This is a genomic window from Streptomyces sp. NPDC057702 (genome assembly GCF_042799315.1).
GTDB lineage: Bacteria > Actinomycetota > Actinomycetes > Streptomycetales > Streptomycetaceae > Streptomyces.
Map to the genome: position 1 here is coordinate 1 of NZ_JBHVJC010000025.1, position 109,950 is coordinate 109,950.

The following is a 109,950-nucleotide window of genomic DNA, read 5'->3' on the forward strand; positions in this document are numbered from 1 at the left end:
CGCACCGCACGTCCCAAGCGGTCGCCCGCCGCGCCCGCCCCGCGGCGGGCGCGGCGGGGCCCGTGCACGGCCGGACTACAGGGCCGACAGCTCGGCCACCAGGTCATCCAGGCCGAGCGAGCCCTGGGACAGGGCCGCCATGTGCCACTTCTTGGCGTCGAACGCGTCGCCGTGTGCCGCGCGGGCCGCCTCCCGCCCCGCCAGCCAGGCGCGCTCGCCGAGCTTGTAGCCGATCGCCTGGCCCGGCATGCCCAGGTAGCGAACCAGTTCGCTCTCGACGCTGTCCGCCGGCTGTCCGCTGTGCCGGCCGAAGAACTCCTGGGCCAGCTCGGGCGTCCAGCGCTCACCGGGGTGGAAGGGGGAGTGGTCCGGGATCTCCAGCTCCAGGTGCATGCCGATGTCGATGATCACCCGCAGCGAGCGCATCATCTGCGCGTCCAGGTACCCCAACCGGCGCTCGGCGTCGGTCAGGTAGCCCAGCTCGTCCATCAGCCGCTCCGCGTACAGCGCCCAGCCCTCGCAGTTGGCGCTGACCTGTCCCACCGTCGCCTGGTAGCGCGAGAGCTGGTCGGCCACGTGCGCCCACTGGGCGAGCTGGAGGTGGTGGCCCGGCACGCCCTCGTGGTACCAGGTGCTGACCAGGTCGTAGGCCGGGAACCGGGTCCGGCCCATCGTCGGCAGCCAGGTGCGCCCCGGGCGGCTGAAGTCCATGGAGGGTGACGTGTAGTACGGCGCGGCGGCGGTGCCGGGCGGCGCGAGCATCGACTCGACCCGCTTGATCCGCTCGGCGAGCTCGAAGTGGGTGCCGTCCAGCGCCTCGATCGTGTCGTCCATGAGCCTCTGCAGCCAGGCCCGGGTCTCCTCGGCGCCCTCGATCACCTCGCCGTGGGTGTCCAGGTGCTCCAGCACCTCCCACGGGGTGGCCCCGGGCAGCACCTTGGCCGCCTCGGCACGCATCTCCTCGTGGATGCGGTGGTACTCGGACCAGCCGTACGCGTACGCCTCGTCCAGATCCAGGTCGGTGCCGTTCCACTGGCGCGACCAGCGCCGGTAGCGCTCGCGGCCCACGACGTCGGGCGAGCCCGCCACCCCGGGCGCGTACACGTCCCGCAGCCAGTCGCGCAGCGTCACCAGCGCCGCGGTCGCCTCGGCGGCCGACGCGTCGAGCTCGGCGCGGAGCGCGGCCGGGCCCTGGCGGGTGAACTCGGCGAACCAGCCGCCGTCGGCGCCGATCCACGCGCCCAACTGCTCGACGACGGTGGCCACCTGCCGCGGCCCACCGGGCAGCCCCCGCTCCAGGCCGGCCGCGAGGGAGGCCCGGTAGCCCGCCAGGGCCTGCGGGACGGCCCGCAGCCGGGTCGCGACGTCACCCCAGTGCGCCTCGGTCTCGGTGGGCATCATGGTGAAGCAGTCGCGCACCGAGTGCACCGGCGAGGAGAGGTTGCTGACGGCGCGCAGGTGCTCGTGGGCCTCGTGGATGGCCAGGTCGGCCGTCAGGCGCTCGCGCAGCAGCCGCCCACAGCGCCGCTCCGCGTCACTGTCGGCGCCGGGCCGCCGCTCGGCCTCGTCGAGATCGGCGAGCGTGCCACGGGCCAGCTCCGCCAGCGCCTCCTGTCCGGCGGGGGAGAAGTCGGGCAGCCGCGTGGCGCTCTCGGGCACGCCCAGGTAGGTGCCGGTGATCGGGTCGAGGGCGACGAGGGCGTCGACGTAGGCGTCGGCGACCTGGCGCGGCAGGGGGGAAGTGAGGATCTCGGACATGGGGCCATCCTCGTACGCCGAACGCCGCCGCGTCACTAGCATTCCGCGGAACGTTCCTGACCCCATGCGTCCGTCCTGCCCCGCCGCCGCGCCCGCCGGGGGGTCAGCAGCCCTCGCCGAGCGGGCCGGCGGGCAGGGCCGCGGCGGCGAGCTGGGCCGTGATGACGAGCGTGCCCTCCTCGACCTGGTAGTCCAGCGGCAGCCCGAGGCCGCGCATGGCGGCCACCATGCCGGTGTTCGCGGACTGGGTGACGGCGTAGACGTACGCGCAGTCGCTGTCGGCCGCCATCTCGACCAGCTGCCGCAGCAACCGGGCCCCGATCCCGCGCCGCTGCCAGGCGTCCTCCACCAGCAGCGCGACCTCGGTCTCCTCGCCGTCCCACAGCAGGTGACCGAGCGCGACCAGCCGCCCGGAGGCGGTCTGCACCGCGAGCGTACGGCCGTACCGGGGGCTGAGCAGGTGGTCCAGGTAGCGGTCCGCGTCGCCGACCGGGCCGTGGTAGCGCATCCGCAGCGTGGCCGGCGAGCACCGGTCGTGCAGCGCGCGGGCCGCCTCCAGGTCGGAGGTGTCGGCGCGACGCACGGTCAGCTCCTCACCCTCCGACAGCGTCACCACGTCCCGGCTCGGCGGGACGCGCGGGCCCAGCCGCGAGTCCAGCTCGATCAGCGCGCGCGCCCGGGCGAACTCCGTCGGCGTGAACGGCAGGTGCGCGCGCTCGATGGTGACCGAGCCACCCGAGGGGTCCCGCAGCCGCATGCGCGTGTCCTCCAGTACGCCTTCGGCGGGCACCTGGTCCGCCGCCCGGCGCGACCCGAACGGGGGGTCGGCCGGCTGGGAGCGGATCGCGCAGCGCCCCAGCAACTGACGCAGCGCCACCGGCAGCTCGGCGGCGTCCAGCGCGGTGCGGGTGGCCAGGGCCAGGACCCGGGTCGGGCCGTCGACCAGGTCGTGCGCGTCCGCCCGCTCCACCCACGTGTCGCGCCCGCCGCCGGCGGTGGCCGCCGAGCCCAGCTCCTCGGCGCCCAGCGCGGCCGGGGCGCGTACCAGCATCTCGTCCACCGTGCCGTCGGTGAGCGGGTGGGTCTGGAGCGAGAGGATGTCCACCCGCCGCGCGGCCAGCGCCGCGCACAGGGCGGCCAGGCTGCCAGGCCGGTCCTGGACGGTCGTACGCATCCGCCACAGCGCCGTGGCGTCCCCGTCGGCCGCCGCTGCGCGGGGCGGGGTGTCCGTCGGCGCCGTGGCGTCGGTATCGCCGCCCGGCCCCGGGGGCGGGGCGTGGCGATGCCGCGCCAGCCCCTGGGGCGGGCCGTGGTGCGCGGCGAGGCGCTGGAACAGCCGCTGTCGCCACGTCCGACGGGTCCGGGCACTCTTGGTCAGGGTCGTGTCACTCATAGCTCCACTCTGCGCGAGTGGTGTTGCGCGATCACGAACGGTGTGTGACTGATGAGTTAAGGGCGACTCTGGGCTGCTATCGCCCGATTCTGTCCACTGCTCAACCACGTGATGTCCCCGTCCGTCCCTCGTCGCCTTCTCCGCGCGTCGTCCCTGTGTCGTGCCGTGCCGTCCTCCGGTGCGGGGCCTACTGGCCGACCCGCCCCGGTTGCAGCACCTTGGTGAAGAGGACGGCCCCGCCCTCCTCGCGCAGCCGGACGGTCAGCTCCGCGCTGCCGCCGTCGATCTCCACCTCGCCGTAATACTGACCGCCCTCGGCCGGCGACACGTTCGCCTTGGCCGGAGCTTTGACGAAGACTTGCTCGGGACCGAACGTGCGGTCCAGCCCGACGGCCGGGAATCCCCCCGCGTGCAGCGGCCCGGACACGAACTCCCAGAACGGCTCGAAGTCCTTGAACGCGGCCCGCGCCGGCTGGTACCGCTGCGCCGACGTGTAGTGAACGTCAGCCGTGAGCCACACAGTTCCCGTGACGCGGCGGTGCTTGATGAACCGCAACAGCTCGGCGATCTGCAGCTCGCGACCGAGCGGCGCGCCGGGGTCGCCCTGCGCGACGGCCTCGAAGTTCGTCGTCCCGTCGGCGACCACCAGGCCCAGCGGCATGTCCGCGGCGATCACCTTCCAGGTGGCGCGCGAGCGGGAGAGCTCGCGCTTGAGCCAGGCCAGCTGCTCGGCGCCCATGATGCCCACGGCGTCGTCGTTCTGGCGGCCCGGCGAGTTGGCGTTGCGGTAGGTGCGCATGTCCAGGACGAACACGTCGAGCAGCGGTCCGTGCCGCAGCACCCGGTAGACCCGGCCGGCCCCGTCCGGGCGCACCGTGGATATCGGGAAGTACTCGCTCCAGGCCCGCCGGGCCCGCGCCGCCAGGACGTCCACGTTCTTCTCGGTGTACCGGTCGTCGTCCAGGATCTGGCCCGGGTACCAGTTGTTGCGTACCTCGTGGTCGTCCCACTGGGTGATGGAGGGCACCTGCGCGTTGAAGTCCCGCAGGTGCGAGTCGAGCAGGTTGTACCGGAAGTTGCCCCGGTACTCCCTCAGCGTCTCGGCGACCTTGGACTTCTCCTCGGTGGTGATGTTCCGCCAGACGCGACCGTCGGGCAGCGTGACGGTGGGCTCGATCGGGTTGTCCGCGTAGATGCTGTCGCCGCTGCACAGGAAGAAGTCGGGGTCCAGGCGCCGCATCTCGGAGAAAATCGGGTAACCGCCCCGGTCCGGGTTGATGCCCCAGCCCTGCCCGGCCAGGTCGCCCGACCACAGGAAGCGCACGTCACGGCGGCGGGCGGGAGCGGTCCGGAAGGTGCCGTAGACCGGCTCGCCGGTACGCCGCGGGTCGTACGGGTCGGCGAGGGTGACCCGGTAGTGGATCTGCTCGCCGGGCGGCAGGCCGTGCAGCGCCGTGCGGCCGGTGAAGTCGGTGCCCGGGCCCACGAGCGGGCCGTGCCAGCGGCGCGCGCGCCGGAAGGAGTCGGTCGCCGAGGTCTCCACGATCATCCGCGCCCGACGGTCCGAGCGCACCCACACCAGCCCCGAGGACATCGTGACGTCACCGGCCTGCGTGCCCCAGCGGGCCTGCGGGCGACCGGACAGCGCCAGTGCCGGGGCAGCTGCCGCCGCCGACGCCGGCAGGGCGAGCGCGGCGGAGGCGACCGCCGATCCGCGCAACACCGTGCGCCGGCCGATCGCGTTCCCCGAATCCCGGCTCATGCGTAACCTCCTGCTATTCCCGCTCCGCGCGCACTTCACGCCTGCCTCCGCAGTATCGCCCGCCAATTCCTGGGCAATACGGACGGAGCCACAACGCGAGGTGAACAACTGGTCGGTGTGTGTGGGGCGAGACCCGGCCGCCGCCACCCACCGCGCCGGATGGTGTGCCCGGCCATTGGACCTCCTGTCGGCCCGCCATGGGGCGCTGTGACAGGACGCGTACGGATTCCGTACCGGATGCACACGCGCCCGCCCGCCCCCGACCGGGCGGAGGCGACCCCACCGGGCGGCGGGGACCTCCGCACGGCCGAGGCCAGGGGCGTACGGGCCGGGGCGCGATCGCCACGGGGGCGCCGGGCGACGCCGGGCCCGGCGGTCAGGGGAGGGCGCGGCGCAACTGCCCCACCGCCGTGGCGATCCGGCTCGGCGACAGGTGGGCGTAGCCGAGTACCAGGCGCACTCCGGGGCGCGCGTGGAGTTCGGGCGCGGTGCCGCAGGCGTAGGAGGACAGCGGGGCGAGCGCGATGCCCGCGCGGTGCGCCCGCTCCAGGAAGCGCTCCTGCGGACCGTAGCGTTCCGGCAGCTGGGCGATAACGTGCAGCCCCGCCGCGATGCCGGTCACCTCCGTGCCGGGAAAGTGTTCGGCCAGCGCCGCGACCAGCGCGTCCCGTCGCTCCCGGTAGGCACGCTGGCAGCGGCGCAACTGCCGGTCGTAGTCGCCGCGCTCGATCACATCGGCGAACAGCGCCTGGTCCAGCACGGGATGGCCGAGATCCATCGTGCGCTTGCGCTCCACCACCTCCGCCACCAGCGGCTGCGGCAGCACCATCCAGCCCAGCCGCAGCCCCGGGGCCAGGGACTTGCTCACCGACCCGGTGTACACGACCCGGGTGGGATCGAGCCCCTGGAGCGCGCCCACCGGGGCCCTGTCGTACCGGAAGTCCCCGTCGTAGTCGTCCTCGACGAGTAACCCGTCGACCGCGCGGGCCCAGTCGAGCAGGGCCGAACGGCGCCGGGCCGAGTAGGCGATCCCGGAGGGGAACTGGTGCGAGGGCGTCAGCATCGCGCCCCGCGCCCCGGACGCGGCCAGCGCCGCCGGATCGATCCCCTCCGAACCCACCGGCAGCGGCACCACGTCCACCCCGACCGCCGCGAACAACCCCCGGTAGGCGGCCGTGCCCGGGTCCTCAAGGGCCACCCGGGGCGGGGCGGCGTCCCGCGCGGCGACCTGGGACCAGGGCTCCGCCCGCCCGTCGCCCGCCTCCAGCAGCGGCCTCGCGCCACGCCCGGCGAGCACGGCGCCGAGCAGGGTCAGCGCCTGTGCCACGCCCGAGCAGACGACGATCCGCTCCGGGTCGGCCACCACCCCGCGCCGCCGGGTCAGCAGCCCGGCCAGCGCCTCCCGCAACTCGGGCAGGCCGCGCGGGTCCGGATAGCCGAGCGCCTGGTGCGGCAGCCTGGCCAGCGCCCTGCGGTGGGCCGCGGTCCACGCCGCGCGGGGGAAGAGCGAGAGGTCGGGTGTGCCCGGCAGGAACCCGACGGTCGGCTCGCTGGCGGTGGCGGCCCCCGCGTGTCCGGCGGGCGCGGCGCAGCGTACGGCCCCGCTGACCCAGGTGCCCGCGCCCCGGCCGCTGCGCAGATAGCCCTCGGCCGTCAACTGCTCGTACGCGTCGGTGACCAGGCCCCGCGAGACACCGAGGTCGGCCGCCAGCTCGCGGCTGGAGGGCAGCCGCGTGCCGCCCGCGATCCGTCCCGAGGTGATCGCGTCGCGCAGCGCGCGTTGCAGGGCCCGACCGCGCTGTCGGGGCGGCAGGGCGACGCTGGGTAACAGCAACTCCCAGGCGGGCGTGGCCGCCCGCGCCCCCTGGGAGCCGGCCGGCGTCGGACGGTCGGCGCGCCCATGGGGACCGGGCGCGCTGACGGCGGGCGCCGCGTGGGTGGGGGCGGTTGACGAAGTGGTCCGCGAATCGCTCATCGGATTGGACCCTAAGACGTACCGCCACACTGCCTAGCGTCGGCCCCATGGATCACAGCAACTCCGCGCACCAGCGACAGGGCGCCCTGCTCGCCGCCTTCGCCTGTGTACTGGTGGGCGCCTCCTTCACCGCCAACAGCGTGCTCGGCGACTTTCCGCACGCCGGCGGTCAGGCCGTTCGGTACGCCGTCGCCAGCCTTCTGCTCCTGCCGCTCCTCGGGCGCGGTGGCCTCGCGCCGTTGCGCGGCCTGACCTGGCGTGGCTGGGTACGGCTGGCGGTCCTGGCCGGGGTCGGCATGGTCGGGTTCAACCTGGCGGTGCTCGCGGCCGAGCGCACCTCGGAGCCGGCCGTTCCCGGCGTGTTCGTGGGGTGCGCCCCCGTGGTGATCGCCGTGATCGTCCCGACGCTCGACGGCCGCCGCCCCACCCGCGCGGTGCTGTGCGGCGCCCTGCTGGTCGCGGCCGGCGCCTTCGCCGTCCAGGGCTGGGGGCGGGCCGACGCGCCGGGCATCGCCTGGTCCGTGGCGGCGCTGGTCGGCGAGGTGGCGTTCGCGGTCGTCGCGGTGCCGGTGCTACGCACCGTGGGCCCCGTCCTGCTGTCGGCCGCCGCCTGCGGCATCGGCGCCGTGGAGTCCCTGGGGCTCGCGCTGCTCATCGACGGCGGCGGATGGCTGCGCGTGCCGGACCCGGCGGAGGGCGCGGCGTTGCTGTGGCAGACCCTGGTCGTCACGGTGGTCGGCTTCGTGTGCTGGTACCGGGGCCTCCAGCGGATCGGCCCGGAGCGGGCCACGCTGTTCTCGGGCCTGATCCCCGTCGCCGCCGCCCTCACGGCGCCGGTCGTCGGCGCCGGCGGCTACGGCCCGGCCCAGGCGGCGGGCAGCCTGCTGGTGGGGCTCGGCGTCGCCGTCGGCTCCGGCGCCTTCGGGCGACGGCCCGGCAGGCGACGCGACACGGTCGTCGCGTCCGGTACGCCCCGCGCGACCACGCCCCCGACGCCCGCCCCCACGGACCCGGCTGCCGCACCCTCCGCCCCATCGAGGCAGCCGGCGGACGCCACCCCACCGGGACCTCACCCGACGAACCCCCCGGCGCCGGTACCCGACGGACGCCCGCCCCACCCGCGACGGGAGAGCGGGCCCACGCCCGAGTCGGAGTAGCCGCCCAGAGTGAGCGCCAGCGATCGCCGCTGAGCCCAGGTCAGGCGCGGGTGCGGGCCCCAGGTCCGGGACGGCGGCGGGTTGCGCTGGCGCGGGGTGCCCTTCGCGCGGGGGCGAGGCGACTAAGCCCGGCATCGGGTGGCCGGAGCGGGGGCGGTCGCCGCAGGCGCGGGACCACCCCCGCACGCGCGGGGACGAGTCCTGGTGGGCGCTGACGACCGCCGGGTCGACGGGACCACCCCCGCACGCGCGGGGACGAGAGTAATTGACCTGCGGGTTTACCCGGCGGGAGGCCGACTCCCCGCAACTTCCGCCGATCGCGACCTATCGCGCAAGATTGGCAAATCCCCCATCTGTGCCCCTTCTTGGCTGGCCAGCTTCTTGGCGGATCAGCGCTGAAGCCGCCTGCTCTGACTCCGGTCGCGAACGCTGACGATACCTGGGGCTGACGGCGAGGACGGGCCGTGCGGGTCCTTGTCTCTGGGGGCTGGTGGTGCGGCGGGGGTGTCACTGACCCAGGGGAGAGGGCGCTGGGAGCCGTCGCCGGCGCGGGTGTCCCGAGCGCGGGCTCCGGGGCCGGGTACCCGGTTCGCTTCGTCGGCATACGCGGGTCCGGCGTCCGGAATCGGCGCCGGCGCCGCGTGGCACCGGCGCCCGGTCACAGCCCGCCGGCCACCCGCAGCACCGCGCCCGTGGTGTACGAGGCGTCCGCCGACAGCAGCCAGGCGATCGCGCCGGCGACCTCGTCCGGCTCGCCCGGTCGGCCCATCGGCACCCGGTCCGCCGCGCGCCAGGGGCGCTCGGGGTCGCCCATCGACGCGTGGATGTCGGTGACGATCAGGCCCGGCTGTACGGAGTTGACCCGGATGCCCTCCGGGGCCAACTCCTTGGCCAGTCCCACCGTCATCGCGTCCACGGCGGCCTTGCTCGCCGCGTAGTGCACGTACTCGCCCGGACTGCCCAGTGTGGCGCTGGCCGACGAGAGGTTCACGATCGCCCCGCCCGCGCCCCCGTGGCGGGTGGACATCGCGCGGGCGGCCTCGCGGGCGCAGAGCAGGGCGCCGGTCACGTTGACGTCGATCACCCGCCGCATGGCCGCCGGCGAGGTTTCCGTGAACCGGCCGAGCAACCCCGTGACGCCGGCGTTGTTCACCAGCCCGGTGACTGTGCCCAACTCCTCGCGCGCCACCTCGAACAGCGCCTCGACCTGGTCGGCCTCGCTCGTGTCGACGCGTACGGCCACGCATCGCACGCCCTGCGCGCGGACATCGGCGGCGACCGCCTCGGCGGCCTCCGCCGCCCGCTCGAAGCCGACGGCGATGTGGTGTCCCGCCCGCGCCAGCCGCCCGGCGACGGCCGCGCCGATGCCTCTGCTGCCGCCCGTCACCACGGTGACCTGGTCCATTTCCCCGCTCCTCGCTCTCGCGCCCCGTCCGTGCCGTTCGCCCCGCGTACCCGGTGCGAGACGCGGGCGGCGGTGGGGCGGCGCGGTTCGTCGTGACCGTGTGGCGTCACGGCCGCGACGCTACCCGACGGCCCCGCGACACCCCGCTCGGGGATTGGTCTTGACCAAGTCGGCCCGCCGTCCTATCGTCACACCCATACTGAAACAACCTTTAATAAAGAAGCGCGTATAACTTCGACCCCGGGAACGGGGTTGACCGGGCCCCGAAGGCGAGCGGCCCGGATCGCGGAGCGGGGGAACGCACCGCGGCGCGCTTGGCTCATCGGGGACGCGCGGCCGGTGCGAGAGCCGGCCCGGACACGGCGAACGTGGAGGACAGGGTGGGGACCACGCAGCTTGAGACGGTGCCGGAGCCGAAGTACTGGCACCTGAAGACGGTGTTGAGCAACGCGCTCGATTCGGAGTTCGCGGTGGGCGAGATCCTGCCCAACGAACGCGAACTCGCCGCGCGGTTCGGCGTCGCGCGCGCCACGCTCCGACAGGCCCTGGAACAACTGGAGTTGGAGGGCCGACTCCAACGCCGCCGAGGCGTCGGCACCACCGTCGCGCCGCCCCGCATGGGTGTGGCCGTCGGCGACAGCCGACACGCCTGGCCCGGCGCGGTCGCCGACCCGTGGCAGACGTTGAGCTGCGCGGTGGGCGAGGCGCCCGCCGCCGTCACCCGACTGCTGGCCCCCGCGATCGGCGAGGCCGTGCACACCGTACGCCGCGCGCTGACCACCGACGGCCACCCGGTCGCCGCCGAGCTGCTGTACGTGCCGGCCAGCTCCGTGCCGGCCCTGTCACGCGGCGAGGTCACCTCGGCCCCGGTCGGCAACGCGACGGCCCTGCCCGCCGGAGGCGCGGCCAAGGCGCGCGCTCTGCTGCGTGAGCTGCACCGGCTGGAGCTGGAGGGCCAGGAGCGTACGGTGGAGCTCGGCTCGGCCCGCGCGGACGACGCGAAGGCCCTGGACCGGCTGCCCGGCGCTCCGGTGCTCGTGGTGACCACCCGTTACCTGGTGGCGGGTCGCCCGGCGGCCGTCAGCGTGGCCACCTACCGCGCCGACACCTGCCGGCTCACCTTCGGCGACGCCGCCACCGACCTGTTGGCGGGCTGAGGCCACGTCAGCTCAGTGGGGCCGGCCTCGGAACGCGAGGCCGGCCCCGTCGACGTCGGCGGCCCCGCGCACGGCGTCGCCGACCAAATCCCGGGCACCTCGCGCGACGCCCCACCGGCGACGACACCGGCCGGGTCCGTGGCCTGAACCGGCCCGTGATCGAAACCGGCGGCGTCTCCGCCGCGACCGAACGGGCCGGGACCGCGCGGACCGCTACCGGCGTGCCGTCACCGTGCTCTCCACCGCGAAGAGTTGCTCCTCCACGTGATCGAGCGCCAGCCGCAGCGCGCCCGTGGCGACGGCCGCCTCACCCAGGATGGACTGGGTCACCATCGGCGGGCGCAGACAGTAGCGGGCGAGTTCGCTGCGCAGCGGGTCCAGTACCCCGTCCAGCCCGGCGGCCCACCCGCCCACCACGACCAACTCCGGGTCCAGCGCGAGCACCAGCGCCGTCACGTCGTGCACCAGGCGGCGGATGAACCGGGCCTCGGCCGCGCGCGCCCCGGCGTCGCCCGCCCTGGCCAGCGCGAACACCCGGGCCACCTGCTCCTCGTCCAGCGGGTGCAGCGGCTCCCCGGTGGTCGAGAGGACCTGCTCGGGCGGTTCCTCGCCCCCGAGCAGGTGCAGCGCCCCGATCTCGCCGGCCGCGCCGCCGAAACCACGGTGCAGCCGGCCGCCGATCAGCGCGCCGGCGCCGGGGCTGAGCCCGGCCAGCACGAACACGACGTCGTCGGAGCGGGTCGCGGCGCCCTGCCAGTGCTCGGCGACGGCCGCGGTGTTCGCGTCGTTCTCCACCAGGACCGGGCAGCGGAAGGAGCGGCGCAGCCGGTCGCCCAGCGCCAGCCCGGTCCAGCCGGGCAGCGCGGTGCTCAGCCGCACGGTGCCCTCGGCGTCCACCATGCCGGGGCTGCCCACGCCCACCGCCCGCAGCGAACTGCGGGCCACGCCCGCGCGCTTGAGCAGGTCCGCCACCGCCCCGCGCAGCCGCTCCAGCCGCTCGTCGGCCGGGGCGGTGGCCGTGATCTCCCGGGCCACCGAGCCGAGCATGCGGCCGTCGAGGTCGGACAACAGGGCCGAGATACGGTGCGGGCCGATCTCGATGCCGCACAGGTGCCCCGCCTCCGCGCGGAAGCGGAACCTGCGCGCCGGCCGCCCCTGGCGGCGGGCCTCGCCCTCCTCGGCGGGCGTCTCCATCACCAGGCCGCTGCCCGTCAGCCCCTCGACCACTCCCTCGACCGTCGGGCGGGAGAGTCCGGTGACCCGGACCAGATCCGTGAGGGTCGCCGATTCCACCGCCCGCAGTGCGTGCAAGACCACGGCGGAGTTGATCCGCCGCAGCAGCGACGGGTCCCCACCGGTGAGCCGCCCCAATCCGGCCTCCCTACCTGTGCGTGTCTGCGGGATCGTATCTGCTGGCGTCGGTCCCGGCGACCTTCCCGTAGGCGCCACAATCAGCCATCTCGGCGGCGACCGTCCCGCGTGTCGCCGACCGGGTTCCCTCATCCCGGCGTGACCAACCCCGACTCGTACGCGGCGAACACCGCCTGGGTGCGATCCCGCGCGCCGAGCTTGGCCAGTACCGCGCTCACGTGCGTCTTGACCGTCTCGGTGCCCACCACCAGCCGCCCGGCGATCTCCGCGTCGGGCAGACCACGGGCCGTCAGCCGCAGCATCTCGCCCGCGCGCGGTCAGCGCGGCCCGCTCCACGGCGGCACGCACCCGCGCGCAGCGCCCCGTAGACGTACGCGTCGTTCTCGAACGTCGTCACTACCAGGGCCTTCGGCGGCGCCGGCACGGACCACAGCACGGCGTGCGTCGCCGCGATACCGTCCAGCGGCGGCATCCGTACGGCCATGACGACCACGTCGGGGCGCGACCGGCGCACCAGGGGCGGGCACTGCGGCCCCGTCGGCGGCCTCGCCGACCACCTCGATGTCGGGCTGGGCGCTCAGGACGGCGCGCGACCCGGCCCGTACGAGTCGCTCGTCGTCGACGAGAAGGACGGTCACCGGCATCGGACCAGCCTAGACCGCCAGCCCGCCCACCCCGCCGCCCGCCGGCACCGCATCCGAGCCGGTCCGCCGGGAGCCGCCCGCACGCCCGCCAGTGGCCGGCCTCGGGCCCGGTGCGTGCCTGGCCGCCGAGGAGCGTGGCGCGCTCCCGGACGCCGCGCGACCCGCTGCCGCTGCCGCCACCGAGCGCGGCCTGCCCCGTGTCCGGCAGCGGCTCGCGAACGTCCAGCTCACGTGTCGCCTCACCGACCACGACGCGCACCGCCACCGGCGCCGTGCCCGCGTGGCGCAGGGCGTTGGTCAGTGCCTCCCGCACGATGCGGTATCCCTCCCGGGACAGCGGCTCGGGCAGCCGGTCCACGCCCTGGTGCATCTCGGCGGTCACGTGCGCGCCCGCCGTCCGCGCCGACTCCGGCGGCCGGTCCACGTCGGTCAGCGCGGGCCCGACCCGGGTCGGCTCGCTCCGGCGCGCCGTCCTGGCGCAGCGGCCTCAGCCCAGCCGGCGGCGGGACTCGGCCCCTGGACGGGGCCCGCGGGACTGGCGGCCTGGACGCCGGCCCGCGCCGGGGCGGGCTGGTGCGCCCTGGAACGCCGCGACGCCCAGCCCGTCACCGGGCGCGGGCTCAGTCGCTCGCGGCCACGCGCAGCCGCGCGTACTCCTCGGCCATGGACGCGAGGTTCCAGTGCGCGTTCAGGCCGCTCGGGTTGGGCAGCACCCACACCCGGGTCCCGCCCAGCGGGGTCGGCTGCGGGCCGACGCGGGCCTTGCGGTCGTCGAAGGCCACCCGGTAGGCGGTGACGCCGACGACCGCGAGCCAGGCCGGCCGCAGCCGGGCCACCTTGGCGCGCAGCACCCGCCCACCCTCGCGGTACTCCTCGGCGTCCAACTCGTCGGCCCGCGCGCTGGCCCGGGCCACCACGTTGGTGATGCCGAGCCCGTACGTCAGCAACTCCCGCTCCTGGTCGGGCCGTAGCCGACACGGGGTGAAGCCGCTGGCGTGCAGCACGGGCCAGAACCGGTTTCCCGGGCGGGCGAAGTGGTGGCCGGTGGCCGCCGACATCAGCCCCGGGTTGATGCCGCAGAACAGGACGCGCAGTCCTGGCGCGACCACGTCGGGCACGACGCGGTCGCGGGCGGCGGCCAGCTCCTCGGGGGTCACGTGAGGGTGCCCGGGATCAGAGGATCGACCCCGGCGTGTACCCGGCGGCCTCGGGGAACCGTCGGGTGATCTCCTCGACGCGCGCCACCACCGAGGCCACCTGCTCGGCCGCCGCACCGGTGAAGGACAGCTTGTCGGCCATCAGGGCGTCCAGCGCCGCCCGGTCCAGCGGAAGGCGCTGGTCCGCCGCGAGGGTGTCCAACAGCTCGTTGCGCTCGGTGCCCCGCTCGCGCATGGCCAACGCCGCGGCCACCGCGTTCTCCTTGATCGCCTCGTGCGCCTCCTCGCGGCCCACGCCCGCCCGCACGGCGCCCATCAGCACCTTGGTGGTGGCCAGGAACGGCAGGTAGCGGTCCAGCTCGCGGGCGATGACCGCCGGGAAGGCGCCGAACTCGTCCAGCACCGTCAGGAACGTCTCCAGCAGGCCGTCGAGCGCGAAGAAGGCGTCCGGCAGCGCGACGCGGCGCACCACCGAGCACGACACGTCGCCCTCGTTCCACTGGTCGCCCGCCAGCTCGCCGGTCATCGACGCGTAGCCGCGCAGGATCACCATCAGGCCGTTGACCCGCTCGCAGGAGCGCGTGTTCATCTTGTGCGGCATCGCGGAGGAGCCGACCTGACCCGGCTTGAACCCCTCGGTGACCAGCTCGTGCCCGGCCATCAGCCGGATGGTCTTGGCGATCGAGGAGGGGGCGGCGGCCACCTGCACCAGGGCCGTGACCACCTCGTAGTCCAGCGAGCGCGGGTAGACCTGGCCGACGGAGGTGAACGCCTGCCCGAAGCCGAGGTGCCCGGCGACGCGCCGCTCCAGTTCGGCCAGCTTCGTCGCGTCGCCACCGAGCAGGTCGAGCATGTCCTGAGCGGTGCCGACCGGGCCCTTGACGCCGCGCAGCGGGTAGCGGTCCAGCAGCTCCGCCAGCCGCGCGAAGGCCACCAGCAGCTCGTCGGCGCCGGTGGCGAAGCGCTTGCCGAGCGTGGTGGCCTGGGCGGCGACGTTGTGCGAACGCCCGGCCATGACCAGCTCGGCGTGCTCGGCCGCCAGCGTGCCCAGCCGCGCCAACACCGCGACGACGCGGTCGCGCACCAACTCGAGCGAGAGCCTGACCTGCAGCTGCTCGACGTTCTCGGTCAGGTCCCGGGACGTCATGCCCTTGTGGACCTGCTCGTGCCCGGCGAGCGCGTTGAACTCCTCGATACGGGCCTTGACGTCGTGCCGGGTGACCTTCTCGCGCTCGGCGATCGACTCCAGGTCCACCTGCTCCAGGACCCGCTCGTAGTCGGCGACGGCGGCCTCGGGCACCTCGATGCCGAGGTCCTTCTGGGCGCGCAGCACGGCCAGCCACAGCCGCCTCTCCAGCACCACCTTGTACTCGGGGGACCACAGGAGGGCCAGCTCCGTGGAGGCGTAGCGGTTGGCCAGAACGTTCGGGATGCGCGGCTTAGCAGTCACGAACGCACAGTCTACTGGCGGTATCCGCAGGCCAGCGCCGCGCCCCGAACGTCCACCGACCGTGCCGCCCACCGCCGGCGGGCCGCGCGGCCAGTGGCTCGGGGCCGGGCGGTGCCGCCGGGGCTCCGCGACGGTCGGTCGTCCGGCGGCGCGGTCAGTCGCCCGGGGTCGGGCGGGAGGTAGGGGCGCCGCTGGCGGGCTGGTCCGGCAGCACGAGGGGCAGCAGCTCGGCCCGCTTGGGGGACCGCCCGTCGCCGGAGGAGCGGCCGGTCAGCCGTCGGCCGATCCACGGCGCCAGGTGCCGCCTGGCGAACCGCAGGTCCGCCCCGCGCCGCGAGCGCCAGCCCGACGGCACCGGCGGCGGCAGCGGCTCGCGCCAGTCGTAGGTGGCCGGCAGGCCGATCGCCTGCCACACCGCCTCCGCGACCCGCCGGTGCCCCTCGGCGTTCAGGTGCAGCCGGTCATCGGCCCACATGCGGGCGTCGCCCAGCGCCGGCGCCCCGTACAGGTCCACCACCACCGCCCCGTGTCGGGCGGCCAGGGTGTCGATCTGGCCGTACAACCGCTCCACGCGCGCCCTGCCGCGCTCCAGCAGCCGACCGTGTCGGCCGGGGCTGCGCATCAGGACGAGCTGGCGGCAGTGCGGCGCCAGGCGTTCGACGGCCTCCTCCAGGCGCGCGCCCACCCATCCCATGTCGCAGTGGGGGCGCAGCACGTCGTTCAGCCCGCCGACCAGCGTGACCAGGTCGGCGTCCATCGCCGCGGCCGGCCCGGTCTGGTCCTCGACGATCTGACCGATGAGCTTGCCGCGCACAGCGAGGTTGGCGTAGCGGAAGTCGGGACTTCGGGTCGCGAGCCGCGCCGCGAGGAGATCGGCCCAGCCGCGGTAGGTGCCGTCGGGCAGTTCGTCGGACATGCCCTCGGTGAAGGAGTCGCCGACCGCGACGAAACTGGAGTACGTGGCGTTCATCTGCATGGCGAGGGCGATCATATCGGCAGCCCGGCGACGAGCGTCGAGCCAGCCGGGCCCCGCCCGGCCCACCGGGAACTCCCACCGCCCGGCCCCGCGCGTCAGCGGCCCGCCCCCGCCGGCCGCGTCGCGTACCTCCCGCTCGGCCCGCTCCCGTACGCCCCCGCCGGCCCGGTTCCGTACGCGTCCCGGCCCACCCGGTTCCGTACGCTACGGGCCCGGTCGCCGGTCGGCGCCCGGGCCCGCACCGATGAGGAGATCGCCAGATGACCGAGCGCGTGAGCGCCGACCAGATCCGGGCCGACCAGCTCGACGCCCTCCACGAGCGCGCGGCCCGCGCCCGCCAGCCCGCCGACGGTGACCTGTGGGAGGCCGCCCGCGAGGCGGTGGCCTGGCTCGACGCGGCCAACGCCCCGCGCGAACCGGGGCAGGAGACCACCCTGCGGCTGCTCAAGCTGGCCGAGGAGACGGGCGAGGTGATGAACGCCTACATCGGGCTGACCGGGCAGAACCCGCGCAAGGGCGTCACCCACGGGCGCGACGAGGTCGCCGCCGAGCTGTGCGACGTGATCCTCACCGCCGCCGTGGCCCTGCACGCCTTCAGCGACGACCCGGCCGCCACACTCGCCGCGCACGTCCGGGACGTCACGCGTCGCACGCGCACCGGCGAGGGGGCGTGAGCACGCCGGGGCCCGCCCCCCCCCTACCCGGGGGGGGGGCGCCCCGCGACTCGCTGGGCGTCGGCGCTACGCGCTGGGCGCCGGGCCCACCAGCTCCCGCAGCACGTCCTCCATGGTCACCAGCCCGGCCAGTCGACTGTGCTCGTCGATGACGGCGGCCAGATGGGTGCTCGTGCCCCGCATGGCCGTCAGCACGTCGTCCAGCGGCGTCGCGGCCCGCACGCGGGCGATGGGCCGCAGCTGGTCGACCCGGAACGCCAGGTCCCGTGGCCGGGCGTCCAGGGCGTCCTTGACGTGCAGGTAGCCCAGGATGCGCCCGCCCTCGTCGATGACGGGAAAGCGCGAGAACCCGGACTCGGCCGACAGGCTCTCCAGCTGCTCCGGGGTGACCCCGAGCCGGGCCGTGACCACCCGGTCCACGGACAGCACGACATCCCGCACCGGGCGCTGACCCAGCTCCAGCGCGTCCCGCAGCCGCTCGGTGGCCCGGTCGTCCAGCAGCCCGGCCTCACTGGAGTCCGCGACCATGCGCGCCAGGTCGGCGTCCGAGAACGAGGCGGTCACCTCGTCCTTGGGCTCCACGCGCAACAGCTTGAGCAGCGTGTTCGCGAAGGCGTTCACCGTGAAGATCACCGGCCGCAGCGCCCGCGACATGGCCACCAGCGGCGGCCCGAGCAGCAGCGCCGATCGCACCGGTTCGGCCAGCGCGATGTTCTTCGGCACCATCTCGCCGAAGAGCATGTGCACGTAGGTGGCCACCGCCAGCGCGATCACGAAGGCGATCGGATGGGTCAGCCCGTCCGGCACGCCGACCGCGTGGAAGACCGGCTCCAGCAGATGCGCGATCGCCGGCTCCGCGACGATGCCGAGCACCAGCGTGCACAGCGTGATGCCGAGCTGCGCCGCCGCCATCAGCGCGGACACGTGCTGGAGCCCCCACAGCACACTACGCGCGCGCCGGTCGCCCTGCTCGGCGTGCGGCTCGATCTGGCTGCGCCGGACCGAGATCAGGGCGAACTCGGCCCCCACGAAGAACGCGTTGACCACCAGCGTCAGCAGGCCGATCAAGAGTTGGACCGCGATCATCGACGGGACTCCTTCCGCTGCCGCGTGGCGTCCAGGGGCGCGGTCCCCGTCTCGTGGGGCACCCGCCGCGCGGGGCCCTCGTCCGGGGCGTCGGGCCGGGCCCGGCCGCCGCCGTCCCGGGTCGCGCCCTCCGGCTGGTCCTCGTGACCGTCGTGGTCATCGCGGTGTCCGGAGCGGCGCCAGCCCCGGTGCGACCGTTCCCGGCCACCGTCGGCGTCCGCCGCCTCCGCCTCGTCCGCCGCGCTGACCAGCGGCGCCCGCAGGCGCACGCTCGCGGCGCGACGGCCCGAGGCGTCCGCCACCTCAAGCCCCCAGCCGGCGACCTCCAGCGCGTCACCCCGAGCCGGGATACGGCCCAGTTCGGCGGCGACGAGGCCGGCCAGCGTCTCGTAGGGGCCGTCGGGAGCGCGTAGACCGATCGAGCGCAACTGGTCGATCCGGGCCGCGCCGTCCGCGTCGTACAGGGCCCGCCCCTCGGGGTCGGTGCCGCGCGGCGCCAGGTCGGGCGTCTCCAGCGGGTCGTGCTCGTCCCGCACCTCGCCCACGACCTCCTCGACGATGTCCTCCAGGGTGACCACGCCGGCCGTGCCGCCGTACTCGTCGATGACGACCGCCATGGTGCGCTTGCCCGAGAGCCGGTCCAGGAGGCGGTCCACGGTCAGCGACTCGGGCACCAGCAGCGGCTCGCGCAGCAGCTCCGAGACGGGATGGCGCGGCCGGCGCTCGGCGGGGATGGCCAGGACGTCCTTGATGTGGGCGACGCCGACGACCGTGTCGAGACTGCCCCGGTAGACGGGGAAGCGGGAGAGGCCGGTGGCCCGGGTGGCGTTGGCGACGTCCTCGGCGGTGGCCTGGACGTCCAGGGCCATCACCTGGACTCGGGGGGTCATGACGTTCTCCGCCGAGAGCTCGGCCAGGTTCAGCGTGCGGACGAACAACTCCGCGGTGTCCCGGTCGAGCGCGCCCTCACGGGCGGAGTGCCGGGCGAGCGCGACCAGCTCCTGCGGACCACGCGCCGAGGCCAGCTCCTCGGCCGGTTCGAGTCCCATCCGGCGCACCATGCGGTTGGCCGTGTTGTTCAGATGGGAGATCAGCGGCCGGAAGGCGGCACTGAAGGCGCGCTGCGGGGTGGCGACCCGCTTGGCCACCGGCAGCGGCCGGGAGATCGCCCAGTTCTTGGGGACGAGCTCGCCGACCACCATCAGCACCAGCGTCGAGAGTACGGTTCCGGCCACCAGCGCGATGGAGCCCACGGCCGAGGAGGGCACGCCCACGGCCCGTAGCGGGCCACCCAGGAGCGCGGCGATCGACGGCTTGGCGAGCATGCCGACGATCAGGTTGGTGACGGTGATGCCGAGCTGGGCGCCCGAGAGCTGGAAGGTGAGGCCGCGCACGGCCTTGAGCGCGCTGTGCGCGCCGCGCTCGCCACGGTCCACGGCGCGCTCCAGCTCGGCGCGCTCCACCGTGGTCAGCGAGAACTCCGCCGCGACGAAGGCTCCGCAGGCCAGCGACAGGAAGAGCGCCACGGCCAGGAGCAGCACTTCCATCATCGGGTCACCTCCGTCCCATGGTCGGACAGGAGCGGAGGAATCGCGCGATAGCGGCTACTGGGAGGCTCGCCCATGGACGGACGCTCACACCTTTCGCAGGAAGACTGCACGGACAGAGGATCGAACACCCATCGTAAAGGATCGGCAAAGCGGGCGACGGCGCGGTGGTGAGTGGTACGGCACACCGCACCCGGACCCGGTCACGCCCCGGGCTCCAAGGCGCCTGCGCACCGAGCCGCCAGGTCAGCCGTGTACCCGCGCCACCCGGCGCCATGCCCGCCGCCGACGCCCCGCCGGGCGAGCGCGGCGAAGTGACCTGACGGACACGGGCACCACGGGCGGGCCGGGGACGGGCGTGGCGGGCGGCACGGTGCCGGGTGGCGCGGCGGACGGGGGCGGCAGGTGCGGCACGTGGGCTGGCCGCCCGTGGGGTAAGTGGCCCGGCGGGCGCGCGGCAGGCGGGCGTACGCCGCCCACGTCCCGGGTGCCGGCCCGGCGTGGCTGTCCGGGACCGGGCGCGGCTCGGGTCGACCGGGACGGGTCCGAGGGCCGGGGACGGGGAGCGGGCCTGGGAGGCGAAGACACCCGGGGTGCCCTCCGACGGGTGAGCGGAGGGCCGGGCGGGCGGTCGAGCCGGTCAGCTCGCGCGCAGTTCCGCGATCACCGCACCGAACTCCTCCAGATAGGGGTCGAGCACGGTGAAGTACGTGAAGCCGAAGCGTTCACGATGGGCCCGCACCTGCGCGGCGATCTCCGCGACCGTGCCGGCCAGCAGCGCCGGGTGCGCCAACACCTGGTCCTCGCTCAGTCCGCCCGCGTGCGGGGTCAGCTTCGCCGCCGCGGCGCGTCGGTCGTCGGTGATGACGACCTGCTGCACCAGGTAGTTGAGCTCCGCGGGCTCCTCGCGGTCGGCGGCGAACGCCCGGTAGGCGCCCACCCGCTCCTCCAGCGCGTCGGCGCTGATCATGGACAGCGCGCCCTCCGGCGCGTCGGGGGCCTGGTGGGCGCCGGTGAACGCCACGACATCGGCGTGCCGCGCGGCCAGCCGCAGCACACGGTCGCCGTTGCCCCCGAGCAGCACCGGGGGCCGGGGCGACTGGACGGGGCGCGGTCGCTGCTCGGCGTCGTCCAACAGCCGGTCCCACTCGGTCAGGACGCGCTCCAGGTGGTCCACACGCTCGCGCGGGGAGCCCCAGGGGAGGTGGGCGGCATCGTGCTCGGCCTTGACGTAGCCGGCGCCGAGCCCGAGCTCCAACCGGCCGCCGGTGAGCACGTCACAGGTGGCCACCTCGCGAGCCAGCAGCGCGGGGTTCCAGAACCCGGCGTTGAGCACGAAGGTGCCCACCCTCGGGCGCCGGGTGGCCTCGGCGGCGGCCACCAGCGCCGGGAACGGGGCGGGCATCCCGAGGTGGTCGGGCACCAACAGGACGTCGTAGCCCAGCGACTCGGCGCGCCGGCACTTCTCGCGCCACGCCTCGCCGGTCTCTATCGTGAGCATGTTGACGCCGAAGCGGAACGGGCGGGTCATGGGGCCTCCTCAGGCACGGCTGGTGGCTCCGTTCTACCCCCGCCTCCCCCGCGATGACGCACCGCACCCACGAACGCGTCGGGTCACTCCACCACACCCGGGCCACGGGCGTACCGGGCGCGGCCGGCGCGCCGAGCCCCGGGAGCGCGACCACGCCGCCCCACCACCGGCCGGGCCCGCCCCCACCACGGGTCACGCCGGCCGGTACGCCACGCCCAGCACCCACGAGTTGGTCGGCAGCGGCACTCCGCGCTCGGGCACCCGCAGCCGCCGACAGTCTCCGATCTCGAACCCGGCCCCGCGCAGCTCGGCCACGATGTCGCGGCCCGTGTGACAACCGCCGCACAGGGCCGGCCACACCGTGCGGTCCAGCGCTCGTTGCGCCAGCGCCATGCCCCGCCCCCGCGCCCGGCCGTGCTCCAGGAAGCGCAGCTCGCCGCCGGGCCGCACCACGCGCCGCAACTCGCGCAGCGAGCGGGGCAGGTCCCGTACCGAACACAGCACCAGCGTCGACACCGCCGCGTCGAACGCCTCACTCTTGACCGGCAACGCCTCCGCCCACGCGGGCACCACGTCCACCGGCACCCCCGCGCGCAGCGCCGCCGTCACCGCCCGCCGCCGAAGGTGCCGCTCCGGCTCGACGGCCACCACCTCGGCGACCTGGCGCGGGTACCGCGCGAAGTTCAGACCGCTGCCCGCGCCGATCTCGAGAACCCGGCCGGCGAGACCGCGCAGCACCTCGGTACGCAGCTCGGCGATGCCCGCCCGCTCGTCGACCAACGGCGCGAACCAGGCGTAGGAACGGGCGAACAGCGGGTGGTGGACGGGTCGATGACCTACGTCGCGGCTGCGTCCGCGCATGATGATGTGCCCCTTTCCCGACAGGTCCTCGCCGCGAGTGTGTCCGGGAGGCGCCGGCTCCCACCGCTCGACGCCGAAGCGCACCCACGCGAGCCCGGTTCAGGGGCCCGGCCGTGGCGCGCTACGGGTGGCGGGCCCGGCGACAGGGGGTGGCGCGCCACCGTGCGTGCGGGCCGCGACGTCCCACGGCGCCGCGGGCCGCCGCGTACACCGCCCCGGCCCGCCACCGGTAGGAAACCGTCGGCCACCGGGGCGACCGGGCCGGGGGCCGACGCCGCGTCAAGGCCAAGGCCCAGCTGTCCCGTCGCGCCGATGCCTGATGAGATAGGACGTGCCCGTCGCCGCGCCGTCCCCACGGCGGGCGGCCACCAGCGGCGCACACCGCACGAGTGAGGAACGAGGGTAGCCATGAGCACCACGGAGTCCACGACCGACGACCTGTGGGTCCGACGCTTCCACCCCGTAGCCGACAGTCCGCACCGCCTGGTGCTCCTGCCGCACGCCGGCGGGGCCGCTTCCTTCTTCTTCCCCTTCTCCAAGGCGCTCGCCGAGACCACCGACGTGCTGTCGGTGCAGTACCCGGGCCGTCAGGACCGGCGCGCCGAGCCCGCCCTGACGACCATGGGCGACCTGGTCGACGCCGTGTACGCCGCGCTGCGCCCCTGGGCGGACCGGCCGCTGGTGCTCTTCGGACACAGCATGGGCGCGGTGCTCGGCTTCGAGGTGGCGCGCCGCTTTGAGCGGGAGGGCGACACGCGGCTGTGCGGCCTGATCGCCTCCGGGCGCCGGGCGCCGATCAGCGTCCGGGACGAGAACGTGCACCAGCGCGACGACGACGGGCTGATCGCCGAGATCCGCGCGCTCAGCGGGACCGACTCCGGACTGCTGGCCGACGAGGAACTGTTGCGGATGGTGCTCCCCGCGATCCGGGCCGACTACACGGCCATCGAGACCTACCGGTGTGACGCGGACGGCGGCACGCCGGTGCTGCGCTGCCCGATCAGCGTGCTCGCCGGCTCCTCGGACCCACGGGTCAACGCTGAGGAGGCCAGGGCCTGGGCGAAGCTGACCCATGGCGGCTTCACCTTCCGTGACTTCCCCGGTGGCCACTTCTTCATCACCCCGCAGCGGGAGCGGGTGGTGGCGGCCATCGCCGAGGACGTGACCGCCTTCACCACCCCGGCCGCCGGCTGAGCCCCGGCGTGGCCCCCTCCGGTGCGCGGGTTGTCCGCGGGTCCGCCGCCCGGTCACAGGGTCTGGCGCGCGGGCCGGCGCACCCGTGAGGGGCTACTCAGGCCGATCTAGGTAGCCGCGCCCAAGTGGAGCGTGCGGTTCTCGGTTTAGCCTCCGAGGCATGAGTGCCGCAGAGCAGGTCGTCAGGTCGCGTGGACAGGTGTCGCAGCAGGAGCCGACGGGCACGGCGTCGCTGGTCCTGGGCGCCGCCGCCGTCGCGATGATGGGCTGCCCCTGGCTGCCGGCCACCGCCTCGGTGTGGGTGCGCATCGTGCCCGTCTACTTCGTGCTCCCGCTGGGCATCTGTGCCCTGGTCTCGGGCACCGGCGCCCTGGCGTGCCTGCGGACCCGCGAGGGCGCCGGACGGGGCCGGGCCCGGGTCGGTACGGCGCTCGGCGCGGTGGCCATCGCGGCACCGCTGGCCGCACTCCTGTGGGCGTTCTCGGTGCTGGGCCGGGCCTAGGACCTCGTGACATCGGTGTCCGGTCAGCGGTCCCACCCGGCCGGCAGCCACGCGTCGTTGGGGGTGCGCGGTCCCGTCGCGCGCAGGTGATCGCGTAGCGCGGCCAGCACGGGATGCCGGTCGGCGGTGCGCGACAACAACACGTGCGGGTACACCGGCGTCGGTTCGCACACCGGGACGCGTCGCAGGTCGTGACCCTGGGGCCACAGGTACCGGTCCCCGCCGCCGACGAGGGTGGCCAGCGCGGTCGAGTCGGCCAGCGCGTCCATCAGGGCCTCGTCACCGAAGTGCGGGCCGAGGGCGTCGATGCGCAGACCGAAGGTCGCGGACAGCGTCTGGTAGTACGCCGCCCACTCCGTGCCCGGTCGGATGCCGGGAATCCAGATGCGGTGGCCGGCCAGGTCCGCGGGCCTGACCCGCGACGCGCGCGCCAGGGGGTGACCGGGCCCGACCAGGAGCTCCAGGGGCGCGTCCAGGAGACGTTCGGCGCTGATCCCGGCGGGGACCCGGTCCGCCGGCAGGGCACGGAAGGACGCGTCGAGGGTTCCCTCAAGTACCGCCTGGGCGGCCTGGTCCGCGCTCACCTCGCCCAGGGCGACCGTGTCCAGGTCCACCCCGGTGTGCGCGCGGTAGAACCGGTACACGGCCTGGGCCGGTGCGATGCGCCGGTGGAGGACGTCGACGCGCAGGGGCCGGCTGCCGGGACGGACGGCCCGCTCGGCTTCCTGGAGGGCCGCGAGGACCTGCCGGGCGTGAGGCAGGAAGACCTGGCCGTCCAGGCTCAGCCGGGAGCCTCGTGCGGTGCGCACCAGGAGGGTGACCCCGAGATGCCGCTCCAGGGTCGCGATCCGTTTGGAGGCCGCCTGCTGACTGATCCCGAGCTCGTCCGCCGCCGCCTGGAACTGACCGGTCTCGGCGATGGCGGCGAACGTCCGCAGGGCTTCAACATCCACGTCCGCAGCCTACGTTCACCACCAAAGGTGGTGTCCGACAGGGCGGCCGGTTGTTTGATCACCCGCCCCGCGCGGTGGTCGAATCGCGGCATGTCTCCCCGCACAGAGCAGGTCATGGACGTCAAGTCCGTTGAGTTCGAACGTCATGTGGAGCGGATCGTGGAGGTGACCGACGCGACGTCCCGGCTGAACGTCCTTCCGTTCAGCGACACCGAAGGTCGTGCCGCACTACTCGCCGTTGTCTTCGGCGCTCCGCTCCCGGAGTCGGTGACCATCTACCCGCCGTTCTTCACCGAGCACGGGCTGAACACGAGGTTCGGGACGAACGTCTTCGTCAACCAGGGATGTACGTTCATGGACAGGGGTGGGATCAGCGTCGGCGACGGCGTCATGATCGCCCCGAAGGTCAGCCTCATCACCGGGGGACACCCGCTGCCGCTCGCCGAGCGCCGCGCGTACCTCTCCTACGCCCCGATCGTCATCGAGGACGACGTCTGGATCGGGGCGAACGCCGTGGTCCTGCAGGGAGTGACCCTCGGCGCCGGCGCGGTGGTCGCCGCCGGTGCGGTGGTCAGCCGTGACGTTCCCGCCGGCACGCTGGTCGCGGGGGTTCCCGCGCGGGTGGTCAGGAGGGTCGACTGACCCGGCCGGGCAGTCGGTCGGGGGCGACACACGGCGCGTCGATGTCCCCGACCTGTCGGTCCAGCCGGAGGCTGATGGGGTCCGGCGGCCGGGCCGAGTGCCCCGTGCCGCGCAGGTCCAGCAGCGCAGACTCCTGGTGCGCGGACAGCCCGCCGAGGCCGCCGAAGTAGGCGGAGCGCGGCATCGGGCCACCCGGAACGCAGACCAGGGGTTGATCGCCCCCGCGGCCCTTCCGGTGGCAGGCGAGGCGGGTTCCGTCAGGCGCGTCGTAGGTCCACATGGGCGCGATGCTCGCAGGTGTCGACTTGCCCCGTCACGAGGGAGCCCGCGGTCAGCGGCCCCATGTGACCTGGCTGGCGTCGATACGGCGGGCGCGGGGGAGTCGCCCGCGCCGTCCTGACCGCGCCTACGGGGACCGTCTCGTCCCGCGCTCGGGCCCGGCCGGGCCCGGTTATCCGATCGACTCGGCTGACCGCGCGCCCGGTCCGGCGGGGTGGACGTCGATCCTCGGTCCGAGGGGCGCGCCGGATCGCTGGGGCCGATCTCGACGCGGCAGGTGGCCTCAAGTCGCTTACCACCACGCCCAGTTGACGCCCTTGCCGGTCGGGTCGTCAGGTGGCGGCCGGGCGGGGCGGGGTCACGTCCAGGGCCGGGGCGATGACGGTGAAGGCGTGGTCGAGCAGGTCGGTGGGGTCCTCGCGGCCGTCGCTGGCGCTCCAGCGGTGGAGCACGGCGTCGAAGGCGGTGAGCGCCATGCCCGCGGCAAGTCGTGGGTACAGCTCCGTGGTGGGGTCGAGGTCGAGCCGGTCGGCCAGCTCCGTGGCCAACTCGTCGCGCCACCGTGCCTGGCGTTCCAGGAAGCGGGCGAGCAGCGCGGGGGTGCGCAGGATGAGCTGGACCACGCTCAGCGCCCGGTCCGCGTGGTCGCCGCAGGCCGCGATGGGTACGCGCACGGCGTGCAGCAGCGCCGCCGAGGGGAGCTCGCCGGCGGGACGGGCCGCCAGCTCGGCGCGCATGCCGGCGCCGAGGTCGGCCAGGAGCTGGACGACCACGTCCTCCTTGGACGCGAAGTAGCGGAAGAAGGTCCGCTTGGAGACGCCGGCGGTGGCCGCGATCTCGTCGATGGTGACCGCGTCGAACCCCTCCCGCGCCAACAGGCGCATCGCCGCCTCGGTCAGCTCGTGCGCGACGAGCTGTCGCTTGCGCTGGGCCATGGTCACGTCCGGGCGAGAACTCACCCCCGTATGGTAACCCCCTGCCTCGAATGGCACTCGGTGACGTCTTGACACCAAGTGCCACAAGGGGCAATCTGTGCCGCATGAAACCGGAACAGTGGACCGCCGAACAGATCCCGGACCTCAGCGCGCGGGTGTGCGTCGTCACCGGGGCCAACAGCGGCCTCGGCCTGGCCACGACCCGGGCGCTGGCCCGTCGCGGCGGGCATGTCGTCCTGGCCGTACGGGACGAGGAGAAGGGGCGCCGGGCCGTCGCGGAGATCACCGCCGAACACCCGGGCGCCAGCCTTGAGGTGCGCCGACTCGACCTGGCCGACCTCGACGCGGTCCGTGTCTTCGCCGAGCGACTGCGCGCCGACCACCCCCGGCTGGACCTGCTGGTCAACAACGCCGGCCTGATGGCGCCGCCCAGGTCGCTGAGCGCGCAGGGCTACGAGGTGCAGTTCGCCTGCAACCACCTGGGCCACTTCGCGCTCACCGGCCTGCTGCTGCCGTCGCTGAGCGCGGGGCGCGACCCCCGTGTGGTGACGGTGAGCTCGATCAACCACCACAAGGGGAGAATCCGCTTCCAGGACCCGCACGGCGAGCAGGGCTACGCGCCCATGGCGTTCTACAACCAGTCCAAACTCGCCAACGCCGTCTTCGGGCTGGAGCTGCACCGCCGGCTCACCGTCACCCGGAACCCGGTACGCAGCGTGCTCGCCCACCCCGGGTACACGGCCACCCGCCTCCAGAGCAGCGCGCCGGTGGGCCGGTGGCGGCTCCTGTTGGGCATCGCCACCCCGCTCTTCGCGCAGCGCGCCGAGCGCGGCGCGCTGCCCCAGCTGTACGCGGCGACCGCCCCGGAGGTGGCCGGCGGTGACTTCATCGGGCCGGCCGGGCCGGGGGAGCTGCGGGGCGCGCCGACGCGGGTGCGTCCCTCGGCCACCGCGAAGGACGCCGACACCGGCCGCCGGCTGTGGGAGCTGTCGGAGGAACTGACCACGGTGCGGTACGACCTGGCGACCGCCACCTGAGTCACCCGCGCCGGCCCAGACCGACGCGACACGCCCGACCACCTCGCGGGGCCACGCGGCCGGGCGCGGGCACGACGGGCCACGGCCACGCGCCCGAGGCCGTCCGGGCGAGGGCGCATCGGGCGGGGGAGGCGCCGGCGGCCTCCCAAGGGCGTGGCCCGTTGGGCGGTGGCGTGCCACGCGGCGGCGTTCGGCGTGGGGGCGGGTTACCGCTCGCGCAGGGTCGCCGTGAACGCGGCCGGGTCCCAGGTGCCGGACAGGGGCGGGGCCAGCCAACCGGCCGCCGCCGCGCGGAAGTCGGCCGGTGGCAGGGCGGCGGCGCCCTCGGGCAGGGCGCCGAGGAGAGGGGCGCCCGCGACCTCGGGCATGTCCGCGAGGTTGCAGCGGGTGGCCAGGTCGGGGGCGGCCGGGAAGCTGCCGAAGACGATCCCGAGGCAGGTCAGGCCACGGGTGCGCAGGGCCTCGGTGGTCAGCGTCGCCGCGTTCAGCGTTCCCAGGCCCGCTCGCGCCACCACGAGCACCGAGGCGTCCAGCAGCCGGGCCACGTCCGCCAGCGTGGAGCCCGCGTCGTCCAGCCGTACCAGCAGTCCGCCGGCGCCCTCGATCACCACCAGGTCGTGGGTCTCGGCCAGTTTCCGGGCCGCGCGTTCCACCTCACGCGGGCGTACCGGGGCCCGCCCGGCCCGGCGCGCCGCCGTCGCCGGGGCCAACGGCTCGGGGAAGCGGGCCAGTTCGCTGCCGGTCACGTCTGCGCCGGCCAGGCGCCGCACCTCGGCCACATCTCCCGGCTCGTCCCCGCTCACCCCGGTCTGCGCGGGCTTGAGCACGGCCACCGTGCGGCCCTGTGCCAGGGCGAGCGCCGCCACGGCGGCGGTCGTCACCGTCTTGCCGATCTCGGTGTCCGTACCGGTGACGATCAGCGTGCTCATCGTGCGTCCATGCCCTTCTGGTGCCGCCGGTTCTCGTGCCGTCCGTGGGAGCGCCCGGCGGCGGCGCTCCCACGGGGTGCGGTCAGTTGCCGCCGGCCGCGAGCGCGGCGGCGCCCATGGCCGCCGTGACGCGGGCCAGGTCCGCGTCGTCGGTGACGTAGGGCGGCATGGTGTAGATCAGGTCGCGGAAGGGGCGCAGCCACACGCCGCTCTCGATCGCGGCCCGGGACGCCGAGGCCGTCCGGGCCTCGTCCAGCGGGCGTTCCAACTGGATGACGCCGATCGCGCCGAGCACCCGTACGGACGCCACCCCCGGCAGCCCGGCCGCCGCGCTCAGGCCCTCGCGCAGCCCGGCCTCGATCCGCTTGACCTCCCGCTGCCAGTCGCCCGTCAGGAGCAGGTCCAGGGAGGCGTTGGCGACGGCGGTGGCCAGCGGGTTGCCCATGAAGGTGGGCCCGTGCGCGAGCACCGGCACCTCACCCTGGGAGATGCCCTCGGCCACCCGGGTCGTGCACAGGGCGGCCGCCAGGGTGAGGTAGCCGCCGGTGATCGCCTTGCCCACGCACATCACGTCCGGGGTGACGTCCGCGTGGTCGGCGGCGAAGAGCGCGCCGGTGCGGCCGAAGCCGGTGGCGATCTCGTCGAAGACCAGCAGGACCCCGAACTCGTCACAGGCCGCCCGCAGCGCGCGCAGGTAGCCGGGGGAGTGGAAGCGCATGCCGCCGGCGTTCTGCACCACCGGTTCGACGATGACCGCCGCCAGTTCGTCGGCGTGCCGGGCTATCAGCTCCCGCAGCGTCCGCACGTAGCCGGCGTCGGGTTCGGCGTCGAAGCCGGCCGGCGGCTGGTCCGCGAAGACCTGCTGGGGCAGCACGCCCTGCCAGATCTGGTGCATGCCGCCGACGGGGTCGCACACCGACATCGGCTGCCAGGTGTCGCCGTGGTAGCCGCCGCGCCAGGTGAGCAGCCGCTGCTTGGCGGGCTTGCCGACCGAGCGCCAGTACTGGAGGCACATCTTGATGGCGACCTCGACCGACACCGAACCGGAGTCGGCCAGGAAGACGTGCTCAAGCCCCTCGGGGGTGATCTCGACCAGCTTGGCGGCCAGTCGTACGGCGGGCTCGTGGGTGAGCCCGCCGAACATCACATGGCTCATCCGCCCCAACTGGTCCCGCGCGGCCTCGTCCAGCACCGGGTGCTGGTAGCCGTGGATGGCCGACCACCAGGACGCCATCCCGTCGATCAGCTCGCGGTGGCCGGCCACCGGCTCCGCCAGTCGCAGCCGGACCCCGGACGCGGACTCCACGAGCAGGGGGCGCTGACGTCCGGGCATCGGCCCGTACGGGTGCCACACGTGCTGCTGGTCCAGGTCCAGCAGCCGCGCGGGGCTCATCGGTTCAGGCATTGGGCGGCAGGTCCGTTCCCGCGCCCCGTCGGCGTACCGAGACCAGGCCGGCGTGCGAGGCGTCGGCACCGGGCGCGGTGCCGGCCGTCGCCGCGACGGGCTCCGGGCTCCGCTGGGGGGCGGCGTCCGCCCCGCACGGGCCGCAGCCGCCGTGTCCGCCGCACCCGCCGTCCGTGGCGCCGTTCGTGGCGTGCGAGCCGCAGGCCCCGCCGGCCAGCGCGTCCACCCGGTGTTGTGGCAGCGTGGTCGTACCGGCGTCCTCCACCTCGAACCCGGCGTCGGCGATCATCGCCAGGTCGTCCTTGCCCGCCTGACCCTCACTGGTCAGGTAGTCACCGAGGAAGATCGAGTTGACCAGGTGCAGCGCCAACGGCTGCAGCGTCCGCAGGTGCAGCTCGCGCCCGCCGGCCAGGCGCACCTCGACGTCGGGGCACACGAACCGCACCATCGCCAGGATGCGCAGGCAGCGCTGCGGGCTCAGGTGCCACTCCTTGGCCAGCGGCGTCCCCTCGAAGGGGATGAGGAAGTTGACCGGCACCGAGTCCGGGTTGAGCTCACGCAGCGAGAAGACGACGTCCACCAGGTCGGCGTCCCCCTCGCCCATGCCCGCGATCAGCCCCGAGCAGGCCGACATCCCTGCCGCCTGCGCCTGCTGGACGGTCTCGACCCGGTCCGCGTAGGTGTGGGTGCTGGTGATGGCGCCGTAGGTCGCCTCGGAGGTGTTGAGGTTGTGGTTGTACGCGTCGGCGCCGGCCGCCCGCAGCCGCTCGGCCTGCCCGTCGGAGAGCAGCCCGAGACAGGCGCACACCTCCACGCCCTCGTTCTGCTCCTTGATGGCGGTGATGGTCTTCGAGACGCGGTCCACGTCCCGGTCGGTGGGCCCGCGCCCGCTGGCGACCAGGCACACGCGCTTGGCGCCGCCGGCCACACCGGCCGCGGCGGCCTGCGACGCCTCGTCGGCCCCCAGCCAGGTGTACTTGAGGATCTCGGCCTTCGAGCCCAGCCGCTGGGAGCAGTACGAACAGTCCTCGGGGCACAGCCCCGACTTGAGGTTGACGAGGTAGTTGAGCTTGACCCGGCGCCCGAACCACTCGCGGCGCACCCGTCCGGCGGCGGCCACCACGTCCATCAGGTCGTCGTCGGATGTCGCCAGCACGGCGAGCGCCTCGTCCCGGGTCGGCAACTCGCGCCGCAACCCCTTTTCCACCAGCGTCTTCAGCAGATCCATGGCGCTGATCCTGTCTCATGGCGCCGCCCGTGGCCAAGGAGAGATCGCACAACGACGCGGGTTGTCGGTGTGTGTATCACCACACCCTGTCCGGGCGCGTGGCCGGATACGTTCTATGCGAACCCCACAGAACCCGAGGGATGGTCGATGTCTGAGCACGCCGCGCCCGCAGCCGCCACCCGGGCCGCGTTCGGCTGGCTCGACGCGCCGCGCCGAGAGCGCGAGCGCGCGGGACTCGTCCGCACCCTGCGGCCACGTCAGGCCACCTCGCCGCTGCTCGACCTGGCCAGCAACGACTACCTCGGACTGGCCCGACACCCCGAGGTCACGGCGGCGGCGGCCGAGGCGGCGCGCCACTGGGGCGCGGGCTCCACCGGGTCGCGACTGGTCACCGGGACCACCGAACTGCACGCCGAACTGGAGGCGGAACTGGCCGCCTTCTGCGGCTTCGAGTCCGCCCTGGTCTTCTCCTCCGGGTACGCGGCCAACCTCGCCGCCGTCAGCGCGCTCACCTCGCGCGCCTCGCTCATCGTCTCCGACGCCGACAACCACGCCTCGCTCATCGACGGCTGCCGACTCTCCCGCGCCCACACCCTGGTCGCCCCGCACGCCGACCCGGCCGCCGTCCGCAAACTGCTCGACCAGCCACCCGGGCGCCACCCGTCGGCGTTGGTGGTCACCGACGCGCTGTTCTCCGTGGACGGGGACGCCGCCCCGCTGCCGGCCCTGGCCGCCGCCTGCCGCGAGCACGGCGCGGGACTCCTCGTCGACGACGCCCACGGCCTGGGCGTCCTGGGCGCGCGGGGACGCGGTGCCCCGCACGCCGCCGGGCTGGCGGGGGCGCCCGACGTGGTCGCCACCGTCACCCTCTCCAAGTCCCTGGGCAGCCAGGGCGGAGCGGTGCTCGGCCCGGCGCGGGTCGTCGAGCACCTGGTCAACGCGGCCCGCACGTTCATCTTCGACACCGGACTCAACCCGGCCGCCACCGGCGCGGCCCTGGCGGCCCTGCGGCTGCTGCGCGGTGAACCGGAGCGCGCCGAGCGGGTCCGCGCGGTGGCCGGCGCGCTCTACCGGCGGCTGACGGCCGCCGGGCTCGCGGCCGTCCGCCCGGACGCCGCCGTGGTCTCCGTACGCGCCCCCTCGCCCGAGGACGCGCTCGCCTGGGCCGCGCGCTGCCGGGCCGCGGGCCTGGTCGTGGGCTGCTTCCGGCCCCCCTCGGTGCCGGACGGGATATCCCGGCTGCGCCTGACGGCACGGGCCGACCTGACGGACGACCAGGTGGCGGCCGCCGTCGAGACCATCGTGGCGACGGCCTGAGAGCGGCATGCCCTCTTAGCGGTTCGCCGACCGAAATCCCGTCGCGTACAAAAGAGTTCACCGCTTCGAAGGACAGATTTCCGAGTATCCCCCGGGGATGGCGTCGCGCCTCTCGCCCCGGTGGCACTCTGGCGCGCAGGCCCGGTACGACTTCGCGGACGGCGCGCACGCGCCGGGGCGGGTCGCGCGGTGGGAAAGGGACATCGTCGCCATGGCAGATCACCAGGAAGCATCCGTCACTCTGCCGAGCACACCCGCCTCGGTCACCGTCGCCCGAAGATACGTCGCCACGGTGCTCGCGGACTGGGGCCTGGCGGGCGACGACGTCGCCGCCGACACGGTGCGCCTGATCGTCTCCGAGCTCGCCACCAACGCCGTGCAGCACACCCGGGGCCAGTCGCCCACCTTCACCGTGGACCTGGTACTCGACCGCGACGAGCTGTTACGCGTCGGTGTGACGGACAGCTATCCGCGCTTCCCCCGCCGGCTACCGGCCGCTGTGCAGCAGGACAACGGCCGCGGCATGCTCATCATCCGCAGCCTGACGGCGGAGTCGGGCGGGCGCCTGTCGATCACGCGGACGGCCGAGGGCGGCAAGACGGTGTGGATCGCCCTGCCCTGGGCCACGCCGGTGCGCTGACCGGATCGACGCGCTAGCGCACCCGCCCGTAGCTGACGCGCTTGCTCCAGATCCGTTCCAGGCGCACCACCGCGCCCGTCTTGGGGGCGTGCCAGATCCTGCCGTGACCGGCGTAGATGCCGACGTGGTAGACGGACCGACCGGAGCGGAAGAAGACCAGGTCGCCCCGGGTACGCGTGGTGGTGGGTACCCGGCGGGCCTTGTTGTACTGGCCGGCGGCGGTGCGCGGCAGCTTCTTGCCCGCCCGCTTGAACGCGTACTGGGTCAGCCCCGAGCAGTCGAAGCGGTGCGGTCCCGTGGCGCCCCACTTGTACGGGGCGCCCTTCTTGGAGGCCGCGACGCGCAGCGCGCTCACGCCGGGGGAGGCCGCCTCGGCCTCGGACGTCCACGGCGGCAGCAGGGACGTGCCGACCGCGGCGGCCGTGAGCGCCGACGCGGTGCCGAGGCGGGACAACAGGGGGACCGTGACTCGTGTGCGCGTGTCCATGCGCAACCCTTCGTCAGCCGCCCGCGAAGGAGGGACCGCTGCCCCGGGCCCCGGCCGCGAGCTCGGGGCTCCTCCGTTCCCGCCGGCGCACGACCGTCGACCAGACACCCGGTGCGGCGGCGGGTTCAGGCGTCCGCGCGGGCCGCCCCGTCGCTGTCGGCGGGGGCTTGTCGTCCCAGGGATCGTCACGCACCCACCCGGTGATTCCGAGCTGAAAAGGTGCTATGTGAGGTTCGTCACCTAAGGGCCGTTCGGGTGATTACCGTGCCCGCCAGGGGATCGAGGTGCCCGTCGGCGGGCGCTCGGACCAGGCGTGCGGTGCGCACGCCTGGCGGGCCCGGCCCGCAAGTCGGGCCCGCCCGCCGCCGCGTGCCGCGCTACGCCGTACGAAGGAGCCCAAGCGGGGCATGGTGTTGGGGGGCGCGGCTCAGGGCGCCGGCCGGGGCGGCACGGTCACCCGCGCCGCGCGGCGCTCCCCGTCCAGCACGCGCAGGGCTCGGGTCAGGGTCGCGGCGTGCAACTCGCTCTCGCCCCGCTCGTGCATGAGCGTCAGCGCGTCCCGCAGCGCGCCCGCCCTGGCCACCAGGGCCTGCGCCGCGCGCAGGGCGCCGTAGGTGTCCCCGCCGCGCGCCGGGTTGGTCCGCCCGAGCAGGTCCACGGCCTCCAGGTAGCGGTCGACGAGCTGGGCCTCCGCCCCGGTCAGGGCGGGCAGTGGCGGCAACTCCGGTGGCAGCACCGCGACTCACCGCAGGCCCAGCGGCACGCTCGTGCGCTTGCGGCTGAGCGTGAGCCGATCCACGATCCCGTACTCCAGGGCGCCCTGGGCGTCGAAGATCTTGTCCCGCTCGATGTCGGCGCGTACACGGTCGAGGGGCTGTCCGGTGTGCTCGGTCAGCATCCGCTCCAGCAGGTCCCGGGTGCGCAGCAGTTCGTGGGCGTGGATCTGGAGGTCCGAGGTCTCGCCCCGGATCGGCTCGTTCAGCGAGGGCTGGTGGATCAGGACCCGCGCGCCGGGCAGTGCCAGGCGCTTGCCGGGCGTTCCGGCGGCCAGCAGCACCGCGGCGGCCGACGCCGCCTGTCCCAGGCAGACCGTCTCGATGTCGCAGGTGACGAAGCGCATCGTGTCGTAGACGGCGGTCATCGCGGTGAAGGAGCCGCCGGGGGAGTTGATGTAGAGCGAGATGTCCTGGTCGGGCCCCGCGTGCTCCAGGTACATGAACTGGGCCATGAGGTCGTTGGCCGAGGTGTCGTCGATCGGGGTGCCGAGGAAGACGATGCGCTGTTCGAGCAGCTTGGAGTAGGGATCCATGGTGCGCACCCCGGTACTGGTGCGCTCGGTGAACTCGGGCAGGACATAGCGGGCGGTGGGGCGGTGCATCGCGTACCTCTCGTCGTCTCGTCCAGTGATCGCGACGGGGCGGCCCGTACGTAAAAAATGTACAGGACGTACATTCCGTCAGTGTGGGGAGCATGGCCCACACGGGAGGGAGAAAGCAATGGTCAGAGCGGTGATGAGCCGTCTGCTGTGAGCGAAAGCCGCCCGACGTCTCCCAGCCGACCGTTCGGCTCCGGCCCGAACGGCCCGCCCGGGGCCTGAGCGAGTACGCGAAGATCCCTCTCGGATGGCGTGACGGGGTGACGCCGGGCGGGCGACGCGGCGGGGTGTTCGGCCCACGTCACCGGAACCGCGCCCGGGCCCCGTCGACTGGCGCGCTGTCGTCCCCGTGGCGGTGCGTACCGCTTCAGGCGCGTTCTGGACAGCGGTCGGGCGGCACTGACCTCGCGTCACCGCGCGGGCGCCTCCCCACCCACCATGAGAGCGGCGCGCCTGGCGACGGGCCCCCGTCTCGCGCGAATCCGCCGAACTCGCCGGGTTCAGGCCCAGAAAAAGCCTCTGACCTGCGGTAATCGGTCTCGCGTGAGCTCGACGGGACGCCCGGGGCGCTCGATAGGCTAGGGAGCATGGCCTACGAGATTCCGGTGACGCAAGCCAGGGCAGAGCTCGCCGAGCTGATCAACCGCGTGGTGTACGGCGGTGAGCGGGTGGTCGTCACCCGGCACGGGAAGCCGCTCGTGGCCCTGGTGTCCGCCGCTGACCTGCAACGACTTGAGGAACCCGCACCGGCGGCGGACGAGCCGGTGATCAGCACCGTCTCCACGCTGCGCCCCGGGTCGACCACCCGGGGCGAACGGGGCCGCTTCGGTATCGCGGCCGAACACCGGGGCGCGCGGGACGCCGACCGAAGGCCGGACCGCCCGGAGTGAACCCGACGGCCGGGCCGCGTGCCGCCGCCGCGCGGAGCCCACACCGGTTCCGGCACCAGGCCCCGGGCGGGTGACCCGCACCGGCCCCGGCCGTACGTCACCCGGCGGCCCCGGCCCCGTGTCGCCGTTCGGAGCCCGGCCGCGGGCCGCCGCGCTCCCCTCATCAGGGCAGCCGCGTCCCGGCCGGGAGGTCTACGGCGCGCAGCCGGGATGGTGGCGCTGTCCCGGTAGGTACAGGGCGCGCTCCGAGGGGCGCAGCTCGCGGCCGACGGCCTGGCAGACGGCGGCGATGGCGTGGGCCGGGCCCGGCAGGGTCACGTCCCACAGCCGCACCGTGCCGTCCTCGCCGCTGGTGGCCAGGAAGCGGCCGTCGGGGCTGTAGGCCAGGGAGCGCAGCGCCTTCGCGTCCCCGGCCAGCGTGGCCCGTGCTGTGCCGGTGGCCAGGTCCCACAGTCGTACCGTCCCGTCAGTGCCGCTGCCGGTGGCCAACGTGCCGTCGCGCGTCCGCAGCGCCATCGCCACCAGGAACGACGTCCGGGTCCCGAAGGCGGCCCGCGCCCGCCCCTCGCGCGCGTTCCAGCGGCGCACCGTGCCGTCACCGCCGCCCACGATCACCTCGCGGCCGTCGCCGCTGAACGCCAGCGCGCCCACGGTGCGCGAGCGCGCCGGTAGCCAGGCCCGGGGCCGGGCGGTGGCCGTGTCCCACAGCCGGACCCGCCCGTCGTCGCCGGCGCTGGCCAGGGTGCGCCCGTCCGGGCTGAAGACCACCGTGCGCACCCGCCGCGCGTGTCCGACCAGCGTCGCCCGGGGCGAGCCGGTGGCCAGGTCCCACAGCCGCACGGTGCCACGCGAGCCCCCGGTGGCCAGGGTGCGCCCGTCGGGGCTGACGGCCACGGCCCAGACGGCTCGCCCGTCCCCGCCCAGCCGCGCCACGCGACGCCGGGTCCCCGTGTCCCACACCAGTACCGCCCCGTCGTCGACACCCCCGGCCGCCACCAGCCGCCCACCCGGGCCGTACGCCACCGAGCCCACGCGGCCCCGGTGCCCGCGCAGCACGGAGTGCGGCGTGCGCCCGCCGCCGTGCCACAGCCGCACCGTGCCGTCGTCACCGGCGCTGGCCAGCGTTCGCCCCCGGGGGTCGAAGGCCACCGCGCCCACCCCGCCGGTGTGTCCGCTCAACAGGGTGTGCGAGTTGCCGTCGGTCATGTCCCACAGCCGCACCGTGCCGTCGGCGCTTCCGCTGGCCAACGCCCGCCCGTCCGGGCTGTACGCGACCGAGGTGACCTGACCGGTGTGCCCGGTGAACGTGGCCCTGACCCGGCCGCTGGCCGCCTCCCACACCCGCACCGAGCCGTCGGTGCCGCCGCTGGCGAGGTGGCGCGCGCTGGGGTTGAACGTCACCGAGGTCACCCGGCCGGTGTGACCGCGCAGCGTCGTGTGGGCCGGGTCGCCGCCCGGCCGCCACAGCCGGACCGTGCCGTCGTCGCCGCCACTGGCCAGCGTGCGCCCGTCGACGCTCGCGGCCACCGCCGCCACGGCGTCCGCGTGCGGGGCCAGGCGCGCGCCGGGCACCCCCCTGACCACGTCCCACAGCCGTGCCGCGCCGCCCTCGCCGACGAGCAGCCGGCCCTCGGCACCGAACGTCACCGGCCCCGCGTCGGCGATCCGGTCGCCGGGCCCGCCCACCGGCGCGCCGTCGGTCGTCCGCCACAGCCGCGCGGCCCGTTGGGGCCCACTGGTGGCCAGGGTGCGCCCGTCGGGACTGAACGCCACCCAGGCCGCGCCCGCGCTCGGCCCGGCCAGCCCCGCCCGGGGGCGCCGGCTGCCCACGTCCCACAGCCGTACCACGCCAGTGGGGCCGCAACCGGCGGCCAGCGTGCGCCCGTCGGGGCTGAAGGCCAGCGCACGCGCGCCCGTGGCGGACCCGGCGAGTGTGGCGCGTCGCCGTCCGCTGGCCACGTCCCACAGCCGCACGGTCCCGTCGAGGCCGCTGGTGGCCAGGGTGCGCCCGTCGGGGGCGAAGGCGACCGCGCCGACCGAGCCCCCGGCCGCCAGGCGGCGCCGCAACGGCAGGTCGGCGGCGGCGTAGAGGCTGGCGGCGGCCTCCTCGGTGGGGCTGGCCCGGTAGGCGTGCACCGCCAGCAGCGCGGCGAGGTCGGGATTGTCGCCGATGAGGATGGCCGACTGGGCCGCGAGTTGTCGGGAGAGGGCCACGCGCCCGGCGCGGACGGCCCGTTCGCGTTCGCGTTCGCTGTCGCGGTACTGGTCCCACGCGGTCAGCCCGGACACCAGCGCGACCAGCAGGAGGACGGAGACGGTGGTGGCGAAGTGGCCCAGCCGGCGGGCGGTACGCAGCGCGGCGTGTTGTTCGCGGGCGCGGGCGGCGCTGCTGGCGGTGAGGAAGTCCCGTTCCAGCGCGGTCAGGTCGGCCCGCGCCGTGGCGGTGGCGAAGGCGTCCTCGGCGCTGGCCAGCCGGGCACCACGGTAGAGCGCCCCCGCGTCACGCCCCAGCTCCTCCCAGGCCCCGGCGTCCAAGGTCAGGCGACGGTGGGTGGCCAGCCGGGCGCGGTCCTCCTCGATCCACCCGCGCAGCCGGGGCCAGGAGGCGATCAGCGCCTCGTGCGCCAGACTGACGGAGTCCTCGTCCACGGTGATCAGGCGGGCGCGTGCCAGGTGTTCGAGGACCTCGGCCGTCGTCGTGCGGTCGCCGGTGTCCAGCTCCCGGCGGGCGACGGGGCGTCGGGTGTCGGCGGTGTTCTCGCCCGGGGCGATCAGGCGCAGCAGGACGCGCCGGACGACGGCGGCCTGGCGGCCGGGCAGCCCGGCGTACAGGCCCTCGGCGGTCTGGGTCAGGGCGCCCTGGATACCGCCCGCCGCCTCGTACGCCTCCAGCGTCAGGGTCCGGCCACGGCGCCGGCGCCAGGTCTCCAGCAGGGCGTGCGAGAGCAGCGGCAGCCCGCCCACCTCGCCGGCCGCCTCGGCGACCAGCCGGGCCGTCAGGGCGCGCTCGACGACCAGCCCCTCCGCCGTGGCCGGCCCCACGATCGCCGCACGCAGCTCCTCGGAGTCCATCGGCCCGACCGGCAGCCCGGCCTCGTGCGCGGCCGTGGCCAGCGGCCCGTGTTCGAGGAAGCGGCCGTAGAAGTCCGCCCGCACCGCGAGCACCACGCGCAGCCCGCTGTCCGCCCGCCCGGCGGCCAGCAGCAGGTCGATGAACTCGGCCCGCTCCACGGGGTCGGCGCACAGGGTGAAGACCTCCTCGAACTGGTCGACCACGACCACCGTGTCCAGCCCCGTGGGCCCACTCCCCGCCGCGCGCGGCGTCAGCGCCGTGGCGTGGGCGCGCACCGGGTGCTCGCCGGGGGTCAGGACCCGGATGGCGGCCGGCCGTGGCCCGGCTCCGGGGGGCGTCTGCCGCAGGCGGGGGATGAGGCCGGCGCGCAGCAACGAGGACTTACCGCTGCCGGAGGGGCCGAACACGGGGACCAGCCGGTGCCCGGCCACGCGGCGCACGAGCTCGTCGGTCAACTGGTCCCGACCGAAGAAGCGGGCGTGGTCGCCAGGTTCGAAGCGGGCCAGGCCCCGGTAGGGCGAGCGCACCGCCGCGACGGCGGCCAGCTGGGCGTGCGTGTCGGCCGAGACCTGGCGCCAGCGTCGCTCCCACTGCGCGCGCTCCCCGCCGCACGCGCCCACGTACGCCAGCGTCACCGCGAGCGAGGGCAACTGCTCGCCGCCGGCCGCCCGCGACATCGTCGACACCGAGAACCCGGCGCGCTCGGCCATCACCCGGTACGTCGGCTGGCCGGCCGCGCGCCGCAGCGCGCGCAGCGCCGCGGCGAACTGCTGGACCGGCCCCGCCGTCGGGTCCACCGGATTCTCACGACGGCCCACGCCGCGTCGCCCCCCTGCGCTCGCGTGACGCGGTCACCCAAGCACGCCGCGCGGCGCGGGGGAAGGTGCGGATCGGCCAAGCGCCGGGCGGTGTCGTGACGCGACCGGCCCCGGGTGCGGGCGTGGACACGACATACGGGCCGCCCGGCGGTGGGCGGCCCGTACGTGGTGTGCGGTCGTACTCCCCCCGCCGCCGGGCCGGCGCGGCGTCCGGCGGTGGGGGGACGTGCGGCGGGTGCTCAGGCGCTCAGGTTCCAGAGCGCGTGGGCGATGGCGTCGCTGTTGGTGTCCAGCGCCGTGTCGTCGAGGTTCTTCGTGGTGTCGCAGGAGGAGTGGTAGCACGGGTCGAAGGACTCGCCCGGCGTGCCGCCCCAGTTGGCCGCCTGTTCCTGGGTTTTGGCCGCCTCCGCGCCGCTGAACAGGCCACCGACGCGTACGCCCCGGTCCTTGAACGGCGCGTGGTCGGACCGCCCGTCGCCCTCGGTCTCCCGCTCGGTGACGATGTCCTTGTCCGCGTACCAGTCCTTGAAGACCTTCTCCAGTTCCGGGTCGTCGTCGTAGACGAAGTAGCCGGGGTTGGGCGAGCCGATCATGTCGAAGTTCAGATACGAGTCGATCTTCGACAGATCGCCCGAGTTCAGCTCGTTGACGTAGTGCGTGGAGCCGACCATGCCGTACTCCTCAGCCCCCCACCAGGCGAACCGGAGCTGCTTGCTGGGCTTGAGGTCGGCCTTGGCCACGTTGAGCGCGACCTCCAGGATGCCGGCGGAGCCCGAACCGTTGTCGTTGATGCCGGCGCCACGGCCGACCGAGTCCAGGTGGGCACCGGCCATGACGACCTGGTCCGCGCTGCCGGCCGGCCAGTCGGCGATGAGGTTGTAGCCGGTGGAGCCGTTGAAGTCGAACTCCTGGAGCGAGGTGGTGAACCCGACCGCGTCCAGTTTGCCCTTGATGTACTCCACGGACGCCCGATAGCCAGGCTGGCCGTGTGCCCGGTTTCCGCCGTTGCTGTCGGCTATGGACTGCAGTTCGGTCAGATGCCCCTTGACGGCGGCGATATCGATGTCAGGAGCGGCGGCCCGAGTGGGGGAGGGGGCCGCCTGTGCGCCGGTGGCCCCGCTGAGCAGGGCGGCGGCGAGTGCGGCGCAGGTCGCGGCGGCGAGGGCGCCGCGACGCGGCGATACGTTTCGATACACGATGGCTCCGTTACAGATGTGGGGGGTGGTGCGGAGCGGGTGACGCGGACATGAGAATTGATGCTTTCCCGCCCATCGTCAAGAGCGATTACCGGACGAGCATCTCCGAGGAGCGGTGCCGCCGTCCTGCCGGCCCCGGTCCTTCCCCGCGCTGACGTGCGCGAAGACCTACGACGACCCGCGCCACGACCACCGGAGACCGCCGACCCACTCCGCCGCCCCGGCGCCGCCACCCCAGCCCCGGCGAGACCGCCCGGCCCTGACGCCACACCAGCCACCACCGAGCCCCCCTCGCACCACGGGCCGCGCCGTCCCCGAGGGCCACCGGGCCGCGCCTCGTACGCCGAACGTGTGGCCGACCTCGCACCCCCCGACGGCCCGCCCCGGCACAGCCGCCGGCCGGCCGGGCGCTCTTGACGTCGTGGCAGTAGGCCGTCTGCGCCAGCCCGCGATGCAGCTTACGTCTTGGTAAAGAACACTTGTGTGACCTGTTCCGGTGGGTGAAGGAGACGTAAAGATCCTCCTGACCACCAGCGCCGTCACGTGACGGCGTCCCAAGTAGGGGGAGTGCCTACGTGAAGAGAACAGCGATATTCGGTGCGGCCGGCACCGTGCTGACCGGCGTCCTGATCGCCGGAACCCTTGCCAGCCCGGCGGCGAACGCCGGCGAGCGATCCAGCCACCGCCCCAGCCTGTCCCAGGAGCAGCGCGCCGCCGTCGGCGTCAAGATCGCCGCCGCGCGGGCCGCGAAGACCGGCATCGAGTGGAAGGACTGTCCGGCCGACTGGGGCCTGGAGAAGCCGATCCAGTGTGGCTACGTCACCGTCCCGCTCGACTACGCCAAGCCGAACGGCCGCACCATCAAGATCGCGGTTGACCGCGTAGGCAACACCGGTACCGCCGACGAGCGCCAGGGCGCGCTGCTCTACAACCCGGGCGGCCCCGGCGGCTCCGGGCTGCGCTTCCCCCGCCGCGTGACGACCAAGGCCCCGCTGTGGCAGAAGACCGCCAAGGCGTACGACTTCGTCGGCTTCGACCCGCGCGGCGTCGGCCGCTCCGCGCCCATCTCCTGTGTGGACCCGCAGGAGTACGCCAAGGGCCCCAAGCTCGACCCGGTGCCCGACAGCGAGGCCGACAAGCGCGCCCAGCGCAAGCTCGCCCGGCAGTACGCGCAGGGCTGCGCCGAGCGCAGCGGCGCCATGCTGCCGCACATGACGACCCCGAACACCGCCCGCGACCTGGACGTGATCCGCGCCGCGCTCGGTGAGAAGAAGCTCAACTTCATCGGCGTCTCCTACGGCACCTACCTGGGTGGCGTCTACGCGACGCTCTTCCCCCAGCACGTGCGCCGCATGCTCGTGGACAGCGTGGTCAACCCCTCGCGGGACAAGATCTGGTACCAGGCCAACCTGGACCAGGACGTCGCCTTCGAGACCCGGTGGGAGGACTGGAAGAAGTGGGTCGCCCGCTACGACTCCGCCTACCACATCGGCGACACCCCGCAGAAGGTCCAGCGGCAGTGGGAGAAGCTGCGCGCCACCGCGAAGAAGAACCCCATCGGCGGGGTCGTCGGCCCGGCCGAACTGCTCGGCTTCTTCCAGAACGCGCCCTACTACGACTCCATGTGGACCACGGTCGCCTCGGTGTGGAGCTCCTACCTCGCCGGTGACACCAAGCCCCTGATCGAGTCGGCGGGCCCCGACCTCTCGGACGTCAAGGGCAACATCTCCGCCGAGAACGGCAACGCCGTCTACACCGCCGTCGAGTGCGCCGATGCCAAGTGGCCCACCAACTGGCGCACCTGGGACCGCGACAGCACCCGGCTGCACCGCGACCACCCGTTCCTGACCTGGTCCAACACCTGGATGAACCTGCCCTGCGCCACCTGGGAGGGCCCGCAGTACCGGCCCGTCAACGTCGCGTCCCACCGTGGCCTGCCCCCGGTGCTGATCGTGCAGAGCACGCGGGACGCCGCGACCCCCTACGAGGGCGCCGTGGAGCTGCACAAGCGCCTCAAGGGCTCGCGCCTGATCACCGAGCAGGGCGCCGGCTCGCACGGTGTCACCACCGAGGTCAACCCCTGCATCAACCAGCGGGTGGACGCCTACCTGCTCAGCGGCACGGTGGACGCCAAGGACGTGGTCTGCGGTCCGCACGCCACGCCCAAGCCGCAGGAGGCGAGCAAGGCGAAGGCCACGCTGGCCGCCGACCGCCTCATCCCCTGATCACCACACGGCGGTGACCGAGCGCCCCACGCGGGGCTGACCGGTCGAAGGACCGCACCCGTGGAGGCCGCGGGGCCCAGCCCGGCGGCCTCCACCGCGTCCGGAAGCGGGCCGATCGCCGCGCCCCTCCCGGATACCTGTCCCAGGAGCGCGGGTCGGCCCCGGATGCCTCAGCCGGTGTGCGCGGCCGTCTCCGTGGCGAAGGCCGTGGTGAACGCGGCCCGGGTGGGGGAGTCCGCACGCCGGTCGAGCACCGCGAACACCACCCGTGCGAAGTGCCCGGCGAAGCGCCCGTCACCGGTCAACAGCGCCCGGAAGGCGCCGGCGACGTGCGCCGGGTCGTTGCGGAAGACCCCACAGCCCCAGGCCCCGAGCACCAGATGGCGGTGCCCGTGCGCGGCGGCCACCGCCAGCACCCGCTCGGCCCGCGCGGCCAGCGCGGCGGGGACGCGGGCCACGGCGGCCAGGTCGCGCCGCGCGATGACCCCGGCGTTCGGCGCCGCCGAGGCCAGGAACGCCGCGCGGTACGGCTCCTCGAGCAGCGTGCCGTCCTCGTCGCGGAAGACCGCGACGCCGGGGGCGTAGATCACCCGGTCACTGTAGAAGGGACTCGGGTCCGCGCGGTGCGCGGCGTAGAACTCCGGGACCCGCCGCAGACACGTGTACAGCGCGCTGCCCCGACACAGCGCCTCCTCCTGTGCCTGCGCGCCGTTCAGGTAGCCGCCGCCCGCGTTCCGGGCCGAGGCGAAGTCGAGCACCGCCACCACGGACCGCGCACCGGCGCGCCCCATCGGGTCCGGGTCGCCCGCCGTGGCCAAGCCACCGGCCGGACCCGCCCCGCCCGCGCCGCCGAGCTCATCGCCGAGCCGGCGGGCGGCGGCGAGGCTGCCCTCCGGCGTCACCTCGAACCGGGTTCCCGACGCCACGCGCGGCCCCTCGACCCGGCCCGTGGCCCCGACGGCGTCCACCGGGCCCGGCCCGTACAGTCGCGTTCCCTCGGCCGCCTCGGTCAGCCACGGTGTCAGCCGCACCTCCCGGCCGGCCGGCGAGGTGTAGCCGCCCACCGCCACGATCCGCTCGGTCTCCGTGGCCATCCCCCGCAACCGCGCGCTCATCCCCACACCCCTACGTCCCCGCACGCCAGCGCGCCCGCCCCGTCGGCGACGCGTCCGCGCGGTCGTGCCTGATCGGGGTCGAGGCTACGGAGTGCCGACCCGGGGCGCCACGGGTTTGCCCGCCGCCAGCCAGGCATCCTCGGTGGCGTAGTCGAACAGGCCCCCGTACGTGGGGACCATGGCGGGAAACGCGGCGCGCCAGTCGCGGTCCGCCAGCTCGCGCGCGATCCACTCCACGGTGGCGGGCAGCGACTCCCGGTAGGTGACCACGGGCCGGTACCCCAACGCCCGCTCGGCCGCGGTCATGTCGTACACGACAGGGTGCGCCGTGCTCCACGGCGTCAGCCCGACGCCCTCGACCGCGGGCACCCCGTCCACCAGGACCAGTTCGCTCTCCACACCGAGCACGGCATCGACCGCGCCGGCGATCTCGGCGACGGTCGGGGCCTGCGGGTCGCCCGCGTTCAGCACCCGCGACCCGGGCGTGCGGGCGGCCAGGCGTACCAGTTCGGCGATGTTGTCCGCGTGCACGGGGTGGAAGCGGCTCTCGCCGCGATGCGCGAGCACCCGCACGGGCCTGCGGTCCAGTGCCCGCTGCACGAAGTGCAGCTCACGGGGCCCGCGACTGTGGAGGCCGTGGATGGCGCCGGCGCGCAGCAGCGTCGTGGGCAGTCGGTCGCCGGCGGCCAGCAGCGCGTCTTCCAGGGCCACCTTGCGGGTGCCGTAGGTGGCCTCGCCCGGCGCCACCGTGCGGTACGTCTCGGGCACCGGGACCGGCAGCTGGGGAAATCCGTCCGGCTCGCCCTGGGTGTCGAAGCTGCGACCCCGACCGTCCTCGTAGATGGCGCCGCTGGAGATGACGACGGCGGAGCCGATCCGGTCCGCGAGCGAGACCAGCTGGCGGGCGTGCGTGGTGTCGTAGGCCACGCAGTCCAGCAGCACGTCGACGCCATCGCCGAGGGCCGCCGCCAGCGCCGCGTCGTCCCCCCGGTCCACCGCGAGGGCCCGCACCTCGCTCGGCCACCCCCGGTCCCGGCCGCCGCTGAGCGAGGCCGCCCGCACCTGCCAGCCGTCGGCGGCCAGGGCGCGCGCCGCCGCCCGGCCGATCTGCCCGAGCGCCCCGAGCACGAACGCCGTCCCCCGTGTCCCGGTCGCGTCCGTCGTGGTCGGTCCTGCCGTGTCTGTGGTCATGGCCGGACGGTACGAGGCGCGGCCAGCGATCCGACAGCCACGTTCGCCGTGCGCTGATCCGCCGTCAGCGCAACGCCCGTGGGAGCGGCCGGCCGGGCGCGGGCGCGAACGGGGTCGGACCGGGCCGCTGGCCACCGCCCGCGCCCGGTGCCGCCGATCGGGTGGCCGCGCGGTGCGCCGCCTTGTCCGGGCGCCTCGCCCGGGGTGCGCTGGCGCTCGCGGCCCTCGCCTGCCCGACCGTCCCGGAGGTCACCGTGGCAGCACGGTCGGGTCCGGGCGGGCCGGCCGCCGCGTCCCGGATTCACGCCCTGACCAGGAGGTTCCATGCACCGCCGCGCCCGTACCGCCCGTGTCCTCGCCATCGCCTGGCTCGCGCTCCTCGCCGCTGCCCCCTCGGCGGGCGCCGCGCCCCAGCCGACCGGCAGCCTCTTCCTCACCGTCTCGGGGGAGAGCGGAACCCCGGTCAGCGTGGCCCGACTGGAGTGCGAACCGGCCGGGGGGACGCACCCACGCGCGGCCGAGGCGTGCGCGGCCCTGGGCACGGCGGGCGGCGACCCCGACCGGCTGACCGCGCGGCGGCTGGTGTGCACCGAGGAGCACGCACCCGTCACCGCCCGCGTCGCGGGCCTGTGGCGCGGCACCCCGGTGACCTGGAGCCGCACCTACCCCAACAGCTGCCACCTGCACGCGGCCACCGGCGCGCTCTTCGCGTTCCCCGCCGACCGGAGCTGACCCGCCGCCCGGGGGCCGAGCCGACGGCCGGGGGCGCCCCACACACCGCGCGGCGCCCCCGTATCAGACGTCCGGCCTCACGTGCCGCGCGCGGCCAGCACGCCCACGGTCAGCAGGCCCAGCACCACCCAGCCGAACCACAGCCAGCCGTTGTTGCCCAACGTCACGGTGTAGGCGGTCACCATCACCAGACCACCCACGGTGAAAACTGCCATCGCCTTCGCAGATCCGGGCATCCCCGCAACCTCCTCACGGCGGCCCGAGCACCTGCGCCCCGACCACGGCCAGGGGGCCATCGTCTCCCGGGTCGGGGCACCACCGCTAGCGCTCGGCCCCGGCTACCTGCTCTTGGCCTGCAAGGACGCCAGGTACGCGTTGTAGGCGTTCAGCTCCTTGTCGCCGTCACGGTCGGCGACCCGATCCGAGCGACGGGCGGTGCGCTGCTCCGAGCGGTACCACTGGAAGACCAGCGCGATCAGCACCACCACGGACGGGATCTCGCTGAACGCCCAGGCGATGCCGCCCGCGGCGTTCTGGTCCGAGAGCGCGTCGATGCCCAGCGAGTCCGGCGGGTTCTTGTACGTGCCGATCATCGGCTCGGACGCCATCATCAGGGCGATGCCGAAGAAGGCGTGGAAGGGCATGCCGGCGAACAGCTCCAGCATCCGCATCACGTAGCCCGGCCGGTGCGGACCCGGGTCCACGCCCATGATCGGCCAGAAGAAGACCAGACCGACGGCGAGGAAGTGCACCATCATCGCGATGTGCCCCGGCTTGGACTCCATGAGGAAGTCGAACAGCGGCGTGAAGTACAGGGCGTACAGGCTGGCGATGAACAGCGGGATCGTGAACGCCGGATGGGTGATGATCCGCATGTAGCGGCTGTGCAACACGGCGACCAGCAGTTCGCGGGGGCCGGGGCCGCCGCGCCCGGAGCGCGCCCGGCCGGCCGGCAGCGCCCGCAGCGCCAGCGTCACCGGCGCGCCGAGCAGCAACAGGATGGGCGAGAGCATGCTGATCACCATGTGCTGCACCATGTGCACGCTGAACATGACCATGCCGTAGTCGTTGAGCTTGGTGCACATCACCAACGCGACGGTGAGCACGCCCACGGCGAAGGAGACGGTGCGCATCACGGGCCAGCCGTCCCCGCGCCGGTGCAGCCGCAGCGCCCCCCACCCGTACAGGGCCAGCGCCAGCAGGCAGCCGATCAGGAAGAACGGCTCACTGCTGTACTCCAACCCGCGAGCCAGGGTGAACGGCGGCAGATTCATGTCCATGCCGTGTCCGCCGTGATCCATCCGCTCTCTCCTCATATCGCCGCAAACGCTCGCACCAGAGTAGAACCGCCCCCGGCCACGTCGTGGGCCGGGGGCGGTCGGCGCGCGGGAACGCGGACGAGAGCGGGGGTACGCGGACGGTCGCGCTCAGCTCAGAGCACGCACTCGGCCTCCGCGTACCGCTCCACGGGCACCGTCTTCAGGTGCTCCACGGCCTCGGCGAGCGGGGTCAGGGTGATCTGCGTGCCGCGCAGTGAGGTCATCATGCCGAAGTCGCCCCGGTGCGCGGCCTCCACGGCGTGCCAGCCGAACCGGGTGGCCAGCACCCGGTCGTAGGCGGTGGGCGTGCCGCCGCGCTGGACGTGGCCGAGGATGACCGGGCGGGCCTCCTTGCCCAGGCGCTCCTCCAACTCGACCGCGAGCTGTCGGGCCACACCGGCGAAGCGCTCGTGCCCGTAGACGTCCTTGCCGCCGGCGTCGAACTCCATGGAACCCTCGCGCGGCTTGGCGCCCTCCGCGACGACGACGATGGCGAACTTCTTGCCGGCCTGGAAACGCCGACCCACCAGCTCGGTCAGTTCGCCGATGTCGAAGGGCCGCTCGGGCACGACGATGGCGTGCGCGCCGGCGGCCATCCCCGAGTGCAGCGCGATCCAACCGGTGTGGCGCCCCATCACCTCCACGATCAGCACCCGCTGGTGCGACTCGGCGGTGGTCTTGAGCCGGTCCAGGGCCTCGGTGGCCACGCCGACGGCGGTGTCGAAGCCGAAGGTCACGTCGGTCGAGGAGATGTCGTTGTCGATGGTCTTGGGTACGCCGACGATGGGCAGCCCCGCGTCCGACAGGAGTCGGGCCGCCTTGAGGGTGCCCTCGCCGCCGATCGGGATGACCGCGTCGAGACCGAGGTCCGCGACGTGGCCCCGGGCCTGCTCGACACCGCCGCGCAGGTGCTCGGGGCGCACCCGGGAGGAGCCGAGGATGGTGCCGCCGAGGGCCAGGATGCCGCCGACGGCGTCGAGGTCGAGCTTGCGGTAGTCGCCTTCGAGAAGGCCGCGCCAACCGTCGTGGAACCCCACGACTTCGTCGCCGTGGTCGACGACCGCCCGGTGCACGATCGATCGGATCACGGCGTTGAGACCGGGGCAGTCACCGCCGGAAGTGAGCACACCAATACGCATGGTTTGTGATACCTCTGCAACTCAACCGGACGACCGGACCCCGTCGTCCGGTTGGATCGCAGTCAGCCTACAAGCGCACCGCGCCCTCGGGGGGCCAGTGTCCGTCATGCGGTCTGGGTCGCCGCCGCCATCCGTTCGTCGCGCAGCGCCTCGTACCAGCGGTCGTCCACCGGGGGCAGCGCGTTCACGTCGAGTGCCAGCTTGAGCAGCAGGTCGGCGATCTGCGGGTTACGGGCGAGCACCGGGCCGTGCATGTAGGTGCCGAACACGGTGTCGTTCCACGCGCCCTCGGTGCCGTCGCCGGTGCCGTTGCCCTTGCCGAGCCGCACGCGCGCGAAGGGGCGCGCGGTGGGCCCCAGGTGCGTGACCCCCTGGTGGTTCTCGAAGCCGGTCAGCGGCGGCAGCCCGAGCCGCTCGTCGATGTCGCCGAGCACGTCGCCCACGCACCGCTCGCCCTCGCCGCGCGCGCTGACCACGTCCAGCAGGCCCAGGCCCGGCTCGCGCTGCCCCAGGTCGTTGATAAACTCGTGGCCCAGGATCTGGTAACCGGCGCACACCGAGAAGACGATGGCGCCGTTCTCCACGGCCCGGTTGAGGCCGCCGTCACGGCGCAGCCGCTCGGCCGCGAGCCGCTGCGGCCGGTCCTCGCCGCCGCCGATCAGGTAGATGTCCCCGGAGGTGGGGATCTGCTGGTCGGAGCGGACGTCCACACGGGAGACGTTCAGCCGGCGCTGGCGGGCGCGCCGCTCCACGACCAGCGCGTTGCCCTGGTCTCCGTACGTGCTCAGCAGGTCGGGGTAGACCCACACCAGGCGCAGGCTGTTCTGGCTCATCCTCGGCTTCCTTCGTGCTTCAGCGGTTCGGTGGCGGTGGGACGTCGGCCGCCGGCCGTTTGGGCCGGCGGCCCCGGCGGCGGGCGGCGCCGCTCGGGGCCGGTCGGCACCGGGGCGGTCGGTGCTAGTTGCCGACGCGGCGGCGCAGGTCCTGGAAGGCGGTGTAGTTGGCGATGACCTCGATCCGGCCGGGCGGGGCCATCTGGACCGCCTCGTCCGCGTTCTCGCAGACCCGGAAGTCCAGCCCGGCGACCTCGAGGCGCACCGCCAGGTCCAGCTTCCGGTCGCCGATCACCATGATCGGGTGGCCGGCCAGCCGGGTGTAGTCCACGTCCCACAGCCACGAGGTGTCGGTACCGTCCGCGCCGCGCGCGTTGACGGAGAGGATCACCGGTGTGGGCGGCGGGTCGATCAGCGAGAAGGTCTCCAGCCAGCCGGCCGGGTTCTTCGCCAGCAGCAGCCGCAGCTGGCGGTCCATGAAGGTGACCACGTCGTAGCGGCCGGCGACGGCCTGCACCGCGTACATCCGCTCCAGCGCGACCTGCGGCGGGACGCCGAAGGTGGCGGCCACGGCGGCGGAGGTGGCGGCGTTGGCCTTGTTGGCCCGGCCGGGGAGCTGGAGGTGGATCGGCCAGGCCGAGCCCTGCGGGTCCAGCACGTAGTCGCCGTTCAGCGCCCAGGTGGGGCGGGGGCGACGGAAGCCGCAGTCGGCACAGCCCCAGTCGTCCCCCGGGCGCTGGAGCACGCCGCCGCAGGAGGGACACGACCAGGCGTCGTCCTTCCACTCCTGGCCGGCCGCCACCCACACCACGTTCGGGCTGGAGGAGGCCGCCCAGACGATGAGCGGGTCGTCCGCGTTGGCGATGACCGTGGCCTTGGAGCCGGCCAGGCCCTCCCGCCACTTCTCGGCGAGCATGCGGGTCTCCGCGGCGCGGTCGAGCTGGTCGCGCGAGAGGTTCAGCAGCGCGATGGCCTTGGGCGTGGTGTCCCGGGCCACGCCGGCCAGGTACTTCTCGTCCACCTCGATGACGCCGTAGCGGGCGTCGGAACCGCCGGCGAGGGCGGAGGTGATGCCGGCGGGCATGTTGGCGCCCAGGGCGTTGGAGACGACCGGCCCGCTGGCGCGCAGCGCCTCGGCGATCAGCCGGGTGGTGGTGGTCTTGCCGTTCGTCGCGGAGACGAGGATCACGTCGAGATGCCGCGCCAGCCGGGCCAGCAGGTCCGGGTCGAGGCGAAGGGAGACCTTCCCTCCGATCACCGATCCACTGCCGCGCCCCGCGACTCGCGACACCGCCGCCGCTGCCCTGCCCGCCGTCACGGCCAGTTTGGCGCGCGGCGGCAGCGGCTCCGTGTTGCCTGCCATCGTCCTTGTTCCTCCTTGCCTCCGGCGCTGTGCCCGCCCCCGGGGCTGCCGGTCAAACGCCCCCTTGATGCCGAATCGCCAGCCGGGAGGCTTGGGTCGGGGTTCAGCCTATCGAGATCCGGACGCCGGCCCGAACCCCGCCGTCCGTGCCGGGCCTCCCGGTCCACCACGTGGCGCCCTGTCCGCCGGGCCGGACCGTACCCTGGTGCGATGCGAACTGGCGCGATCCCCGGCAGCTCGGGGCGGGTACGGCCGTTGCGGCTGCTCGGCGACCCCCACCTGGCGACCCCGTGCGCGGAGGTCAGCGACTTCGGCTTCGAGCTCGCCCGACTGATCGAGGACATGTACGCGACGATGTACGCCTCGGCGGGCGTGGGGCTCGCGGCCAATCAGATCGGCGTCCCCCTGCGGGTGTTCGTCTACGACTGCCCCGACGACGAGGACCGCCGACATCTGGGACACCTCGTCAACCCCCGTCTCGTGGAGGCGGACGGGCTCATCATCCGTGGCCCGGAGGGATGCCTGTCACTGCCCGGGATCGAGGCGGGCACGCCCCGCTTCGACTACGCGGTCGTGGAGGGCGTACGCGCCGACGGCACTCCGGCGCGGGTGGAGGGCAGCGGCTACTTCGCCCGGTGTCTGCTGCACGAGTGCGACCACCTGGACGGCAAGCTGTTCACCGACCGGCTTGAGGGCCGCCGCCAGCGCCGGGCGCTGCGCGCGGCGGCCCGCGCGCCCTGGGCCGGCGGGCGTTAGCCCCACCGGGGTCCGGTGGGCGGGCCGGGGGGCCCGGCTCAGAAGCCGGGTCCGCCTTCCAGGTCGCCGGCCTCGGCCAGGCGCCCCCACAGCAGATCCGTGAGGTGACTGACCAGTTGCTCGCGCGGGCAGGGGCGGTCGCGCAGCCACCAGTCGCCGGCGGCGTGCATCATGCCCACGATGCCGTGCCCCCAGACCCGGGCCTTCTCGGCGCCGTCGGGGCCCAGGTCCACCCGCTCGGCGATGACCTGGGCCAGCTCCTCGCCCAGCCGGCGCAGCAGCGGGGCCGCGTGCCGGCCGACGTCGAAGCCCTGCTCGGCGTGGTGGCCCTCGCTCTGGTCGTCGGCCGGGTGCATGAGGAAGCGGTAGACCTGGGGGCGGGCCTCGATCGCGGAGAGATAGGTGTCCAGGGTCGCCTCGACCCGGGCCCGGCGTCGGGCCGGCGCGTCCAGGGCCGCGCGCAGCGCGGCGAGCAGGGCGTCGGTGTGGCGGACGGCGAGCGCCCGGTAGAGGCCGCCCTTGTCGCCGAAGTGCCGGTAGAGGATGGGCTTGGTGATGCCCGCCTCGGCGGCGATGGCGTTCATCGAGGCGCCGGGGCCGTCCCGCAGCACGACCCGGTCGGCGGCCTCCAGGAGTTCCCGTCTGCGCGCCTCGTGCGCGCGCTGCTGGCTGTCGCGCTGCGTGGTGTCCATGATGCGCCTCCCGTCCCCCGGTGTCCCGTGCCGCCCGCGCAACGTAACACCCCCTGACCCGTAACCCATCCGGCGACCTGGGAGTTGACAGCCGCTACTGACGAGTAACAGACTCCTGTTACCGAAGGTAATAATCGGCTGGAGGGGATCATGCCGGAGTTCTCGTTCGAACTCAACGACGACCAGAAGTCCGTCCGCGACTGGATTCACGGCTTCGCGCGGGACGTGATGCGTCCGGCCGCCGCCGAGTGGGACGAGCGGGAGGAGACCCCCTGGCCGATCATCCAGGAGGCGGCCAAGATCGGCTTGTACTCGCTGGACTTCTACGCCCAGCAGTTCTTCGACCCCACCGGTCTCGGCATCCCGATGACCATGGAGGAACTGTTCTGGGGCGACGCGGGCATCGCGCTGTCCATCGTGGGTACCGGGCTCGCCGCCGTGGGCGTCCTGGCCAACGGCACCGAGGAGCAGATCGGCACCTGGGTGCCGCAGATGTACGGCGACGCCAGTGACGTGAAGGTCGCCGCCTTCTGCTCGTCGGAGCCCGACGCCGGTTCGGACGTCGGCTCCATGCGCACCCGCGCGGTCTACGACGAGGCCAGCGACGAGTGGGTGCTCAACGGCACCAAGACCTGGGCCACCAACGGCGGCATCGCCAGCGTCCACGTCGTGGTGGCCGTGGTGGACCCCGAACTCGGCTCCCGGGGACACGCCTCCTTCATCGTGCCGCCGAACACGCCGGGCCTGACCCAGGGCCAGAAGTTCCACAAGCACGGCATCCGCGCCTCCCACACCGCCGAGGTGGTGCTGGAGGACGTCCGCGTTCCCGGCGCCTGCCTGCTCGGCGGCAAGGACAGGCTGGACGAGCGGCTGGCCCGCACCCGCGAGCGCGCCGCCCAGGGCGCGGCCGGCGCCGAACGCGTGAAGAACGCGGCCATGGCCACCTTCGAGGCGTCCCGCCCCGCCGTCGGCGCCATGGCCGTGGGCACGGCGCGCGCCGCGTACGAGGAGGCGCTGGAGTACGCGAAGACCCGCACCCAGTTCGGCCGCCCGATCATCGACAACCAGGGCGTGGCCTTCCAGCTCGCCGACATGCGCACCCAGATCGACGCGGCCCGGCTGCTGGTGTGGCGGGCCTCGTGGATGGCGGCGGCCGGGCGGCCGTTCACCTCCGCCGAGGGGTCGATGTCCAAGCTGTACGCCAGCGAGACGGCCAAGAAGGTCACGGCCCAGGCGATACAGATCCTGGGCGGCAACGGCTACACCCGCGACTACCCGGTCGAGCGCATGCACCGCGACAGCGCCATCTACACCATCTTCGAGGGCACCAGCGAGATCCAGCGGTTGGTCATCGCCCGCACGCTGTCCGGGTTGCCGATCCGCTGACGACCCGTCTCCCATGGCCGCGGACCGCACGGCGCTCACCCGAATGGAGTACATCGGGATTTCCCGGACCGGACGGGCACAGCGCGCTCGTGCGGCCTTTGGGCCGGTCCCGAGGGGGCGACACGCGCCCGTGTGCGTCGCGCCTGCGGTCGCCGTGTGCTCCCGGGACGCGCGCAATGGAAGCCGGAGCGCGCCCAGCCGTGTCGGCGCGTGCTACGCGCGAAAGGAGACAGTGGCGATGACCGCACCTCAGGGCGACACCCCGCAGGAGCTGTCAGGCATGCACGTGGTCGACCCGGATGGCCAGAAGGTCGGGTCGGTGCAGCAGGTCTACAGCGACGACATCACCGGCGTGCCGGAGTGGATCACCGTGCGCACCGGGCTGTTCGGCATGAAGGAGACCTTCGTCCCGCTCGCCGGCGCCCAGCACTCGGGCGGCGACCTGCGCGTGCCGTACAGCAAGGAAGAGGTCAAGGACGCGCCGCGGATCGACGCGGCGGGCCACCTGTCGCCGGAGGAGGAGACGGAGCTCTACCGGCACTACGGCCTGCGTCAACCCGGCCGGCAGCCGGGGCGTGGCCAGGCGATGGGCGCCGCGGGCAGCCCCGGCACCACCACGGGCGAGGACGCGAGGGCCGGGCGTGCCGGCGTGGCCGGGGCCGCGGGCGGCGCGGCGGGCGGCGGGGCCGCCGGGTACGCCACGGGCCACGAGTCCGGCCAGCGCGCCGGGGCCGAGGGGCCCAAGCTCGTCGGCGCGGGTGCCGGACGCGGCGCCGACGAGGGCGACGCGTCGGCCAAGCGGATGAGCGAGAGCCGGGAGGCCGGCGCCGGCGAGACGGCCAAGGAGGGGCGTGGGGCGCGGCCGGGCCACGCGGCCCGGGAGGGCGTCCAGGAGATGATCCTCTCCGAGGAGCAGGTGCGGGTGGGCACCGAGGAGCACGAGGCGGGGCGCGCCCGCCTGCGCAAGCACGTGGTCACCGAGAACGTCACCCGCACCGTGCCCGTCAGCCACGAGGAGGTGCACCTCACGCGCGAGCCGATCACCGCCGACGACCTGCGGCGGCAGGACCGGCAGGCGCGCATCGAGGACGGCCAGCTGGAGGTCACCCTGCACGAGGAGCGGGCCGTCGTCCGCAAGGAGACCGTGCCGGTGGAGCGCGTACGGCTGGAGACCGAGCGCGTCACCGAGCAGGAGGAGGTCTCCACGCAGATCCGCAAGGAGCGGGTGGAGTACGAAGGCGCCGAGGGCACCGAGCGCGGGCGTCGTGGCGACCAGCGCGGCGGCAAGGAGGGCCCCCAGGAACCGCGTTGACCCTCGCACGACTGTGACGCGGCCCGCCCCGATCCGACAGCGGTGGCGGGCCGCGTCACATCGCGCGGGGCCGGGGCCGGGGCCGACGTCCAGTCCCGCACCGGTCCGCTCCGGGCGGCGTACGCCCCCACCGCGCGGGGCGGCGCTTTCGCTACGTGGCGGGCAGCCGGCCGCGCAGCGCCGGGTCGCTCAGGGGGGCGAGCGGATCGGCGCCCCGCTCGGCCACCCGCTCCAGCACCTCCTCCGGGCCGAAGGCCAGTTCGCCCGGACGCGCGGGGGTCTCGACCTCGTCCCAGTCCAGCGGCGTCGCCACGCCGGGGCGCTCGCGCACCCGCAGCGTGTACGGCGCGGCGGTCGTCTTCGCCGAGGCGTTCTGTGACCAGTCGATGAACACCCTGCCCCGCCGGGCGGCGCGCGCCATCGTCGCCACCGCGAGATCGGGCAGCTCCGCGCGCATCCGCGCCGCCATCCGCCGGGCGTAGGCCACCGCGGCCTCGGCGGGGACGGGCTCCAACGGCACGTACAGGTGCAGCCCCTTGGAGCCGGAGGTGACCGCGCAGGCGCTCAGGCCGTCGGCGGCCAGCGCGGCGCGCAGCGGCAGGGCGACCTGGCAACAGTGGGTGACATCGGTGCCGGGCCCCGGGTCGAGGTCGAAGACGATCCGGTCGTGCACGGCCGGCCCCGCACCGGCCCGCCACTGCGGCACGTGCACCTCGTACGCCCCGAGGTTGGCCATCGCCACCAGCGTCGCGGTCGAGTCGACGACCACGTGCGGGGCCGGTCCCCTGCTGCCGGGCACCTCCGTGACCGCGACCCACTCGGGGCAGCCCGGCGGCGGGTTCTTGGCGTACCAGCGCTCGCCGGCCACGCCGTCCGGGGCGCGGACGAACGAGGCGGCCCGGTCGGTGACGTGCGGCAGCATCAGCGGGGCGATCCGGGCGTAGTAGTGCAACAGCTCGGCCTTGGTGTGCGCGGAGGTCGGAAAGAGCGTCTTGCGCAGGTGGGTGAGGGCCAGTTGGTGGCCGTCCACCCGCACGGACTGCCGGTCGGGGGCTGCGGACATGGGGTGGACGATGCCACGCGCGTCGGGTATAAGGGTCGGCGGCGCGGCGGGTGGGTCCGCTCCTCGTGCACGGTTCGCCCGGGTGCGTGGCCTGTGACGGGGCCGCCGAAGCGGCTGTCCGCGCGCGCGAACCGCGCGCCGAGGGGGCGTCCGGGAGGACGGCGATGGGCTCCGAAGTGGCGCGCGGGCGACGCCTTCGGGGCCGGAACCCAGCGTTCCTCCCGTGACCCTCGGTCATATAACGTTAAAGAAATTGCTCTGATCACGTGCGTCCCAGGAGGCAACCATGGGCACACGGCGTACAACGCTGCCCGGTGTCGGTACCCAGTACGACTTCACGACGCACGCGGGACAGCACCTGTCCGTCGTCGTCCACCAGGACGGCCGCCGCTTCATCGGCTTCTACTCCCAGGACGATCCCGACTCCTGTCAGGTGTCGATCTGTCTGGCCCCCGAGGAGGCGACCGCGGTCGCCCACCTCATCGACCCGGTGCCCATCGCCGCGGTCCGCACCGACGGCATCGACCTGGTCACCGAACACATACCGGTCGGCAGCAGGTCACCGTACGCGGGGCGACTGCTCGGCGAGACCGGCGCCAGGACTCGGACCGGAGCGTCCATCGTCGCGGTGCTGCGCCGCACCAGCGCGCATCCCTCGCCCGGTCCCGACTTCCGGTTCGCCATCGGTGACACGCTCGTCGCGGTCGGCACCCGAGAGGGCGTCGACGCGCTCTCCACCATCATCGCGGAGGGCTGACCAGCGTGCATGACACCACCACACTCCTCATAGAGCTCGGGGCCGTCATACTGGGCCTTGGGCTCATCGGCCGGATGGCACTGCGCTTTGGCCTGTCCCCGATCCCGCTCTACCTGCTGGCCGGCCTCGCCTTCGGGCAAGGTGGCCTGCTCCCGCTCAAGGCCAGTGAGGAGTTCGTCGGCGTCGGCGCGGAGATTGGCGTGATCCTGCTGCTGCTCCTGCTCGGTCTGGAGTACAGCGCGTCGGAACTCGTCACCAGCCTGAAGACCCAGTACCCCTCCGGCGCGGTGGACTTCGTCCTGAACGCCGTCCCCGGCGCTGTCGCCGCCCTGCTGCTCGGCTGGGGCCCGGTCGGCGCCGTCGCCCTGGCCGGCGTCACCTGGATCTCCTCGTCGGGCGTCATCGCCAAGGTCCTCACCGACCTGGGGCGGCTGGGCAACCGCGAGACACCCGTCATCCTGAGCGTCCTGGTCATCGAGGACCTCTCGATGGCCGTCTACCTGCCGCTGCTCACCGCGCTGCTGGCCGGCGCGGGACTCGCGGGCGGCAGCCTGACCCTGCTGATCGCGCTCGGCACCGTCGGTATCGTGCTCTACCTCGCCCTGCGGCACGGCCGGTTGATCAGCCGCGCCGTCTCCTCCGACAACCCCGAGATGCTGCTGCTGGTCGTGCTGGGGCTGACCCTGCTGGTGGCCGGCGTCGCCCAGGAACTCCAGGTCTCCGCCGCGGTGGGGGCGTTCCTGGTGGGCATCGCGCTCTCCGGCGAGGTGGCCGAGGGCGCGGAGCGGCTGCTCACGCCGCTGCGCGACCTGTTCGCGGCGGTCTTCTTCGTCTTCTTCGGCCTCTCGACCGACCCGACCGAGATTCCCCCGGTGCTGCTGCCCGCCCTGCTCCTCGCGGCCGTCACCACGGTCTCCAAGATCGGCACCGGCTGGTACGCCGCGCGCCGCGCCGGCATCGGCCCGCGCGGTCGGCTGCGCGCCGGCGGCACGCTCGTGGCGCGCGGCGAGTTCTCCATCGTCATCGCCGGGCTGGCGGTCAGCACCGAGCCCCGGATCGGGCCCATCGCCACGGCGTACGTGCTGATCCTGGTCATCGTCGGCCCGCTCGCCGCCCGGTACACCGAGCCCGTCGTGCGCCGGCTGAACGCGCGACGTACCGGCGGCGTCCCCGCGCCCGTGGGTCCCCCCGCGCCCGGGGCCGAGGCCGCCCCGCTCTCCGTCGAGCCCGAGCCGGTGCCCGGCGAGGGCGGCGGTGCCGGCGCGAAGCTGCCGCCCCCGAGGCCGGTCGAGGCGGCCGGGCCGGGCCCGGACGAGTCCGTACCGCCGACCGCAGCGCCGCGGGACGGCACCGAGCGGGCCGACGCCTCGCCCCGGGGCGGTGGCAAGCCGCTCACGTAGGACCCGAGGCGGGCCGGGCCGAACGCCCCGGCCCGCCCCCTGGACCAGGCCGCCCGCGCGCCGTTCACCTCTCCGGTCGCGCGGGCGGCCGTTCTGTCTTCCCGGGCCCGGCCGCCCCGCCCGGGGCGCCGTCGGCGATCCGTCGACGCAGGTCGGTGAAGAGGGCGTGCATCGCCGCGCGGAAGATCTCGGCCTGGGCGTCACCAAGGAACGCCGTGTGCCCGAACACCTCCAGGACGACGAGCCCGTGCAGCTGTCCCCACGCGCTCATCAGCAGGTAGACCGCCGGCGGCGGCACCGCGCCCAGGGCGTCCGGCGGCAGGCCCGCCAGCCGGGCCCGCAGGTCCGGGGAGAGCGCGGGGGTGTCGGCCGCGGCCAGTTGCGCCGGCGTGAAGCCGGCGAACACCTCGCGCTGGAAGAGCGCGCTGAGGCGGCGCATCGCCAGCGTCGTCGGGCCCTCGACGGGCGCCGTGTAGTACCGCAGCGGCGTGCCGTAGATGAGTTGGAACCGCTCGGGATGGGCGACGGCCCACCGCCGGTAGCCCTCGGCCGCCGCCACCAGCCGGGGGGTCGCCGCCTCCTCGGCCGTGTTCTCCAGGGCCTGTCGCACGGCGTCGGCCAGGTCGTCGTACGCCTTGGCCACCAGCGCCGTCACCAGCGCGTCGCGACTCGGGAAGTAGTGGTAGAGCGCCTGCACGGTCATGTCCAGACTCCGGGCCACCGCGCGCAGCGACAGGGCCGCCGGCCCCTGCTCGGTGATCTGGAGTTCGGCGGCGGCCAGGATCTCCCGGGTGGCGGCGGCCCGGCGCCGCTGACGGAGCGACGGCGGGTCCGGGGCGGTGGTGTGGGCACTCATGCCGTGACCGTACGGCGCCCGGCCCTCTCGGCACACCCCGCATCCGTAGGGTGTGAAGAAAATCTAACACTGCCAAATCTTCTGCTCCCTCCCTAACGTCGTCCACGGCGACGAAGGGTGCGACACCGCACCCGGCGCACCGCGTCCCCCGCGTGCCAGCGCGCCCCTCGACGGGCGGCGCCACGCGTTCGCGTGCCGACCACGGCCGCACGTCGCCCACCCAAGGACACGAAGGAGAACGGGCAGTGTTTGATCGCATAGCCGAACTGGCGATACGCCGGCCCCGGCTGGTACTGGTCGTCGCCGCCGTGGTCGTGGCCCTCATGGGGGCCCTGGGCGCCGGCGCGTTCGGCACCCTGCGCGGTGGCGGTTACGACGATCCGGCGTCCTCCTCCTCGCGGGCCGACCGGGCCATCGACGCGAAGTTCGGCGGCCAGAGCAACCTGGTCCTGCTCGTTCGCGCCCCCCAGGGTCGGGTTGACGCGCCGGCCGCCGAGCGCGCCGGCCGGGCCCTGGCGGCCGAACTCAGGACAGAGCGGCACCTGGAGAACGTGGTCGCCTACTGGGACGACCACCACCGCGCCCTGCGCTCCGGGGACGGCCGCGAGGCCCTGGTGGTCGCCCATGTGAAGGGCGACGCCACCGACCGGCCACAGCGCGCCAGGGAACTCGTCGACGACTACGCCGGCCGCTACGCGGACGCGCTGCGGGTGCGCGCCGGCGGCGCGGCGGCCGTGGACAGCGACATGGGCGCCCAGAGCGCCCGCGACCTCCTGCTGGCCGAGGCCATCGCCGTACCGCTGACCCTGCTGCTGCTCCTGGTCGTCTTCGGAAGCGTGGTCGCGGCCCTGTTGCCGCTGGTCATCGGCCTGATCGCGATCGCGGGCACGTTCGCCGAGCTCTACGTCCTCGGCAACGTCACCGACGTCTCGGTCTTCGCGACCAACCTGACCACGGCCCTGGGCCTGGGACTGGGCATCGACTACGCGCTGCTGATGATCAGTCGGTTCCGGGAACACCTGGCCGCCGGGGCGAGCGTGGAGGAGGCGGTACGCCATACCGTGCGCACCGCGGGCCGCACGGTCGCCTTCTCCGCCGCGACGGTCGCGGTCGCCCTCGCCGCCCTCCTGGTCTTCCCGCAGTTCTTCCTGCGCTCCTTCGGCTACGCCGGCGTCGGCGTCGTCGTCATCGCGGCGCTCAGCACCCTGTTCGTGATGCCCGCGCTGCTGGTCGTCCTGGGCCACCGGGTGGACAGCGGCCGACTGCCGTGGGCGAAGCCGACCCGCCCCGCCACCGGCACGCCCCTGTGGGGACGGCTGGCCCGCACCGTCATGCGGCGCCCCGCGCTCACCGCGCTGCCCGTCCTGGCCGTCCTGCTGCTGGCCGCCAGCCCGCTGCTGGGCCTGACCTTCGGTACCCCCGACGAGCGCGTGCTGCCCGAGGGCGCCGAGAGCCGCCAGGTCGCGACGGCCCTGCGAGAGAACTTCGAGGGCAGCGACGACGCCGCGATCCACGTGGTCGTCGACCAGAGCGTCGACCGGGCCCCGCTGGCCGCGTACGCCGGCGAACTGTCCACGCTGGACGGTGTCGTACGGGTCCAGGCCAGCACGGGAAGCTACGCCGACGGAAGGGTCACCGGCCCCGGCGACGCCACGCTCGGCCGCCCCGACGCGCAGCGGATCACCGTGGTCAGCTCCCGGCAGCCGAAGTCGGAGGCGGCCCAGGGCCTGGTGCGACAGGTGCGGGCGGCCACGCCACCGGCCGGTGCGCACCCGCTGGTGGGCGGCGTCGACGCGCGACTGGTCGACTCCAAGGACTCGGTCGGCGACCGGCTTCCGCTGGCCCTGACCATGATCGCGCTGACCACCTTCGCGCTGCTCTTCCTCTTCACCGGCAGCGTCGTGCAGCCGCTGCGCGCCCTGGTGCTGAACACGGTCAGCCTGGGCGCCGCCCTCGGCGTCATGACGTGGATCTTCCAGGACGGCCACCTCTCCGCGCTGCTCGGCTTCACGGCCCAGCCGATGGAGACCTCGATGACGGTGCTGATGTTCTGCGTCGCCTTCGGCCTGTCCATGGACTACGAGGTGTTCGTCACCAGCCGGATCAAGGAACTCCACGACGCGGGCGAGGACACCGGGTCCGCCGTGGTGGGCGGCCTGGGGCACACCGGACGCATCGTCAGCGCCGCCGCCTGCCTGCTCGCGGTCAGCTTCTTCGCCTTCGGTACGGCCCAGCTCAGCTTCATGCAGATGTTCGGCCTGGGCAGCGGGCTGGCCGTGCTCATCGACGCCGTCGCCGTACGCGGGGTGCTGGTGCCCGCCGCGATGCGCCTGCTCGGCCGCACAGCCTGGTACGCGCCCCGCCCGCTGCGCCGCTTCCACACCCGGTTCGGCCTCAGCGAGGGCGGCCCCACGCCCGGGCCCGCCGCCGCGCCGCTCTCGGCCGAACCCCCGTACGCGAGGCGCTCGACCAGGGTCTGACCAGCCCGGAGCGCCTCGCCCCGTGCCCGCCTCCCGTTCGCCGGAGGCGGGCACGGTCCTCGTGTGGGCACGGCCATCGCGTGGGTGCGGCCACCGTGTGGCGCGGCCGCGTGGTCCGGGTCGTACGACGCGCCCACGGGGCGGGCCCGGCCGCGCGCTGGAGCGTGCTCGTGAGGGGGCCGGCCCGGGACGGGTCAGACCTTGCGCCAGCCGGGGACCCAGGCGCCGTCATCGACGGTGTAGTCGCCGAACAGCGCCGGGGCCTCCTTGGTCAGCAGCTCGCCGACCTTGCCGAACAGCAGCCGGATCTCCTCCTCGGCGCCCGGGGCCGTGCGGCTCTCGATGACGTGGCGCAGGGTGCGCACATTGGCCGTCCACACCAGGCCGGTGGCCACCCCCTCCGGCGCGAACCGGCGCATGAACGAGGTCTTGGCCTTCTTCTCGGCGAACGGCACACCCTCCTCGTCCAACCCGAAGTGGTCCGCCATCCACCGCTGGAACTCCTCCATCCGCGTCAGCAGCTCCGTCGCCCGCTCCATCAGCTCCGGGTCGCCCTCGGCCCAGCGCGGGAACCAGAACGGCAGGTCGTCCAGGCGGACGAAACGCAGCGACTCCTGGGAGACGGCGGTGCCCGCGCGGTGGCGCACCAACTCGTGCGTGGCCACCCGACTGACGTGATGCAGGACGAGGGTGAAGCTCACGTGCTCAAGGACCGAGCCGTGCGCGCTGGCCAGGATGTTGCGCAGGTACTTCTCCTGGTCGGTGCGGATGCGCGTGACGTTCGGGTTCAGACCCGGCTCCCAGGAGCGGTAGCAGACCCGCCCGGCGAACTCCGCCAGGTTCTGCGCGTCGTCCAGCTCGCCCCGGTCGACACGCTCCAGCCACTTCTCACCGCCCACCTCGGCGAGGTACGCGGCGACCTCGTCGTAGTCCAGCTGGGGGCGGGCGATGAGACGGACTTCGGGTTCGACGTGACGCAACGTGATCATCCTCGGGTAGCTCGACAAACGCGCTGGCCGAGTCTGCCACGTCCGCGCACCGACCCTGACGTGCGGTCCCGTACCTGCGGCGGCGCCGCCCGGTGGCCCGCCCGCCCCCGGCCCACCGGGCACCCGATCCGCGCCCCACGGCCCCACCGGCCGCCCTCACGCCAGCCGACCGCACCCGACCCGCCGGCCCCGCGAGCGGGCGCGACCGGACGGGGGGCGGGTCAGCGCGACCGACGGGCAGGCGGGCAGCGCGACCGGGCGGGGAGGGGCGTCGAGCGCCCCGCCCCGCCGGGAACGCGCGCTCAGCGCACGGTGCCCGCGGCCACCGCGATCACCGCGCGCACCTGGGCCGTGATGGCCCGCCGGTCGCGGACGAACTCCGGGTCGGTGACCGTGCCGGTGGCGGGGTCGGTGTTGCCCGCGCCGAACGCCAGCACCGGGGTGTGCAGATGACCGCCCGGCGCGTCCAGGTCGAGCGCGTCGCGCAGCAGCGTCGCCCGGTAGGCGATCTCGTTGGAGAGGTAGTCGCCCCCACCGCCCGCGCGTGCCGCCGAGCCCGGGGTGGGCCCGTCCGGCCGCACCACCGGCTCCCCGCCGCCGGCGGGGATCTCGGTCACGGCCGTGTTGTCCCGCACCGGGAACGGGCCGGTGTCGGACGCGACGATGCGCTGGTAGGGCAGCGAGGTCGTGGTCCACTGCGGCTGCGGCGCGGGCGTGGGCACACCCGGGGGTATGGGCGCCACACCCGTACGGGAGACGTTCGCGTTGTCGGGGTAACCGCCGCGCCAGGCCCCGTTGGTGCGTTCCACGTCGAAGCGGCCTGGCCGACCCTGGCTGATCGTGGTGAACAGGTCCACCTGGCGCGGGCCCGGCGCGAAGTGCGGCGCCAGCGTCCGCTCCACCACGCCGCGCGCGAAGTCGTCCCACCGCACGGGGAAGATGGCCGTCTCGATACGGGCCGGGCCCGAACGGGTGTGGATCGTGGTCCCGTCCAGCGCGAGCGCCGCCGCGCCCGAGGGGTTGCTGCGGCGCGGGTCGGCGTCGAGCTGGAAGGGGTCGAATCCGGTCACCACGATCCGCTTGACGCCCCTGCCCGCCGGCAGCCGCAGGCTGTCCTGGCCCCGCGAGGAGCGCTCCAGGCGCTCCAGCAGCGTGGTGCGGCGGGCCTCGGGCAGCGCGAACGCCGGCCGCCACTCGGCCAGTGCCCGCGTCATCCCCAGCCGCGCCCAGTACAGCGGGCGGTCGTCGTCGCGACTCAGGTCGCCGCCGGCCGGTCCGTGCCCCTGCGCTCGGGCCACGGCCCGCTGCCACAGCTGCTGGCCGTGCCGCGCCACCACCCGCTCGGCCGCGGCCGGCGAGCGCGCGCCGGCCAGGGCACGGGCGAAGCGCGGGGCCACCTCGTCGAACCCGCTGCGCCGCAGGATCTCGCGGGGCACCGGCAGGTCCAGGCGCCGCTCCTCGACGGTGGGCCCGGCGGCGCTCGGCGCCCCCACCGGCGCCGCGGTGGCTGCCGGTGTGACGACGGCCAGGGGCGCGACGGCGACCATGGCGGTGGCGAGCCAGCCCAGACGCGTGCGAAGCGATCTCATATGCGGTCCTTTACGGTCCTTCGGTACAGGTCGGCCACGGCACCGGGCGACGGACACGGCCGGCGGCACCGGGGCACACGTCGCCCGCCCACCTCACGCGGGCCCGCGACGTGCCCGCCATCGAACCCGACCGCCGCCCCGCGCACCACCCCTCGCCAGGCACGGGTTGTCCGGCGGGCGAGCGCGGCCCGGCGCCGCGGCCCGCCACCGGGCCCGGTGCGAAGGGCCCGCCACCCGCTCCCTGGGCCCGCCACGCGATGGGGGAGACTGCCAGGGCAGGGCCGCCGGCCGTCGCGTACACGGTGGCGCCACCAACGACCGTACGGAGACCGACCGTGACGAGTGCGCCCTCCCCGTGGCTGCGCCGCCCCGAGCCCCGCCCCGCCGCCACCACGACCGTGCTGTGCCTGCCGCACGCCGGCGGCAACGCGGGCTTCTTCATGCCGTGGGCGCGGATGCTGCCGCCCCGGAGCGAGCTGCTCGCGGTGCAGTACCCGGGCCGTCAGGACCGCCTTCTGGAGGAGCCGTTGGTCGCGATGGACGCGCTGGCCGACGCGCTCACCGCCGAGCTCCTGCGCACCCCGCTGCTCGACGACCGCGAACTGGTGCTGTTCGGGCACAGCATGGGTGCCTCGGTGGCCTGGGAGGTGGCGCTGCGCCTGGAGCGGGCCGGCGGCCCCCGCCCGGGACGGCTGTACGTCTCCGGCCGGCCGGGCCCGCGCCACCAGCACCGGGCCGAGACCTACCGGCTGGGCGAGGCGGAGTTCGCCGACGAACTGCGCCGGATGGGCGGCACCAGCGAGGAGCTCCTGGCCGACCCGGAGATGCGCGCCCTGGTGCTGCCCGCGATCCGCGCCGACTACCAGATCGTCGGTACCTACGTGCCCGACCTCGACGCCCGGGTGAGCTGCCCGATCCACGCGTTCACCGGCGACGCCGACCAGGAGGCCATCCCGGAGCAGGTCGCCGCCTGGGAGACGGCCACCAGCGGCGGCTTCTCGATGACCGTGCTGCCCGGTGACCACTTCTTCCTGTGGCCGCAGGGCGAGCGCGTGGTGGCGGCCCTGGGCGCCGCGCCCCGCCAGGAGCGGACCGGTTGAGACCACCGCCCGGCACGCGTGGTCAGCGCACCGGCCGCCCGGCTCCGTACGTGGCCGCGCCCAGCAGCAGCCCCCAGCCGAGGAACCACGGGTCCCACAGGTACAGATGCCAGTGGAACGCCTGCCCGTCGCTCCGCCCGGACGCGTCGAACACCCCGGCCTCGGCCAGCGCCTGAGTGCTGGTCAGCAAGCCCCCGTACGCGACGAGTACGGCCGTCGCGGCCCAGCACAGGGCCCGCAGCGGCGGCCGGGACAGGCCCCGCCGCCCGTCCCGTACGACGGCGGGGCCCAGCGCCGCGGCGGTCAGCTTGAGCGCGGCGGTCAGCCTCAGGACGGACACCATCCCCGGTTCACGCGCCCGCGCCCGCCGCTCCAGCGCGCCGCCCACGGTCTCCAGCCCCACACTCCCGCCCGCCGCCCAGTACCCGCCGCACAGCGCGTACAGCACGCCCGACCCACAGGCGGCGTAGCCGCACCACGCGGCGTACGGCGGCAGGCGGCGCGCGGGACTGGCCACCCGGGCATTGTCGCGAAGCCCGGCAAAGGGGGCGGGTCGACTCGCGGTCGGTCGTCGAGCGGCGCCCCCTGTGCGCCCCCACGCCCCGCGCCCCCACCCCTGTCGCGCTGTGCGGGGAAACCGGGTTCACCTACCGTGAGGCGGGTGGACGACGCGGTTCCAACGAGGGGCGGAGGCGGCTGACCGTGGGCGGCGAAGGGGCGAGGGAGAGGGCGACGCCCGGGGACACGCCCGGGCGCGTCACGGCGCAGCGCACCGCAGTCCTACGCGCCGTCGCGAACTGTCCGGAGTTCCTCTCGGCACGACAACTGCACGCCCGGCTGGCCGCCGAGGGCGTGGCCATCGGCCTGACCACGGTCTACCGCAGCGTGCACGCCCTGGCCCGGCGGGGCCTGCTCGACGTCGTACGCGACGGCGCCGGAGGCCGCCGCTACCGACACCGCCCCGCCGCCGGGCACCGGCACTACCTGATCTGCCGGCACTGTGGTCGAAGCCGGTCGGTGGACGCGGAGGCGGTCGAGGAGTGGGCGGACGGGGTGGGGGAGCGCACCGGGTTCTCTGCCGTGGAGCACACCCTGGAGCTGACCGGGGTGTGCGCCGACTGCGGGGCTGCCTGAGCCGACCGGGCCCGGCCCGCGCCCGTGGAATCTCCCGTCCGTGAACACCCCGACGCCGAGGCACTCGCGACAGCCGACGCATCCGTCACCGGGTGGGCCTTAGCCGTCGGCGTGTTCGCTCCCCGCCCGCGGAGGGCGACGTAGCGAGGTGTCCAGCGCGGCCATCAGCTCCGCGACACGGCTCCTGCCGCCGGGCGCCGGCGGGTACCGCCGGAGGATGTCGACCAGGGTCGGTGTGGCGCGTGCGCGGGCCGCTTCGATCGCCCGGTGCGCGGCCCCGGGGTCCCCGCCCGCCGCGATGTCGGCGATGCGCGCGGCGTTCGCCGCGGCGCGCAGGATGTGACCCACCTGGTGAGCCTTGGCGATCGGGTGCAGGTAGGCGGCGGACGCGGCGTCCCCGGCCGCCTGCGCGGCCAGCCGCGCGGTCTCGGTGGCCGCCTCCCTCGCCGCTCGGTGGGCGTCCATCGACGTGACGCGCTGCAGCCTGGTTCGGGGCGCTCCGCCGACGAACTCCCACGCCGCGTCGATGGCGGTCCGCGGCCGGGGGTCACCGGGGTGGGTGTCCTCGAACACCGGGAGAACCTCCCGCGCCGTCTCGGCGACGTAGCGCGCCACGGTGCGCAGTTCGTCCACGGACAGCTCGAAGTCACCCCCGACACCCGCCATGAGGGCGATCGTCGCACACCGGGGGAGTGGGTCCCGCGCGCGGGTGGGACCACCCGGAGCCCGGTCGCCAGCACGTCGTCCAGCGCCGTGCGGCGCTGGGCGACACCGTCGCCACACGCCGTGCCCTCCGGGCCGCCGCTGAGGGAGGGCCCGACAACGGCGTCGTGGACGCCAACGTGCGCCAGGGCGAGGTGGACCCCCGACTCCTGGGCGCGAGTAGGCGGTTCCCCCGCCGGGTCGGCGGGCCGGCGTGCCCCCACGGGGCTGGCTTGTCCGGTGTCTGCGCGGGGTCTTCGAATGATCGTGAAGGGTGGATCAGGGTGTCGTGACGCGTCGTCGTACACGTGCCGCACGGGGAAGGGGACTTCGTCCGGCCGTTGCCGCCCGAGTCGTCGCGGGGGCGGCGGCGGCCGGCCGACCGCCGGGTCCTGGGGGGACCGTGTGGGCGTTCCGCGGCGGTGGGCGTGAGATCTGAGGACCGAACCTAGCCCGCGCGCTGCCAGGTCAGGATCTCCCCGCCGCCGCCGGCCATCAGCGTGCCCGGCATCACCCGCAGGCGCCACGGCGTGAGCCTGAGGGCCGTGAAGCCGGGTGACTCGGGGCTCTCCCAACCCGGCACGCCGATCGCCCCGGGGTCGTAACCCAGCGGCTCCGGGGCCGTCTTGAGCAGGTTCCAGACCCGGGTGCGGGTGGGCAGGTCGTCGGCCCACTCGGCCGCGCACTCGGCGACACAGGTGTCCTGCTCGGGGGACCAGTAGTTGACCGACGCGTACGGGCTGTTCGCCAGGTGCGCGCGCTTGAGGGGCGTGGGGCTGGTGCCCACCCACCCGGTGAGCACACCCTCCTCCCAGGTCCAGATCGGGTGCAGCACCCTGCTGCGCGGGCGCCCCGCGCCGTCCACGGTGGCCACGGTGGCCCAGACGATGCGGTGTGCCATCTCGACGAAGGCGGGGGCGGTGGTGGCGAGGTCCGGCATGGGCGCGGCGTCCTTCCGATCATGGAACAACTCGCCCGCACCCTACCCGCGCCGCCGCGCGCCCTGTCACCCCCGAGCTCGCTCCAGGTGGGCCAGCACCCGGTCCGGCCGCATCGGCAGCTCCCGCGACCGCGCGCCCGTCGCGTGGAACAGCGCGTTGCCGATCGCCGCCGCCGTGCCGACGATGCCGATCTCGCCGATGCCCTTGCTGCCCATCGGGTTCAGGTGCCGGTCGTCCTCGTCGATCCAGTGCGCCTCCACGTCGGGCACGTCAGCGCAGCAGGGCACGTGGTAGGAGGCCAGGTCGCGCTCCGCGAAGTCGCCGAACGTCCGGTCCACGGTGCTGCCCTCAAGCAGCGCCATGCCCAGGCCCATCACCATGCCGCCGATGAACTGGCTTCGTCCGGTACGCGAGTTGAGGACGTGGCCGGCGGCGTAGACACCCAGCAGCCGGCGCACCCGCGTCTCCCCGGTGTCCGTGTCGACGGCCACCTCCGCGAAGTGCGCGCCGAACGCGTGCCGCGCGTAGGCGCTCTCGGCGTCCGCCTCGCCCGCGGTGTCGGCGAAGGCGCGCAGCGTGGTGGTGGGCACCTCGACGCCACCGGCCTCCTCGACCAGCGCCCGCAGCCGGCGGCAGGCGTGATGCACGGCCCAGCCCCAGGACGCGGTGCCCGACGAGCCGCCCGCGAGCGGCGCCGCCGGCAGGTCGCTGGACCCGATGTCGATCAGCACGTGGTCCACGGGCACCCCCAGCGCGTCCGCCGCCACCTGGGCGAGCACGGTGCGGGCGCCGGTGCCGATGTCGGTGGCGTTGATCCGCACCCGGAAGCCGCCCCCGGGCTCGGTGCGCGCCTCCGCCGTCGAGGGCGAGACGAGGACCGGGTAGGTGGCGGAGGCCACGCCGGTGCCGATCAGTCGCCGGCCCTCACGGCGGATGCCGGGGCGCGGGTCGCGGTCCCGCCAGCCGAAGCGCCGCGCGCCCTCGCGCAGGCACTCCACCAGGTGCCGGCTGCTGAACGGCTTTCCGGTGTCCGGCTCGACGGCGGGCTCGTTGCGTACCCGCAGCTCGATCGGGTCCAGGTCGAGGGCGACCGCCAACTCGTCCATGGCCGACTCCAGCGCGTACATCCCCGGCGCCTCGCCCGGCGCGCGCATCCACGACGGGCTCGGCACGTCCAGCGCCACCACCTGGTGCGTGGTGCGGCTGTTCGGCGAGGTGTACATGGTGCGCGAAGGGGTCGCGGCCTGCTCGACGAACTCCTTGACCGTCGAGGTGTGCGTACGGATCTCGTGTCCCAGCGCGCTGATCCGGCCCTGTGCGTCCGCGCCGATCCGCAGTCGTTGGATGGTCGGGGCGCGGTGCCCGACGACGCTGGCCAGGTGCGCGCGCGGCAGCGCCAGCTTGACCGGGCGGCCGAGGTGGCGGGCGGCCAGCGCGGCCAACACCGCCTGCGGGCGCGGGGTGCCCTTGGACCCGAAGCCGCCTCCCACGTGCTCGGAGACCACTGTCACCTGCTCCGGGCGCAGCCCGAACAGCGGCGCCAGGCTCTGGCTGACGCGGGTCGACCCCTGGCTGGAGTCGTGGACCGTCAGCCGCCCGTCGGCCCAGTGGGCCGTGCTGGCGTGCGGCTCCATCGGGTGGTTGTGCTGCGCGAGCATGGTGTACGTGGCGTCCACGCGCACCGGGGCGGCGGCGTACGCGGCGTCGAAGTCGCCGCTCTCGCGGCGGGCCGGGTGCCCGCCGTTGGCCCGCTCCGGCTCGTACAGCCCGGGGTGGTCGGCCACCAGGACCACGTCGTGGTCCTCGGTCGCGTAGTCGATCCGCACCGCGTCGGCCATGGCGCGGGCCACCTCCAGCGACTCGGCCAGGGCCAGCGCCACGTACCAGCCACGGTGTGGCACGCGCGGGTCCTGGAGCACGCTGAGGGTCGGGTCGTCGGCCGGGCCGAGGCGGGGCGCGTTCTCGTGGCTGAGCACCGCCAGCGCCCCGGGCATGGCCAGCGCGTCCGTGGCGTGCACGGCGGTGACCCGGCCGCGCGCGACGGTCGCCGGCACCGGCCAGGCGTACGCCGTCCCCGGCGGCGTGTACTCGGCCGCGTACCGCGCGGTGCCGGTGACCTTGAGCTGTCCTTCCAGGCGGCCGAGTGGGGCACCGGATGCCGGTGGGCGCATGGGTCGCTCCTCAACGTGCCGAAGACGGCTGGTGGTGGGCGGTGGCCAGCCAGAGGAGAGTCTGGGTGGCCAGGTCGCGGGCGAGCGGCACCTTGAAGCCGTTGTCCCGCAGCGGCCTGGCCGCCGCCAGCTCCGCCTGGGCCGCGCGACGGAAGGAGTCCTCGGTGGCCGGCGCGCCCCGCAACGCCCGCTCGGCCACCGAGGCCCGCCACGGCTTGGCCGCCAGTCCGCCGAACGCCAGCCGCGCCTCGCGTACCGTCCCCGCGCGCACGTCGAGCACGGCGGCGACCGAGGCCAGCGCGAAGGCGTACGAGGCCCGGTCGCGCGCCTTGCGGTAGCCCGAACGGCCCGGCGGTGGGGCGGGCAGTTCGACGGCCGTCAGCAGTTCGTCGCGGGCGATGACGGTGTCGCGCTCGGGCAGGTCGGCGGGGAGCCGGTGGAACTCGGTCAGCGCGACGACGCGTTCGCCGGCGGGCCCGCGCAGCACCACGCGCGCGTCGAACGCGGCCAGCGCGACGGCCAGGTCGGAGGGGTGGGTGGCCACGCAGTGCGACGAGTGGCCGAGGACGGCCAGTTCCCGGTGGACGCCCTCGCGCGCGGGACAGCCGCTGCCGGGGGAGCGCTTGTTGCAGGGCTTGCTCACGTCCTGGAAGTACAGACAGCGGGTGCGCTGGAGCAGGTTGCCCCCGGTGGTGGCGGCGTTGCGCAGCTGGCCCGACGCGCCGGCCAACAGCGCCTGGGACAGCGCCGGATAGCGGGCCCGGACCAGCGGATGCGCGGCCAGGTCGCTGTTGCGGACGTTCGCGCCGACCCGCAGCCCGCCGCCCGCGACCTGTTCGACGTCGGTGAGCGGCAGCCGGCTGACGTCCACCAGGAGCCCCGGGCGCTCCACGCCGAGCTTCATCAGGTCCACCAGGTTGGTGCCGCCGCCCAGGAAGCGGGCGTCCGGCTCGGCGGCGACGGTGGCGATCGCGCTGTCCAGGTCGGTGGCGCGGACGTAGCCGAGCGGCCTCACGGTGCCACCTGCGCGATCGCGCTCACGATGTGCGGGTAGGCGCCGCAGCGACACAGGTTGCCGCTCATCCGCTCGCGGATCTCGGCCGGCGTCAGCGGCACCGGCGCGCCCGGCGGCGGGGCCCCGGGGTCGGCTCCGGGCGGTGGCGTGACGTACGAGGGGTGCCCGGCGGCGGCCTCGGCGAGCACCCCGACGGCCGAGCACACCTGCCCCGGGGTGCAGTAGCCGCACTGGAAGCCGTCGTGGTCGAGGAACGCCCGCTGCACCGGGTGCGGCTGCTCGCCGTCGCTCAGCCCCTCCACGGTGGTGATCTCGTCCCCGTCGGCCGCGACGGCCAGCACGAGGCAGCTGTTGACGCGACGTCCGTTGACGAGCACCGTGCACGCGCCGCACTGGCCGTGGTCGCAGCCCTTCTTCGGGCCGGTGTGGTCCAGGCGCTCGCGTAGCGCGTCGAGCACGGTGGTGCGGTGGTCGACGGTCAGCCGGTGGCTGGCCCCGTTGACCCGCAGGGTGATGTCGGATGTCGTCGGGCGGTGCTGGACGGTGGGTGTCGAGATCGTCGCCATGGCGTCACGGCCCTTCGCTGGTCTGCTGTGGCCCCGTGGTCGCGTCCCCGTCCGGCCCGGGGGCAAACCAGAAAGCGCCACCCGCTCACCCGGGTGGCGCACCGCCGCGTGGCGTTCGCGCTCCCCGCCCGCCGTGATCGACCGGCGGCGGACGGGGAGCGCGGGCCCGGGCCCCACGGCCCGTGAGCCCGGAGCCGCCCGGGGCTCAGACCCGGTGGCAGGAGCCCGCCAGGACCTTCTTCTCGGCGCTGTCGTAGTGCCCCGTGGGCGTCCCCAGCGGCGAGGCCGGGCAGGCGACCGTCGGGCTGCCCTTCTTGCCCCGCAGGAGGAAGTGACCGTGGATGTCACCGTCGGTGGGCGCGCCGTTGGTGGGCACGCACCCCCGACCGAAGGAGGCGCCCGCCGTGGCGGACCAGGTCATGGACTCGCAGACGTAGGTGGGCGGGTGGGCGGGCCGCTGGCCCGCGTGCGCGGCGGACAGCGGCCACAGGGCGAGGCCGGCGCCGATGAGGGCTGCGGCGGCGATGGGACGCATGGAACTCCCTTGACTGGTAAGGCCGGACGCGAGGGACGGGGCCGCCCGGCGCGGCGTGACCGGCACGGCCGGCCGCGACGGACGCGGGCCCGGCCGACCCGGTGCGGACCCGGCTTAACGGCCCGGACCGCCCGAACGTGACGGGCGCCCGACTCGATCCCGCCGCCCACCTGTTCACCCGGCCGCGTCGCGCACGCGCCGCCACCAGACGCCGTCACCACCACCTCCTCGCACCGGCCCGGCCCCGCCGGACGGGACGCTCGCGGGTCTGACGTACTGTGGGGCGCTCTTTCGCCCCGTCGACCCGTCCACCCGCCGCGGAGGCCGCCCGTGACCACGTCGTTGTATCCGCCGATCGAGCCGTACGCGCACGGGATGCTCGCCGTGGGGCAGGGCCACCAGGTGTACTGGGAGGTCTGCGGCAACCCCCGGGGCAAGCCCGCCCTGGTCGTCCACGGCGGCCCCGGCTCCGGGTGCGCCCCCGGGGCCCGGCTGCCCTTCGATCCCGAGCGCTACCGCGTGATCCTCTTCGACCAGCGCGGCTGTGGCCGCAGCACCCCGCACGCCAGCGACCCCACCTCCGACCTGACCCACAACACCACCGAGCACCTGCTCGCCGACATGGAACTGCTCCGCACCCACCTGGGCGTCGAGCGCTGGCTGCTGTACGGCGGCTCCTGGGGCTCCACGCTCATCCTCGCCTACGCCCAGCGCCACCCCGAGCGCGTCGCGCAGATCGTCATCGCGGCGGTCACCACGACCCGACGCTCGGAGATCGACTGGCTCTACCGGGGCGTCGGCCGGTTCTTCCCCGAGGCGTGGGACCGCTTCCGCGCCGGCCTGCCCGCCGAGGAGCGCGAGGGCGACCTGGTCGCCGGCTACGCGCGGCTGATGGCCCACCCCGAGGCGGCGGTGCGCGAGCGAGCCACCGCCGCCTGGTGCGCCTGGGAGGACGCCGTGCTCTCGATGGAGGGGGAGGGGGCTTCCGGCCAGTACAGCGGCCGCCCGTCGGCCGCCCGGGTGGCGCTGGTGCGTATCGCCTCGCACTACTTCGCGCACGGCGCCTGGCTGGAGGAGGGTGTGCTGCTCCGCGAGGCGGGCCGGCTGGCGGGCATCCCCGGCGTACTCGTCCACGGCCGCGCCGACCTCGGCGGGCCCCTGGAGACCGCCTGGCACCTGGCCCGCGCCTGGCCCGACGCGCGGTTGCACGTCATCGACGCCATGGGACACCTGGCCACCGACGCCACGCGCGCCCAGGTGCGCGCGGCCCTGGACGACTTCGCCGCCCACTGAGCGCGCGGCCCGGCCCGCCCCACACCGGGCGGGCCGCGCCCGTCACCAGCCCGTTGCCGTAGACCAGTCCGCGCCTGTCACCAGCCCGTGGCCGCCACCACCTCCCGGGCGATGTCCACCACCGTGCGACCCTCCGTCGCCACCCGGACGGTCTCCGGTGGCGCGTGGCGCTCCAGGTGGCGGGCCATGTGAGCGCTGCGCCGCACGTGCGCCTCCCACTGGGAGCCGACCTCGCGTAGCGCCAGACGCTCGCCGGCGGTCGTGTCGTCGGCGGTCAGCAGCAACGGCACGATCCGCACGTCGGCCCCCATCACCCGGCGGAACATGGCGCTCTCCAGCACGCTGGCCGTGTTCGGGTAGATCAGCCGGCGCTGGCCCAGGGCGACGTAGTTGCCCCACACCGCCGCCAGGTTGCGTTCGGTGATCGCCGAGCGGTCCGGGTCGTTGGGTGGTGCCGGGTGCACCTGGTCCATGAGGTCGCCCTCGATCACACAGTGCGCCGTGCCCGCCGCCCGCAACCGCGCGGAGACCTCCCAGGTCACGGTCGACTTCCCGACCCCCGAACGTCCCCCGATGAGCAGCACCTCGCCGCGCTCTCCTGTCGTCATCCGTGGACCCTGGCAGAACCGGTGCGCCGGGGGCACCCCGATTTCCACCGGGCCAGGCCGGAAGGACGGCCGGGGCGGGTGGCCGCGCGGGCGCCGTGGCACGCGAGATGGCCGAAGAGCGCACCGGTTTCACGCCATGCCGCCGCGGCGGACACACGGGCCGTACGGGGGCAAGTCCGTCACGAATGCGGGGCGGGCCGGGTGCGGAGCGCGAGTGGCTCCCGTGCCGTGGGCCCGGAGCTGTTACCGTGCGGCGCGTCTTTCCGCACGACCTGACGGGCCCTCATGCGGCCACGAGAGGACGCGAGATGAGCGTGGACCGGCGCGGTTTCCTGTTCGGCGCGGCGACCGTCACCGCGGGCGGGCTCCTGGGGTACGCGGGCGGGCACCCGGCCGCCGCGCGCGGGGGGCTGAGCGCTGCCCCCACCGCGCCCCGACCGGCCCGGGACTGGCTCGCCGGACTCGCCGACGACACCCCCGTGGCCCGCCTGAGCCTGCCCGGGACGCGCCACTCGGCCGTACGTCTGGGCGGCGCCCAGATCGCCTGCCAGCGCCGCACCGTCGCCGAACAACTGGACCTGGGCATCCGCTTCCTGGACGTGGGCTGCCGCAGCGCCCACTCGGCCCTCGCCGTCCACCACGGCGCGCTCTCCCAGCGGCTGCTGTTCGGCGGCGTGCTGCTGGCCTGCGAGGCGTTCGTGCGGGCCCACCCCTCCGAGACCGTGCTGCTGCGTCTGCGGCAGGAGTACTCGACCGTCCCCGACGCCGAGTTCCGCCGCGTCTTCGACCTCTACGGGGCGGGCTTCCGGCGGCTGCTGCGCCTGGACGCGACGCCGTCCACGCTCGGTCAGGCCCGTGGCCGCGTCGTCCTCCTCGCCGACCAGCCCGGGCTGCCCGGCCTTCCCTACCGCGACACCGCGCTCGTCGACGTCCAGGACGACACGAGCGCGGCGCCGGCCGCGAAGTACCAGAAGGTGGAGCGTCACCTGCGCCGGGCCGCCGCCCAGCCGGGCAAGCTCCACGTCAACTACGTCGGCACCGCCGCCCACGGCACCCCGAGGGCCAACGCCAGGTACCTCAACCCCCGGGTGCGCCGCTTCCTGACCGGCCCGCACGGCCGTCACCTGACCGGGCTCGGCGTGGTCGCCATGGACTTCCCCGACGCGACGCCTGGCCTCGTCCAGACCGTCATCGCGCACAACACGCGGGCGAGCGTCCCGCACCCGGCCTCGTAGGCGGCACGCGCCGCCCGGGACGGGGTGCCGCACGTTCCCGCGCGCGAGCGGGCGCCGGCGTCGGTGCCGTACGGGGCGGGGTGCGACGGAGCGAACGGCCGCGACCGGGAACCGTGGGAAGCGTCGAAGGGCGTCCGCCGGTGAACATTTCACGAGGCCCTACGGTCACGTGGCGTACTCAAGCGATCGACTGTGCGTCGCTGAGCTCCTGCCCCGGAGCCCCGCGCTAGCTTGCGCGCATGGACGATGCCGCCCCCACCGCGCCCGCCCCCCTCCTCCCGCGGCCGGTCCCCGTCGACCAGGACTGGCTGCCCCGCCGCCCGTGGCCGGCGTGGATCAGGATCTACCCGACCCAGCCGGGCGAGCCGCACCCGGCGGACCTGCCCGAGCGGCTCAGCGCCTACCTCGTGGACATCCTCGCCTTCGGCCTGCTGACCTTCCTGACGGCGCTGCCGAGCCTGTTCGTCGACCGACTGCCCGCCGCCCCCGTCGCGGCGCTGGCCGCCGTCGCTCTCCTGCTGTGCTACTCGCCGCTGACCACCGCGCGGTGGGGCGGCTCACCCGGCAAGCTGCTGTTCGGGCTGCGCGTCGCCCGGGAGCAGGACGGGGCCGCCCTCCCGTACCGGCTGGCCCTGGGCCGGCACCTGACGCATGTGGGCATGGTCGTGCTCTGCGGCCTGGACCAGCTCTGGTTCCTGTGGGACGAGCCGTGCCAGCAGTGCCTGCACGACGCGGCGACCGGCACCGTCGTCGTCCGCACCGAGCCGCCGCGCGCCTGGGTGCCCGGCTCGCCGTAACGCCCGCCGGCCGCGCGCCCGGCACACCCCAGCGCGCGCCCCGAGCCCGTCAGCCGCGCGTCCCGGGCCCGTGGCGTGCGAAGAGCCCCGGCCGTCAGACGGCCGGGGCTCTTCGGATGTCCGGGCCGCGCGGGCCGGCGGGGGACCGGTTCGCGCGGCGCCGGTGGCTCGCGCTACTAGCTCACGGCCACCGCGTCGCGGACCTCGCGGAAGGCGGCCACCGCGCGGTGGACGTCCTCGGTGGAGTGCGCCGCCGAGAGCTGGACGCGGATGCGGGCCTTGCCCTTGGGCACGACCGGGTAGGAGAAGGCGATCACGTAGATGCCGCGCTCCAGCAGGGCGGCGGCCATCTGTGCGGCCAGCGACGCGTCCCCGACCATCACCGGGGTGATGGCGTGCTCGCCGGGCAGTACGTCGAAGCCCGCCGCCGACATCTCCGAGCGGAACAGCGCGGTGTTCGCGCGCAGCCGCTGCCGCCGGTCGGCGGAGGCCGCCAGCAGGTCGAGGACCTTCAGCGAGGCGCCGACGATGGAGGGCGCCAGCGAGTTGGAGAACAGGTACGGGCGCGAGCGCTGGCGCAGCAGCTCGACGATCTCGGCGCGGGCGGCCACGTAGCCGCCGCTGGCCCCGCCGAGCGCCTTGCCCAGGGTGCCGGTGACGATGTCCACCCGCTCCCGCACGCCGAACAGCTCCGGAGTGCCGCCGCCGTTCTCGCCGACGAAGCCCACCGCGTGCGAGTCGTCCACCATGACCATCGCGCCGTAGCGCTCGGCCAGGTCGCAGATCTCGTCCAACGGCGCGATGTAGCCGTCCATGGAGAAGACACCGTCGGTCACGACCAGCGTGCGACGCGCCCCGGACGCCTCCTTCAGGCAGCGCTCCAGGTCGGCGAGGTCGCGGTTGCGGTAGCGGAAGCGGGCCGCCTTGGAGAGCCGGATGCCGTCGATGATGCTGGCGTGGTTGAGCTCGTCGGAGATCACCGCGTCGGCGTCGGAGAGCAGCGTCTCGAAGACGCCGCCGTTGGCGTCGAAGCACGAGCTGTAGAGGATCGTGTCCTCGGTGCCGAGGAACTCGGAGATCCGCCGCTCCAGCTCCTTGTGCGGCGTCTGGGTGCCGCAGATGAAGCGCACCGACGCCATGCCGAAGCCCCACTCGTCCAGGGCCTGCTGGGCCGCGGCGACCACCTCGGGGTGGTCGGCGAGGTCGAGGTAGTTGTTGGAGCAGAAGTTGACGACCGAGGCGTCGCCAACGCGGACGCTCGCGGACTGCGGGCTGGAGATCACACGCTCGGACTTGTACAGGCCGGCGTCGCGGATCTCCTCCAACTCGGCACGCAGATCCTGGCGCACGCTGTCGAACACGGGGGCTCCTTCGGGACGGGTCGGTGGTTCGCGGTCGGGGCCGGGCCGGCACTTCCGCGCGGCGTGCGGCCCGGGCAGCGGGTCAGGGAAGGGCGGGGCGGGTCCAGTCGATGATGACCTTGCCGCACTCGCCGGAGCGCGCGGTGGCGAACGCCTGGGCGTGTTGCTCGAAGCCGAACCGGTGGGTGATCACGGGCGAGATGTCCAGGCCGTTCTGGAGCAGGACCGACATCGCGTACCACGTCTCGAACATCTCCCGGCCGTAGATGCCGCGCAACGTCAGCATGCGCGTCACCACCGTGGCCATGTCCAGCGCGACCTCCTCGGCGGGCAGGCCGAGGACGGCGATCCGGCCGCCGGGGCTCATCGTGGCGATCATGTCGCGCAGCGCGTCCGCGCGGCCCGACATCTCCAGGCCGACGTCGAAACCCTCGCTCATGTCGAGGTCGGGCATCACGCCGGCGACGGAGTGCTGGCTGACGTCCAGGCTGACAGTGGCGCCCATCTTGCGCGCGAGGTCCAGGCGGTACGCGCTGACGTCGGTGATCACCACGTTGCGCGCGCCCGCGTGGTGGGCGATGGCCGCGGCCATCATGCCGATCGGGCCCGCGCCGGTGACCAGCACGTCCTCACCGAGCACGGGGAAGGACAGCGCCGTGTGCACGGCGTTGCCGAACGGGTCGAAGATCGCGGCCACGTCCAGGTCGACCGCGTGCCGGTGCACCCAGACGTTGGACGCGGGCAGCACCACGTACTCGGCGAACGCGCCGTCGGTGTGCACGCCCAGGCCGATCGTGCGGATACACAGGTGGCGCCGGCCGGCCATGCAGTTGCGGCACTTCCCGCACACCAGGTGGCCCTCGCCGCTGACGGTGTCGCCCGGCGCCACGTCCGCGACGCCGTCGCCGACCGCCACGACCTCGCCGACGAACTCGTGCCCGATGACCAACGGTGCGCGCACGGTGCGCGCCGCCCAGTCGTCCCAGGCCGCGATGTGCAGGTCGGTGCCGCAGATCCCGGTGCGCAGCACCCGGATGAGCACCTGCCCCGCTTCGGCCCGTGGGGTGGGCACCTCGGTCAGTTCGATGCCGGGCTCGGCGGCGGTCTTCACCAATGCCTTCATGGGCGCCCACTGTGCTGCGCCCACGCTGTGAAGTCCATCGGCATTTTCCCAGGTCACCTGTGAAGCTCGGCTTCACAGCGTGTCATACTGCCGTCATGATCGACCCCCGTAGGCTGCGCGTGCTGCGCGCCCTCGCAGATCACGGCACCGTCACCGCCGCCGCGCAGGCGCTCTACCTCTCGCCGTCCGCGGTCTCCCAGCAACTGGCCGCACTGGAGAGCGAGGTGGGCCACGCACTCCTGGAGCGGCGTGGCCGGGCCGTGCGGTTGACGGCGACCGGCACCGTGCTGGCCGCCCACGCCACCAAGATCGCCGCACAGCTCGAACGCGCCGAGGCCGACGTGGCCGCCTGCGTCGCAGGCGTGACCGGCGAGGTCACCGTGGCCGCCTTCGCCACCGCGATCACCGAGGTCGTCGCCCCCACCCTGGTCGCCCTGCGCGAACTGGCCCCCGGCGTACGGGTGCGGGTCAAGGACGCGGAGGGGCGGGAGTGCCACCGGCTGCTGATAGCCGGCGAGGCCGACGTCGCGGTGGCCGTGGAGGACCGCGAGACACTGGGCCGCTGGGACGAGCGCATGCTGCGCGAGCCGCTGTACGCCGAGCCGTTCGACGTCGTGCTGCCACCGGACCACCCCCGGGCCGAGGCGCCGGACGTGGAACTGGCCGCCCTGGCCGGCGACCCGTGGATCACCCCCTGGCCGGGCAACCCGGTCCACGACGCCGTGGTCCTGGCCTGCCAGGAGGCCCGCTTCCAACCCCGGGTGGCCTCCCTGTCGGACGACTTCCGGGCGGTGTGCGCACTGGTCGCCGTCGGCGCCGGGGTCGCGCTGGTCCCCAGGTCCGCGCTGCCCGGCGCCGTGGCCGACGGCGCGGTGGTACGCCCCGTGCGCGGCCGGGGCCCCACCCGCAAGGTGTTCACGGCCGTCCGCGCGGGCACCGAACACCACCCGCTGCTGCGCCAGGCACTGGCCGGACTACGCGAGCGGGCCGCGGCACTGCCCGTGTGAGGCGCCGCCCGTCTCCGCTGTCGGCCTCCCGTCCCGCTGGCCAGCCGGGCAGCACGCGGCGGGGTGCGGGCTCACTCGCGGGGCAGCAGCGAGCCGAGTGGCCCCAGGTCCAGGTTGAGGTCGGCCGGCGTCAGGTCGTAGCGCTCGCACAGTTCGCTCATCCGTTCCTCCAGCGCGAGCAGCGTGCGGCCCACCCGCTCCTCCTGCTCCTCGCTGAGGTCGCCCTGGTCGACCCGGTGCAGGGCGCTGCGCTCCATGAGCTGGCGCACCAGCTCCACCAGGGTGAGCACCAGGCGGGTCAGGTCCCGCTGCGCGGTTTCCGGCTCGGTGGCCAGTCGTCGCGCCGGCGCCGTGGGCGCGGTACCGGGCGGGGGAGCGGCGTCGGGTGGGCCCGGCGGCCGGGGGTGGGAAGAGGTCACGGGGGTGTCTCCTTTCGCTGGGGCGCCGACCGCCTCCGGACGCGCCGGCCCGGGGTCGAGCGGGGTCGAGGAGCTACCAGGGGGCCGGGTTCCGCTGGGTGATCGAGCGGATCACCGCCCGCAGGTTCACGTGCACCAGGTCCACGTCGGCCACGGAGATCACCAGGTCCCCGGTGATGACGGCACCCCCGGTCAGGAGGCGGTCGAGCAGGTCGATCAGTGCGACCTGTCGCCCGGCCAGGGCGTCGGCCTCGGGCGTGGCCAGCCCTCCTCCGGACGCTTCACCGGTCACGGCCCGCCTCCTGGTCCAGGCCCGGTTCCAGCTCGCCGCCGGGCGGAGTGGCGAAGGAGTACGGAGCCCACGGGCCGGTCACCGTCACCCGGACGCCGTCCGCGTGGGCCACGGCCTCGTGTACGGCCCGGTGGAAGTCGTCGGTGTGCCGCGCCGCCACCAGGTAGGCGTCGTTGGCTAGGTTCTCCCCCCTCTCCGTCACCAGATCGCCCTGCTGGGGTCGATGGGCCACCCCGTCGGCCGCCCAGGCGTCGGCCGCCGCCCGGACCCGGGCGGTGACCTCGCGCGCCGCGCGGTCGGCCGTCCGTCGCGTCTCCCGCTCCGCCCGGCGCCGCCGCAGGTAGGCGCGCCCGAGCCCCTCGGCCCCGGCCTCCCGGTCGCCGTCGCCGGCGGGCCGCGCCGGCGGGGCGCCGCTCCCGCGGTCGGCGTACACCTTGACGCCCCACTCCGCGTGCCCGGCCAGCCGGTCCAGCAGGCCACGCAGCGCCGGGCCGTTCTCCCGGAGCATCCCGGCGACCCGGGGCGCGTCCCGGTAGACGGTCCCCAGGCGCAGGGGCAGCACGGTGGTCAGCGCGCTGGCGGCCAGCACCAGGTCGTGGTGCGACCTGGCGATCACCGACAGCCGCTCCAGGTCGCCCAGCTGGCCGCGCAGTCCCGCCTCGCTGAACGCGTCCGGCGAGACCGCGCACACCAGCGCCGCGAGGCCCTGCGCGCACACGGTGCGTACCCGTGCCCCGTCCAGCCCCGGCACGTCGGCCACGGCGGCGGCGAGTCCGGGCAGGTCGCGGCCGACGGCGTACACGTAGCAGGGGCCGCCCTCACCCGCCGTGGGGCGCGCCTCGCGGGTGGGCGCGGTGGTGGTCGGTTCGCTCATCACGGGCTCCCTTCGTCGTGGGCGGCGTGCGGCGACGCGGTGCTCGGCTCGCTCGTCGCGTGGGCGCGCAGGCGGTCCAGTTCGGCTCGCAGGCGCGCGTTCTCCTCGGCCAGTTCGCCCTGGAGTGGCGCGGTGGGCCGACCCGGCCCGTCGCGCGGCGCGGTCTCGGCGGGCGTGAGTGCCTCGGGCTCCGCGGCGGGGCGTTGGGCCAGGGAGGAGAGCGAGGGGTCACGCTCCCACCAGTCGATGCCCATCTCCTTCGCCTTGTCCACCGAGGCGACGACGAGCCGGAGCTTGATCGTCAACAGTTCGATGTCCAGCAAATTGATCTGGATGTCGCCGGCGATGACCACGCCCTTGTCCAGGACGCGTTCCAGGATGTCGGCCAGGTTCGCGGACGTGTCCTGGCCCCGGGACGCGAGACCGGTGGCGAGCCCCGGCCGGCTGGCGAGCGGATCGGACATGAAGCGGGCGCCTCCTCGCGTGGAAGGGTGTGTGTTTCAGGGAGAGGGGGCGGGCCCCCGGGACGTCGGTGTGCGCTAGGGCTCCGAGCCTCCGAGGTGGCGCTGGCGGTACTCCAGCCACTCCAACCGGTCGAGCAGCTCGTCCTCCTGTCGGTCGAACTCCCGCTCGTCGACGTCTCCGGCCTCGTACGCGGCGACCAGCGCGCGCAGTTGGGCCCGCACCGGCTCGGGGTCGTACGCCTCGCGCTCGGCCGCGGTCACCACCTGGTCCACCACCCAGGCGGTGCCCCGCAGCGGGGCGAAGGGCAACGTCAGGAGCCCGGTCACCAGTCCCACGGCCGTCTCTCCTCTCCTCCCGGGGCCACCGGGCCCGGGGTGTGCCTGGCCCGGTGGCCCGTCCGGTGCCGGCGCGTCATCCGACGCCCCCTCACACGAAGCTGTAGGGCGGCAGGGGCCCGTGCAGGCTCAGCGCGTAGCCGGCCCCCCGCCGTTGGGTCTCCTCGTCCACCGCCTGCGCGAACGCCTCCGCCTGGTCCCGTTTGACCAGGAAGGACACGTTGAGGAAGTGGCTCGGGGTGGCCGTCGCCACGCGGTGTCCGAGCCCGTGCGGGGCCAGACTGGCCACGACGCTTTCGGTCACCTCCTCCTCGCGCTCGCGCACCTCGTGGGCGATGAGCTCGCCCAGGCGCAGCCGCTCGGTGTGGGCCTGGGGCCGCTCGCGTGTCACCTCGTTGAGCCGTTGGATCTCCGGCGAGGCGGCGACGATCTCACGGAGCATGTCGCCCTCGTCGCGGGCGACCTTCACGTGGTACTCGACGCATCCGGCGATCTCCCCGAGTCGCTGGCCGTACTCGTCCCGCCGCTCCCGCAGCACCGACAGCACCTGCTCGTCGTCCGGGCCGACCAGGCCGAACCGCATCGGCAGGGCGGTGCCCTCGTCGAGCAGTCGACTGAGCACACTCTGATGGGCGATCAGGTCCCGGCGCTTGGCCCGCAGGTCTCCGGGGGCGTCGCTGACGACCGCGCCCAGCTCGTCGGTGCGCAGGACGCGCAGCTCGCCCGCGGGTTCGCCGACCCCGTGCAGCCCCTCAAGCCGCAGCGGGTGGTCGATCGGCGTGATGGCGTACACGTACGTCGACATGGCTCTACTCCTCCCGCGCCGCCGAACGGCGGCCGCCGCTGGTCTTCTTGCTCTCCGCCTCCGCTGCCTCCTGCGTGTCGTCGCTCTTGCGACCGCGCGTCAGGGTCTGCCCCACGGCCTCGACCGCGCCGGTCAGCGCGCCCTTGGACTTGCCCTTGGCGCCACTCTCGGTGGCCTCTCCGACGATGTCGGTGAGCTGGGTGGGGGCCTTGCGCCCGGACTCCAGGTCAAGCCGGTTGCACGCCTCGGCGAACCGCAGGTAGGTGTCGACGCTGGCGACCACCACCCGTACGTCCACCTTGAGGATCTCGATGCCCACCAGCGAGACCCGTACGAACGCGTCGATGACAAGGCCCCGGTCCAGGATCAGCTCCAGGACGTCGTACAACGTTCCCGAGCCGCCTCCCTGGGCCGGCGCGGCTGTCGGGGCCTGTGACAAGGCAGCCATGATGGCTCCTTTCTTCTCGGTTCCTCTCGGTTCTGCTCTCTTCCGGCTCTCTCGTGTGCCGTTCGGTCTCGGTGCGTCGGTGGCCGGGCCACCGGCGGAGCCTCAGCGGTCGAGTTGTCCGCGGGCGTAGCGGCGGGTGCGCTCGTAGCCCAGGAGGCGTCCCTCGGGGTCGAGTTCGACCCGGTAGGAGGCCAGGATGCTGGTGGTCTCGGGTACCCGGTCCACCTCCACCACCTCGACCTGGGCCAGCCAACCGGTGTCGGTGGCCCGCAGGGTGGAGACCGCGGCCGGCTCGGTGCCCAGCAGCTCGCCCAGTTGTCGGGCGGCGCCGCGCATGGCCTCGGGCGCGCCGATCCGGGCGCTGTGGTCGTCGGTGCTTCTCGCCATTCCCGCTCCCTGTCTCTCGTTCGCCGACGGGGCCACCCGCCACCGTGTGATGGTCAGGCGAGTGCCCGGAAGGGGGGAACGTATGCGCGATCGGCGAACCGGCGGTGTCGAACCGAACGGCCACGGTGTCGTGTTGGCGGCCGGGGAGGGGGCCTCGCGAGGTCCCCTCCGGTGGCTGTCCCCGCACCGCCCTCGCCGCGACGCGCACCGGACCCAGGCGCGCACCGCCACCGGCTGGGGCCGACCGCCTACCAGGACCACTGGGGCGCCCGGACGCGCGTCCAGGCACAGGGTGGGGCCCGGCGCGCGGACCGAACGCGGGGGAGCGCGCCCCACGCGCCAGCCTGCCGGGCGAGGGTCTCGATCCGGGCGGGGCCACCAGCGCACTGGTCAACTCGTCGACGGTGCGGGCCGATGCCGAGCCGGCTCGCCCGCGCCCGCCGGTGGCAGGTCGGCGGCCGTCGCGTACCCGCCCTCGCCCCCGCGCACCGGCCGGCGCGTGCGGGTGGTGCACCTGGTTCTCCCCCGGGCCGAGGGCCACCGACGCCGCCTCCCCCCTCGGCTGGGAGCGGTCCGTCAGCGGGGGGCACATCTGGCCGCTGGCCGGGTCGGTACGCGGCGGCCAACCCCGCCGCGTACCGCTCGATCAGCCGCCCGCCCGCTCACCGCGTCGCGCGCCCGCGAGGCGAAAGACGGCCGACAGGAAGGAGCGCGCGACCCCCTCCAGGCCGTCCGACCTGGCGTCGAGCGTTGGCCCGCCCCGGCAGCCGGTAGGGGGCCAAGCCGGGGCTCGCGTACGGCACCGGCGCCGCCAACAGGCGATCGGCCATGGCCTCCCGGTGCGGCCGGGTCCCACCGGTGTAGGGGGAGCGCGCGAGGTCGACGGGCGGGCACGCCGGGCACGGCGCGGACATGCGCCCCCCTTTCGCGGCGGGAGCGGCTGGCGCGCGGGCGTGGGCGGCGGGCCGGCTAGCGCCCGCCGGCGAGGGGGGCCGCGTCAGGCGTGTCGGGCGCGGCGCGCGGACCGGGGACGGCGGGGCCGAAGCGCTGCCGGTACGCGGCGGGGCTCAGCCCCGTCGCGCGGCGCAGCCGGTCCCGCAGGTTGGCGCCGGTCCCCAGGCCGCTGAGCCGGGCGACACGGTCCAGGCTCGGCTCGCCACGTTCGATCAACCGGCAGGCCAGGGCGACGCGTTCGGCGGTGAGCCAGCTCAGTGGCGTGGTGCCGAGTTGGGCCTGGAACCAGCGGTGCAGCGTCGCCTGGCTGACGGCCGCGCGCGTGGCCAGGTCCGCCACCGTCAGCGGTTCGTCCAGGTGGGCACGCGCCCAGTCGAGCACCGGCGCGAGCCCCGCCTGAGGGGCGGGCGGCACCGGCAGCTCCACGAACTGCCGCTGGCCGCCGTCGCGGTGGGCCGCGAACACCAGCCGCCGGCTGACCGCGTTGGCGACCCGGGCGCCGTGGTCGCGGCGGATCAGGTGCAGGCCCAGATCGAGGGCGGCGGCGCTGCCCGCCGCGGTGAGCACGTCCCCCTCGTCCACGTAGAGCACGTCGGGCTCCCACCGCACCGCCGGAAAGCGGGCGGCGAACGACTCCACCCACCGCCAGTGGGTGGTGGCCCGCCGGCCGTCCAGCACGCCCGCCGAGGCCAATGTGGCGGCGCCGGTGCACAGACTGACCAGGCGCGCCCCGCGCGCCGCCGCCCGCCGTACGACGGCGAGGACCTCGGCGGCGGGCGGGACGTCCGGATCGGGCCGGTTGGGCACCACCAGGGTGTCCGCCGCGTCGGCCGCGTCCAGCCCGGCTACGTCGGACAGGGTGAAGAAGCCGGCGTGCATGCGCAGGGTGGGAGTGGCCGCGCACAGCGTGAACTCGTACCAGGGAATGCCGAGTTCGGGCCGGCGCAGTCCGAACAGCTCGGTCATCACCCCCATCTCGAAGGGGTTGGAGCCCTCGTCGACGATCACCGTCACCCGGTGCGGGCGCCCGCCGCCCGGCCCGGCCCCAGGCCCACCGCCGGTCCTCTCGCCGCGGGGGCCGGGTCCCTGGTCGCGGCCGTGCGCGGTGGGTCCGTCCGCGCTTCGGGGCCCCGGGAAGCGCTCGGCCCGCGCGGGACCGGCGCCCCGGCGCGCGCCCACGGGCACCTCGTGACGGGCGGGACTCTCCCCGTGAGGAGGCGCCTCGCGAGGGGCGGGCCCTTGCCCGTGAGCGGGCTGGTGCGAGAATCCTTGCGGCATACGCGATTTCTAGCACTCCCGGAGCGTGGTGTCACCGGCGCACGATGGACTGGTGAACGATGAAACCCAGCACGCCACACCGCCCCGCCCCGACCAGCGCGACTCGTCCGGCACGCGCCCGGGCGGCGCGCCGGCCTCCGCGCCCGACGGGGCGGCCGGACCGCTTGAGCCGGTGGACCTCCGGGCCGCGTTGGCCACCTTCGAGACGCCGTGGAGCCCGCGCATCGTGACCCGGGTCAACGACTACGACGTCCGCGTCGCCAAGATGCGGGGCGACTACATCTGGCACCTGCACGCCGACACCGACGAGCTCTTCCTCGTCGTCGAGGGCGAGCTGCGGATCGGCCTGCGCGACGGCCCGGCGACCACGCCCGGCGGCCCGGCGGGCGAACGGGAGGTCACCCTGCCCGTCGGATCGGTGTTCGTGGTGCCACGCGGCGTCGAGCACCGGCCCTCGTCCGAGCGAGGTGCCTCGGTCCTGCTCTTCGAGCCCACCGGCACGCTGACCGTGGGCGACCGGCACGACCCGGTACCGGAGCACGTGGACGTCACCACGGGACACACCCTGGGCTGACCGGTCCACGGGAGGCACCCCGCCCCGTCCCCGCCCCGTCAGCGGGCCGCGCCGGCGGGCCGGGGGTCGGCACGACCGGGCCCGCCGGCGCGCGCCGGGGCGGCGGGCCGCGCGGGGCCGTGCCGTGATGGGGGAACGGTGCGGCCCGGGCGGTCAGGCCGGTGCCTCGGGTGCGCCGTCCACGGGGGTGGGGGCGGACCCGGGGCGCCGGGGCCGCTCGGCCATCACCTGGTCGCACACCTCGGAGCAGGTGCGGTTGATCAGGCGCGAGACGTGCATCTGCGATATGCCGAGCTGTTCGGCGATCCGGCTCTGCGTCATGTCGCAGAAGAACCGCAAGTACAGGATGCGCCGCTCCCGTTCGGGCAACCGGCTCAGCTGGGGCCGCACCGCCTCGCGGTCGACGACCTGGTCGAAGCCGGGCTCCGGGTCGGCGAGCGTGTCGACCAGGGAGTAGCCGTCGTCGGTGCCGGCCAGCTCGGCGTCCAGCGACAGCGCCGCGTAGCTGTCCAGGGCCTGCATGCCCAGGCGTACGTCGGCGGTGCTGAGTCCGGTGTGCTCGGCGATCTGCGCCACGGCCGGAATCCGGTCCTCCAGGGTGGGGGACAGCTCGCGGCAGGCGGCGCGCACCTGGTTCCGCAGCTCCTGGACCCGGCGCGGCACGTGCAGCTCCCACATGTGGTCGCGGAAGTGTCGCTTGACCTCGCCGACGACGGTCGGCACGGCGAAGCTCTCGAAGGCGATCCCGCGCGTCGGGTCGTACCGCAACACCGCCTTGACCAGGCCGAGGGCCGCCACCTGACGCAGATCCTCCAACGCCTCGCCACGGTTGCGGAACTGCCGGGCCAGCCGGTCGGCCATCGGTATCCAGGCCACCACGATGCGCGCGCGCAGGGCGTCCTTCTCCGGCCCGTCCTCCAGGACGGACAGCCGACGGAAGTCGGCGGCGGTGTCGGGCGCGTCGTCGTGCGGATGTTTGGCCGAACGCGTGGCGTGTACTCGTGCAGTCGTCATGGAAAACAGCTCCCGGGGCGGCGGGCGGTGGTCCGCCGGGGCGGTAGGTATCCGCTCGACACGGTGCGGGGAGCGGACGTGAGCGCCCTCGCGCCGCGTGCTGTCGGTTCCTGGCACGGTGTTCACTTGCCCGCCGGGCCGGGACACGGCGCCCTCTGAGGGGTCACACATCTCCTCGAACCTGGATCAAGCAGGCACCTCCACCGTAATCACTTCCCCGGCGGCACGCATCAGGCGAGCGAAGCGGCCCCGCTCGTACGCCGCCGGCGGCCCTCACCGGCGCGCGGGGCGGACTCCGCGCCCGACACTCCGTACCCGTACCGACGCCGCGCGGACGACGCCGCCCGCCGAGGCGGCCTCCCCGGCAGCGCCGGCGGTCGGGCGGTCAGGCGACGCCACGCGGGCGGAACTGCACGCTGACGCGCGGGCCCGTGGCCCGGCGCGACTTCGGCACGGCGTGGTCCCAGGTGCGCTGGCAGCTTCCGCCCATCACGATCAGGTCGCCGTGCCCCAGCGCCCAGCGCGAGGCCGGCCCGCCACCCCCGCGCGGGCGCAACAGCAGGGCGCGCGGCTGCCCGACGGAGACGATCGCGACCATCGTGTCCCGGGTCGCGCCCCGCCCGATCCGGTCGCCGTGCCAGGCGACGCTGTCCCGCCCGTCCCGGTAGAAGCACAGCCCGGCGCTCACGAAGGGCTCGCCGAGTTCGGCCGCGTAGTGCGCGCTCAGCGCCTCGCGAGCGCGGTCGAGCACGGGGTGCGGCAGCGCCTCGCCGGCCCGGTAGGAGGCCAGCAGCCGGGGCACCTCGACGGTGCGCTCGTACATCCGGCGGCGCTCCGCGTGCCAGGGCACGGTCCGCGCCAGGTGGGCGAAGAGCGCGTCCGCGCCGGTCAGCCAGCCGGGCAGGACGTCCACCCACGCCCCGTGCGCCAGCGCGGTACGGCGCGTCGCGCGCAGGGAACGCAGCCCGATCTCCTCCGTCGCGTCCAGGAGCGAGCCCTGTAGGGAAACCGTCATGCGGTCAAGGATACCCACCTAATAGAACAGGTGCTCGAACGGATGGCTGAGGAGGTGCCGCGTAAAGGCCGAATTTTCGGGAAACACACCGGTCGCCCTGCCCTCGCATCGATGCCAGCATGTGCTCATGGGTCGTTCCCGGTTCCCGTCGGCCTCCACCGCCACCGGTCGACGCCCCTCCCGCCGTGCTCGTCCCCGTACGCGTTCGCTGCTGAGCGTGCGCAGCATCGCCGGCCAGATCCTCCTGCTCCAGGTGCTCATCGTCCTGCTGATCGTGGCCACCGGCGTCGCGGCCCTGGTGCTCCAGGCCCGACGCGACGACGAGGACGAGGCGCGCCGCCGTACGCTGGCCGTGGCCCAGGCGTTCGCCAACGCCCCCGGCACCCTGGAGGCCCTGCGCTCGGCCGACCCCTCCGCCGCGCTCCAGCCGCGCGCCGAGGCGGCCCGAAGGGGCGCGGACGTCGACTTCGTCGTCGTCATGCGCCCCGACGGCACGCGCTACACCCACCCCGAGCCCGACCGGATCGGGCGGAAGTTCGTCGGCGAGATCGGCCCCGCCCAGCGCGGGGAGCCGAGCACCGAGACCGTCCACGGCACCATCGGCCAGGTCGTCCAGGCGGTGGTGCCCGTCACCGACCGCGCGGGCACGGTGGTCGGCCTGGTCTCCGCGGGGCTGCGGACCACGCGGGTGCGCGAGTCGCTCCGCGACGAGCTGCCCATCCTGCTCGGCGGCGGCGCGGCCGGGCTGGCCGTGGCGTTGGGCACCAGCGTGTTGGCCGGCCGGCGGCTGCGCCGCCAGACGCGGGGCCTGGACCCCGCGCGGCTGGCCCGCATGTACGAGCACCACGACGCGGTGCTGCACGCGGTCCGCGAGGGCGTGCTCATCGTCAGCGGCGACCGGCTGTTGCTGCTCGCCAACGACGAGGCGCGCCGCCTGCTGGATCTGCCCGCCGATGCCGAGGGGCGCCCCGTGACCGCGCTCGGCCTCGACGCCCCGCTGGCCGACGTGCTGGCCTCGGGGCGCGCCACCAGCGACGAGGTGATCCGCGCGGGAGAGCGGCTGCTGGCCGTGAACAACCGCCCCACCGACCGGTACGGCGGCCCGCCCGGCACCGTGGCCACCCTGCGCGACACCACTGAACTGCACACCCTCACGGGCCGGGCCGAGGCCGCGCGCACCCGCCTGCGGCTGCTGTACGACGCGGGCGTGGCGGTGGGCACCACGTTGGACGTGCGGCGTACGGCGGAGGAGCTCGCCGAGGTCACGGCCGGCCGGTTCGCCGACTTCACCAGCGTCGACATCGTCGAGGCGGTGACGCGCGGCGAGGAGCCGCCGGTGGTCGGCGTGAGCCAGATGCGCCGCGCGGCGGTCTCCGGCGACCGCGCGAACCACCCCCTGTACCCGGTCGACCAGCTCATCGACTTCGCCCCCGCCACGCCCCAGGCCCGCTGCGTGGCCGAACGACGCGCGATCCTGGTGCCCCGGCTGGGCGCCGCACCCGACTGGCAGGCCCAGGACCCGCCGTGGGCCAGGCGCGTCCTCGACCACGGGGTGCACTCGCTGATCACGGTCGCGCTGCGGGCCCGAGGCGGCGTACTGGGCGTCGCCACCTTCTGGCGCGCGGGCGACTCGTCACCCTTCGACGAGGACGACGTGGTGCTCGCCGAGGAACTGGTGGCGCACGCGGCCGTCTGTCTGGACAACGCCCGCCGCTACACCCGCGAGCACGCCATGGCCGTCACCCTCCAGCAGAGCCTGCTGCCCCGTGGGCTACCCGAGCAGAACGCCCTGGACGTGGCCTACCGCTACCTGCTGGCGCGCTCCGGGGTCGGCGGCGACTGGTTCGACGTGATCCCGCTGCCCGGGGCGCGCGTCGCGCTCGTGGTGGGCGACGTCGTCGGACACGGGCTGCACGCGGCGGCCACCATGGGCCGGCTGCGTACCGCCGTGCACAACTTCTCCTCGCTCGACCTGCCCCCCGACGAACTCCTGGGCCATCTGGACGAGTTGGTCAGCCACATCGACCAGGGCGCGGGCGACGCCGCCACCGTCACCGGCGCGACCTGCCTGTACGCCATCTACGACCCCGTCGAGTGCCGGTGCGTCATGGCCCGCGCCGGCCACCCGCCGCCCCTGCTGGTCCACCCGGACGGCGCGGTGGAGGTCCCCGACGTGCCCGCCGGGCTGCCGTTGGGCGTCACCGGCCTGCCCTTCGAGGTCGCCGACATCGCGGTGCCGCCCGGCAGCCGCCTGGTGCTGTACACCAACGGGCTCGTCACCCACGGCGGGCGTGACCTCGACGCCGGCATCGAGCAGCTCGCCGACGCCCTGCGCGGCGCCGACCGCACGCCACGGGAGACCTGTCAGAGCGTGCTGGACGCGCTGCTCGGCGAACACCCCGACGACGACGTGGCGCTCATCGTCGCCCGCACCCGCGCGGTGCCCCCGGACCGGGTCGCCACCTGGGAGGTGCCCAGCGACCCCGCCGCGGTGGCCGACGTGCGTGCCAGGGTCAGCCGCCAGCTCGCCGTGTGGCGGGTCGGCGAGGAGGCGTTCACCACCGAGCTGATCCTGAGTGAGCTGATCACCAACGCCATCCGCTACACCACGGGCCCCATCCGTGTCCGCCTCATCCGCGACACCGGCCTGATCTGCGAGGTCGCCGACACCAGCAGCACCGCCCCCCACCTGCGCTACGCCGCCACCACCGACGAGGGCGGGCGCGGCCTGTTCCTGGTCGCCCAGTTCGCGGACCGCTGGGGCACCCGCTACACGCCCACCGGCAAGGTCATCTGGACTGAGCAGGCCCTGCCCCACCCGGCGCCGAGCCAGGATTCCTGAGGCACTGCCGCCCGCCGGGCCGGGCCCGGGCTCGCGGCGGCACCCCCCTCACGCCGGCGGCTCGTCCGCGCTCTGGCCCTCTTCCGCGTGCTGCGCGGCGGGCGGGTGCGAGCGTCCCCGAAAGGCCGAGCCCTTGGTGACGCTGGAATCCACTCGCTCAAGGATGCGGTCGACGACCCGTTGCGGGTCCTTCCACTTCATGGCCAGCCGGTCGTGGTCCATCCCGTGCTCGGAGACGATGTCCCGAAGCTGCTCGATGCCGAGTTCCGTAAGGCGCGCGCGCAGACCCGGCTCGCCGGACTCGGCGAAGACGGCGAACGGGTCGATGACGCCGGGGGTGCGCCGGTGGGGGCGCCTCCTGCGCTCGGTCGGTGGCGTCGCCGTGACCGGTTCGCTCTGGGCCAGCGCCTTGTTGAGCGCCCTGGAGAAGCGGGTGGTGCGCGCGGCCTCGGCCGCGACCACGCCCAGGACGCGCGCGAGCCGCCCCGCCAGGTCCGGGTCGGACTCGCCGAGCTTCAGGATGGCCTCGCCCGCCTGCCGCACGTCCGCGCGCAGGGAGGCGTTGTCGCTGTGCCCCGGCCCGCTGTCGCCGGGACCGGGATCGGTCGCGGCGTGGGGCTGACTGGCGTCGTGGTCGGTCATCCCTTCTCCTCAACCAACGCGATGAACTCCTGCGTCATCGAGCGGAACGCGTCGTACTCGCCCTGGTACCCGTATTTCTGCCGCAGGGTGCCACGACCGACGAAATCGGCGGAACCGGCGATCCTGTCCCGCTCGGGGATGTGGGTCGCGAGCACGGTCGGGAGCTCGCTGTCGCTCTTGAGCCGCGCGACGGTGGTCCGGTGCACGGGGGAGTTCACCTTGTACTTCGTGACCACGATGCCCACTTCGGTGATCGTCTCCCCGATGCCGTCCGCGTAGGCGAGCACGCGCCGCTGGATCTGCGGGATTCCGTAGGTCGACAGTACGTCGGGAATGGTGGGAATGATGTAACCGTGGGAGATCCGCAGGCCGTTCAGGGTGACGATGCCGAGGTTGGGAGGGCAGTCCACCAGCACGTAGTCGTAGTCGTCGAAGATCTTGCGGACCGCCTTGCGTAGCAGGTCGGTCGGGTTGTTGGAGTAGAACGGCCCCGACGACATGGACGCCAGCCGGTCCTGGACGTCGATCAGGTCGAGCGACGAGGGAAGGAGGTCGACCTTGCGGACCGCCTCGACGGACGAGACGTTTCGCTGCAGCGTCTTCTGTAAGTCGAACTCCGGGGCCTCGTCCTCGGAGCGCAGCGCGTCACGGAACAGGGTCGCCAGCGTGTGACCGTTGTCGTTGAGACGCTTCCACCTCTGCTCGCCGATGAGAACCGTCGTCAGGTTGGTCTGCGGGTCCAGGTCGATCACCAGGACTCTCTTGTCGAACTCCGCGGAGAGGAACTCCGCGAGCGCGGCCGTGGTGGTGGTCTTGCCCACGCCGCCCTTCAGGTTGATGGTCGAGATGATGTGGGTCACGCGCTTCTTCCTTCGCTTGAGATAGTGGCGGATCTGGCTCGCGCGAAAGACGGGCCCGCTGCGCAGGTCCGCGAGGGGGGCCGGGAAACGCCTGTCGCGCGTGCGCCAGTTCGCGACGACCGTCCGACTGACTCCGGCCATCTCCGCCACCTCGAACAGGCCGACGAGCTGGTCACCCGGCTCGGATGCGTCCGGCAAGGCACCTCCCGTGCACGCTGTTCACGATCGACGGCCAAGTGTGAAGGGCGTTCACAACACCTGTCAAACCCCAACTAGTGTGTGCAGTAAGGGAGTTGTGTACGTGTCCGAGGCGTGGGGCACCCGGCCTCGGCGTGAGCCCGGGCACCGCTCCCGGGCCCGGTGCCCGCGCCCGTGACCGGCACGGCGAAGGCCCCACGACGCGCGAGCGGGTACGTGTCGCGCGCGCCGTGGGGCCGGGGGAGGGGTGTCGCTAGCGGGTTCGTACCGCCACTGTGCCGGAGACGCTCATCGGCTGCCGGGTGCCGTCGGCCTCCCGGGCGGTCAGCGTCCAGCGGTAGGCGCCCGTGGGCACCTTGCCGCCGCCGGAGGTGCCGTCCCATCGCACGCCCAGGGGGCCGCGCGCGTCCGTGCCGGTGAACTCGCGTACCACCGCGCCCCCCGGAGTCCGGCGCACCGTCAGCTTCCACTGGGCGACGGGGCGCGAGAGGTGCCAGGACGCCTTCCAGAGGTTGCCGGCGCGGGCGTCCAGCACGCCCGGCGTGGACCTGGTGATCACCGCGAGCGGCGAGGTGCGGACCTGCGGCCACCTGATCGCCACGTCGCCGTGCGCGTCCAGGTAGGCGAGGGCGCCGCTGAAGCGGTCCACGGCCCAGAACCGGCCGCGCCGGTCCTGGGGCGCGTGCAACGGCGCGGGCAGGTCGGCCAGTTCGTGGGTGCCGACCTGGTCGGCGGGGACCGCCTCGGGGAGGTAGGTGATGCGCAGCGTACGAGTCGCGTCGTCCTGGCTGACCAGGTACCCGTCGGCGAGCTGGGCGTAGCCGGTGGGGACGCGGGTGGTGCGGCGGGTGCTCTGGTCGTACACGCCGGCGTCGCGGCCGGGCCCGCAGGACCAGTAGATCCAGCGGCCCACGACCTGGAGGTCGGCCAGGTCGGCGGGGGCGCAGGTGGCCCCCACGGGCTGGGTGCCGGTCACCTTCAGGGAGGGCAGTGCCGTCGAGGTCACCGCGCCCCGCGTCGTGGCCGGGGTCCACAGCGTGCTGCCCCACAGCGCGGCTGGCCGCGGCGCCGACGACGCCAGGACCGTGGTGCCGGCGCGGACCTCCTGCCGCGTGGCGTGCGGGCGCACCACCTGGTAGGTGCCAAAGGCCGCGACGACGGCCCGTGTCCCGTACCCCTCGTGCGCGGCCGCACCCTGGCCGGTGCCCGTCAGCCGCAAGCAGTCGCCGTAACACACCTGGTGGTAGCCGCTGGAGCCGGGGTCGCCGGAGTCGTCGCCGGGCACCCAGTAACCCAGGTCGCCCTCGTCCCGTGGCGGGCTGGCGGTCAGCTTGCCGTCCGGGGCCAGTGACAGGGTGGAGGCGAAGAGCGAGGTGCCGGCGTAGGCGTCGGTGGCGCGCGGGTCCTCGCCGGCGACCAGTACCCGGCCCTGGTCGACGGCGAGCCCGCCCACCTCCCAGGCCGACAGCGGCGGCAGCGCGGTGCGTACGGCTACGGACGGGGCGCCGTCGGTGCCGGCCGTGATCCGACGCAGGGCCCAGTCCCGCGCGTCGGCGCCGCCCTCGACCAGCAGACTGCCGTCGGCCGCGGAGACGATCGGGCCGCGCGAGCGCGGCAGCAACGTGCGCGCCGGCCCGCCCGCCAGCGGTACCGCGCGCACCGGGCGACCCGTGTCGGTGGGGCTCACGTAGACCAACCAGTCGCCGGCGGCACCCGTTTCGGTGTGGAAGCCGGTGGCCCCGTCCAGCGTGCTGATCAGTGTTCCCGGGCGCGTGGGCTGGCGCCGGTCGACGACGTAGGCGCCGGCGACGTCGAACTTCCTGGTCAGCGCGAGAAAGACGACCTTGTCGGGGGTCAGTCGCGGATACTCCAGGAGGCCGAGGTCCCCGGCGGGCAGCAGGGTGACCCGGGCGCTGGCGAAGTCGAGCAGGCCGGTGCGGTAGGCGCCGCCGCCCACCGGTTTGTACCAGAACGCGGCCCCCTGGTCGTCGGAGGCCGTCGTGTAGAGGAAGGGGCCCATGTCGTCGGGCAGGCCGGTGACGGGTCGGTCCACCACCCGGCCGCCGCCCGTGGGCACCTCCAGCAGGCGCAGGGTGTTCCTGCCGGCCTCCTCGCGCAGCGTGACCAGCCGGTTCCGGGCGAACACCTCGGTGGCGGTGTCCGTGTCGGGCACGTCCACGGTCACCACGTCGCCGCTCGCGTAGTGCCGGATGCGCCGGTCCTGACCGTCCGCCACCCGCTCCAGGCCGTACCCCCCGTTGTACGCCGCCGCGCTGGGCAGGTCCTCGACCGTGCCGCCGCCGTCGCGTACCCAGGTCACCCGCTCGCTCGCGGAGTTCGGTCGCGCGGAGGACAGGAAGCCCGTCCCGTCGGCGGTGAGCGCGCCGGCCGCCCGGGGCAGTGCCATGCGCGCGCCGGGCAGTGTGGTGGACGGCATCTCCGGGGCCTCACCCGCACGGCCGGCGGCCGTCGCGGGCACGCTCGTGCCGGCCAGCCCGGCGCCGAGCGCCGCCAGCGCGAGGGCGACGGCGGCGATCCGGCGCCCGCCGACGCCGCCGCGCCCGGCCGTCGCCTTCGGCCGGGCCCCGCGCCCACGGCCCGTGCCGTCCCCCGTGCCGGTGATGGGTCTCGCGGACTGTCCCAGTCTTCGTGGCACCCGATTCTCCTCCGTCGTGCCTGGTGGATCTCCTGTCCGTGAGACCGGCGAGGTGCGAGGGGGGTTGTGGGCGCGACGGCCCGCGAAGGGGGATACGTCCGTCCGTGGGGAGCAGGCCGCCGTGCGGACAGTCTGCCGTGGCCGTCCGTTCACTCACGGGGGGCGCCGCGCCCGGGGCGGGGCCCGTGGCGTCAGGCGGCTCGGTGCCGCGCCTCCTCCAGATAGCCGTGGACGAGCGTGTGGGCGCGCCGGAAGAAGTCGCCGAGCACGGCGAGTTCGGCGGGGGAGTAGTCGGCGTAGAGCGCGGCGAGGCGTCCGTTGAGTGGCTCGTAGGCCGCGTAGACCCGGGTGAGGGCGGCGGGTTCCGCGATGACGCGTACCCGGCGCCGGTCCGAGGGGTCGTCCTGACGTGCGACGAAGCCCGCGCGTTCGAGCCGGTTGAGGATGCCGGTGACCGCGCCGCTGGTCACCTGGGCCCGCTCGGCCAGCTCCCCGGCGGTCAGCGGTTCGACCCCCGCCTCCAGGACGTACAGGAAACAGGTCAGGTCGGCGGGGTTGAGCCCGAGCCGGCGCGCGATCTCCTGCTGGGCGAGATGGCTGGTGCCGACGAAGCGGTCCATGGCCCGCTGGGCCTCCCGCGTGCTCGTCGCGGGATGGGTGCCTTCCAACCGCCAGCTCCTTAGCCTCTCCCCACCGGGTTCGTCACCGGGCTCGGCGGGCGAGCCGTCCCGCCGCCGACCCTACCGGCGCGGCCCGGCCCGGCCCCCGGCAGAAACGCGGGCGTGCACACGCGCGGCGGACGCGGGGCACACCATCGCCGGTAGGCCGGTAGGCCGGTACGGGGCCCGCCGGCCGACGGCGGGGCGTGGTCGCCGAAGGGCGTGGTGGGTGGTGGTGGCCGGCGCGGGCCCGGCGGCCCGCGCGGCTCAGGCGTCCTGCGGGTACCAGCGCAGCTCCACCGTGTTGCCGTCCGGGTCGGCCACGTACAGGGACTGGGCCGCGCCCCGGGCGCCGAACCGCTCGCCGGGACCGGCGAGGACCGTGAACCGACCCGAGTCGATGACCTGCTGCCAGTCCAGCGGCTCGACGACCAGGCAGATGTGGTCCACGTTGGTGCCCCGCACGGCGGTCTCGTCGCGGCGCACGAGGTCGATGATGCTCGTCGGGCTGATCCGCACCGAGGGGAAGGGGGCCGTGCCCGCCCGCCACTCGTCGACGCGTACCGGCGTCAGACCCAGCGGCCCGCAGTAGAAGGCGAGGGAGCGCTCGATGTCGTCGACGGTCAGAACGAGATGGTCAAAGGCGATCACGTGCATGAGCTACTCCGGGGCGGTGCGGTCGGTGCGAGATGACAGGCGCGCGGGCGCTCGCGGTGCGGTGCGCGAGTGCGGCGCCCGGTGTCGGGGCGCGCGGCCTCTCCCGGCCCATCATGCCCCGCGCCGCCCCGACGTGATCATCCGCCACCACCCGCCCGACCGTTCGCGGTCGCGACGCCCGACGGTCTCCGTCGCTCGGACGGCGGCGCCGTCGGGGCCGGTCCGAGGACGATCGGGACCTCATTTTGGTCTAGACCTTGACAGGTTCAGGGCGATTCGATTTGGTTCCCTCACCCCCAGGAGCCATCGGACCCCCGCTGGCCGCGCGAAGGAGTAAGCCCCTTGAGACAACGCCTGCTCGCCCTGCTCGCGGCGATGGCCTCGGCTGTCGCGCTCGCCCTCTTCCTCCCAGGAACGACCGCTTCCGCCGCGACGACCTGCGCCGCGAGCTGGACCTCCGGCGCCGTCTACACCGGCGGCAACACGGTCTCGTACAACGGACACAACTGGTCGGCCAAGTGGTGGACCCAGAACGAGAAGCCCGGCTCGTCCGACGTCTGGTCCGACAAGGGTGCCTGCGGCGATGACGGGCAGCCCCAGGAGGGCTTTGTGGTCAGTGAGGCCCAGTTCAACCAGATGTTCCCGAACCGGAACACCTTCTACACCTACCGCGGGCTCACCGACGCGCTGAGCGCCTACCCAGCCTTCGCCAACACCGGCAGCGAGACCGTCAAGCGCCGCGAGGCGGCGGCCTTCCTGGCCAACGTCAGCCACGAGACGGGCGGCCTGGTCCACATCGTCGAGCAGAACCAGGCGAACTACCCGCACTACTGCGACCGGAACCAGCCCTACGGCTGCCCCGCCGGCCAGGACGCGTACTACGGCCGTGGCCCCATCCAGTTGAGCTGGAACTTCAACTACAAGGCGGCCGGCGACGCGCTCGGCATCGACCTGCTGCGTAACCCGTGGCTGGTGGAGCGGGACCCGGCCGTGGCGTGGAAGACCGCCCTGTGGTACTGGAACACCCAGTCCGGCCCCGGCACCATGACCCCGCACAACGCCATGGTCAACGGCGCCGGCTTCGGCGAGACCATCCGGTCCATCAACGGCACCCTGGAGTGCAACGGCGGCAACCCGAACCAGGTGCAGAGCCGGATCAACGCCTACCAGCGCTTCACGCAGGTCCTGGGCACCACGCCCGGCGACAAGCTGAGCTGCTGACACTCCCCTGACGGCCCCGGCCGGCGCGTCACCCCCCGTGCCGGCCGGGGCCCCGCCCGTCCACGCGACGCGCCCGACCTGTCGCCCCGCGCCCGGCCCGCTCGCCGTGGCGGGTCCCCGCTACCGCCCGTCGCGGAACCCGGTGACGCGCAGCGTGATGTTCAGCCGCCCCGTGGCCAGACCGACGGCCGGGTCGGCGGTGCCGGGATGAATCCGGGGTACGCCGTGGAAGGCGAAGCGGGAGGGCCCGCCGAAGACGAACAGGTCCCCCGAGTGCAGTTCCACATCGGTGTACGGGCGCGTGCGTGTCCGCGTGTTGCCGAACCGGAAGACTGCCGTGTCGCCGAGGCTCAGCGAGACGACGGGCGCGCTGGAGCGCTCGTCCTGGTCCTGGTGCATGCCCATCGTGGCCGACGCGTCGTAGAAGTTGATGATCGCCGTGTCCGGCGTGTAGTCGGCCCCGGCCGCCGGGTCCTGGTACGCGTCGGCCACCGCCCGCCGCCCCCACTCCACCAGCCACGCCGGTAACGGGGCCACCCGCCGGCCGTTGACGTCGTTCGCGGTGCGGGTGTACGTGTACGGCTGCCAGTGCCAGCCCAGACAGACGGCCAGCACGGACATGGCCCCGCCGCGCGGCAGCCGGGTGTGCCGCATCGGGACCGGGCCCGTCGCCCAGCGGCGACAGGACTCCACCAAGGCGCGCTGCTCGGCGATCGGGAGCCAGTCGGGCACGTGCACGGCACCCGGGGCGGGGGTGGTGCGGGACCGGGGGAGCAGGGTGTTCACGGCCGGGCCTTTCTCACGGACGGGACCGGGGCGGCGCGAACGTGATCCAGCCCCGGCGGACCTCCCAGTGTCCGCCATCGGGACAGGCCCCGCGCAGCCCCTCCACCGCCCGCGCCCCGGCCAGCGCGACGGCCTCGGGTGTGCCGAGCGAGGCGAGCGCGTAGGTGCGTTCGGCGGACCACGCGGTACTGCGCCGCAGCCGGCGCGCCATCCCCGCCCAGCCGGCCGGGGCGCCGCACACCACCCAGGCGTCCGGTGGTCCGGCGGTCAACCGCCGCGCCTGCCGTAGCCAGGAGGCCGCCTCCTCGGGCCAGTCGACCACCTCCAGTACGCTCCGCGCGACCTCGCCCGCGCCCCGGCCGAGCCCGGCCCCTCCCGGGAGTGGCGGGCCCTGGCCACACCACGCGGCGGCGACCGCGCGGGCCGCGGCGCGCGACGCGTCATCGCGCCCGTGACCGATGCTCAGGGTCCGCGCCGGCACGCGACGGCTCGTCAACAGGTCGAGAAGTGCGGCGAGTTCGAGGTCGGTATGTGGTGCGGGGAGGGCGGGGGCGACTCCGGCGCGCGGCCGGCGCCCCCGGTCACCGGAGGACGGCGAAGGGGCGTCGGGCCCGCTCCTCGTCAGGGCGGCCCGGCTCCCGCCCAGGGGCGCGTGGCCACCGCTCCCGTCGTACGACACCGGGGCCGCGCCGCTCGGCCTCGCGTCCGGTTCCGCTTCCGGCACAGGTCCTCCCCTCGGTTCGGTACTCCTCGCCCGCCCCGTCGCCCGGAGCGCGGACCCTCGCGCGGTCGGCGCGATCGACCCCGCCCACGCCCCGGCCGTCCCCGCGCCGTGTGCGGGGCGCGCCCTCCAGCGCGCGTACTCCGTGGGCAGGCACACGGCGCACGGCCGGTAGCCGGCCGCGCGCGCCGTGGCCGCGTCGGCGAAGAAGACGCGCTGCGCGCGGTAGCCGCCACGGGCGAGCGCGCGCAGGGCGCTGGGGCAGTCGAGCCGCCCGTACAGCCGCCCCGCGCGATGCCCGCCGAGCGCGCCCGGCACGGCGCTCGGGTAGCGCCGCCCGGCCCGGTCGAGCAGCGTGTACCGCACCGCCGGGCGCTCCGCCGACACCGGGATCCGGTCGCCGGCCGTGCCCGGCTCAGCCACGGCGCGCGGGCAGCGCGCCCTCGTGCGCCAGCAGCGCCGCCTTGCGGTCCACCCCGCCCGCGTAACCGGTCAACGCGCCGTTCGCGCCGATCACCCGGTGGCACGGGCGCAGGATGAGCAGCGGGTTGGCGCCGATGGCGGTGCCGACCGCGCGCACCGCGCCCCTCGGAGCGCCGATCTGTTCGGCGACGCGCCCGTAGGTCGTGGTGGTGCCATGGGGGATGGTCTCCAACGCCGCCCAGACCCGCCGCCGGAACGCCGAGCCGCCGGCCGTGTACGCCAGGTCGAAGTCCGTGCGCTCGCCGGCGAAGTACGCCCGCACCTGCGCCACCGCCCCGGCCAGCGCCGCCGGGTCGGCCCGCCACTCCGGCCGCACCCGTGGCGCGTCGCGCTGCCCCGTCATCGACAGCGAGGTCACGGTGAGGCCACCGGCGACATCCGGGGCCTCCTCGCCTGTCATCAGCAGCTCTCCCAGGGGGCTGTCGATGGTCGTGTAGACCGTCATCGGCCGATCCCTCCTCCGTCTCTCGTGGCTGGTGCTGGTAACCAGCCTGCGCCACGTCAGCGGCCCCGTCTGGCGGGATTCGGACGCCGCGCTGACGGGGGCCGGCGGGCCGTGAAACCGGCTGTCGCTCCCGGTCGGACCGTGGTGGAATCGGCCACCATGGACACCACACCGCCACCGGGGGTGCTCGCGCACGACCTGCTGACCCGCATGGAAGACAACCTGACCGCGCACGCCTGCTTCCCGCACCGCGACCTGCCGGGCGGCGCCGTGACCCAGGCTCCGGACCTGACGATCGCGGACAGCGGCCTGCCGGACGACACGTTCAACATCGTGACCGCGGCCCGCTTCGACCCCGCCCACGCCGCCCGGCGCATCGACGAGACGACCGCGACGCTGGCCCGCACCGGACGGCCCTTTTCCTGGTGGGTCGGTCCGCTCGCCACGCCCGACGACCTGTCCCAGCGCCTGAGCGCGGCGGGCTTGCCACCATCGGAGCGCGAGACGGCGATGTGGGCCACCCTCGACGCGAACCTGCCACGCCCCCACGCCGAGGACCTCACCCTGCGCCGGGTGCGCACCCGGGAGCAGCTCGCCGACTACGCCACGGTCCTGGCCGCCCTGTGGAACCCGCCGGCCGCCACCGTCCGCCGCTTCTACGAGCGCGCCCACCCGTGGGCTCTCGCGGCGAACAGCCCGGCGCGCTACCTGGTCGGCTACGCGGGGGGCCAGCCCGTGTGCTCGGCGGAGGTCTTCCTCCACGCGGGTGTCGCCGGGATCTACAACATCAGCACCCTGGCCACCCACCGCAGGCGGGGATACGGCCGCGCCAGCACGCTGGCCGCGCTGTGGACCGCGCTCGACGAGGGCCACGCCACGGCCGTGCTCCAGGCGTCCGCCGACGGCGAGCCGGTCTACCGGAACCTGGGCTTTCGCGCCTGCGGCCACTTCACGGAGCACGCCCTGACCCCGTGACCGGGGCCCGCCGTCCCGGCCGGGTCGTCCCTGCCGTGCCCCGCCTCCGACGGCTATAGCCCCGGACGGTTCGCCCCGTTAGACACGCAACCAAATGGTTGCCTATCGTGGTGCCGGGGGTGACCATGGACGAGGTGTTCAGGGCGCTCGCCGACGCGAGCCGCAGGCGACTGCTGGACCGGCTCAACCAACGGAGCGGCCAGAGCCTGCGCGAGCTGAGCGAGGGCTTGGAGATGAGCCGGCAGGCCGTGAGCAAGCACCTGGCGGTGCTGGAGGCCGCGCGCCTGGTCAGCTCCGTCCGGCACGGCCGGGAGAAGCTGCACTACCTGAATCCGGTGCCGATCCGGGAGCTGGCCGACCGCTGGATCGGACGCTACGACCAGGAGCGGCTGGCAGCCCTGTCCCACCTCAAGCGGACCCTGGAGGACCGAAGGATGAGCAAGCCCGCCTACGTGTACGTCATCTACATCCACGCCACCCCCGAGGAGGTCTACCGCGCGCTGACCGAACCCGAGTTCATCGCCGTCTACATGGGCGGCACGGGGCCGCGCTCCGACTGGCGGGTCGGTTCGGCGGTGGAGTGGAAGATGGACCCGAACGGGGAGTTCCGCGACCTCGGGCAGCGCGTCCTGGCGGCCGAGCCCGGCAAGCGGCTCTCCTACACCTGGCACCAGCTCCAGCCCGAGCACCGCGAGATGGTGGGCCTCACCTCCGACGCTGAGTTCGCCGAGGCGGCCAAGGAGCGCTCCCGGGTCACCTTCACCATCGAATCGGCCGAAGACCCCCTGGCCGGCACCAAGCTGACCATCGTGCAGGACGAGTTCGACAGCCCCGACAGCGTGATGCTGGCCTCCGTCTCCGTCGGCTGGACGATGATCCTCTCCGAGGTGAAAACCCTGCTGGAGGGCGGCAAGCGGCCTGACCCGGCGACACCCTCGACATAGCGATCCACCGGCCCCGCCCACGCCGGCCCCCCTCACGCCGGCCCCGCCCACGCCGAGCCCACCCCGTCCGGGCTCACCTCGGGCCGGGCTCACCCGAGCCGGCCCACCCGATGGCGGCTTGCCCCATCCGGCCGCGCTCCGGCACCCCAAACCCTTCGCCGGCGGACACCCACGACCCGAACCCCGGGCCCGTCCTCGCTCCCCGCGCCCCCGGCGCTCCGGGCCCGCCGACTCCGGCCCGCCCCCTCGCGAGCGGAGCGCCGGGACGGGGCGGCGCCCGGGTACGGCGGGCTCAGGCCGCGCGTTCGCGCCGAGCGGCGCGCAGCGCGACGGCGCGTTCGCGTTCGCTGGTCCCGCCCCACACACCGTGCGCCTGACCGGTGGCCAGGGCCCAGTCACGACAGGCGCGCTTGACCGGGCAGCGCGCGCACACGGCCTTGGCCTCCCGCTCCTGCTGCAACACGCGGGCGGTGGCGGAGCCCACGGGGAAGAACAACTCCGGGTCCTCGTACACGCACGCCGCCCCGCGCCACCACCCCTCGCCCGGCTCGGCCGTCGCGGTGGCCTCCTCGCGGGGCGCGACGCCCACGGTCGAACCCTCCCGGACCACGGCCATCAGACCTCACCCCGCACGATCCGCGTCGCGGACCCGCTCCCGGCCGGCAGGCGGCGCCCACCGACCGGATCCCCGGGCGCCGGTGAGGTGCGCGCGACACCGCCCCTGGTGAACTCGACCTCCCGGTTGGCGCGTTCGATCACGGCGCTGCCTCCTCGTCCCTGTCGTCCGTCGATGACCGTTTCACCGCCCGACGGTCGACGGTCGGGCGGTTCGCACCCGCTCCGCCACCCTCGAGCCCCGGTCGGGTCCCCCACCTCCCCGCGCGTAAACGGGACATGCCGAACCCGGCGTACTCCTGGCGGTCCGCAGGCCCGGCACCCACCCATGCGGCGCGCCCTTCGCACTGACCGTGCCGCCCTCACCACCGCACACGGCCCGCGCCGGGCGTCAGAAGGGTCAGGACGTGCCACGAACCGGCCCGGTGCGGGAGGTCGACGCGGAATCCGATACGGGAGAGTGGCGCGCGGACCGAGACCCGGTTCACCCGCTACCGTTCGCCAGCCAGCCAGCCAGCCAGCCAGCCAGCCAGCCAGCCAGCCAGCCAGCCAGCCAGCCAGCCAGCCAGCCAGCCAGCCAGCCAGCCAGCCAGCGTCGTGTCACCCTCAGCGGCGCGTCGCCACCCGACCGTTCGCCGCCGCTCAGGCGCTGGGCGGCCCCGTCACCCCGGCCGGCAGATCCTGTTCGGCCCAGACCACCTTGCCCGTCTCCGTACGACAGGAACCCCAGCGCCGGCACAGCATGTTGATCAGTTGCAGGCCCCGGCCGCCCTCGTCGCTCAGCGACGCGTGCTGGATCTGGGGCAGGTCGGGCCCGGTGTCGGAGACCTCCACCACCAACCGGTCGTGGCACAACAGCCGCAGCTGACCCGGCCCGTCGCCGTAGCGCAGCGCGTTGCCGACGAGTTCGCTGACGACCAGTTCCGTGACGTCGGCCAGGTCGCCCAGGTGCCACAGGCCGAGCTGCTCGCGCACGTACTTGCGCGCCGCCCCCGCGGCCGAGCCGTCGGCCGGCAGGTCCCACACCCGCAAGCCGCTCACCGAAGCGGCCGGCTGGACCGCCGCCACCAACAGCACCGCCTCGTCGAAGCGTTCACCACCGGCCGGCGCGAACGCGCTCAGCGCCACCGCGTCCAGATCGGCGAACCGCAGCGCCGGCGCCGCGCGCAGCAGCCGGTCGAGCTGCCCGTCGATGTCCCGCGTACGGGACTTGACCAGGCCGTCGGTGTACAGGACCAGGCGGCTGCCCGGTTCGACCGGCACCCGCAGCCCGTCGTACGGAATGACGCCCGCGCCGATCGGGGCGCCGACGGGCACCTCCACGAACGAGGCCGTGCCGTCCGGGCCGATCAGCATCGGCAGCGGGTGCCCGGCGCTGACCACGGTGAAGCTCGCGTCAGCCGGGTCGTAGACGGCACACAGACAGGTGGCGACCTGGTCCTCCTCCAGGTCGCGGGCGGCCAGGTCGAGGCGGGCCAGCATCCGGTCGGGAGCCATGTCCATGGCCATCAGGGTCCGGCCCACGGCGCGCAGCCGCCCCATCGTCGCGGCGGCCGACAGCCCGTGCCCCATCACGTCGCCGACCACCAGCGCCGTACGGCCACCCGGCAGCGAGGCGATGTCGTACCAGTCGCCCCCCACGCCGCTGGGGTCGGCCGTCGGCGCGTAGCAGTGGTTGACCCGCAGTCCGGGTGTCTGTGGCATGGCGCGCGGCAGCAGGCTGCGTTGCAAGGTGACCACGTGTTCGCGTTCGCGTTCGTACAGGCGCGCGTTGTCGACGAACAGGGCGGCCCGGGAGGCCAGTTGCATGGCCAGTTCGAGATCGTCCTCGGTGAACGGGGCCCGGTCGCCGGCCCGGATCAGATCGGCCGCGCCCAGCAGCACGCCCCGGGCGATGAGCGGCACCACCAGGTAGCTGTGCACGCCGGCGCGGCGCAGCAGGTCGGCGGAGTGGGCGTTGGGGGCGATGCGCGCGTAGTCGTCGGGCTCGATGTGGCTGACCAGCACGGGCTTGCCGAGGGTGAGACAGACGGTGGCGTACTGGTCGGTGTTGTACGCGCTCAGCTCGCCCACCGGGTCGGGCTCCAGCGTGGTGAGCGCGTCGATGGCGGCGACCGCCATCGCGCGGGTGGCCGGGCGCCCGCTGCGACCGGGGTGCGCGCCCTCCTGGCCGTGCAGGACCGACTCCAACAGGTCGACGGCCGCCCCGTCGGCGAACCGGGGGACGGTGAAGTCCGCGAGCTCCTGCGAGGTGGTGACCAGGTTCAGGGTGGTGCCGATGCGCACGCTGGCCTCGTTGAGCCACCCCAGCTGGTCGCCTTCCTCCTCCTCTTCCACGCCCCCGGGGCCCTCGGGCCTGATGTGCGGCGCCCGCCCGCGCGCGATGTCCCCCGCGTCGGGCCGGGCCGCGGTGACGCCGGGCGCGGGCTCGTCCGGCGCGGGGCCGGATGGCTCGGGGTCGTGCGGGGGCTCCTCGCGCGCGGGGTCGGACTGCGTGGCGGAGCGGTCGGGGCCGGCCGTGGAGGTGTCGCGCGCGGTGTTCCCTCCGGCATCGTGCTTCCGGCCCTGCTCCACGTTCGTTTCCTCCTCGTCCACCGCGCCGTGATCCACCCACCACGCACCGTTGGGTCGCCGACTCTAGCTCCCGGTCGGCCCGCCGCCGCGCACGACCTGGTATGTCGTCCGTTCCATGCCACCACGACGGGCAAACGGCGCAGCTCGCGGCGGTGGGGCGGGGCGGCCGGACGGCGGGATGGTCCGCCGGGTTCGACGGCCGGTGGACACGGTCGGCCCGCGGTGCCGTACGGCGCGCGGGCGGGGGAGTGGTGCGCGGCCGGCGCGTCGCGCGCACCCGACCGCCCGTGGGCCGTGGGGGAGCGGTGTTCGCACCGTGTGTCGCACCTCGTCGTTCCGTGTGCCGCGCTGACGGGCGGCGGTACCGCGCACCCGGGCGCAACACCGCCCGAGGCCACACCGCGGGCGGGTCCGATCTCGCCGGATCGGGTTCCCGCGTGCCCTGGCGCTACCTTATGGGCGATTGGCCCGACCGGCACCCGGGCGTCGTCGGCTGATTCTCCGGGCCACACCTCGGCCACCGCGCCCCCCACCCACCCGCCGGACCAGCACCCACCCGTACCGTGTCACGTGTCGCCCCGCCACCCCGGCGCGCCGCGACGGCCCAGGCCACCACCCCCGCGCCCGTACGCCCCCGGGCTCCCGGTGCCCGCCCGCGCCCGAACCTTCCCGCCGCGCGCACCACGTCACCCCGCCTCGCTCGTACGCCCTGCCCCGTACGCCCCTGACCCGCAGGCCCCGCCCCGTACGCGACCGGCCCGCCACCACGCCCCGTGGCGGCCACACCTCCGGGTGCCCTACGGCACCACGCCTCGTGGCGCGCCCGGCTCACCCCGCGTGCCTCACGCAGAGGGGAGGGCCTCCGGTCCCGGCGTCGGGGCCCGCTCGGCCTTGCTCGTGGACAGCGCCTCGGCCACCACGGGCGGCAGCGGGGCCAGCCCGAGCAGGCCGCTGACCAGTCGGGTGGTGAGCGAGTGCCAGGCGGTGGCGCGGCGCACCATGGCGTGTTCGCCGCCCGGCAGCAGCAGCGCGCAGGCGTCGGCCCCGGCCGTGCGGGCCCGCGCGGCGAACCGCCGCGAGTCCTCCGGCGCCGTGATCCGGTCCCGCTCGCCGTGCAGCAGGACCACGCGCCGGCCTGCCAGGTGGGCCACCGGTTCGGCCTCGGGGCACCAGGGCGCCAGCCCCACCACGGAGTGCACCTGTGGCGCGGCGGCGGCCCGCAGCGCGGCCCGACCGCCCATCGAGTGCCCGACCAGGACCACCGGCACCGGCCCGTGCAGCGCGACCAGCTCGTCCAATGCGCGCAGCGCGTCCTGGGCGGCGTCGTCGCGCTCGCCGTTCCAGCCCCGGTGCCGGTAGCGCACACTGCCCAGCGCCACCGCGTGCCCGTCGGTGGCCCGCGCGATGGAGCGGGCGAAGGGCAGCATGCGTGCCCCCGGCAGGTTGAGCGCGGGCGGCGGCTCCAATCCGTCCTCGCGCCCGCCGTGCAGCAGCAGCACCGCCGCGCGCGGCGGCGCGTCCGTGGGGCGCATGGTCAGCGCGGCCCCGTCCGCCCCGATGCCGCGCGCGAAGCGGGCGCCCGCTCTCACGGCGTACCCCGACGGCCACCGAGCAGCCCGACCACCGACAGCGTGCCCCAGCCCAGCGAGACGGCCACCGCGGCCAGGCGCCGGTCGCGGTCCGGCAGCGTCAGGCCGAGCAGGGCCGCGTCGCCGAAGTCGGCGGCGACCCGTACGAGGGTGGCCGCGCGCAGCGCCGGACCCTCGGGCGCCACCACCATGGCCAGCCCGCTCGCCGCGTCCCGCCAGGCCACCGGCCGCAGCGCGATCCGGGTCGCGGGCGCCACCGCGCCGTCGGGCTCCGCCAGCCCCGAGGGCCTGGCCAGCAGGTCGGGTCGCACCGTGACCGCGAGGCCGTAGAGCGCGGTGGCCGCGCCCACCGCCCGTACCAGACCCACTCGCATCCTGCCCATCACCCTCTCGCGACCGCGGCCATCCGATCCCGCCCGCCGCCCGTCGGCCGCGCGCCCCCGGCTGTCCCTCCCACACCGTACGCGTAGCCACCCGCCGGCCGGGGCCCGGCGGCACGGGAGAACCAGGAGGCGGGAGGGGCGCGCCGGCAGCCGGGCGAAGGCCGCGACGCGGTGCGCGGCGGCCGGTGGGCGGGGGAATAGGCCGAGGTGGCGCCCCGTTGAAAGAGATGGTTGAATATTGAACGAACGATTCGGGGGTCGCCCCGAGCGACGGAAGAGGTGGAGCGAGATGCAGTTCGGGATCTTCACGGTCGGCGACGTCACCCAGGACCCGACGAACGGGCGTACGCCGAGCGAGCACGAGCGGATCAAGGCGATGGTCGCCATCGCGCTCAAGGCCGAAGAGGTGGGTCTCGACGTCTTCGCGACCGGCGAGCACCACAACCCGCCGTTCGTCCCGTCGTCGCCCACGACCATGCTCGGCTACATCGCCGCCCGCACCGAGCGGCTGATCCTGTCCACCTCCACCACGCTGATCACCACGAACGACCCGGTCAAGATCGCCGAGGACTTCGCGATGCTCCAGCATCTGGCGGACGGGCGCGTGGACCTCATGCTCGGTCGCGGCAACACCGGCCCGGTCTACCCGTGGTTCGGCCAGGACATCCGTCAGGGCATCCCGCTGGCCATCGAGAACTACGCGCTGCTGCACCAGCTGTGGCGCGAGGACGTGGTGGACTGGGAGGGCAAGTTCCGCACCCCGCTGCAGGGCTTCACCTCCACCCCGCGCCCGCTGGACGGCGTCGCCCCCTTCGTCTGGCACGGCTCGATCCGCAGCCCGGAGATCGCCGAGCAGGCCGCCTACTACGGTGACGGCTTCTTCGCCAACAACATCTTCTGGCCCAAGGAGCACTTCATCCGGCTGATCGACCTGTACCGGCGGCGCTACGCCCACTACGGCCACGGCACCCCGGAGCAGGCCGTCGTCGGCCTCGGCGGCCAGGTGTTCCTGCGCAGGAACTCCCAGGACGCCGTGCGCGAGTTCCGGCCCTACTTCGACAACGCCCCGGTGTACGGCCACGGCCCCTCGCTGGAGGAGTTCACCGAGCAGACGCCGCTGACCGTGGGCAGCCCGCAGGAGGTCATCGACAAGACGCTGACCTTCCGCGAGTCCTTCGGCGACTACCAGCGCCAGCTCTTCCTGATGGACCACGCCGGTCTGCCGCTCAAGACCGTCCTGGAGCAGCTGGACCTGCTCGGCGAGGAAGTGATCCCGGTGCTGCGCCGGGAGTTCGCCACCAACCGCCCCGCCCAGGTGCCGGACGGCCCCACGCACGCGGACCTGGTCGCCCAGGCCACGGCCGAGCCCACCCCGGGCCCGGGCGAGGCCGACGCGAACCCCCGCGCCTGACCCGAGCCCACCGGCCGGCACACCACGCGCCTGCACACCACCCACGGGGCGGGCCGCCTACCCCGCCCGCCCCGTGGGCCCGCCGCAGCGCGGACCGGGCCGACCCGGCGGCCCGTCCCACGCCACTCCCGCACCCATCGGAGGAGCACCCCATGAAGCCCCTGCGCCTGGTAGCCGTCACCGCCGGCACGAGCCAGCCGTCCTCGACCCGCCTGCTGGCCGACCGACTCACCACGGCGACCCAGCGACAGCTCGCGGACGCCGGCCGGTCGGTCGAGGTCCAGGTGGTCGAGCTGCGCGAGCTGGCCACCGCCATCGCCCAGAACATGGTCACCGGCTTCCCGAGCGCCGAACTGCGTACCGCCCTGGACGCCGTGACCCACGCGGACGCCCTGATCGCGGTCACCCCCGTGTTCACCGCCTCCTACAGCGGCCTGTTCAAGTCGTTCTTCGACGTGCTGGACCACGAGGCGCTGGTGGACAAGCCCGTTCTGATCGCGGCGACCGCGGGCACGGCCCGCCACTCGCTGGTCCTGGACCACGCGCTGCGCCCGCTCTTCGGCTACCTGCGCGCCATCACCCTTCCCACCGGCGTCTTCGCCGCCTCCGAGGACTGGGGCACGGCCGGCGACAGCCGCACCGACGGGCTCGGCGAGCGGATCGAGCGGGCCGCGCGCCAACTCGCCCACCACCTGACCCAGACCCCGGCCGCGCCCCGGTCGCCGGACGACGAGGTGGTCCCCTTCGCGCGGCAACTGGCCGCGGTACGCGGCACCTGAGCGCGAGGACACCCGACCCCGCACACACGAGTGCCGTCGAGACGCCACGCGGCGTCTCGAC

General features: G+C 74.6%; 100 protein-coding genes and 1 pseudogene. 31 read left to right on the plus strand and 70 right to left on the minus strand.

The genetic code is table 11. The annotated features are described in order from the left end of the window. Nucleotides 1–75 precede the first annotated feature (75 nt). The 4 genes from ACFVFR_RS19930 to ACFVFR_RS19945 form a co-directional block, all read right to left on the minus strand. Nucleotides 76–1,758 (minus strand): DUF885 domain-containing protein, encoded by a 1,683-nt coding sequence (locus ACFVFR_RS19930; protein WP_383703399.1) that lies wholly within the window; start codon nt 1,756–1,758, stop codon nt 76–78. Between the two features lie 103 nt (nt 1,759–1,861). Further along, on the minus strand, nt 1,862–3,151 hold the full coding sequence (locus ACFVFR_RS19935; protein WP_383703401.1) for a GNAT family N-acetyltransferase: 1,290 nt from the start codon (nt 3,149–3,151) through the stop codon (nt 1,862–1,864). Between the two features lie 187 nt (nt 3,152–3,338). Beyond that, complete coding sequence (locus tag ACFVFR_RS19940) at nt 3,339–4,913, minus strand: alkaline phosphatase D family protein (RefSeq protein WP_383703403.1); 1,575 nt, start codon at nt 4,911–4,913, stop codon at nt 3,339–3,341. 376 nt (nt 4,914–5,289) lie between these two features. After that, nucleotides 5,290–6,888, minus strand: coding sequence for a PLP-dependent aminotransferase family protein (locus ACFVFR_RS19945; protein WP_383703405.1), 1,599 nt, complete (start codon nt 6,886–6,888; stop codon nt 5,290–5,292). A 47-nt stretch (nt 6,889–6,935) separates the two neighbouring features. On the opposite strand from ACFVFR_RS19945, the gene ACFVFR_RS19950 reads away from it, so the two are divergent. Then, nucleotides 6,936–8,045 (plus strand): DMT family transporter, encoded by a 1,110-nt coding sequence (locus tag ACFVFR_RS19950; RefSeq protein ID WP_383703407.1) that lies wholly within the window; start codon nt 6,936–6,938, stop codon nt 8,043–8,045. A gap of 658 nt (nt 8,046–8,703) precedes the next feature. Here the strand turns inward: ACFVFR_RS19950 and ACFVFR_RS19955 are convergent. Further along, nucleotides 8,704–9,450, minus strand: coding sequence for an SDR family oxidoreductase (locus ACFVFR_RS19955; RefSeq protein ID WP_383703410.1), 747 nt, complete (start codon nt 9,448–9,450; stop codon nt 8,704–8,706). Between the two features lie 380 nt (nt 9,451–9,830). Here ACFVFR_RS19955 and ACFVFR_RS19960 point away from each other — a divergent pair, with 380 nt between their 5' ends. Beyond that, on the plus strand, nt 9,831–10,607 hold the full coding sequence (locus tag ACFVFR_RS19960) for a GntR family transcriptional regulator (protein ID WP_383703413.1): 777 nt from the start codon (nt 9,831–9,833) through the stop codon (nt 10,605–10,607). A gap of 213 nt (nt 10,608–10,820) precedes the next feature. Here ACFVFR_RS19960 and ACFVFR_RS19965 read toward each other — a convergent pair whose 3' ends face one another. The 5 genes and pseudogenes from ACFVFR_RS19965 to ACFVFR_RS19985 form a co-directional block, all read right to left on the minus strand. After that, nucleotides 10,821–11,978: an ROK family transcriptional regulator gene (locus ACFVFR_RS19965; RefSeq protein ID WP_383703415.1), complete on the minus strand. Its 1,158-nt coding sequence runs from the start codon at nt 11,976–11,978 to the stop codon at nt 10,821–10,823. A gap of 128 nt (nt 11,979–12,106) precedes the next feature. Further along, a pseudogene (locus ACFVFR_RS19970) lies at nt 12,107–12,622 on the minus strand (response regulator transcription factor). A 620-nt stretch (nt 12,623–13,242) separates the two neighbouring features. Beyond that, nucleotides 13,243–13,779: a G/U mismatch-specific DNA glycosylase gene (gene mug / locus ACFVFR_RS19975; protein WP_383703417.1), complete on the minus strand. Its 537-nt coding sequence runs from the start codon at nt 13,777–13,779 to the stop codon at nt 13,243–13,245. A gap of 16 nt (nt 13,780–13,795) precedes the next feature. Further along, the gene (gene purB / locus ACFVFR_RS19980; protein WP_383703419.1) at nt 13,796–15,229 is read right to left on the minus strand and encodes an adenylosuccinate lyase; all 1,434 of its coding nucleotides are present in this window, start codon (nt 15,227–15,229) and stop codon (nt 13,796–13,798) included. A 154-nt stretch (nt 15,230–15,383) separates the two neighbouring features. After that, a complete protein-coding gene (locus tag ACFVFR_RS19985) occupies nt 15,384–16,205 on the minus strand; it encodes an SGNH/GDSL hydrolase family protein (RefSeq protein ID WP_383703421.1) in 822 nt (273 codons plus the stop codon). Between the two features lie 260 nt (nt 16,206–16,465). On the opposite strand from ACFVFR_RS19985, the gene ACFVFR_RS19990 reads away from it, so the two are divergent. Continuing rightward, nucleotides 16,466–16,879: a MazG-like family protein gene (locus tag ACFVFR_RS19990; RefSeq protein ID WP_383703424.1), complete on the plus strand. Its 414-nt coding sequence runs from the start codon at nt 16,466–16,468 to the stop codon at nt 16,877–16,879. Nucleotides 16,880–16,945: 66 nt separating this feature from the next. Here ACFVFR_RS19990 and ACFVFR_RS19995 read toward each other — a convergent pair whose 3' ends face one another. From ACFVFR_RS19995 to ACFVFR_RS20010, 4 genes are all read right to left on the minus strand, one after another. After that, nucleotides 16,946–17,965, minus strand: a complete 1,020-nt coding sequence (locus tag ACFVFR_RS19995; protein ID WP_383703426.1) for a hemolysin family protein — start codon at nt 17,963–17,965, stop codon at nt 16,946–16,948. Next, on the minus strand, nt 17,962–19,515 hold the full coding sequence (locus ACFVFR_RS20000) for a hemolysin family protein (protein WP_383703428.1): 1,554 nt from the start codon (nt 19,513–19,515) through the stop codon (nt 17,962–17,964). Before ACFVFR_RS20000 ends, ACFVFR_RS19995 begins: the two co-directional genes overlap by 4 nt. Before the next feature lie 637 nt (nt 19,516–20,152). Then, nucleotides 20,153–21,043, minus strand: coding sequence for an LLM class F420-dependent oxidoreductase (locus ACFVFR_RS20005; protein WP_383703430.1), 891 nt, complete (start codon nt 21,041–21,043; stop codon nt 20,153–20,155). A 192-nt stretch (nt 21,044–21,235) separates the two neighbouring features. Next, on the minus strand, nt 21,236–21,904 hold the full coding sequence (locus ACFVFR_RS20010; RefSeq protein ID WP_383703432.1) for a class I SAM-dependent methyltransferase: 669 nt from the start codon (nt 21,902–21,904) through the stop codon (nt 21,236–21,238). A 408-nt stretch (nt 21,905–22,312) separates the two neighbouring features. On the opposite strand from ACFVFR_RS20010, the gene ACFVFR_RS20015 reads away from it, so the two are divergent. Both ACFVFR_RS20015 and ACFVFR_RS20020 read left to right on the plus strand, forming a co-directional pair. After that, entirely contained in the window at nt 22,313–23,098 is a 786-nt protein-coding gene (locus ACFVFR_RS20015) for a thioesterase II family protein (protein WP_383703434.1), read from the plus strand. A 160-nt stretch (nt 23,099–23,258) separates the two neighbouring features. Next, complete coding sequence (locus ACFVFR_RS20020) at nt 23,259–23,600, plus strand: hypothetical protein (RefSeq protein WP_383703436.1); 342 nt, start codon at nt 23,259–23,261, stop codon at nt 23,598–23,600. Between the two features lie 23 nt (nt 23,601–23,623). Here the strand turns inward: ACFVFR_RS20020 and ACFVFR_RS20025 are convergent, their stop codons facing one another. Continuing rightward, entirely contained in the window at nt 23,624–24,553 is a 930-nt protein-coding gene (locus tag ACFVFR_RS20025; protein ID WP_383703438.1) for a LysR family transcriptional regulator, read from the minus strand. 90 nt (nt 24,554–24,643) lie between these two features. Between ACFVFR_RS20025 and ACFVFR_RS20030 the strand changes: the two genes are divergently transcribed. Then, complete coding sequence (locus tag ACFVFR_RS20030) at nt 24,644–25,195, plus strand: DapH/DapD/GlmU-related protein (RefSeq protein WP_383703440.1); 552 nt, start codon at nt 24,644–24,646, stop codon at nt 25,193–25,195. Here the strand turns inward: ACFVFR_RS20030 and ACFVFR_RS20035 are convergent. Together ACFVFR_RS20035 and ACFVFR_RS20040 are read right to left on the minus strand one after the other, a co-directional pair. Beyond that, a complete protein-coding gene (locus tag ACFVFR_RS20035) occupies nt 25,179–25,379 on the minus strand; it encodes a hypothetical protein (protein WP_383703442.1) in 201 nt (66 codons plus the stop codon). The two genes, ACFVFR_RS20030 and ACFVFR_RS20035, sit on opposite strands and share 17 nt — an antisense overlap. 427 nt (nt 25,380–25,806) lie before the next feature. Then, entirely contained in the window at nt 25,807–26,409 is a 603-nt protein-coding gene (locus tag ACFVFR_RS20040) for a TetR family transcriptional regulator (RefSeq protein WP_383703654.1), read from the minus strand. A gap of 104 nt (nt 26,410–26,513) precedes the next feature. Here ACFVFR_RS20040 and ACFVFR_RS20045 point away from each other — a divergent pair, with 104 nt between their 5' ends. After that, nucleotides 26,514–27,446, plus strand: a complete 933-nt coding sequence (locus ACFVFR_RS20045; protein ID WP_383703444.1) for an oxidoreductase — start codon at nt 26,514–26,516, stop codon at nt 27,444–27,446. Nucleotides 27,447–27,652: 206 nt separating this feature from the next. Here ACFVFR_RS20045 and bioD read toward each other — a convergent pair whose 3' ends face one another. The 3 genes from bioD to bioB form a co-directional block, all read right to left on the minus strand. Next, the gene (bioD, locus tag ACFVFR_RS20050) at nt 27,653–28,375 is read right to left on the minus strand and encodes a dethiobiotin synthase (protein WP_383703447.1); all 723 of its coding nucleotides are present in this window, start codon (nt 28,373–28,375) and stop codon (nt 27,653–27,655) included. Between the two features lie 82 nt (nt 28,376–28,457). Continuing rightward, nucleotides 28,458–29,780, minus strand: coding sequence for an adenosylmethionine--8-amino-7-oxononanoate transaminase (locus tag ACFVFR_RS20055; RefSeq protein WP_383703450.1), 1,323 nt, complete (start codon nt 29,778–29,780; stop codon nt 28,458–28,460). Then, nucleotides 29,773–31,008, minus strand: a complete 1,236-nt coding sequence (bioB, locus tag ACFVFR_RS20060; protein WP_383703453.1) for a biotin synthase BioB — start codon at nt 31,006–31,008, stop codon at nt 29,773–29,775. The genes ACFVFR_RS20055 and bioB overlap by 8 nt, the downstream gene beginning before the upstream one ends. A 147-nt stretch (nt 31,009–31,155) precedes the next feature. Between bioB and ACFVFR_RS20065 the strand changes: the two genes are divergently transcribed. Next, nucleotides 31,156–32,325, plus strand: coding sequence for an 8-amino-7-oxononanoate synthase (locus ACFVFR_RS20065; RefSeq protein WP_383703456.1), 1,170 nt, complete (start codon nt 31,156–31,158; stop codon nt 32,323–32,325). Nucleotides 32,326–32,536: 211 nt separating this feature from the next. Beyond that, on the plus strand, nt 32,537–32,965 hold the full coding sequence (locus ACFVFR_RS20070) for an ATP-binding protein (RefSeq protein ID WP_383703459.1): 429 nt from the start codon (nt 32,537–32,539) through the stop codon (nt 32,963–32,965). A 13-nt stretch (nt 32,966–32,978) separates the two neighbouring features. Here the strand turns inward: ACFVFR_RS20070 and ACFVFR_RS20075 are convergent, their stop codons facing one another. The 3 genes from ACFVFR_RS20075 to ACFVFR_RS20085 all read right to left on the minus strand — a co-directional run bounded on the left by ACFVFR_RS20075 (nt 32,979) and on the right by ACFVFR_RS20085 (nt 34,830). Continuing rightward, nucleotides 32,979–33,452, minus strand: a complete 474-nt coding sequence (locus ACFVFR_RS20075; protein WP_383703462.1) for a C40 family peptidase — start codon at nt 33,450–33,452, stop codon at nt 32,979–32,981. Nucleotides 33,453–33,879: 427 nt separating this feature from the next. Further along, the gene (locus ACFVFR_RS20080) at nt 33,880–34,188 is read right to left on the minus strand and encodes a hypothetical protein (protein WP_383703465.1); all 309 of its coding nucleotides are present in this window, start codon (nt 34,186–34,188) and stop codon (nt 33,880–33,882) included. Between the two features lie 6 nt (nt 34,189–34,194). Next, complete coding sequence (locus tag ACFVFR_RS20085; RefSeq protein ID WP_383703468.1) at nt 34,195–34,830, minus strand: ATP-dependent Clp protease proteolytic subunit; 636 nt, start codon at nt 34,828–34,830, stop codon at nt 34,195–34,197. Between the two features lie 584 nt (nt 34,831–35,414). On the opposite strand from ACFVFR_RS20085, the gene ACFVFR_RS20090 reads away from it, so the two are divergent. Further along, complete coding sequence (locus ACFVFR_RS20090) at nt 35,415–35,717, plus strand: type II toxin-antitoxin system Phd/YefM family antitoxin (protein WP_383703471.1); 303 nt, start codon at nt 35,415–35,417, stop codon at nt 35,715–35,717. 192 nt (nt 35,718–35,909) lie between these two features. Here ACFVFR_RS20090 and ACFVFR_RS20095 read toward each other — a convergent pair whose 3' ends face one another. Both ACFVFR_RS20095 and ACFVFR_RS20100 read right to left on the minus strand, forming a co-directional pair. Continuing rightward, entirely contained in the window at nt 35,910–39,608 is a 3,699-nt protein-coding gene (locus ACFVFR_RS20095) for a hypothetical protein (protein ID WP_383703474.1), read from the minus strand. A 239-nt stretch (nt 39,609–39,847) separates the two neighbouring features. After that, on the minus strand, nt 39,848–40,804 hold the full coding sequence (locus tag ACFVFR_RS20100) for a M28 family metallopeptidase (protein WP_383703477.1): 957 nt from the start codon (nt 40,802–40,804) through the stop codon (nt 39,848–39,850). Nucleotides 40,805–41,379: 575 nt separating this feature from the next. Here ACFVFR_RS20100 and ACFVFR_RS20105 point away from each other — a divergent pair. Further along, nucleotides 41,380–43,029: an alpha/beta hydrolase gene (locus ACFVFR_RS20105; RefSeq protein WP_383703480.1), complete on the plus strand. Its 1,650-nt coding sequence runs from the start codon at nt 41,380–41,382 to the stop codon at nt 43,027–43,029. Between the two features lie 170 nt (nt 43,030–43,199). On the opposite strand, the gene ACFVFR_RS20110 is transcribed toward ACFVFR_RS20105, so the two are convergent. After that, complete coding sequence (locus ACFVFR_RS20110) at nt 43,200–44,144, minus strand: TIGR02452 family protein (RefSeq protein WP_383703482.1); 945 nt, start codon at nt 44,142–44,144, stop codon at nt 43,200–43,202. 84 nt (nt 44,145–44,228) lie between these two features. Further along, nucleotides 44,229–45,272 (minus strand): NAD-dependent epimerase/dehydratase family protein, encoded by a 1,044-nt coding sequence (locus ACFVFR_RS20115; protein WP_383703656.1) that lies wholly within the window; start codon nt 45,270–45,272, stop codon nt 44,229–44,231. 387 nt (nt 45,273–45,659) lie between these two features. Here ACFVFR_RS20115 and ACFVFR_RS20120 point away from each other — a divergent pair, with 387 nt between their 5' ends. Next, entirely contained in the window at nt 45,660–46,067 is a 408-nt protein-coding gene (locus tag ACFVFR_RS20120) for an SSI family serine proteinase inhibitor (RefSeq protein ID WP_383703484.1), read from the plus strand. Between the two features lie 77 nt (nt 46,068–46,144). On the opposite strand, the gene ACFVFR_RS20125 is transcribed toward ACFVFR_RS20120, so the two are convergent. From ACFVFR_RS20125 to ACFVFR_RS20145, 5 genes are all read right to left on the minus strand, one after another. Then, entirely contained in the window at nt 46,145–46,303 is a 159-nt protein-coding gene (locus ACFVFR_RS20125; protein WP_383703486.1) for a hypothetical protein, read from the minus strand. A gap of 102 nt (nt 46,304–46,405) precedes the next feature. Beyond that, nucleotides 46,406–47,368 (minus strand): cytochrome c oxidase assembly protein, encoded by a 963-nt coding sequence (locus ACFVFR_RS20130; RefSeq protein WP_383703488.1) that lies wholly within the window; start codon nt 47,366–47,368, stop codon nt 46,406–46,408. A 131-nt stretch (nt 47,369–47,499) separates the two neighbouring features. Then, nucleotides 47,500–48,525 carry a 6-phosphofructokinase gene (locus ACFVFR_RS20135; RefSeq protein WP_383703490.1) on the minus strand — a complete coding sequence of 342 codons (1,026 nt, stop codon included), beginning with the start codon at nt 48,523–48,525 and terminating at the stop codon, nt 47,500–47,502. Nucleotides 48,526–48,629: 104 nt separating this feature from the next. Next, on the minus strand, nt 48,630–49,358 hold the full coding sequence (locus ACFVFR_RS20140) for a type 1 glutamine amidotransferase (protein ID WP_383703492.1): 729 nt from the start codon (nt 49,356–49,358) through the stop codon (nt 48,630–48,632). A 124-nt stretch (nt 49,359–49,482) separates the two neighbouring features. Beyond that, nucleotides 49,483–50,721, minus strand: coding sequence for a MurT ligase domain-containing protein (locus tag ACFVFR_RS20145; protein WP_383703494.1), 1,239 nt, complete (start codon nt 50,719–50,721; stop codon nt 49,483–49,485). A gap of 210 nt (nt 50,722–50,931) precedes the next feature. On the opposite strand from ACFVFR_RS20145, the gene def reads away from it, so the two are divergent. After that, the gene (gene def / locus ACFVFR_RS20150; protein WP_383703496.1) at nt 50,932–51,477 is read left to right on the plus strand and encodes a peptide deformylase; all 546 of its coding nucleotides are present in this window, start codon (nt 50,932–50,934) and stop codon (nt 51,475–51,477) included. Between the two features lie 38 nt (nt 51,478–51,515). Here def and ACFVFR_RS20155 read toward each other — a convergent pair whose 3' ends face one another. Continuing rightward, on the minus strand, nt 51,516–52,169 hold the full coding sequence (locus tag ACFVFR_RS20155; protein WP_383703498.1) for a TetR family transcriptional regulator: 654 nt from the start codon (nt 52,167–52,169) through the stop codon (nt 51,516–51,518). Nucleotides 52,170–52,319: 150 nt separating this feature from the next. Here ACFVFR_RS20155 and ACFVFR_RS20160 point away from each other — a divergent pair, with 150 nt between their 5' ends. Beyond that, a complete protein-coding gene (locus ACFVFR_RS20160) occupies nt 52,320–53,555 on the plus strand; it encodes an acyl-CoA dehydrogenase family protein (protein ID WP_383703500.1) in 1,236 nt (411 codons plus the stop codon). Nucleotides 53,556–53,793: 238 nt separating this feature from the next. Further along, a complete protein-coding gene (locus ACFVFR_RS20165; RefSeq protein ID WP_383703502.1) occupies nt 53,794–54,867 on the plus strand; it encodes a PRC and DUF2382 domain-containing protein in 1,074 nt (357 codons plus the stop codon). A gap of 151 nt (nt 54,868–55,018) precedes the next feature. Here the strand turns inward: ACFVFR_RS20165 and ligD are convergent, their stop codons facing one another. Then, complete coding sequence (gene ligD / locus ACFVFR_RS20170) at nt 55,019–55,930, minus strand: non-homologous end-joining DNA ligase (RefSeq protein ID WP_383703504.1); 912 nt, start codon at nt 55,928–55,930, stop codon at nt 55,019–55,021. 286 nt (nt 55,931–56,216) lie between these two features. Here ligD and ACFVFR_RS20175 point away from each other — a divergent pair, with 286 nt between their 5' ends. Continuing rightward, nucleotides 56,217–56,687: a cation:proton antiporter regulatory subunit gene (locus ACFVFR_RS20175; protein WP_383703506.1), complete on the plus strand. Its 471-nt coding sequence runs from the start codon at nt 56,217–56,219 to the stop codon at nt 56,685–56,687. A 5-nt stretch (nt 56,688–56,692) separates the two neighbouring features. Then, nucleotides 56,693–58,087, plus strand: a complete 1,395-nt coding sequence (locus tag ACFVFR_RS20180) for a cation:proton antiporter (protein ID WP_383703508.1) — start codon at nt 56,693–56,695, stop codon at nt 58,085–58,087. Between the two features lie 64 nt (nt 58,088–58,151). Here the strand turns inward: ACFVFR_RS20180 and ACFVFR_RS20185 are convergent, their stop codons facing one another. Beyond that, complete coding sequence (locus tag ACFVFR_RS20185; protein WP_383703510.1) at nt 58,152–58,943, minus strand: TetR/AcrR family transcriptional regulator; 792 nt, start codon at nt 58,941–58,943, stop codon at nt 58,152–58,154. A 245-nt stretch (nt 58,944–59,188) separates the two neighbouring features. Between ACFVFR_RS20185 and ACFVFR_RS20190 the strand changes: the two genes are divergently transcribed. After that, nucleotides 59,189–61,423: an MMPL family transporter gene (locus ACFVFR_RS20190; RefSeq protein ID WP_383703513.1), complete on the plus strand. Its 2,235-nt coding sequence runs from the start codon at nt 59,189–59,191 to the stop codon at nt 61,421–61,423. Nucleotides 61,424–61,617: 194 nt separating this feature from the next. On the opposite strand, the gene thyX is transcribed toward ACFVFR_RS20190, so the two are convergent. Together thyX and ACFVFR_RS20200 are read right to left on the minus strand one after the other, a co-directional pair. After that, entirely contained in the window at nt 61,618–62,412 is a 795-nt protein-coding gene (thyX, locus tag ACFVFR_RS20195) for an FAD-dependent thymidylate synthase (RefSeq protein ID WP_383703515.1), read from the minus strand. Between the two features lie 302 nt (nt 62,413–62,714). Next, nucleotides 62,715–64,001, minus strand: coding sequence for a pyroglutamyl peptidase (locus ACFVFR_RS20200; protein WP_383703517.1), 1,287 nt, complete (start codon nt 63,999–64,001; stop codon nt 62,715–62,717). A gap of 335 nt (nt 64,002–64,336) precedes the next feature. On the opposite strand from ACFVFR_RS20200, the gene ACFVFR_RS20205 reads away from it, so the two are divergent. Further along, nucleotides 64,337–65,101 (plus strand): thioesterase II family protein, encoded by a 765-nt coding sequence (locus ACFVFR_RS20205; RefSeq protein WP_383703519.1) that lies wholly within the window; start codon nt 64,337–64,339, stop codon nt 65,099–65,101. 22 nt (nt 65,102–65,123) lie between these two features. On the opposite strand, the gene ACFVFR_RS20210 is transcribed toward ACFVFR_RS20205, so the two are convergent. Continuing rightward, complete coding sequence (locus ACFVFR_RS20210; protein ID WP_383703521.1) at nt 65,124–65,618, minus strand: DUF3995 domain-containing protein; 495 nt, start codon at nt 65,616–65,618, stop codon at nt 65,124–65,126. A gap of 185 nt (nt 65,619–65,803) precedes the next feature. On the opposite strand from ACFVFR_RS20210, the gene ACFVFR_RS20215 reads away from it, so the two are divergent. Next, nucleotides 65,804–66,235 carry a Fur family transcriptional regulator gene (locus tag ACFVFR_RS20215; RefSeq protein WP_383703523.1) on the plus strand — a complete coding sequence of 144 codons (432 nt, stop codon included), beginning with the start codon at nt 65,804–65,806 and terminating at the stop codon, nt 66,233–66,235. A 99-nt stretch (nt 66,236–66,334) separates the two neighbouring features. Here the strand turns inward: ACFVFR_RS20215 and ACFVFR_RS20220 are convergent, their stop codons facing one another. From ACFVFR_RS20220 to ACFVFR_RS20245, 6 genes are all read right to left on the minus strand, one after another. Further along, nucleotides 66,335–66,901 carry a putative immunity protein gene (locus tag ACFVFR_RS20220; protein ID WP_383703525.1) on the minus strand — a complete coding sequence of 189 codons (567 nt, stop codon included), beginning with the start codon at nt 66,899–66,901 and terminating at the stop codon, nt 66,335–66,337. Between the two features lie 484 nt (nt 66,902–67,385). Next, on the minus strand, nt 67,386–67,877 hold the full coding sequence (locus ACFVFR_RS20225; RefSeq protein WP_383703527.1) for a pyridoxamine 5'-phosphate oxidase family protein: 492 nt from the start codon (nt 67,875–67,877) through the stop codon (nt 67,386–67,388). 66 nt (nt 67,878–67,943) lie between these two features. Further along, nucleotides 67,944–70,049: a xanthine dehydrogenase family protein molybdopterin-binding subunit gene (locus ACFVFR_RS20230; RefSeq protein ID WP_383703529.1), complete on the minus strand. Its 2,106-nt coding sequence runs from the start codon at nt 70,047–70,049 to the stop codon at nt 67,944–67,946. A 10-nt stretch (nt 70,050–70,059) separates the two neighbouring features. After that, a complete protein-coding gene (locus ACFVFR_RS20235) occupies nt 70,060–71,064 on the minus strand; it encodes an FAD binding domain-containing protein (protein ID WP_383703531.1) in 1,005 nt (334 codons plus the stop codon). Continuing rightward, on the minus strand, nt 71,061–71,630 hold the full coding sequence (locus ACFVFR_RS20240; RefSeq protein WP_383703533.1) for a (2Fe-2S)-binding protein: 570 nt from the start codon (nt 71,628–71,630) through the stop codon (nt 71,061–71,063). The genes ACFVFR_RS20235 and ACFVFR_RS20240 overlap by 4 nt, the downstream gene beginning before the upstream one ends. A 205-nt stretch (nt 71,631–71,835) precedes the next feature. After that, nucleotides 71,836–72,165: a hypothetical protein gene (locus ACFVFR_RS20245; protein ID WP_383703535.1), complete on the minus strand. Its 330-nt coding sequence runs from the start codon at nt 72,163–72,165 to the stop codon at nt 71,836–71,838. A 330-nt stretch (nt 72,166–72,495) separates the two neighbouring features. On the opposite strand from ACFVFR_RS20245, the gene pip reads away from it, so the two are divergent. Then, a complete protein-coding gene (gene pip, locus ACFVFR_RS20250) occupies nt 72,496–73,458 on the plus strand; it encodes a prolyl aminopeptidase (RefSeq protein ID WP_383703537.1) in 963 nt (320 codons plus the stop codon). Between the two features lie 77 nt (nt 73,459–73,535). On the opposite strand, the gene ACFVFR_RS20255 is transcribed toward pip, so the two are convergent. Next, on the minus strand, nt 73,536–74,066 hold the full coding sequence (locus ACFVFR_RS20255; protein WP_383703539.1) for a hypothetical protein: 531 nt from the start codon (nt 74,064–74,066) through the stop codon (nt 73,536–73,538). A 308-nt stretch (nt 74,067–74,374) separates the two neighbouring features. Between ACFVFR_RS20255 and ACFVFR_RS20260 the strand changes: the two genes are divergently transcribed. Continuing rightward, on the plus strand, nt 74,375–75,301 hold the full coding sequence (locus tag ACFVFR_RS20260) for a phosphatidylinositol-specific phospholipase C domain-containing protein (RefSeq protein WP_383703541.1): 927 nt from the start codon (nt 74,375–74,377) through the stop codon (nt 75,299–75,301). 239 nt (nt 75,302–75,540) lie between these two features. Then, nucleotides 75,541–76,098 (plus strand): RDD family protein, encoded by a 558-nt coding sequence (locus tag ACFVFR_RS20265; RefSeq protein WP_383703543.1) that lies wholly within the window; start codon nt 75,541–75,543, stop codon nt 76,096–76,098. Between the two features lie 176 nt (nt 76,099–76,274). On the opposite strand, the gene ACFVFR_RS20270 is transcribed toward ACFVFR_RS20265, so the two are convergent. Both ACFVFR_RS20270 and tdh read right to left on the minus strand, forming a co-directional pair. Beyond that, on the minus strand, nt 76,275–77,459 hold the full coding sequence (locus tag ACFVFR_RS20270; protein ID WP_383703545.1) for a glycine C-acetyltransferase: 1,185 nt from the start codon (nt 77,457–77,459) through the stop codon (nt 76,275–76,277). Between the two features lie 82 nt (nt 77,460–77,541). Continuing rightward, nucleotides 77,542–78,582, minus strand: coding sequence for an L-threonine 3-dehydrogenase (tdh, locus tag ACFVFR_RS20275; RefSeq protein WP_383703547.1), 1,041 nt, complete (start codon nt 78,580–78,582; stop codon nt 77,542–77,544). Nucleotides 78,583–78,677: 95 nt separating this feature from the next. Here tdh and ACFVFR_RS20280 point away from each other — a divergent pair, with 95 nt between their 5' ends. Beyond that, complete coding sequence (locus tag ACFVFR_RS20280; RefSeq protein WP_383703549.1) at nt 78,678–79,589, plus strand: LysR family transcriptional regulator; 912 nt, start codon at nt 78,678–78,680, stop codon at nt 79,587–79,589. 71 nt (nt 79,590–79,660) lie between these two features. Here the strand turns inward: ACFVFR_RS20280 and ACFVFR_RS20285 are convergent, their stop codons facing one another. From ACFVFR_RS20285 to ACFVFR_RS20325, 9 genes are all read right to left on the minus strand, one after another. Continuing rightward, nucleotides 79,661–80,008, minus strand: coding sequence for a gas vesicle protein K (locus ACFVFR_RS20285; protein WP_383703552.1), 348 nt, complete (start codon nt 80,006–80,008; stop codon nt 79,661–79,663). Nucleotides 80,009–80,081: 73 nt separating this feature from the next. Continuing rightward, nucleotides 80,082–80,300: a gas vesicle protein gene (locus ACFVFR_RS20290; RefSeq protein ID WP_383703554.1), complete on the minus strand. Its 219-nt coding sequence runs from the start codon at nt 80,298–80,300 to the stop codon at nt 80,082–80,084. Beyond that, on the minus strand, nt 80,290–81,174 hold the full coding sequence (locus tag ACFVFR_RS20295; RefSeq protein WP_383703556.1) for a GvpL/GvpF family gas vesicle protein: 885 nt from the start codon (nt 81,172–81,174) through the stop codon (nt 80,290–80,292). Before ACFVFR_RS20295 ends, ACFVFR_RS20290 begins: the two co-directional genes overlap by 11 nt. Next, nucleotides 81,174–81,638: a gas vesicle protein gene (locus ACFVFR_RS20300; RefSeq protein WP_383703558.1), complete on the minus strand. Its 465-nt coding sequence runs from the start codon at nt 81,636–81,638 to the stop codon at nt 81,174–81,176. Before ACFVFR_RS20300 ends, ACFVFR_RS20295 begins: the two co-directional genes overlap by 1 nt. Nucleotides 81,639–81,713: 75 nt before the next feature. Continuing rightward, a complete protein-coding gene (locus ACFVFR_RS20305; RefSeq protein WP_383703560.1) occupies nt 81,714–81,974 on the minus strand; it encodes a gas vesicle protein GvpG in 261 nt (86 codons plus the stop codon). 91 nt (nt 81,975–82,065) lie between these two features. Next, on the minus strand, nt 82,066–82,779 hold the full coding sequence (locus ACFVFR_RS20310; protein WP_383703562.1) for a GvpL/GvpF family gas vesicle protein: 714 nt from the start codon (nt 82,777–82,779) through the stop codon (nt 82,066–82,068). Nucleotides 82,780–82,783: 4 nt separating this feature from the next. Next, nucleotides 82,784–83,227: a gas vesicle protein GvpJ gene (gene gvpJ / locus ACFVFR_RS20315; RefSeq protein WP_383703564.1), complete on the minus strand. Its 444-nt coding sequence runs from the start codon at nt 83,225–83,227 to the stop codon at nt 82,784–82,786. 102 nt (nt 83,228–83,329) lie between these two features. Further along, on the minus strand, nt 83,330–83,614 hold the full coding sequence (locus ACFVFR_RS20320; RefSeq protein WP_383703566.1) for a gas vesicle protein: 285 nt from the start codon (nt 83,612–83,614) through the stop codon (nt 83,330–83,332). Between the two features lie 969 nt (nt 83,615–84,583). After that, nucleotides 84,584–85,543 (minus strand): helix-turn-helix domain-containing protein, encoded by a 960-nt coding sequence (locus ACFVFR_RS20325; RefSeq protein ID WP_383703658.1) that lies wholly within the window; start codon nt 85,541–85,543, stop codon nt 84,584–84,586. A gap of 475 nt (nt 85,544–86,018) precedes the next feature. On the opposite strand from ACFVFR_RS20325, the gene ACFVFR_RS20330 reads away from it, so the two are divergent. Beyond that, nucleotides 86,019–86,420 carry a cupin domain-containing protein gene (locus ACFVFR_RS20330; protein WP_383703660.1) on the plus strand — a complete coding sequence of 134 codons (402 nt, stop codon included), beginning with the start codon at nt 86,019–86,021 and terminating at the stop codon, nt 86,418–86,420. A gap of 153 nt (nt 86,421–86,573) precedes the next feature. Here ACFVFR_RS20330 and ACFVFR_RS20335 read toward each other — a convergent pair whose 3' ends face one another. After that, complete coding sequence (locus ACFVFR_RS20335; protein WP_383703568.1) at nt 86,574–87,434, minus strand: SigB/SigF/SigG family RNA polymerase sigma factor; 861 nt, start codon at nt 87,432–87,434, stop codon at nt 86,574–86,576. A gap of 385 nt (nt 87,435–87,819) precedes the next feature. Continuing rightward, nucleotides 87,820–88,449 (minus strand): alpha-ketoglutarate-dependent dioxygenase AlkB, encoded by a 630-nt coding sequence (locus ACFVFR_RS20340; RefSeq protein WP_383703570.1) that lies wholly within the window; start codon nt 88,447–88,449, stop codon nt 87,820–87,822. A 208-nt stretch (nt 88,450–88,657) separates the two neighbouring features. On the opposite strand from ACFVFR_RS20340, the gene ACFVFR_RS20345 reads away from it, so the two are divergent. Further along, a complete protein-coding gene (locus tag ACFVFR_RS20345; RefSeq protein WP_383703662.1) occupies nt 88,658–91,291 on the plus strand; it encodes a SpoIIE family protein phosphatase in 2,634 nt (877 codons plus the stop codon). 48 nt (nt 91,292–91,339) lie between these two features. Here ACFVFR_RS20345 and ACFVFR_RS20350 read toward each other — a convergent pair whose 3' ends face one another. From ACFVFR_RS20350 to ACFVFR_RS20370, 5 genes are all read right to left on the minus strand, one after another. Further along, nucleotides 91,340–91,933: a hypothetical protein gene (locus tag ACFVFR_RS20350; protein WP_383703572.1), complete on the minus strand. Its 594-nt coding sequence runs from the start codon at nt 91,931–91,933 to the stop codon at nt 91,340–91,342. Next, nucleotides 91,930–92,991 carry an AAA family ATPase gene (locus ACFVFR_RS20355; RefSeq protein ID WP_383703574.1) on the minus strand — a complete coding sequence of 354 codons (1,062 nt, stop codon included), beginning with the start codon at nt 92,989–92,991 and terminating at the stop codon, nt 91,930–91,932. The genes ACFVFR_RS20350 and ACFVFR_RS20355 overlap by 4 nt, the downstream gene beginning before the upstream one ends. Nucleotides 92,992–93,244: 253 nt before the next feature. Further along, complete coding sequence (locus ACFVFR_RS20360; RefSeq protein ID WP_383703576.1) at nt 93,245–95,647, minus strand: hypothetical protein; 2,403 nt, start codon at nt 95,645–95,647, stop codon at nt 93,245–93,247. Nucleotides 95,648–95,838: 191 nt separating this feature from the next. Further along, nucleotides 95,839–96,315, minus strand: coding sequence for a MarR family winged helix-turn-helix transcriptional regulator (locus ACFVFR_RS20365; protein WP_383703578.1), 477 nt, complete (start codon nt 96,313–96,315; stop codon nt 95,839–95,841). Between the two features lie 258 nt (nt 96,316–96,573). After that, nucleotides 96,574–96,963, minus strand: coding sequence for a VOC family protein (locus tag ACFVFR_RS20370; protein WP_383703580.1), 390 nt, complete (start codon nt 96,961–96,963; stop codon nt 96,574–96,576). Nucleotides 96,964–97,338: 375 nt separating this feature from the next. Between ACFVFR_RS20370 and ACFVFR_RS20375 the strand changes: the two genes are divergently transcribed. Beyond that, entirely contained in the window at nt 97,339–98,184 is an 846-nt protein-coding gene (locus ACFVFR_RS20375) for a glycoside hydrolase family 19 protein (RefSeq protein ID WP_383703663.1), read from the plus strand. Between the two features lie 120 nt (nt 98,185–98,304). Here the strand turns inward: ACFVFR_RS20375 and ACFVFR_RS20380 are convergent, their stop codons facing one another. From ACFVFR_RS20380 to ACFVFR_RS20390, 3 genes are read right to left on the minus strand one after another with little or no spacing between them, the layout of a single operon-like run. Beyond that, nucleotides 98,305–98,970 (minus strand): alpha-ketoglutarate-dependent dioxygenase AlkB family protein, encoded by a 666-nt coding sequence (locus ACFVFR_RS20380; RefSeq protein ID WP_383703582.1) that lies wholly within the window; start codon nt 98,968–98,970, stop codon nt 98,305–98,307. Between the two features lie 13 nt (nt 98,971–98,983). Continuing rightward, entirely contained in the window at nt 98,984–100,114 is a 1,131-nt protein-coding gene (locus ACFVFR_RS20385) for an Ada metal-binding domain-containing protein (RefSeq protein WP_383703584.1), read from the minus strand. Continuing rightward, the gene (locus tag ACFVFR_RS20390) at nt 100,107–100,619 is read right to left on the minus strand and encodes a methylated-DNA--[protein]-cysteine S-methyltransferase (RefSeq protein WP_383703586.1); all 513 of its coding nucleotides are present in this window, start codon (nt 100,617–100,619) and stop codon (nt 100,107–100,109) included. The genes ACFVFR_RS20385 and ACFVFR_RS20390 overlap by 8 nt, the downstream gene beginning before the upstream one ends. Nucleotides 100,620–100,829: 210 nt before the next feature. Between ACFVFR_RS20390 and ACFVFR_RS20395 the strand changes: the two genes are divergently transcribed. Then, nucleotides 100,830–101,594: a GNAT family N-acetyltransferase gene (locus ACFVFR_RS20395; protein ID WP_383703665.1), complete on the plus strand. Its 765-nt coding sequence runs from the start codon at nt 100,830–100,832 to the stop codon at nt 101,592–101,594. A 125-nt stretch (nt 101,595–101,719) separates the two neighbouring features. Continuing rightward, nucleotides 101,720–102,538, plus strand: a complete 819-nt coding sequence (locus ACFVFR_RS20400; protein ID WP_383703667.1) for a metalloregulator ArsR/SmtB family transcription factor — start codon at nt 101,720–101,722, stop codon at nt 102,536–102,538. A gap of 292 nt (nt 102,539–102,830) precedes the next feature. On the opposite strand, the gene ACFVFR_RS20405 is transcribed toward ACFVFR_RS20400, so the two are convergent. From ACFVFR_RS20405 to ACFVFR_RS20420, 4 genes are all read right to left on the minus strand, one after another. Then, nucleotides 102,831–103,154, minus strand: coding sequence for a WhiB family transcriptional regulator (locus ACFVFR_RS20405; protein ID WP_383703588.1), 324 nt, complete (start codon nt 103,152–103,154; stop codon nt 102,831–102,833). Between the two features lie 641 nt (nt 103,155–103,795). After that, nucleotides 103,796–105,490 carry a SpoIIE family protein phosphatase gene (locus ACFVFR_RS20410; protein ID WP_383703669.1) on the minus strand — a complete coding sequence of 565 codons (1,695 nt, stop codon included), beginning with the start codon at nt 105,488–105,490 and terminating at the stop codon, nt 103,796–103,798. A gap of 1,079 nt (nt 105,491–106,569) precedes the next feature. Further along, nucleotides 106,570–107,316 (minus strand): alpha/beta hydrolase, encoded by a 747-nt coding sequence (locus tag ACFVFR_RS20415; protein WP_383703590.1) that lies wholly within the window; start codon nt 107,314–107,316, stop codon nt 106,570–106,572. Then, nucleotides 107,313–107,690 (minus strand): hypothetical protein, encoded by a 378-nt coding sequence (locus ACFVFR_RS20420; RefSeq protein ID WP_383703591.1) that lies wholly within the window; start codon nt 107,688–107,690, stop codon nt 107,313–107,315. Before ACFVFR_RS20420 ends, ACFVFR_RS20415 begins: the two co-directional genes overlap by 4 nt. Before the next feature lie 298 nt (nt 107,691–107,988). Between ACFVFR_RS20420 and ACFVFR_RS20425 the strand changes: the two genes are divergently transcribed. Both ACFVFR_RS20425 and ACFVFR_RS20430 read left to right on the plus strand, forming a co-directional pair. Further along, entirely contained in the window at nt 107,989–109,110 is a 1,122-nt protein-coding gene (locus tag ACFVFR_RS20425) for an LLM class flavin-dependent oxidoreductase (RefSeq protein WP_383703593.1), read from the plus strand. 152 nt (nt 109,111–109,262) lie between these two features. After that, a complete protein-coding gene (locus ACFVFR_RS20430) occupies nt 109,263–109,889 on the plus strand; it encodes an FMN reductase (RefSeq protein WP_383703595.1) in 627 nt (208 codons plus the stop codon). Nucleotides 109,890–109,950 lie beyond the last annotated feature (61 nt).

Bases quoted from the DNA above. Each gene is read 5' to 3' on its own strand.
- ACFVFR_RS19930 (WP_383703399.1), bottom strand. From the start codon at position 1,758: ATGTCCGAGATCCTCACTTCCCCCCTGCCGCGCCAGGTCGCCGACGCC.
- ACFVFR_RS19935 (WP_383703401.1), bottom strand. From the start codon at position 3,151: ATGAGTGACACGACCCTGACCAAGAGTGCCCGGACCCGTCGGACGTGG.
- ACFVFR_RS19940 (WP_383703403.1), bottom strand. From the start codon at position 4,913: ATGAGCCGGGATTCGGGGAACGCGATCGGCCGGCGCACGGTGTTGCGC.
- ACFVFR_RS19945 (WP_383703405.1), bottom strand. From the start codon at position 6,888: ATGAGCGATTCGCGGACCACTTCGTCAACCGCCCCCACCCACGCGGCG.
- ACFVFR_RS19950 (WP_383703407.1), top strand. From the start codon at position 6,936: ATGGATCACAGCAACTCCGCGCACCAGCGACAGGGCGCCCTGCTCGCC.
- ACFVFR_RS19955 (WP_383703410.1), bottom strand. From the start codon at position 9,450: ATGGACCAGGTCACCGTGGTGACGGGCGGCAGCAGAGGCATCGGCGCG.
- ACFVFR_RS19985 (WP_383703421.1), bottom strand. From the start codon at position 16,205: ATGCAGATGAACGCCACGTACTCCAGTTTCGTCGCGGTCGGCGACTCC.
- ACFVFR_RS19990 (WP_383703424.1), top strand. From the start codon at position 16,466: ATGACCGAGCGCGTGAGCGCCGACCAGATCCGGGCCGACCAGCTCGAC.
- ACFVFR_RS19995 (WP_383703426.1), bottom strand. From the start codon at position 17,965: ATGATCGCGGTCCAACTCTTGATCGGCCTGCTGACGCTGGTGGTCAAC.
- ACFVFR_RS20000 (WP_383703428.1), bottom strand. From the start codon at position 19,515: ATGATGGAAGTGCTGCTCCTGGCCGTGGCGCTCTTCCTGTCGCTGGCC.
- ACFVFR_RS20005 (WP_383703430.1), bottom strand. From the start codon at position 21,043: ATGACCCGCCCGTTCCGCTTCGGCGTCAACATGCTCACGATAGAGACC.
- ACFVFR_RS20010 (WP_383703432.1), bottom strand. From the start codon at position 21,904: ATGCGCGGACGCAGCCGCGACGTAGGTCATCGACCCGTCCACCACCCG.
- ACFVFR_RS20015 (WP_383703434.1), top strand. From the start codon at position 22,313: ATGAGCACCACGGAGTCCACGACCGACGACCTGTGGGTCCGACGCTTC.
- ACFVFR_RS20020 (WP_383703436.1), top strand. From the start codon at position 23,259: ATGAGTGCCGCAGAGCAGGTCGTCAGGTCGCGTGGACAGGTGTCGCAG.
- ACFVFR_RS20030 (WP_383703440.1), top strand. From the start codon at position 24,644: ATGTCTCCCCGCACAGAGCAGGTCATGGACGTCAAGTCCGTTGAGTTC.
- ACFVFR_RS20035 (WP_383703442.1), bottom strand. From the start codon at position 25,379: ATGCCGCGCTCCGCCTACTTCGGCGGCCTCGGCGGGCTGTCCGCGCAC.
- ACFVFR_RS20040 (WP_383703654.1), bottom strand. From the start codon at position 26,409: ATGGCCCAGCGCAAGCGACAGCTCGTCGCGCACGAGCTGACCGAGGCG.
- ACFVFR_RS20045 (WP_383703444.1), top strand. From the start codon at position 26,514: ATGAAACCGGAACAGTGGACCGCCGAACAGATCCCGGACCTCAGCGCG.
- bioD (WP_383703447.1), bottom strand. From the start codon at position 28,375: ATGAGCACGCTGATCGTCACCGGTACGGACACCGAGATCGGCAAGACG.
- ACFVFR_RS20055 (WP_383703450.1), bottom strand. From the start codon at position 29,780: ATGCCTGAACCGATGAGCCCCGCGCGGCTGCTGGACCTGGACCAGCAG.
- bioB (WP_383703453.1), bottom strand. From the start codon at position 31,008: ATGGATCTGCTGAAGACGCTGGTGGAAAAGGGGTTGCGGCGCGAGTTG.
- ACFVFR_RS20065 (WP_383703456.1), top strand. From the start codon at position 31,156: ATGTCTGAGCACGCCGCGCCCGCAGCCGCCACCCGGGCCGCGTTCGGC.
- ACFVFR_RS20070 (WP_383703459.1), top strand. From the start codon at position 32,537: ATGGCAGATCACCAGGAAGCATCCGTCACTCTGCCGAGCACACCCGCC.
- ACFVFR_RS20075 (WP_383703462.1), bottom strand. From the start codon at position 33,452: ATGGACACGCGCACACGAGTCACGGTCCCCCTGTTGTCCCGCCTCGGC.
- ACFVFR_RS20085 (WP_383703468.1), bottom strand. From the start codon at position 34,830: ATGCACCGCCCCACCGCCCGCTATGTCCTGCCCGAGTTCACCGAGCGC.
- ACFVFR_RS20090 (WP_383703471.1), top strand. From the start codon at position 35,415: ATGGCCTACGAGATTCCGGTGACGCAAGCCAGGGCAGAGCTCGCCGAG.
- ACFVFR_RS20110 (WP_383703482.1), bottom strand. From the start codon at position 44,144: ATGAGCGCGCGGTTGCGGGGGATGGCCACGGAGACCGAGCGGATCGTG.
- ACFVFR_RS20120 (WP_383703484.1), top strand. From the start codon at position 45,660: ATGCACCGCCGCGCCCGTACCGCCCGTGTCCTCGCCATCGCCTGGCTC.
- ACFVFR_RS20125 (WP_383703486.1), bottom strand. From the start codon at position 46,303: ATGCCCGGATCTGCGAAGGCGATGGCAGTTTTCACCGTGGGTGGTCTG.
- ACFVFR_RS20130 (WP_383703488.1), bottom strand. From the start codon at position 47,368: ATGGATCACGGCGGACACGGCATGGACATGAATCTGCCGCCGTTCACC.
- ACFVFR_RS20135 (WP_383703490.1), bottom strand. From the start codon at position 48,525: ATGCGTATTGGTGTGCTCACTTCCGGCGGTGACTGCCCCGGTCTCAAC.
- ACFVFR_RS20140 (WP_383703492.1), bottom strand. From the start codon at position 49,358: ATGAGCCAGAACAGCCTGCGCCTGGTGTGGGTCTACCCCGACCTGCTG.
- ACFVFR_RS20145 (WP_383703494.1), bottom strand. From the start codon at position 50,721: ATGGCAGGCAACACGGAGCCGCTGCCGCCGCGCGCCAAACTGGCCGTG.
- def (WP_383703496.1), top strand. From the start codon at position 50,932: ATGCGAACTGGCGCGATCCCCGGCAGCTCGGGGCGGGTACGGCCGTTG.
- ACFVFR_RS20155 (WP_383703498.1), bottom strand. From the start codon at position 52,169: ATGGACACCACGCAGCGCGACAGCCAGCAGCGCGCGCACGAGGCGCGC.
- ACFVFR_RS20160 (WP_383703500.1), top strand. From the start codon at position 52,320: ATGCCGGAGTTCTCGTTCGAACTCAACGACGACCAGAAGTCCGTCCGC.
- ACFVFR_RS20165 (WP_383703502.1), top strand. From the start codon at position 53,794: ATGACCGCACCTCAGGGCGACACCCCGCAGGAGCTGTCAGGCATGCAC.
- ligD (WP_383703504.1), bottom strand. From the start codon at position 55,930: ATGTCCGCAGCCCCCGACCGGCAGTCCGTGCGGGTGGACGGCCACCAA.
- ACFVFR_RS20175 (WP_383703506.1), top strand. From the start codon at position 56,217: ATGGGCACACGGCGTACAACGCTGCCCGGTGTCGGTACCCAGTACGAC.
- ACFVFR_RS20185 (WP_383703510.1), bottom strand. From the start codon at position 58,943: ATGAGTGCCCACACCACCGCCCCGGACCCGCCGTCGCTCCGTCAGCGG.
- thyX (WP_383703515.1), bottom strand. From the start codon at position 62,412: ATGATCACGTTGCGTCACGTCGAACCCGAAGTCCGTCTCATCGCCCGC.
- ACFVFR_RS20200 (WP_383703517.1), bottom strand. From the start codon at position 64,001: ATGAGATCGCTTCGCACGCGTCTGGGCTGGCTCGCCACCGCCATGGTC.
- ACFVFR_RS20220 (WP_383703525.1), bottom strand. From the start codon at position 66,901: ATGGCGGGTGTCGGGGGTGACTTCGAGCTGTCCGTGGACGAACTGCGC.
- ACFVFR_RS20225 (WP_383703527.1), bottom strand. From the start codon at position 67,877: ATGCCGGACCTCGCCACCACCGCCCCCGCCTTCGTCGAGATGGCACAC.
- ACFVFR_RS20230 (WP_383703529.1), bottom strand. From the start codon at position 70,049: ATGCGCCCACCGGCATCCGGTGCCCCACTCGGCCGCCTGGAAGGACAG.
- ACFVFR_RS20240 (WP_383703533.1), bottom strand. From the start codon at position 71,630: ATGGCGACGATCTCGACACCCACCGTCCAGCACCGCCCGACGACATCC.
- ACFVFR_RS20245 (WP_383703535.1), bottom strand. From the start codon at position 72,165: ATGCGTCCCATCGCCGCCGCAGCCCTCATCGGCGCCGGCCTCGCCCTG.
- ACFVFR_RS20255 (WP_383703539.1), bottom strand. From the start codon at position 74,066: ATGACGACAGGAGAGCGCGGCGAGGTGCTGCTCATCGGGGGACGTTCG.
- ACFVFR_RS20260 (WP_383703541.1), top strand. From the start codon at position 74,375: ATGAGCGTGGACCGGCGCGGTTTCCTGTTCGGCGCGGCGACCGTCACC.
- ACFVFR_RS20265 (WP_383703543.1), top strand. From the start codon at position 75,541: ATGGACGATGCCGCCCCCACCGCGCCCGCCCCCCTCCTCCCGCGGCCG.
- tdh (WP_383703547.1), bottom strand. From the start codon at position 78,582: ATGAAGGCATTGGTGAAGACCGCCGCCGAGCCCGGCATCGAACTGACC.
- ACFVFR_RS20280 (WP_383703549.1), top strand. From the start codon at position 78,678: ATGATCGACCCCCGTAGGCTGCGCGTGCTGCGCGCCCTCGCAGATCAC.
- ACFVFR_RS20295 (WP_383703556.1), bottom strand. From the start codon at position 81,174: ATGAGCGAACCGACCACCACCGCGCCCACCCGCGAGGCGCGCCCCACG.
- ACFVFR_RS20300 (WP_383703558.1), bottom strand. From the start codon at position 81,638: ATGTCCGATCCGCTCGCCAGCCGGCCGGGGCTCGCCACCGGTCTCGCG.
- ACFVFR_RS20310 (WP_383703562.1), bottom strand. From the start codon at position 82,779: ATGTCGACGTACGTGTACGCCATCACGCCGATCGACCACCCGCTGCGG.
- gvpJ (WP_383703564.1), bottom strand. From the start codon at position 83,227: ATGGCTGCCTTGTCACAGGCCCCGACAGCCGCGCCGGCCCAGGGAGGC.
- ACFVFR_RS20320 (WP_383703566.1), bottom strand. From the start codon at position 83,614: ATGGCGAGAAGCACCGACGACCACAGCGCCCGGATCGGCGCGCCCGAG.
- ACFVFR_RS20325 (WP_383703658.1), bottom strand. From the start codon at position 85,543: ATGGGGGTGATGACCGAGCTGTTCGGACTGCGCCGGCCCGAACTCGGC.
- ACFVFR_RS20335 (WP_383703568.1), bottom strand. From the start codon at position 87,434: ATGACGACTGCACGAGTACACGCCACGCGTTCGGCCAAACATCCGCAC.
- ACFVFR_RS20340 (WP_383703570.1), bottom strand. From the start codon at position 88,449: ATGACGGTTTCCCTACAGGGCTCGCTCCTGGACGCGACGGAGGAGATC.
- ACFVFR_RS20350 (WP_383703572.1), bottom strand. From the start codon at position 91,933: ATGACCGACCACGACGCCAGTCAGCCCCACGCCGCGACCGATCCCGGT.
- ACFVFR_RS20370 (WP_383703580.1), bottom strand. From the start codon at position 96,963: ATGCACGTGATCGCCTTTGACCATCTCGTTCTGACCGTCGACGACATC.
- ACFVFR_RS20375 (WP_383703663.1), top strand. From the start codon at position 97,339: ATGGCCTCGGCTGTCGCGCTCGCCCTCTTCCTCCCAGGAACGACCGCT.
- ACFVFR_RS20390 (WP_383703586.1), bottom strand. From the start codon at position 100,619: ATGACGGTCTACACGACCATCGACAGCCCCCTGGGAGAGCTGCTGATG.
- ACFVFR_RS20395 (WP_383703665.1), top strand. From the start codon at position 100,830: ATGGAAGACAACCTGACCGCGCACGCCTGCTTCCCGCACCGCGACCTG.
- ACFVFR_RS20400 (WP_383703667.1), top strand. From the start codon at position 101,720: ATGGACGAGGTGTTCAGGGCGCTCGCCGACGCGAGCCGCAGGCGACTG.
- ACFVFR_RS20405 (WP_383703588.1), bottom strand. From the start codon at position 103,154: ATGGCCGTGGTCCGGGAGGGTTCGACCGTGGGCGTCGCGCCCCGCGAG.
- ACFVFR_RS20420 (WP_383703591.1), bottom strand. From the start codon at position 107,690: ATGCGAGTGGGTCTGGTACGGGCGGTGGGCGCGGCCACCGCGCTCTAC.
- ACFVFR_RS20425 (WP_383703593.1), top strand. From the start codon at position 107,989: ATGCAGTTCGGGATCTTCACGGTCGGCGACGTCACCCAGGACCCGACG.
- ACFVFR_RS20430 (WP_383703595.1), top strand. From the start codon at position 109,263: ATGAAGCCCCTGCGCCTGGTAGCCGTCACCGCCGGCACGAGCCAGCCG.